Origin of the sequence: Mesorhizobium sp. LHD-90, from assembly GCF_030929505.1 — a bacterium.
Lineage (GTDB): Bacteria > Pseudomonadota > Alphaproteobacteria > Rhizobiales > Rhizobiaceae > Kumtagia.
Genome location: NZ_JAVFVV010000006.1, coordinates 56,984 through 172,326 on the forward strand (window position 1 = coordinate 56,984; position 115,343 = coordinate 172,326).

Consider the following 115,343-nt stretch of genomic DNA (forward strand, 5'->3'; position numbering starts at 1 on the left):
TCGCCTTCGACGATGTCGTCGGTCGGCAGGAGCTGGCCGCGCTCGGCCGCGCCGACGGCAAAACCGGCGAGGTCGTAGTCGTTGCCGTGATACATGCCCGGCATCTCGGCGGTCTCGCCGCCGATCAGCGCGCAGCCGGCGATGCGGCAGCCCTTGGCGATGCCGCCGACGATGGCCACGCCCTGCTCGACATCGAGCTTGCCCGTAGCGAAATAGTCGAGGAACAGCAGCGGCTCGGCGCCCTGCACGACGATGTCGTTGACGCACATGGCAACCAGATCGATGCCGATCGTGTCGTGCCGGGCGGAATCGATGGCGATCTTGAGTTTTGTTCCGACGCCGTCATTGGCGGCGACCAGCACCGGGTCGGAGAAACCCGCGGCCTTCAGATCGAACAGGCCGCCGAAGCCGCCAATCTCGCCGTCGGCGCCGGCGCGGCGGGTGGCACGCACCAGCGGCTTGATGCGCTCCACCATCTCGTTGCCGGCGTCGATGTCGACGCCCGCCTTGGCATAGGTGAGCCCGTTCTTCTGCCCGCTCATCGCTTGGTTCCGGCTGCTCGCATACCCGGCTCTTTGCATGATCCTATCTTGCCCGCAAGCAGAACGCGACGATCGGTGCTGCAGCCTTGCGCGGGAACGGTCCCTTCCGTGCAGCCTTCCCCGTTGCCACGCCCGCTTTCGCGTCTGGCCATTGGGAAGTTCGGGAAGACGGGCGGCCGCAGGGTCGCTCATCTAGGTATATATGCGACCTTGCGGCCGCCCGTCCGGCGATTTTGGGCTCTGTCCCGTCCTGCTTCGCGACAGCTCCGGCTCCGGCTTTCGCCTCGGCTGGCCGTGCTTAAGCGCGTCGTCCAGCGCACACCGCACGTAGTTGCGGAGGGAGGACCTTCGGACAAAGCCTCCCCGGGCGCGGGTTACGTCTTCCCGCACCGGAGGCGCCGGTTCCTCCCCGCCTTCACACCGTCATGATCGGCGTTCCCGCAGGAGAAACTGGCAGCAAGTATGCGCGTGGTTTTGGGGAGGGGGACGGCCGGCGCGATTTTTTGGCGAAGGCGGTTTCGTCGGACATTCGCCTGCGCACGATTTCAATGGGTTGGCGAACGGCAAGACGGCCCCCGGCAGAAAAATTTCTTCGCCTTGGCCTATTTGCCATCCCCTTTTTCGAGCGGTTTGCTCGGCCTTGACCGCCGGCGCCGCCCCTCATCGCCCTGCTGGGCACTTCTCCCCGTAAGAACGGAGAAAAAGGACGCAGTGGCCGCGCAGCGCGTCGTGCCAACACGGGGCTTGCGGCGCGCTTCGGCCTCGACCATTTATCGTCGACAAGAACACGACTGGAGGAAGCGGCGCTTGACCGTCCCCAACCTGATCACGATCATGCGCTTCCTGCTGGTGCCCGGCGTGGTCTACGCGCTGCTTTCTGGGCGGATGGACTGGGCGCTCGCCGGCTTTGTCGTCGCCGGCGTATCCGATGGGGTCGACGGCTTCATCGCCCGCCATTTCAACCAGCGCACCGAACTCGGCGCCTATCTCGATCCGATGGCCGACAAGCTGCTCCTGGTCAGCGTCTTCATCGTGCTCGGCATCATGGGCAATTTGCCGCTGTGGCTTGTGATCGCCGCCGTCACCCGCGACGCGCTCATCGTCACCGCGGTGCTGCTGTCCTCGATCATGGCGCGGCCGGTCGAGATGAAGCCGCTGATGGTGTCCAAGGTCAACACCACCTTCCAGATCGTGCTCGCCATATCGGTGCTGGGGGAACTGGCCTTCAGGACGGACTTCGGCTGGTTCAGCGACGGCCTGATCTACCTCTGCGGGCTCTTGACCGTGGCTTCCGCCGCAGCCTATCTCGTTGCCTGGCTGAGGCACATGAACGGTTATGGCGAAAGCACCACTGCAAACCGCTGAGGTCGTCAGCGCGGACACGCCCGGCATGGCGCTCCGCCGACAGTTGCGCTTCTGGCTGATCGCCGCGCTGCTTCTGGCGTTTTTCCTCTATCTGTTCAGCGAAATCCTGCTGCCCTTCGTGGCCGGCATGGCACTCGCCTATTTCCTCGATCCCGTCGCCGACCGGCTGCAAAAGCTCGGCCTGTCGCGCATCATGGCGACGATCCTGATCCTGATCGGCTTCATCCTCGTTCTGGTGATCGGCCTGGTGATCCTGATCCCGCTGCTGGCGTCGCAGCTTTCGGACTTCATCGCCAAGATGCCGGACTATCTGAGCCGCCTGCAGGGGCTGATCACCAGCTTCGATCCGCAGTGGATCGAACGGCGTTTTGGCGTCAACGCGGAGGATCTGCGCGAAGGGCTGAACTCGCTGCTGGCCTCGGGCGTCGGTTTCGTGACGGCGATCTTCAGCTCGATCTGGAGTTCGGGCGTGGCGCTGTTCAGCATCGCCAGCCTGTTCATCGTCACGCCCGTGGTGGCGTTCTACATGCTGCTCGACTGGGACCGCATGGTCGCGAGGGTGGACAGTTGGGTGCCGCGCGACCACGTCCACACCGTTCGGCAGATCGCCACCGACATCAACATCGCGACCGCGGGCTTCGTGCGCGGGCAGGGCACGCTCTGCCTGGTGCTCGGCATCATCTATGCGGCCGGGCTGACGCTGACGGGCCTGAATTTCGGCATCCTGATCGGCCTGTTCGCCGGGCTGATCAGCTTCATCCCCTATGTCGGTTCGCTGGTCGGGCTGGTGCTGGCGCTGGGCGTCGCCTTCGTGCAGTTCTGGCCGGACTGGCTGATGGTGCTGGCCGTGGCGGTGGTGTTTTTCGTCGGCCAGTTCATCGAGGGCAACATCCTGCAGCCGAGGCTGGTGGGAAAAAGTGTCGGCCTGCATCCGGTGTGGCTGATGTTTGCGCTGTTCGCCTTCGGCGCGCTGTTCGGCTTCGTCGGCCTGCTGATCGCCGTGCCGGCGGCGGCGGCGATCGCCGTGCTGGTGCGCTTCGCCATCTCGCGCTATCTCGATTCGCCGCTTTATGTCGGCCATTCGCAGGATGCCGCCATCAAGGCGCGGAAGCCCGCGGCTGGCAAGGCGGACAAGGCGGACTGACCTTGGCCGCGGAACTCCACTCAGCCCCGGCCGGCGCTGTCGCCTTGGCGGCGTAGCGCCATGCGCAAGCCGGAGCCGCCTCGCCAACTTCCGCTCGACCTCGGCCACGCGCCGGGCCTGTCGCGCGACGATCTCATCGTGTCGGCCGCCAACCGGGACGCCGCCGCCCTCATCGAGCGTTGGCCCGACTGGCCGTCGCCGGTGGTGGTGCTCGCCGGCCCGCCGGGATCGGGCAAATCGCATCTGGCGGAGGTCTGGCGGGAGATGTCGGGTGCGGAGTCGCTTTCGGCAGGCAAGCTGGATGCCGGTGCATCGGGCTGGACCGGCCTGGCCTATCTGGTCGAGGACGCCGATGCGCCGGGGTTGGACCAGACGGGGCTGTTCCATCTGATCAACGCGATGCGCGCCGGCGGAGGACACCTGCTGCTGACAGCGCGGCGTTTCGCGCCGGCCTGGGGCATCGCGCTGCCGGATCTCGCCTCGCGACTGAAGGCCGCGACGACCGTCGAGATCCATGAACCGGACGATCTGCTGCTGGCCGGCGTGATCACGAAACTCTTCGCAGACCGGCAGGTCGAGGTGGAGGCGAATGTCGTGCAGTTCCTGGTGCGGCGGATCGAGCGCTCGCTCTCGGCGGCGATCCAGATCGTCGACCGGCTCGACCGCACCGCGCTGGAGCGCAAGGCGCGGATCACCCGCGCCATGGCCGCCGAACTGACGGCCGAGATCGAGCAGAAACGCTTCGAGTTCTGAACCGGGCAGTTGCGCCACCCGCGCCAACCGGCACGGCCAAGCCGGGGCAGCGCATTGGGCGGACGCTGTCGAGCGCGCATCGACGCGTGCAAGCCCGCCGCATTCGGTTTCACGGCAAAGATTCATGCGGCAGCGCTGAGCTCTCCGGCGGATTTGCTCCCGGGGGCTCCGCGCCGCGTCGGGTTGCCGAAATCGCTCTTGACGCCTTCTCGATTTTTGGAATAAATATTTCAAAATAATATTGGTTCGGCTTGAACGTTCTGAAAATCGGCCGAACCGCAGGGACCCGACACGCGGGCGTAAAACCGAGTCGGGACGGAGGAACGGGCCAGCGGCGGCGACGCCGGGGCTTCCGGACGGCAACGGGGTGCATCCGGACACCCTATCGCGGAGGAGACGACAGTGAGGAAATTGCTTTTGAGCGCGGCCGTGTCCGCGCTGATGACGAGCGCCGCCATGGCGGAGAATATCGGCGTCTCGATGGCGCTGTTCGACGACAATTTTCTGACCGTGCTGCGCAACGGCATGGTCGAATACGGCAAGACCCTCGACGGCGTGAACCTGCAGGTCGAGGACGCGCAGAACGACGTCGCCAAGCAGCTCGACCAGATCAAGAATTTTATCGCCTCGGGCGTCGACGCCATCATCGTCAACCCGGTCGACACCTCGGCCACGCAGGCGATGTCGGATGCGGCGGCGGCGGCCAAAGTGCCGCTGGTCTATGTCAACCGCGAGCCGATCAATGTCGATACGCTGCCCGACAACCAGGCCTTCGTCGCCTCGAACGAGCAGGAGTCCGGCACGCTGGAGACGCAGGAGGTCTGCCGCCTGTTCAAGGAGGCCGGCAAGACCGAGGCGCATGTCTATGTAATCATGGGTGAATTGTCGAACCAGGCGGCCGTCATGCGCACCAAGGACATCGACGACGTGATCGCCACGCCCGAGTGTTCGTTCATCAAGATCATCGACAAGCAGACCTCCAACTGGCGACGCGACGAGGCGCAGAACCTGATGACCAACTGGCTGTCGACCGGCACCAAGTTCGACGGCGTGATCGCCAACAATGACGAGAGCGCCATCGGCGCCATCCAGGCGATGAAGGCGGCGGGCATCGACATGAAGTCGGTGGTCGTCGGCGGTGTCGACGCCACGCAGGACGCGCTGGCGGCGATGCAGGCGGGCGATCTCGACGCGACCGTGTTCCAGGACGCGGCCGGCCAGGGCAAGGGGTCGGTGGACGCCGCCCTCAAGCTCGCCAAGGGCGAGGCCGTCGACCAGAAGGTCTACATTCCGTTCCAGCTCGTCACGCCGGCCAATATCGGCGACTTTTTGAAGAAGAACTGAGCGGATAGGCTGACCGAAAACCGGGGCGGCGTCCGCGCCGCTCCACGGGGCTGGGCGCGACGGGCCGCCTCGCAGCCGCCCGGCGGCGCCCGGAGCGGCGACGCCGCCGACGCAGGCAAGACCAGGAGGACAAGATGGCGGAAACCAGCCGTGGGATCGGCGGCCTTGCCTTCGACGCGTCGAAGCGGGCCCGCCCACCGGAGCTGAACGTGCTGATCGCGCTGATCGCGATCGTCGCCGCGTTCGAACTGCTCGGGCGCCTGCTGATCGGCGACAGTTTCCTCTTCAACACCCGCGACAATGTCGACGGCATCTTCAACCAGCAGCGGCTGGAGATCATCATCCTGCAGGTTTCGATCGTCGGCATCATCGCCATCGGCGTGACGCAGGTGATCATCAGCGGCGGCATCGACCTGTCGTCGGGTTCGGTCGTCGGCGCCACGGCGATGATTTCCATGAGTTTCGCCCAGGTGGCGCTGGTCAACGGCCAGCCCAATCCGAAGGGCGTCTTCCTCGAGCAGGGGTGGGTTGACCTGCCGGTGATCGTGCCGGTTCTTGTGGGATTGGCGTGCGGCCTCGTCGCCGGGCTGATAAACGGGGCGCTGGTGGCCTATACGAAAATCCCGCCTTTCATCGCCACGCTCGGCATGATGGTGACGGCGCGCGGCGTCGCCAGGTGGTGGTCGAAGGGCCAGCCGATCTCGTTTCCGACCGAATCCTTCGCGGCGATCGGCAAGGGGCTCATGCCGGTCGTGATCTTCGTGACGCTGGCTGTCCTGTTCATGGTGATCCTGCGCTACACGCGCTACGGCAAATATTGCTACGCGATCGGCTCCAACGAGCAGGCGGCGCGCATCTCCGGCATCAATGTCGAGCACCACAAGATCCTGGTCTATTCCATCGCCGGCGTGCTCGCCGCGGTGGCCGCGCTGGTGCTGTCCTCGAAAAACCTGACGGCGCAGGCCGGCATGGGCGTCATGTACGAACTCGACGCCATCGCCATGGCGGTGATCGGCGGCACCTCGCTCTCCGGCGGGCGCGGTTCGATCGTCGGCACGATGCTGGGCGCACTGATCTTCGGCGTCATCATCTCGGGCTTCACCTTCCTGAGGATCGACGCCTATTACCAGGAGATGATCAAGGGCGTGATCATCGTCGCGGCCGTCGTGCTCGACGTCTACCGGCAACGGGTCAGGAGCCGCGGCTGAGCGAACGCCGGCCGCGCGGCGAACCAAACGAGGAAACGGCCATGACCGAAAAAATCATCCTCAGGACCGAGGGCCTCACCAAGCACTATGGGGGCGTCAAGGCGCTCGAGGACGCCGATTTCGAACTGCGTGACGGCGAGCACGTCGCCATCGTCGGCGACAATGGCGCCGGCAAGTCGACCTTCGTGCGCCAGATCACCGGGGTGGAATCGCCGACCTCCGGAAAGATCCATTTCGACGGGCGAGAGGTCGAGTTCAAGAGCCCGCTCGACTCCCGCGACGTCGGCATCGAGACCGTGTTCCAGAATCTGGCGCTGGCCGACGATCTCGACGTGCCCTCCAACCTGTTCCTCGGGCGCGAAAAGATCTACTTCAACCTCGGCCCGTTCAGCTTCCTCAACGAGCGGCTGATGCACACCCGCGCGCTGGAGGCGCTGAAGACGACCGGCGTCAAGATCCCGGACCTGAAGAGCAAGATCCGCTACATGTCGGGCGGCCAGCGGCAATGCGTGGCGATCAGCCGGGCGGCGAGTTTTGCCTCCAAGCTGATCATCATGGACGAACCGACGGCGGCACTCGGCGTGCAGGAGACGGCGCAGGTCGAAAACATCATCCGTACGCTGAAGCAGCGCGGCATTCCGCTGATCCTGATCAGCCACAATCTCAGGCAGGTGTTCGACCTGGTCGACCGCATCTGGGTGTTCCGGCGCGGCCGTATCGTCGGCGTGGTCGACAAGGACAAGACCACCGGCAACGAGATCGTGGCGATGATCACCGGCGTGAAGTCCGGGGTCGGCGACGAGGCGACGTTCGCTTAGGGTCTGAGCGCCCGTCTCGAAACATGTGAGGGCGGGCTGCAAATGCGAATTTCTGCGCTTCCAGTGCTCACGTACCTGCATGTACGCTGCGCTCCGGTTCTCGAAATCCGCATTTTCGCCTCGCCCTGACGTGTTTCGAGACGGGCTCTGAGAGCCCAGGAAAGATTCAACCGTTGGGGCCGCTGCGGCCCCGCTTTTCGGAGTGACGCTATATGGCTACTCGTTTCGGTCTTCTGGGCGCCGGCCGCATCGGCAAAGTCCACGCAAGAGCCATCGGCTCCAACTCGTCGGCGAAACTGGTCGCGGTCGCCGACGCCTTCGAAAAGCCGGCGACGGATATTGCGCAGGCCTATGGCTGCGAGGTGCGCAGCATCGACGAGATCGAGAAGGCCAAGGACATCGACGCGGTGGTGATCTGCACGCCGACCGACACCCATGCCGACCTGATCGAGCGCTTTGCTCGCGCCGGCAAGGCGATCTTCTGCGAAAAGCCGATCCATCTCGACGTCGAGCGTGTCGAGAAGTGCCTTGAGGTGGTCAACAAGACGGGGGCCACGCTGATGGTCGGCTTCAACCGCCGCTTCGACCCGCATTTCGCCGCCGTGCGCAAGGCGATCGACGACGGCGCCATCGGCAAGGTCGAGCAGGTGGTGATCACCTCGCGCGATCCCGGCCCGCCGCCGCTCGACTATATCGGCCGTTCCGGTGGCATCTTTCGCGACATGACCATCCACGATTTCGACATGGCGCGTTTCCTGCTCGGTGAGGAGCCGGTGACGGTTATGGCGACGGCCTCCGTGCTGGTCGACAAAAAGATCGGCGAGGCCGGCGATTTCGACAGCGTCAGCGTGCTGCTGACGACCGCAAGCGGCAAGCAGTGCGTGATCAGCAATTCGCGCCGCGCCACCTATGGCTACGACCAGCGCATCGAGGTGCATGGTTCGGAGGGCATGGTCGCGGCGGAGAACCAGCGGCCCGTGTCGATCGAACTTGCCAACGGCAAGGGCTACACGAAACCGCCCTTGCACGATTTCTTCATGACCCGCTACATCGACGCCTACGCCAACGAGATCGCTACGTTCATCGAGGCGGCGAGCAAGGGCAAGGCGGCCTCGCCGAGCGGCCAGGACGGGCTAATGGCGCTGAAGCTGGCCGACGCGGCGCTGAAGTCGGCCAGGGAAGGCAGGGCCGTCAAGGTTTAAGGGCAGGCCGGGTTAGGCAACAAAAGTTCGACGAGCCGCGCCTGCTCGGCAAGGGCAAGGCGGTTTGTATTTTGAAGGAAGGGATGGATATGGACGAGGGACGCAACAGCGGCACGCGGGCGATCGTCACCGGCGGCGCGCAGGGGGTTGGCTTCGCGGTCGCCAACCGGCTGGTCGACGAGGGCTGCCGGGCGGTGGCGCTGGTCGGGCGCTCGAAGGAGAAAGGCAAGGCGGCGGTCGCGGCACTGAAGCAGAAGGGCGCCGACGCGATCTTCATCAGCGCCGATCTGTCCGACGCCGCCGCCAGCGGCCATGTCATGGCCGAGGGGCTCGGGCATTTCGGCAGCCTCAACGCGCTGGTCAACGCCGCCGCCACCTCGGCGCGCGGCTCGCTGATCGATACGACGCCGGAACTCTTCGACCAGATATTCCACACCAATGTGCGCGGGCCGTTCTTCCTGATGCAGCGGCTGGTGCGCCACCTGCTGGAAGCCGAGAAGCCGGGCTCGATCGTCAACGTGCTGTCGATGTCGGCGCATGCCGGGCAGTCGTTCCTCGCGCCCTATTCGGCGAGCAAGGGCGCGCTGGCGGTGCTGACCAAGAACGCCGCCAACGCCTATCGCAAGAACCGAATCCGCGTGAACGCCGTGCTGCCCGGCTGGATGGACACGCCCGGCGAGACGGTCGTGCAGCAGAAATGGCACGACGCGCCGGCCGACTGGCTGGAGAAGGCGGAGGCCACCCAGCCGATGGGGCAACTGGCCAAACCCGACCAGCTTGCCGGACTGATCGCCTACATGGTCAGTCCGCATTCCGGCATCATGACCGGCTCGCTGGTCGACTATGACCAGAATGTCGCCGGGGTGGTGGGGGAGTAGAAGCGGTTTCCGGCCTGATGTGAGATATTCCGTGCTAAGCTTCGTCAATGGGCAGACGGGGCTTTGTCTACATCCTGGCATCGCAAAAGAACGGAACGCTTTACACCGGCGTCACTTCCGATCTTGCTGGCCGCCTTCTCCAGCATCGGACCGGAACCGGCTCGAAGTTCGCAGCGCGATACGGAGTCACGCGCCTGGTATGGTTCGAGGAACATGCCTGGGTGATTGACGCCATCAAGCGCGAGAAGGCCATCAAGAAATGGCCGCGCCATGCCTCGGACTCGACGCTACAGAGCCGATGAAGAACAAGGCTCCAAACCAAAACGATAACCCATGGTCTCCTGCGACGTGTCCAATCGTGGAACAACGAGAGCGCCGCCTCGCACCTTCCACCCCTCGGACGATGGCCGGGAACAGCCGCCTATGCGAGGGCCCCATCGCAAGCGGGGAGAATGACGATTTCAGCGCACGTCGACCCAGGCCGATTTGGCAAAGGAGTCGGCCATGGCGTGCACGGTCCGCTCGATCTCAAAACCCTCGTCGAAATCGATGATGTGCGCCGGCTTGCCCTCGAGTTTTGAGATCAGCTCGCGGCATTCGATGATCTTGAGGTCGTTGAAACCGAGGCCGTGGCCGGGGGCGGGAATGAAGCGGTCGTATGGCTTGTGGTGCGGCGCGATCAGGATGGTGCGATAACCCTGCTCGGTGGCGCGGTCGGACGTCACATAGAGCTGGAGTTCGTTGAAGCGCTCCTGGTCGAAGACGATCGAGCCTTTGGAGCCGAAGATCTGCACGGCGATGCGGCCCTTGCGGCCCCAGGCCGAGCGGTTGACCAGCAGCGTGCCGGCGATGCCGTTTTCCAGCCGCATCAGCACGCTGGCGATGTCGTAGGTCTCGACGGCTCGGCGCCCGCCGCCGGCCACCTGGCGGTCAGCGTAGGGTTTTGCCATGTCGCACATGACGCGCGACACGCGGCCGAACAGTTTCGAGATCAGCGACAGCGGATGCACGGCGAAATCGTCGAGCGCGCCGTAGCCGGATGCCGCCTCGTGTTTCCAGAAGAACAGGGCGTCTGGATCGGCCATGAAGTCTTCGTCCATCTCGATGCGCACGAGATTGACGTCGCCGATGATCTTTTCGTCGAGCAACTGGCGGATGTGGCGGAAGGCGGGGCTCTGGATGTAGTTGTAGCCGAGCACCGCCACTTTGCGGGATTGGCGGGCAGCTTCCGTCATGGCCTGCGATTCGGCCAGCGCGGGGGCCATTGGCTTCTCGCACCAGACATGTTTTCCCGCCTGCAGCGCGGCGATCGCCATTTCGGGGTGGAACTGGTTAGGTGAGGTCACCGACACGATGTCGACCTCGGGGTCGTTCACTACAGCGCGCCAGTCGCCGGAGGCTTTTTCGAAACCGAATTCGCGGCCCTTTCGCTGCGCCAATTCGTCATTGGCCTCGCCGAGATGGACGAGCTTTATCCGCGGCACGTCACCGAATACGGTGCCGACCGAATTCCACGCAAGCGCGTGACACTTGCCCATGAAACCCGTACCGATCAGCCCGACGCCTATCATCTGCCCATCTCCGATAAGGACTGCCGGTTTTTGCGGCAATTTTGTACGAACTAGTCGATTTTTTATTGAAATGGAACGGCTATTTCATTTTATTGGGCAAGCTGTGCCTGATCGCCCGATGGAAGGAAGCCGGCGCGCATGAACGACACTCAGGAAATTGCGGCGGAAGAGCCGCCGCGGGACTATGACGGGCTGCGCGCGCTCATCCTGGAGCGCCGGCAGTCGCTGCCCAAGCGAATCGCGCAGGTGGCGGCCTATGCGCTCGACAACCCCGACGAGATCGCCTTCGGTACGGCGGCAAGCATCGCGACCTCGGCCGGCGTGCAGCCCTCGACGCTGATCCGTTTCGCCCAGCATCTCGGCTTTGCCGGTTTCACCAGCCTGCAATCGGTGTTCCGCGAGCGGCTGCGCGAGCGAAACTCCTCCTATGAGGAGCGGCTGAGCGGCCTGCGTGCGGACGGAGGGGACGGCGGCAGCCGCAAGATCCTGGAAGGTTTTCTGACGGCGTCCGAAAACTCGCTGGCGACCATGGCGCGCACGCTCGACGAGGAGGTGCTGAACCGGGCGATCGCCATGCTGGCGCAAGCCGAGACGATCTACATACTGGCGCGCCGCCGCTCCTATCCGGTGGCCAGCTACATCGCCTATGCGCTGGGCAAGCTGAAGGTCCGCAGCCAGATCGTCGAATCGCCGTCGGGCCTGAACCCGGAAGTCATCTCCTTCGCAACCGCCGGGGATGCCGCGCTGGCCATCAGTTTTTCGCCCTACGCCCCAGGCACGATCGAGGAAGCGCGGGTGCTGTCGGAGCAGGGGGTGCCGATGGTCGCCATCACCGACAGTGCTTTCTCGCCGCTGGCGCAGTTTGCCGACGTCTGGTTCGAGGTGGCGGAGGCGGATTTCGGCGGGTTCCGGTCGCTCTCGGCGACGATGGCGCTGTCGATGGCGCTGTCGGTCGGCGTGGCTGAAAAACGCCGGTCGCTGTCGCGGCGGGGGAAAAGAGCGGCCGAGGCCAAATAGGGAATATACATTCCATATTGACTAAGCGATAGAACTAATGTTTCATGATGTCTTGATGGCGCGCGGGCCGGCGGGCGGCGCGCCAATCGATCGTGGGAGGCACCATGGCGAATCCGCCGGACGACAACGCAGCACTCGACGTCATCACCATGGGGCGCGCCTCGGTCGACCTCTACGGGCAGCAGATCGGCTCGCGTCTTGAAGACATAACCTCCTTCGCAAAATCGGTCGGCGGCTGCCCCGCCAACATCGCCATCGGCACGGCGCGGCTCGGCTTGCGCTCGGCATTGCTGACGCGCGTCGGCGACGAGCAGATGGGCCGCTTCATCCGCGAGCAGTTGCAGCGCGAAGGCGTGTCGGTCGACGGGCTGGTCACCGACAAGGAGCGGCTGACGGCGCTGGTGCTGCTGGCGGTGGAGGAGGAAGGCGTCTCGCCGATGATCTTCGTGCGCACCGATTGCGCCGACATGGCGCTCAACCCTGACGACGTGGACGAGGCGTTTGTCGCCTCGGCGCGCGCCGTGGTGGTGACCGGCACGCATTTTTCGCGGGAAAACACCGAGGCCGCTCAGCGCAAGGCGATCAAGATCGCCAAGGCGCATGGGCGCAAGGTTGTCTTCGACATCGACTATAGGCCGAACCTCTGGGGCCTCGCCGGCCACGCTGCCGGCTTCGAGCGCTATGTGAAGTCCGACCGGGTTTCGAACCGGCTCAAATCCGTACTGCCGGACTGCGATCTCATCGTCGGCACCGAAGAAGAAATCATGATCGCCTCGGGCGCCGACGATCCGCTGAGCGCGCTGAAGGCGATCCGCGCGGTTTCGCCGGCGACGATCGTGCTGAAGCGCGGCGCCATGGGCTGCATCGTCTATGACGGGCCGATCAGCGACGATCTTGAGGACGGCGTCGTCGGCAAGGGTTTTCCGATCGAGGTGTTCAACGTGCTGGGCGCCGGCGACGCCTTCATGTCCGGTTTTTTGCGCGGCTGGCTGGGTGGCGAAAGCCTCGAGACGGCGGCGACCTGGGCCAATGCCTGCGGGGCCTTCGCGGTGTCGCGGCTGCTCTGCTCGCCGGAATATCCGACCTGGGCGGAGCTGCAGCATTTCCTTGACCACGGCAGCCCGCATCGCGCGCTGCGCAGGGACGAGACGCTAAACAACATCCACTGGGCGACGACGCGCCGGCGCGAGATCCCGTCGCTGATGGCGTTCGCCATCGACCACCGCGTGCAGCTTGAGGAAGCGGCTAAAGCCGCGGGCGTTGGGCCGGAAAGAATCGCACCGTTCAAGGTGCTGGCGGTCAAGGCGGCAGCGCGGGTGGCGGCCGGGCGCGACGGCTACGGCATGCTGATCGACGAAAAGCACGGCCGCGACGCCATGTTCGAATTCGCGCGCCATCCCTTCGCCTGGCTGGGGCGGCCGATCGAACTGCCGGGCTCGCGGCCGCTGCGCTTCGAATTCAGCCAGGACATCGGCTCGCAACTGGTGGAGTGGCCGGTCGAGCACTGCATCAAATGCCTGTGTTTCTATCATCCCGACGATCCGGCGGCGCTGAAACAGGAGCAGCAGGAAAAGCTGCGCACGCTCTATGAGGCGGCGCGAAAAGTCGGGCGCGAGTTGCTGATCGAGATCATCGCCGGCAAGCACGGCGCGCTCGACGAGGACACCGTGCCGCGCGCGCTGGAGGAGCTTTATGCGCTCGGCATCAAGCCGGACTGGTGGAAGCTGGAGCCGCAGAATTCGGCCGCCGCGTGGCGGCGCATCGGTGCGGTCATCGAGCGCAACGACCCGCTCTGCCGCGGCGTGGTGCTGCTCGGGCTGGAGGCGCCGGAGAATGAGTTGATGGAGGCGTTCCGCGCCACCGCCGAGGCGCCGGCGGTCAAGGGTTTTGCGGTCGGGCGCACCATCTTCATGGAGCCGGCCGAGCGCTGGTTTGCAGGCAGGATCGGCGACGAGGAAGCAATCGCCGAGATGGCCGGGCGCTTCGAGCGGTTGACGTCGGCCTGGCTTGCGGCGCGCAACCGCAAGGCCGCATAATCTTCAAAAGATCCACGGTTCGGGAGGAAAAGAATGACCAAGACCATCCGCCTGACCATGGCGCAGGCGCTGGCGCGCTACATGACGCGGCAGATGACGGTGATCGACGGCAAGAAAGTGCCGATCTTCGGCGGCGTCTTCGCTATTTTCGGCCACGGCAACGTCGCCGGCTTCGGCGAGGCGCTCTACCAGGTGCGCGACGAGCTTCCGACTTATCGTGCGCATAACGAGCAATCGATGGCGCATGCGGCCATCGCCTTCGCCAAGGCGAGCTTTCGCCGGCGCTTCATGGCGGCGACCTCCTCGATCGGGCCGGGCGCCACCAACATGGTGACGGCGGCCGCACTCGCCCACGTCAACCGCCTGCCGGTGCTGCTTTTGCCCGGCGACGTGTTCGCCAACCGCACGCCCGACCCGGTGCTGCAGCAGGTGGAAAGTTTCGGTGACGGCACGGTGAGCGCCAACGACGCGTTCCGGCCGGTGTCGCGCTATTTCGACCGCATCACAAGGCCGGAGCAGATCATTCCGGCGCTGAACCGCGCCATGCAGGTGCTGACCGATCCGGCCGATTGCGGGCCGGTGACGCTGGCGCTCTGCCAAGACGTGCAGGCGGAAGCCTTCGACTATCCGGAAAGCTTTTTCGCCGAGCGCGTGTGGACGCCGCGCCGCCCGCAGCCGGACGCGGACGAACTGGACGCAGCCGTAGCGGCGCTGCAGGCGGCGGAAAAGCCCGTGATCATCGCCGGCGGCGGCGTGCTCTATTCGGAAGCCGCCGAGACGCTGAAGGCGTTTGCCGAGACGCATGGCATTCCGGTGATGGAGACCAATTCCGGAAAATCCAGCCTGCCGCACGACCATCCGCTCAATATGGGTTCGGTCGGCGTCACCGGGTCGTCGGCCTCGAACCTGCTGGCGGAGCAGGCGGACGTGGTGCTGGCGGTCGGCTCGCGGCTGCAGGACTTCACCACGGGATCGTGGGCGCTGTTCAAGGCGGAGGGGGTGAAGATCGTCGGGCTGAATGCCCAGGTGTTCGACGCCGGAAAACATCGCGGGCTGCCGCTGGTGGCGGATGCGCGCGCCGGGCTGGAAGCGCTGGAGGCGCGGCTGAAGGGCTGGAAGTCGCCGGACTCCTGGGTCTCGACGGCCAAGGCCGCCAAGGTCGACTGGCTGAAGGCGGCGAAGGCGGTGACCGATCCGACCAACGCTCTGCCGTCGGACGCGCACGTCATCGGCGCGGTGCTGCGGGCGCGCGGCTCCGGCGCTACGGTGGTCTGCGCCTCGGGCGGGCTGCCGGGCGAGTTGCACAAGCTGTGGCAGGCCGGCGCGCCGGGCAGCTACCACATGGAATACGGCTTTTCGACCATGGGTTACGAGATCGCCGGCGGGCTTGGCGTGAAACTGGCGAAACCGGACGGCGACGTGATCGTCTTGCTGGGCGACGGCAGCTACATGATGATGAATTCCGAGATCGCCACCTCGGTGATGCTCGGCCAGAAACTGACCATCGTGGTGCTCGACAATCGCGGTTTCGGCTGCATCAACCGGCTGCAGATGGCGACCGGCGGGGCGAACTTCAACAATCTGCTGAAGGACGCAAAACACGAGGTGCTGCCGGAGATCGATTTCGCCGCGCATGCCGCTGCGATGGGCGCTGTGGCGCGAAAAGTCGCTTCGATCGCCGAACTCGAGCGCGCGCTGAAGGAAGCCGAGGCCGACACGAAGACCAGCGTCATCGTCATCGACACCGATCCGCTGATCTCGACCGAGGCCGGCGGCCACTGGTGGGACGTCGCGGTGCCGGAGGTTTCGGTGCGGCCGACGGTGAATGCGGCGCGGAAGAAATACGAGGACGCGCTGAAGGGGCAGCGGCTGTAAGCAGGCTGCTCACCCTCCCCCTTGTGGGGAGGGTCGGCGCGTGGGTCCGAAGGACGGGTAGGGGTCCTAACCGCTGCCCGGTCAAAATCACCCCCACCCGGCGGGCTGCGCCCGCCGACCTCCCCACAAGGGGGAGGTAGAAAGCGGAGAGAACTTTGAAAGCCAAACTAGGCATGTCCCCCATCGCATGGTGGAACGACGATCTTGTCGAACTCTCCGACGACGTTTCGCTGGAAGAGTGCCTGCGCCAGTCGCGCTCGGCCGGCTTCACCGGCATGGAGATGGGCCGGCGTTTCCCGAATGACCCAGACATTATGCTGCCGATCCTGAAGAAGGCTGACGTGACGCTGTGCGGCGGCTGGTTTTCCGGCACGCTGGTCGACGAGGATATTTCCGCCAACAAGGACCGTATCCAGCCGATGATCGACCTGTTCAAGGCGGTGAACGCGCCGTGCATCGTCTATGGCGAGGTCGGCCGCTCGATCCAGGGCGACCGCTCGAAACCGCTCGCGGAAAAAGCCGTGCTGTCGGACGACGAGATGCGGGCTTATGCGAAACGCGTGACCGAATTCGGCGAATGGTGCGCCGGGCAGGGCATGCCGCTGTCCTACCACCACCATATGGCGGCGGTCGTCCAGTTCGAGCACGAGCTCGACGTCTTCATGAATCTTTCCGGGGAGGGGATTCCGCTGCTGCTTGACGCCGGGCACCTGGCCTTTGCCGGCGGCGACGTGCTGCGCGCCATCGACAGGCACCACAAGCGCATCAGCCACGTGCATGTGAAGGACATCCGCCAGCCGGTGATCGACGGTCTCAACTGGTCGAAACAGTCTTTCCTCGACGCGGTGGCGCTCGGTGCCTTCACCGTGCCGGGCGACGGGTCGCTGGATTTCGGCGCCATCGTGCAGCGCTTCGCCGATCACGGCTACGAAGGCTGGTTCGTGGTCGAGGCCGAGCAGGACCCGAAGAAGAATCCGCCGCTGAAGATGGCGCAGGTGGGTCACAAGGAACTGATGCGGGTGATGACCTCAGCCGGCTACACGGTCGAGACGCAGGGTTTTCCGAACGCGTGAGCGTGGTATGACCGATCACGGCGGCGATCCTGTAGCCGTGATCGAATCAGAACCGAACGGATAGAGCCGCATGGCCAACGACCGCGACCACCCCTGGCTCCGCCCGCTGTGGCGCCGTGTCGCCATCGTCGCGGTCTGCGCCGCCTGGTCGGCCCTCGAATTTTACAGCGGACAGCCATTCTGGGGCGTGCTAGCCGGCGGCATGGGCGTCTACGGCGCCTGGATGTATCTGCTGAACTACCCAAAACCCGAGGCCGAGAAACTCGAGTCCAACAAGAAGGAGGAGTAGCCGATGTCGAAGCTCCTGGTGAAGCCGAAGGCCGGCACCGGGCTTGCCGCAAGGATCACGCCGGAGAGCGCCGGCTGGACCTATGTCGGTTTCGAGTTGCACCGGCTGGCTCCCGGCGAGACCGTGTCGGCGGGTACCGGCGCGCAGGAGGCCTGCCTGGTGTTCGTCACCGGCAAGGGCGAGGCCAGCGCCGACGGCGAGGATTTCGGTGTGCTCGGCGGGCGCATGTCGCCCTTCGTCGGAAAACCCTGGTCGCTCTACGTGCCGCAGGACTCTCAGTGGTCGGTGACCGCCGAGACCGAGCTGGAACTCGCCGTCTGCCTGGCGCCGGGGCTGGGAAGGGAGCTCCCGGCCCGCGTCATCGGGCCGGACGACGTCAAGCAGGAGGTGCGCGGCAAGGGCGCCAACACCCGCTACGTCACCAATATCCTGCCCGAAAGCGAGCCGGCCGATTCGTTGCTGGTGGTGGAGGTGATCACGCCCGGCGGGCACACCTCCAGCTATCCGCCGCACAAGCACGACCGGGACGACCTGCCGGCCGAGTCCTATCTCGAGGAGACCTATTATCACCGGCTCAACCCGCCGCAGGGTTTTGCCTTCCAGCGCGTCTACACCGACGACCGCTCGCTCGACGAGGCGTTTGCCGTGGAGGACGGCGACATCGTCCTGGTGCCGAAGGGCTACCACCCCTGCGCCGCCTGCCACGGCTACGACCTCTATTATCTGAACGTCATGGCGGGTCCGAAGCGCACCTGGAAATTCCACAACGCGACCGAGCACGAGTGGCTGCTGAAGGTGTGACGGAAGGAAGCCGGCTGCGCCGCTCGGATCGGCAATCGATCGAGTTGAAACGGCCAGACAAATCCCCCGGCCGTCGCATTTCGGCGCGCGCCGCTGTCCGCGACGCCGTTGCATCGGATGTAGTCCTGCAGGAAGCACACGCCGGCCTGCGCCGCGGCTGCCGGTTCCATGCCTGAGAACGAATCGCGATTTTGATTGGCGCCAACCTCTTTGACCGGAGACGGCGTCTTGTCACGCGCGCTCCAGGAAATCGCATGCATTAAGGCTGGATGTGAACTTGCTTTGCGGACCGCTCCACCCTAAAGAGGGCGCGCCGGAGTGTAGCGCAGCCTGGTAGCGCACCTGATTTGGGATCAGGGTTGTTCAGGCAGATTTCTTATCCAAATTCAACGTCTTAACGACCGCATCGTCCGCGCTGGTGGGGCTTTCGGTGTGGTTCGCAGCTTCCATCGCGGCACGCACGTCATCGAGCATCGCGTGGGCATACTTGACGGTGGTGGCAATGTCGCTGTGACCGAGCATCTGTTGAACAACCTTCAGATTGCTAGCGCGCAGCGTCCGCGTCGCAGCGGTGTGACGCGTATCGTGGAACCGGAAGTTTTCGACGCCGGAAAGACCCTTATATCGGCGCCAAGCAGTCTTGAAGCCCTCCATCGTGATAGGCCGTCGCTCGCCCCTGACGAGACCACGATCCTTCCTGGTCTTCCGGACCCGATAGGTGAATACGGCGGTCGGGTGAACACCCAATTCGGCAATAAGTAACTCGTAGACCACCGTGGTCATCGGAATGACACGCGTCTTATCCCGCTTACCAATGATGGTGATCGTGCGGCCTGCCATGTCGATGCGCGACCAGGTGAGATTGACGACCTCCATCCGACGGCAGCCTGTGAGGAAGGCAAAGCGCACAGCGGGTGCATAGTCGTCGCGCATGGCGGCGACAACCCGCGCCTCTTCGTCGCGGCTCGCTTCGCGCACGATTTCCTTCACCTCTTTGAGCAGGTGCTGGCCCCAGTTGATTTCGGCGACCGGCACCTTCCAGGACTTCCTGGCCCGCAACATGAGTCCACGAAGAGGGACAACGGTCGATCGATTGACCGTAGCCAACGAGAGTCGCTTGCCGCGATGCGTCTCCACGCGGCGCTTGGCGACCATCGCCGCGACAAGGGAGTCAGTGACGTTATCGAGGGTGGTGCTCTTCCCAAAGAAGTTGATCAGCCAGCCAAGGTATCGAAAACAATCTTCCTTGTTGGCCAGGTGCTCACCAACCTCGTGCCAGTAGCGCGACGAAGCAATCTCGAACGTCATTGGACCAGAAGAGACGAACTGCCTTGCGGTCCTCGTCTGCTCCTGCGCTTCGCGCTTAGCTTGCGCCTCTATGCGTGTCGCTTCGCGCCGATTGCCCGTGCCGGTGGACTTTGAAAATCGACGACCTTGAATGGTAAAGTCATAGTGGAATTCTGGTTTGCCGTGTTTTCGGTATAGCGACACGTCCGCTGTCTCCTCTCTTCGATGAAAGCCTCCAGGTCCTCACTGCGGTAGCGTCGCACAGGCCGCAGTTGGTCGAGCGCGATATTCACCCACGCGATCTGCCCCGCGTCCGCCAGAAGCTTCAGATGCTTGGGGCAGACGCTGAGATACTTGGCCGCTTCGGCGGGCGTGAGGAGAGGGGGCTTCATCTTTCATGTTATAGCGGTCGGGCCGAGGGGCAGCGTCGAGATCAGTTCACAAAAATGTTACTGGCTCGATGGGCCCATTGCACCTGCGCATGGCCGCGAGGGGTCTCCCAGGATTAGAAGATCGGAGGAGGTGCGTCAGTCAGAATCCGAGCTCCCGTCGACCGCCTGCTGGTTTCGACGGCGACTGCTTGCCGTTGGCAAAGCCGGGCGTCTTTGATTTGGTCACGCAGTCTGATTCTTATGGTGCTGCAGAGGAAACAGGGGGCCGCCGGACTGGACGGCTACCCGACCGCGCCGTCAGAGTCGGGCGCGACACCACACGATCGGCCTGCTAGAAAACCGCGGCATGGAAATCTGCCTGAGCGAGCCGGAAGTTAGGCCGTATCGATCAGGTCGTTCGATGATGCTTGAGGGAAAATGATCACAGGTGAACTGCGCTCGAAAATCGACCAGGTGTGGAACGCCTTCTGGGCGGGCGGCATCGCCAACCCGATCGAGGTGATCGAGCAGATCACTTACCTGCTGTTCATGCGCGGGCTCGACGAGGCGCATACCCGCGAGGAGAACAAGGCCAACCGCCTGCGCCGGCCGATCGAGCGGCGCATCTTCCCCGAAGGCAAGGACGGCATCGGCGCCGGCGGCGGCATCGCCTACGAGGACATGCGCTGGTCGCGCCTGAAGAACCGCGATCCCGGCACGATGTTCACGATCGTGTCGGAGCACGTCTTCCCGTTCCTGCGCTCGATGGCGGAGGACGGCACGGCGCACGCGACTCACATGAAGGGCGCGCGTTTCACGATCCCCACGCCGGCGCTGCTCGCCAAGGTGGTCGACCTGCTGGCCAACATCCCGATGGAGGACCGCGACACCAAGGGCGACCTCTACGAATACATGCTGGGCAAGATCGCGACCGCCGGCCAGAACGGCCAGTTCCGCACGCCGCGCCACATCATCGCGCTGATGGTGGAGATGACGGCGCCGACGCCGAAGGACGTCATCGTCGATCCGGCCTGCGGCACGTGCGGTTTTCTCGTCGCGGCCGGCGAGTATCTGCGCGACAGCCATCCAAAACTGTTCCACGAAGTCGAGACGCGTGACCATTTCCACGAGGAGATGTTTCATGGTTTCGACTTCGACCAGACCATGCTGCGCATCGGCTCGATGAACATGACGCTGCACGGCGTCGAGCGCCCGGACATCCGCTACAAGGATTCGCTGGCGCAGGAACATGCCGGCGACAGCGACCGCTATTCGCTGCTGCTCGCCAATCCGCCCTTTGCCGGCTCGCTCGACTATGAGACGACGGCCAAGGACCTGCTCCAGATCGTCAAGACCAAGAAGACCGAACTTCTGTTCATGGCGCTGTTCCTGAAGCTGCTGAAGCCCGGCGGGCGCGGCGGTGATCGTGCCGGACGGCGTGCTGTTCGGCTCGTCGACCGCGCACAAGGAAATCCGCCGCATGCTGGTCGAGGACCACCGGCTGGACGGCATCGTAAAACTGCCGTCCGGCGTGTTCCGGCCCTATGCCGGCGTGTCGACGGCGATCGTGCTGTTCACCAAGACCAATTCCGGCGGCACGGACCATGTGTGGTTCTACGATTGCCAGGCCGACGGCTTTTCGCTGGACGACAAGCGCACGCCGCTGCTGGTGGCGGAAAAGCTCGGCCCAATGCCGGGCCATCGCGAGGCCGGGCACTTCGTCAACGTCACGCTGACCGACGAGGAACTGGCGAAGAACAACCTGCCGGATATCGCCGCGCGCTGGGCCGAGCGGGCGGGCGCGGAGCGTAGCCGCGCACGCACCGATCAGAGTTTTTGTGTGCCCAAGGCGGACATAGTCGCCGCCGGCTACGACCTCTCCATCAACCGCTACAAGGAGGTGGTGCACGAGGCCCCCGATCACCGCCACCCGAAGGAGATCATCGCCGAGCTGAAGGTGCTGGAGAAGGAGATCGCTGAGGGGCTTGAGGAACTGGAGGCGATGCTGTGATGTCTACTCACTGCACTTGGCCAGAAATATCGTTTGGCGAAATATTTGACATTTCTTCCAGCAAGCGTGTTCTTGAGCGTCAGTGGAAACAGAGCGGCGTTCCATTTTATAGGGCTCGTGAAATCGTGAAACTAGCGCGTGACGGCTATGTAGATAATGATCTTTTTATCTCCGAAGATTTATACGACGAAATGGGAAAACGCTTCGGTGTTCCGAAACCTGGCGATCTTATGGTCTCCGCCGTTGGCACGCTTGGCGCTTGTTATCAGGTTCAGCCGACCGACAGGTTCTATTACAAGGACGCAAGCGTTCTGCTTTTCCATCCGAGGCAGAAAATATGTTCTAGATTCTTCGAACATGCTTTTGCGCACCACGCAATTAAAAGCCAAGTTGAAGCCGGATCGGGATCAACGGTGGGAACTCTTACGATCTCCCGAGCCAATGAGTTGCGAATCAAGCTCCCGCCGTTCTCCGAGCAGCGGCGGATCGCGGCGATCCTGGACAAGGCGGATGCGCTGCGCCGCAAGCGCAAGCGTGCCATCGAACTGCTCGACAGCCTCGCGCAGTCGATTTTTCTGGGAATGTTTGGGGATGTGCGCGTCTCAATATCGGTTGCGGACGTTTGCAGTAAGGTTACGGATGGAACACATCAATCGCCTAAATGGGCAACGCAAGGTGTGCCGTTCTTGTTCGTGTCAAATGTTCGAGGGCAGAATATCAACTATGAAACGAATAAGTTCGTTTCATATGCGGAATTCGAGAATCTGACGCGACGCACTCCGATCGAGAAAGGCGATGTTCTCTACACTGCAGTAGGCTCTTACGGGAATGCAGCAGTTGTCGACGGAGAGACAGATTTCGTTTTTCAACGGCATATTGCCCATCTAAAAACTAAGAGCGAATATATAGTGTCGACCTACCTTTCACATGCACTAGAGTCTCCGGTCGTAATGAGACAAGCAGATGCGCTGGCGAGGGGCATTGCGCAGAAGACTGTGACCTTGGACAGTCTAAAGAAGTTTCAGATTCCTCTTCCACCCATCGAGGAGCAACGCCGCTTTGAAAGAATGGTTCTGACAGTTAAGAAACAAGCTGATCGTGCACATATGGCTAATCTCCATCTGGAGAAGCTTTTCTCCTCCCTCCGGCACCGCGCCTTTTCGGGTCATCTCTGACCATGTCCGACGCGGTTGCCGGCACCGACTGGACCGACCGCGAGATCGACCTGATCGTCGCCGATTATTTCGACATGCTCGGGCTCGAACTGCGCGGTGAGCCGTTGGTCAAGGCCGAGCGCAACGCGGCACTTCAGCAACTGACCGGCCGTGGCCGCGGCTCCATCGAGTTCAAGCACCAGAACATCAGCGCCGTGCTGCTGCGGCTCGGCATGCCCTGGATCGATGGCTACAAGCCGATGCCGAATTTCCAGCGCGCCTTGATCGACGGCATCGAACGTTATCTGAACGCGCGGCCGTCGGTGTTCGAGCCGCTTGTCGACAGGATCGACACGGCCGGATTCGGGGACGCCGACGCCATCTTCCTGGAGGCCCCGCCGGCCGGAACGACGGAGGCCGTGCCGCCGGCGCTGGAGCGGATCGTCCGAAAATTCGACCCGGCGTTGCGCGATGCGCGTAACCGCGACCTCGGACGCCAGGGCGAGGAGCGCATATTCTTCAGCGAGCAGGCGTCATTGCGCGCTGCCGACCGCACCGATCTCGCGCGAAAGGTGCGCTGGGTGGCGGCGGAGGACGGAGACGGCGCGGGCTACGACATCCGTTCCTTCGACCCTGCAGGCGGCGAGCGGCTGATCGAGGTGAAGACGACCATCGGAGAGAAGACGACGCCGTTCTTCATGTCGGAGAACGAAAGGGCGTTTTCAGAGGAACGGGCGGACGCCTTTCGGCTCGTCAGGCTCTATGACTTCGCCCGCCAGCCGCGTGCCTTCGAGCTGGTTCCGCCGCTGGACAGGTTCGTCGTGTTGCGGCCTGCCGCCTGGCGCGCCGACTTTCATGCCTGAATCTGCGCGAACCGGGCCGAAGGGGGCTGGCACGCCCGCCATCCCCGGCCTTGAATGCGGGTATGGAAATCCGCATTTTTACGCCCCATCAAAAATATTTCCGTTTAAAATCAATGCAGCCCGCGATTGTCGGGCTGCGGTCCATCCCCCTCGCTGCCGACAGGCGCATAATGCCCTCGAGTTGAACGGAGGTTTTGATGGACTTGGCGATGGAGGGGCAGGCGCTCAGGCGCATCGCGGTCATGCTCATCGCCTTGGCCGGGCTGGCCGAGCGTGTGGCCGGCCGGCCGCGCCCGCTTCGCGGCCTGGTGATCTGGCTCCTGCGTCCGGCCGAGGCCGTCGCGCGGGAGTTCGTCATCGAGGCGTTGCGGGGCGCGCGCCCGGAGCCGATGGCGTTTCGACAGGGCGGCGACAGTGCCGACGAGGCCATGCGCCTCGCCTCGTGCCTGCGCGCGCTGGCGTCGGCGCTGGACGGTCTTTCGGCGCATGCCGCGCGGCTTGCCGCCAGTCTTGACGCGGACCGGACGGCGAGACGGGCAGGCGGGTTTTTGGGCTCGCCGCCGCCGCACCCCGCCCGCGCTCAGGCCTCTCGTTCGCGCCGGATTTCGAAGAACAACAACAGCGACGGGTATTACTGTCCGATCCGGCAGGCGCCGAAATACATCGACACGTCATAAGCGCAAAGCGTTTTCGTCCCTGGAAATCAACTTGCGATTTCATGGTCTTGGCGTAAGCCTTAGGCCATGTCCAACTTCGCCTTCCTCGCTGCCGAGTTTCCGACCGTCCACGAGGCGGCGGCGGGAATCGGGCCATGACCGGCGTTCGCTATGAATTCGATTGGGATCCGGGCAAGGCGGAGACCAACCGCCGCAAGCACCGCGTGAATTTTGAAGAGGCAATCAGCGTCCTTGCCGACCCGCTTGCGCTGTCGCGGCTGGACGATGAGTCTGGCGAAAGTGAGGAGAGATGGGTTACGCTGGGCAGGAACGGCACGGGCAAACTGCTGGTCATGGTGCATACCTTCGTCGAACTCTCCGGCGAGCGGGCAGCAATACGCATCATTTCGGCCAGGGCGCCGACGCGCCGCGAGGTCAGGCAGTATGAAACCGGGTGATTCAATGAAGGAAGAATACGATTTCTCCGCCGCCGAGCGCGGCAAGTTCCACCGCGCGGGCGCCCGTCTGGTGCCGCCGGTGCATCTCGATCCTGACGTGCTCGACTATTTATCCGAACGCGCGGCGGCGCGCGGCGTCTCGTTGAGCACGCTGGTCAATGTGTTGTTGCGGAAGGACATCGAGATGATCGACGCGGCCGAGTAGGCAGGCCGGCCCCGCGTATGTCCAACTTCGCCTTCCTCGCCGCCGAGTTTCCGACCGTCCACGAGGCGGCGGTCGAGGCCGAGCGGCAGGCGGGCGTGTCGCCGACTGCGGCGGCGTTCTTCGCCGGCAAGACGGTCGAGCTAGCCGTCAAATGGGCGTTCCGCACCGATCCCGGCCTGAAACTGCCCTACCAGGACAACATCGCCGCGCTGCTGCACGAGCCGAGCTTTCGCCGCGCGGCCGGCGAGGCGGTATTCGCCAAGGCAAAACTGATCAACACGCTGCGCAACCGCGCCGTGCATGAGGAAAGGACGATCCGGCCGCAGGACGCCGCCGGCGCGGTCAAGGAGCTGTTCCACGTCTGCTTCTGGCTGGCGCGCACCTATGCGCGGCGCGACAAACCGGCGGAAGGGCTGGCCTTCGACGCCTCGGTGCTGGCGCGCCGCGACGAGACCTTGAAGAAGGCGTTTGCGCATCTGAAGGCGCAGCAGGCCGAACTCGACGCCAGGAACGGCGAGCTGACCAAGCTGCTCGCCGACAGGCAGAATCTCGACGAGGAACTGACGCGGCTGCGCGCCGAGGTGGCGGCGGCGCGGAAGGCCGCCGAGGCGACGCCGTCGACGCACGATTACAACGAGGCCGAGACCCGCGACCGTTACATCGATACCTACCTGCGCGAGGCCGGCTGGACGCTGGACCGGCTGGAGGATACGGAGTTCCGTGTCGAGGGCATGCCCAACAACGAGGGCGTCGGCTTCGTCGACTATGTGCTGTGGGGCGCCGACGGCAAGCCTCTCGGGCTGGTCGAGGCCAAGCGCACGCGCAAAGACGCACGGCAGGGCCAGCAGCAGGCAAAACTCTATGCCGACCGGCTGGAAGCCCGCTACGGCCAGCGGCCGGTCATTTTCTACTCGAACGGCTACGAGCACTGGATCTGGGACGATGTCCGCTATCCGCCGCGCCAGGTCGGCGGCTTCTACAAGCGCGACGAGTTGGAGCTGCTGATCCAGCGGCGCACCGGCCGCAAAAAACTCGCCGAGACGAAGCTGAACACGAAGATCGCCGGCGACAAGCGGCCCTATCAGCAGCGCGCCATCCGGGCGATCGCCAAAGCCTTCGAGGAGGAGGGCGAGCGCAAGGCGCTGCTTGTCATGGCGACCGGTTCCGGCAAGACGCGCACCGTCATCGCGCTGGTCGACCTTTTGATGCGCGCCGGCTGGGTGAAGCGCGTGCTGTTCCTCGCCGACCGCGTCGCGCTGGTGAACCAGGCGGCTGGCGCCTTCAAGGCGCATCTGCCGGATTCGGCGCCGGTCAATCTGGTGACCGAACGAACGAGCGAGGGGAGGGTGTTTCTGTCGACCTATCCGACGATGATGAACCTCATCGACGGAAGGCAGGAAGGCAAGGCAAAGTTCGGACCCGGCCATTTCGACCTCATCGTCATCGACGAGGCGCACCGTTCGGTCTACCGGCGGTTCCGCGCCATCTTCGACTATTTCGACAGTTTCCTCGTCGGGCTGACCGCGACGCCGAAGGACGAGATCGACAAGAACACCTATTCGCTGTTCGACCTCGAGGACGGCGTGCCGACCGACGCCTATTCACTCGAGCAGGCCGTGGCCGAGGGGCATCTCGTGCCCCCGGTGGCAATCTCGGTGCCGCTCAAAATCGTCCGCTCCGGCCTGCGCTACGACGACCTTTCCGAGGAGGAGAAAGACCAGTGGGACATGCTAGAATGGGGCGAGGAGGAGATCCCCGACAGCGTGGACGCCGCCGAGGTGAACAAGCGGCTGTTCAACACCGACACGGTCGACCAGGTGATCGCGCATCTGATGCAGAACGGGCTGAAGGTCGAGGGTGGCGACCGGCTCGGCAAGACGATCATCTTCGCCAAGAACCAGCAGCACGCACAATTTATCGCGGATCGCTTCAACGCGGCGTATCCGTCGCTCGCCGGCCATTTCGCGCGCGTCATCACCTATGAGAGCGGGCCTTACGCGCAGACGCTGATCGACGACTTTTCGAGGAAGAACAAGGCGCCGCACATCGCCATTTCCGTCGACATGCTCGACACCGGCATCGACGTGCCGGAGGTGCTCAACCTCGTCTTCTTCAAGCAGCTACGCTCCAAGACGAAGTTCTGGCAGATGATGGGCCGCGGCACGCGGCTCTGCCCCGACCTGTTCGGCCCTGGCCGGGACAAGGAATTCTTCCGCGTCTTCGACTACTGCCAGAACCTCGAATTCTTCGGCGCCAATCCGGAGATCAAGGAGGTGAGCGCGGCCAAGTCTCTTTCGGCACGGCTGTTCGCGGCAAGGGTCGATCTGGTTCGCGCCCTGGACGGCAAGCGCCAGAAGGGTTTTTCGGCGGGCGATCAGGCGCCCTATGACGGGCCTGGCGCACCGGAGACACCGCCGAGCGAGGAGGAGGTGGCCGCAAGCGCCTTGGCGGTGCTGCGTGAGACTGTTGCCGGCCTGAACCTCGACAACTTTATCGTGCGTCAGAAACGCCGCACTGTCGAAAAATACCAGGAGGATGAAGCCTGGACGTTGATCGACGAGGGGAAGCGCCAGGAGCTTGTCGATGACATCGCGCCGCTGCCTTCCTCCCGCGAGTTGGGAACCGAAGAGGCGAAGCGTTTTGACCTCCTGATGTTCCAGCTTGAGCTTGCGCTGCTGAAGGGCTCGAGGCGCTTCGACCAATTAAAGAAGCAGTTGCTGGAGATCGCCTCGGCGCTGGAGGACCAGACTGCGATCCCCGGCATTGCCGCTCGTGCCGCGCTGATCGAGGAGATCCAGACCGTCGAGTGGTGGGAGGGCGTGACCGTTCCGCTGCTCGAATTCGTCCGCCTGCGGCTGCGCGATCTGATCCAGCACATCGACAAGGGCAAGAAGGCGGTCGTCTATTCGAACTTCGCCGACGAAATCGGCATCGGCGAGGAAGTGGAGCTACCGCAAGTCGGCGAGGCGGATTTCGCGAGGTTCAAGGCGAAGGCCCGTCATTTCCTCACGGGTCTCGACGGCAACCTGGTGCTGGGCAAGGTCCGGCAAGGCAAGCCGCTGACTGCTTACGACCTGGCTGAACTCGAGCGTCTCGTGCGGGAGTCGGGCATTGCCGGGCCGGAGGACATCGCGCGCGCCAAGGAGACAAGCCACGGCTTCGGGCGCTTCGTGCGCTCGCTGGTGGGGCTCGACCGGACCGCGGTGGGCGAGGCCTTTGCGGGGTTCATCGCCCATGGTGGCGCCACCCACCAGCAGATCGAATTCATAGGCCTGGTTGTGGAGCACCTGACCGAGAAGGGCTTCATGGATCCTGCCATCCTCTACGAGCCGCCGTTCATCGACATAGCGCCGACCGGCCCCGATCACGTGTTCGACAACGGTCGGGTAGATGAGCTCTTCCGGCGCATCGAAGACTTCAATTCGAGCGCCGATGAAGCCGAGCGGATGGCACCTGCATAGGTGTAGAGAAGTTTCGATGCATCGGCAGCCGTCTCCGGTCAACCAAGCGGAGGCAGACCAACCTGTTGCGATGTCGCCACTGCGGGCTACCGTGCGTCAGCGATGCGCTCAGAATCGACACAAAAGCTCGCTGGTGCGGGTTGATGCCCAGACGGACGCTGAGTGCCAAATTAAGAACGTGCCTACCAGTGAGCTCCTCAGAGTCAAACTGGGCGCGGCCTCTGACGAACGCTCGGTGGGTTGAACGGGCCCTGTCGCGCGGCTAGGACGACAGCATGACCGGAAGTAGCAGCGGGTCGCTGGTGACCGCAATCCTCGAGACGCATAGAGCATGCCTTCAACCGATTCGGCCCGACCCAAGGTCTCACTAAGCGCCATGAAGTCGACCAATAGGTATCATCTCGAATTCCAGCCGGAGTTGGTCAGCAAGAGCCAGGCTCGTTTCGATGGACGATATACGCTCAAGCCTGTGATCGACCTGAAGGCGTATACGTGCCGCGCGGTGATCGACTGGCTCGAGTTGCGCGTGGTTCTGGACAGGTCCACTCAGGAGCGGTGGATCAACGATGAGATCAGGCACGCGACCGGCGACAGTCCATGGGTAGAGGACTTGGACGACCCGGCCGAAGGAACGAAATTCAGGATCCGCTTCCAGGAGCCGCTGCTCGGTGAGGTCAAGAAGGCTGTCGAGGCCATCGACCGGAAATGGAAGCTCCTCGAACCGCCGGAGTTCAGGGGCATGGAGATCAGCTTCGATGCCCGGCCGCGCGTGTATTCCGAGGAAGCTCTCGCCTGGATGTTCGGTGTCCTGGTCAGGACACATCTTCCCAGCCGCGACGTCATCACGGATCTCAACGATCGGCCGAGGTTCGCTTGGGGAAAGGCGAAGGAACAGACCGGCTACGTCCTTGCCTACAACAAAGTCGCGCCAAAACTGCGCGATGAGTTTCTGCTTCGGACCGACAAGGACCTCATGACGCCCTTCGACGCGACCTACTATGCCGGCGCCAAGGGGAGTTCATCGTCGCGGCGAACGATGGTGAAGGTCATTGACGAGCAGAACAAGGCGACCGGCGCGATGAAGATCCTGCCCGATGGTGAGCGCCGGGTGCGGCTGGAGGTGACCCTGCTCGAGTCGGAGCTTAGGAAGATCGGCATCACCAGCATCGACGATCTCGCAGCCTTCAGCTTCCAGAAATTCCAGGGCCTGTATTTCAAGTTCCTGCTGCCGACGTTCGAGCAGCCAGGTCGCCGGTCGACGCTGGCGCTGCAGGCGGTCACGAACGCGATCGAGCAAGACCGCCGGAAGAAGTTTCTCGTGACAGGCATCGTCGGTCTGGAGGCGATGGACGAGGTGAAACGTCGAGAGCGGGAAGCGATAAGGAAGCGTTCAAAGAAGAGCGTCAAGGCGTTGGAGGCAACCTCTCGCCGCGGCGCCGGACGATTCTCGACCATGGTTCAATACGAGGCGTTGACGCGTCAGGTCATTCACGCACTCCGTCATCTCGGTCTACGTCAGAGAAGGTCTGTGAGGTGAAGGGAACAGAGGCCCTGTGTGTAGATCAAGTTATTAGACGCAGATCGCGGCCGAATCGCGCCGTCCTTGCAGGCCAGCGTTCCCCCTCGAAGGCAGTCGTTGGAAGGACGCCGGAGTCCGTGGAGAAATGTTGTTGGGTCGTCTCACGGCGCGGTCGGGGCAGCTCGAGGCCAGGTCGCTCAGACGATCTCCAGCTCATCTAGTTGCCTTAACATGGTTTAGGAATGTAAATGGTATCGGTGCTGCAGGTTGTCGTATTCGTTTTCGCCTACGTCAGACGCGCCCCGCGTTCCAACAAGGATCTCGCGGCAGTATCGAGCGTGCGCGCCCAGCGAGCATCGATACTATTGGGACAGAAGCTGGGTGACATCGAGATAATCCACGAGCGGTATTCCTGGACGACCAATCGCCGCTCGCCATTTTGCGAGCGTCCCGAGTTCCACATGGCTATCCGCGAGGCCAAGAAGGCCGGCGCAGCTATAGCTGTGGCTGACATCGCCTCCCTGTTGGCGGAGGCGCCTGCGAACAAGATCCAGGACTGCGAGCACGCACTCAACAATTGCACAGTGGACATTTGGGACCAGCGTCTTCGCAGACGGTGGCAATCGGTCCCCGATGTTGCACGGACTGCCATCTTGGCTACAGCCGCACACACGCGGAACACGCGATCCAACCTAGTCAAACTGGGGCTGCTGAAGGCGGGCGAGGCGCGGAGCGTCAAGCACTCGAACTTCCGGAATGGGACTCAAGGCAATATCCAGCGCGCCGACAGGATGGCACTCCGATTGAAGGACGTTGTTCTCGCCGAGAACGCGAAACTGCCGCCAGGCTCGGCGCTGTCGCCATCTGCGTTGGCGAGATCGTTGAACGACCAAAATATCACCTCACCCCGCGGCGGTAGGTGGAGCCATAACACTGCGAAGGCACTGCTTGATCGCGTTCTTCTCCTGCAGCGGAGTTTGCCGCCGCCGGAGGACGTTCCGGAAGCATCCAGAGGGGGAGGGATGATCCCTCGTCAGCGTGCCGGCAGTGGACGCAGATCGTCTCGACGATTGCCGGCGCGCGACGCACATCGTCGTCCGCTACATCATGTCTTGGGACACGGTTCGCCTTTTTCTACGGTGACAGCAGCTTCCGGCACCAACTTGACCGTCCGGAAATTCACAGACGTGAAAACGGGCGCTCGGCTGAAAATGGCTTTTCCTGCAAGAACTTGTAAAGAAACCGCAAGATAGCGTAAAGCGCAGTCATGAAAATCCATGACAATGTCGGAAAATGTAAAGATCCAGGGCCGGCCACGGTATCATCGAGCAGCACAGGTTTGACCGGACCATCCGGAGCCCACATCTGCCGTTTCCAACCGCGGGGCGACCGGTGTCCAACCGGAGGATCTCGCTGGTTCTCTTTTCAGGCTATTTGGGGTTGCGCGTCAATCATTCTGTGTTTTCGTGGATCGGCTTGGCGTCGAAGGTGACGGTCGTGAACGTGTGAGAATCCTCGGTTTCGAGATTGGCCAGAACTCTGTAGCTGCGGGCGCCTCTTTGTGCGCTGGGATATGCTCTGTTTGACTCAGGGTTGCTCCAGGGCTGGAGTTGAGGGTGTTCGAGTCCAGGACGGCGGGTCGACGCCAAGACGCGCTGATGAGCTTCCCTGGCTACCAGAGCTTGCCGCAATGCGAGTGGTCGTGGAGGTGAGTTGACCAACTGCTTCAACCGAATGGTGGCCGACTCCCTGCACACTTCGACGGATCTCCTCGATCACAGCGCCGGCCTCGCCGTGGTTGCGGTGGCTCGTGCCCGCTTGAGCCGGGTGGAGCCTGAACGCGCTTCCCATCGAAAGTGGTGGTTTGGATCGAGGGAGCGAACCCCACAGGGGGCAGCGTGATCGACCAGGACGGCCGTTTTCTAGGACCTCCAGTCCTCGGCGGCTCCCGTTGCGTCTATCTCAGTCGGTTCCTCGATTTTGTCTTCGCCGGCCAGACCCACCTGGCTCGGTTCCCCGACCTGCCCTGCGGATTTCGTCGCTGGGTGACATTTTGCGGTGCTCGTCGTGAATTCGAGAGCACTCGGAGTTTTCCGATCCTATAGTAACAACTCGCACATGAATCCGTGCCAAAAGCCGCAAGCGGAAGGCGGGAGCTTACGCCGCCATAGCTTACCGGGAACAGCAATCCACAGGCCTCGGTTGCAGATGACGCGGGAACTCTGTGAAGGGGAGGATCATCTGTCGCCGTAGAGGTGGCGTGCTCTGCGTTCTTCCGAATTGTTCGACGCACCGAGCTTGTCGAGGAGGCGCCGATCGGTTCGATCGTCTTCAAAAATCGCGTTTGCTTCGATAGGAGCGGAGTTTCTCGGGCGCCATATGGCCAGACTAGTAAATCGGCCACGGCTGACAACGCCGGGCGATTGACCCTGCACTAGCGAAAGTTCCTGAGGCGGATGTGCCGAAGGCTCTAGTCGCTGTGATCAATCGAGCTTGCCACTTAAATGCAAGAATGAGCAATTCGCGTCGGATATGGCAGTTACGCCATGTGCCCCATTGCCTTTGTTGGCCGGTTAACCAGCCAGCGTCGAGAGGCTGCCCAGCAGCCTAGTTTTGTCCTTGCCGATCATCAGCACGCTGCTGTCGGGAGCCAGCAGTGCCGAGAACGACAGCATTGCCGCGCCGATAGGCGAGGCCTCGGCGCCGAATTGCCCCGACACGATTTCCGGCGCCACGATACCGATGGCGCTGATCCGGTTGAACTGGGTCTGCACCCTTGCCAGCAACTCGAGATGGATCGGCCGCGGCAGGATGCTGTCGAGAACGATCGCCTCGATGTCGATGACGGACGTGATGGCGATGATCGCCTCGACCAGCGCGTTCGCGCAATCGTCGATCCATTCGAACAGCGGCTCGCGCGCCCCCGGCGGAAGCGGGTCCAGTTCCCGCACGCGATTGATCTCGATTCCGCGAGACCTGAGATGATTGACCAGCACATATATGGAAGCGCGATGCAGCAGGCTTTGGTAGCGCGCCGGCTTGGCGGCCACCGAATCAAGGCTTGATGGCGAGACCGGCAAAGGGCCGAGCGCGGCGCTGTTACCGTGGGGCCCGGTATGGACCTTGCCCCCTTGCACTAGCCCGCCGCCGACGAAGGTATCGATCGAGATATGCATAAAGTCGCGGAACCGCGCGCCGGCCCCCTGGATGAGTTCCGCCAGCGCCGCCGAGGATGCATCGTTTTCTACAAACACCGGATTCTTCGGTCGCGTCGCGAAGAATGTCGTCAGGTCGATCGCTTCCCATCTTCGACCAAGGTCGTCGGGAAAGCCGAGTTCCTCGCTCCAGCCGCCCAGGAAATAAGGCGAAGCGATGCCGACGCCGACGATGCTGGCATCGCCAAGCCCGCCGATCAGCTTGCCGAAATTGGCGAGCGCCGTGTTACCGGCCTTGAGCACCAGATCAGGATCGGGAAAGCGGTATTCGTGCGACTCGCGGGCACGCACCTCGCCGGCAAAGTCGACCAGCACGGCTTCGAGGGCACGCCGGCCGATCTTGACGCCGACACTGTAGATTCGCTCAGGCGTAAGCCGATAGAGCGTGGATGGCGATCCGCGCTGTCCGAATCTTTTTCCCACTTGCTTTACGAATCCGGACGACTCCAGCCCGTCGACAATGGCGGCGACCGCTGCCGGCGTCAGGTTTGCCGCGCGCGCCAGATCGGACTTGGATGCCTCCTTCAGGCGGCGGATGGCATCGAGCACGAAGCGCTCGTTGTAGTGCCGAACCTTGACGGAGTTACTGCCCTTTCCGGTCAAGCTGACTTCTTCTCCATGACTATTGCCGCGCGGCCGCTTGGGTCGCCGACAGCATTGAAGCGGCTGCGATCGCGGAACTCCGGATGCGCCTTTACGTGAGGCGACAGTGCGCGCGGGGACGATAGGAGTCAATTTTCCGATTGTGGTTTCAGCCTATTTAATATAGCAATTTAAAAAAATAACAACTGTGGAGGAAAGGTGCTGGAGCTGGGCGCACATGTCGAAGCCGATGCCGCTGTGGAGAGGGACGTGGCTGCCCCCGTTGCCCTGGTTCATGCCACAAAGGCGTTCGGCGGCACGATTGCCCTCAAGGATGCGTCTTTCGAATTGCGCTCCGGCGAAGTGCTGGCGCTGCTTGGCGAGAATGGTGCTGGCAAGAGCACCTGCGTAAAACTGCTGGCCGGCGTCTATTCTCCCACCGACGGTCACGTCGAGGTCGACGGCAAGGCTGCGGCTTTCCATTCGCCGCATGACGCCCAGGCCGCCGGCATCTCGGTCATGCACCAGCATCCCGGCTTGTTTCCGGATCTTTCGGTTGCGGAAAACATCTATCTCGGCCATATGCCGCGCGACCGCTTTGGCGGGATCGACAACCGCGCCATGCTGGTCGGCGCGCGGAAAGTGCTAGCGACAGTCGGTCTCGACGTGCCTGCCGAAACGCGACTCGGAACGCTGCGCACCTCCGAACAGCAATTGGTCGAGATCGCCCGCGCGCTGTCGCTCGATGCGCGTGTGCTGATCATGGACGAGCCTACGGCCGCGCTGTCGCAGCGCGAGGTCGAGCGGCTTTTCACCGTCGTCGCCGATCTCAGGCTGCACGGCGTGGCGATGATGTTTGTCGGCCATCGCATGGATGAGATCTTCCGCATTGCCGACCGCATCGCGGTGCTGCGCGACGGTCGTCTCATCGGTGTGAAACCCAAGGCGGAACTCGGGCGCGCGGCAGCTATCAGCATGATGGTTGGCCGCGAAGTCACCGACCTTTATCCCGAACGCCGCCACGCGGTTGGCGCGCTTGTGCTGGAGGCCAGGGGCCTTTCGCGCGCCGGCGGCTTTTCGGATATCAACCTCAAGCTCCACGCTGGAGAGGTGCTCGGGCTTGGCGGCCTGGTCGGCAGCGGGCGGACCGAGATCGCGCGCGCCCTGTTTGGCATCGACCAGCCGGACGCCGGCGAAATCCTGATCGACGGCAGGCAGGTCACCTTCACATCGGCGCGCGATGCCATGGATGCGCGGATCGCCTATGTCTCGGAAGACCGCATGGGGCAGAGTCTGGTGATGGATTTCTCCATCCTCGACAATGCTGTGCTGCCCGTCCTCGACAAGGCTGCCCGGGCAGGCCTCTACGGCACGGACCGCGCGATCGATCTGGTTTCGGACTGGCTGAAGCGCATGAAGCTGCGCTTTTCCGGGTATGGGCAGCCGGTCAAGGAACTGTCCGGCGGCAACCAGCAGAAGGTGGTGTTGGCCAAATGGCTGCGCACCGAGCCGCGCGTCCTCATCCTCGACGAGCCGACGCAAGGCATCGATGTCGGCACCAAGGCGGAAGTGCATGCGATGATCGCCGACCTTGCCGCACAAGGCATGGCGATCATACTGATCTCCTCCGAGATGCCCGAGCTCATCGGTATGTGCGACCGCATCGTTGTTCTGCGCGAAGGCCACCGGACCGCCGAATTCGCGAGAGGCGAAGCGACCCAGGAAAAGGTGTTGGAAGCGGCCACCAAGACCGCCGAACACGCCGACCCGGCAGCGCGGGAGCAGCGCGCTGCTCGCGAGGAGAAGAAGGGACCGCTCGATGTCCTGAAGCGGCGGGAGTTCGGCCTGCTCGCCGCGATGCTGGCGGTCGCCATCCCTGTCACCATCATCAACCCGCGGATGGTGAGTGCAGCAAACCTGACCGCGGTGTCCATGGACGCTGCCCTGCTTGTCGTTGCCGCGCTGGCCCAGATGCTGGTGCTGATCACCCGCAACATCGACCTTTCGATCGCAGCGGTGATCGGCCTCTCGGCCTACATGGCGGCGAGCATGGTTCAGACTTATCCGGGGCTGGACATCGGGGTCGGCCTGGCGACCGCTTGTGCGGTCGGCGGTGTCGCCGGGCTGCTCAACGGCCTTGTCGTCACCGGGGGAAGGATTCCGGCAATCGTCGTTACGCTCGCCTCCATGTCGATCTTTCGCGGCTTCAACTCGATCTGGGCGGCCGGCGACCAGGTCAGCGCCGATGAGGTCACGCAAGCCTGGCTCGACATGACCGGCCTGAAGATAGTCGGCGTGCCGCTGATCGTTGTCATCGCTCTCGTCATTCTCTGTGCCGGCTACGTGCTGCTCTATCGCACGGCCGTCGGACGCGAACTGTTTGCCACGGGATCCAACCCGGACGGTGCGCGTCTCATCGGCATTCCCGTCGACCGGCGCATCCTCATGGCCTTTGGCATGGCCGGTCTGCTCGGCGGCCTGTGCGGCGCGCTCTGGGCTTCCCGCTACGCCACCATCGATGCCCGCGTCGCGCTCGGCTTCGAACTTACCGTGATCGCTTCGGCCGTGGTCGGCGGCGTCGCCATCCGCGGCGGTTCGGGCACGCTGCTGGGCATCGTGTTCGGTGCGCTGACGCTGTTGGTCATCCGCAACGGGCTCACCCTGGTCAGGGTCGATCCACTTTGGCTGCAGGGCGTCTACGGCGTGGTGATCCTGGTCGCCATCGGCATCGACACCCTCATCGTGCGACGCGCCGAGCAGGCGAGACTGGCGAGGGCGAGATGAGAAAATTCCTGCGCTCGATCGACTTCTGGGACCTGCTGCTGGCGACCTCTTGTTTGGCCATCTTTCTCTATGCGGCGATCTTCGTGCCGAATTTCGTCTCCGGATTCAATCTGTCGCAACTGGCGGCGAGCGCGTCGGAAAAGGCGTTGCTGATCCTGCCGATGACGCTGCTCATCATCACCCGCGAGATCGACCTGTCGATCGCCTCGGTGCTGGCACTGACGTCCGTGGTTTTCGGCCTGCTCGTCCAGGCCGGCGTGCCGACGCTGGCGGCAATACCGCTGACGCTTGTCGCTGGCGGCCTGCTCGGTGCCTTCAACGGTTACCTGGTCTCGGGCCTGGGGTTGCAGTCGCTGGTGGTGACGCTCGGCACCATGGCGCTCTATCGCGGTGTCGGCTACATCCTGCTCGGCACGGGTTCGGTCAACATCCTGCCGCCCGCGGTTGTCGATTTCGGCATCAACAACTTGCCGGGCACCCAGATACCCTGGACCATCGTGCCCTTCCTCGTGCTGGCGCCGATCTTCGCAGTGGTTCTTCAAAAGACGCCGACTGGCAAGCGCATCTATGCGCTGGGCGGCAGCCCCGAAGTGGCGCGCTATTCCGGGATCGACACGCGCCGGATGGTCCTGAAACTGTTCGTCGTCTCGGGCGTCGTCGCCGCTATCGCCGGCATTGTCTATACCGCGCGCCTCTCCAATGCCCGCGCCAACAATGCGCTCGGCATGGAGCTCGATGTCATCACCATCGTGCTGCTCGGCGGCGTCAGCGTCTTTGGTGGCAAGGGCCGCCTGACCGGCGTCATGCTGGCGCTGGTCCTGATCGCCATCATCCGCAACGTGCTGGCGCTCAACCAGATCGGCGGCGATGCCCAGGGCATGATCATCGGCATGCTGCTTATCGGCTCTCTGCTCGTCGGCAATTACTGGCGCTCCACACAGGAGCTGCTCAGCAGATCCCGCGCAATGCGCGAGACAAAGGGGTGATCTCGGGCCCCTTCCTTCAAGCCCGAATTTTCACGGAGGAGTCACAATGAAAGCGTTTAGATTAGCCCTGCTCGCATCCGCCGTTCTGCTTGCGCCAGCCTCGCTCGCCCTCAGCCAGGAGTGCGCCAAGGAACCCGTTACGGTCGGCTTCCTGCCGAAGCTCGACACGGACCCCTACTTCAAGGTGGCCTTTGGAGGCGCCGAAGAGGCAGCGAAGGAAATTGGCGGCACCGCTATCCAGGTCGCTCCGTCACAGGCGACGGCCGAGGCGCAGATCGAATTCATCAACAGCCTGGTGTCACAGAAGGTCGGGGTCATCGCGATTGCCGGCAACGACGCCAATGCCGTTGCGCCTGCGCTGAAGCGCGCCGTTCAGCAGGGCGTCAGGGTGATTTCGTATGACTCCGATGTGGCGGCCGACGCCCGCGCCGTGTTCGTGAACCAGGTGAAGGGCGACAGTCTCGCCGAAATGATGCTGGAAAGTGCGTTCAACCTGAGCGGCGGTGAAGGCGAATTCGCGATCCTGTCGTCAACGCCCACGGCGACCAACCAGAACGCCTGGATCGACTTCATGAAGGCGAAGATGGCGGCCGAGCCGAAATTTTCCAAGATGAAGCTGGTGCAGGTCGCATACGGCGAGGAAAGCGAACAGATCAACCAGCAACAGGCGCTGGCCCTGGTCCAGGCGTTTCCGGATCTCAAGGTGATCATCGTCCCGGCGGGCATTGGCCTTCCGGCGGCCGCGCGTGCGCTCGAGCAGGCGGGCATGATCGGCAAGGTCAAGCTGACCGGCCTCGCGCCGGCCACACTGATCTCGAAATACATCAAGGACGGCGCGGCGCAGGACATCTGGTGGAATGTCACAGATCTCGGCTATCTTGCCTATCACACAGCCCAAGCCGTCGCGCAGTGCAAGATCACCGGCAAGGAAGGTGAAAAGCTCACCGCAGGCAGACTCGGCGAATACACGATAGGCGCTGGCGGGGAATTGGTCCTCGGGCCGGCTAATATTGTTACCCCCGAAAATCTGGCCGAGTTCAAGTTCTGACCCGGCGGTTAGATCCGCAGTGGGGGCGCCAGATTGATTGGCGTCCCTGTTTCTCTTTGATCGATCGATTGGTGCGGGGTGACAATGGACGTGCTGCTTGCAGGTGAAACCTTTGCGGCGACGACTTCGGTCGCCATCGGTGGTGACGTTCTCACAAGTGCAACCACGATCAACGGCGCGACGGCATTCAGCGCCGCGATGGCCGCCGAAGGCATCGCAGTCACGCAGATCGGCGGTGAGCGCTGCGCGGTGGAGTTTCCCTACGACCTCGATGCGCTCGCTCAATATCAGGCGGTGGTCATTTCGGATGTCGGCGCACTGACATTGCTGGTCACGCCGGATGCCCGTGCCGGTCGCGTGGGCATCAACCGCCTCGATGTCCTGAAAGCCTACGTCGAAAGCGGTGGCGGGCTGATGCTGGCGGGCGGGTATATGGGCTTTCAGGGCATGTTCGGGACGGCGCGGTTCCACGACACAGCCGTCGAAGATGTGTTGCCCGTTCGCTGTTTGCCCTATTGCGACGGTATGGAGGTGCCACAAGGCCTGCAGCCTGCCATCGTGCAGTCGCCCCATCCGTTATTTGCCGGCATTGAGGGGCCTTGGCCGCCGATCCTCGGCATGAACAAGCTGGACTTCAGGAGCGACGGTTCTTCCGAGCTTCTCGCGACTTGCCACCATCGCGGGACTGACTGGCCGCTTCTTGCCGTTCGCAACCATGGCCGCGGCCGCACGGTTGCCTGGGCGACCGACATTGGCCCGCATTGGCTCTCGCAGGACTTTCTCGGATGGCCGCTTTACGGCAAGCTGATGGCGAATATCATCCGCTGGCTCGCCGGCAAAGAATAGGAAGGCTTGGGATTCGGGGCCAGATACCAGGCTCGACCAGTGCCTTTGCCTGGCGTTTCCGCGTGGCCGTTCGCCGAGCCGCGGCGTCGATGTGAATGTCCTGATGCAAGGGTCGATGTGCTGCTCACAAAGGTGCCCGGCCTATCGTCGGCACGCGACGTGACCGAGGAGTCGCCGTCCGCATCACCTCCTTGACAGGCTATCCGTTGATCCTCATGGAACTCAACTCACCCGGCTGCCGATCGACGCATACCGGGTGCTCGAAATCGTCAGCCTCCGCAACGAGTGCGCAAAAGCCTCGATTGCGGATGACGGGGAAACTCTGTGAGGGGGAGGGTCGGCCGTCGCAATAGAGGTGGCGTGACCTGCGTTCGACGTTGGTCGGCTACAACTCGCTGCGCTTCGACGAGGAGTTGCCGCCGGCACGTTAAACGGTGAGTTCAGATCACCACAAAATCCAATGCGGTAAGCACAGGAGCTCCGACAAGCGCGGCGAATTTGACGTTCCCGAAAGCGGCGCCCGAACCGTCGGCATCGTAGTAGAGATTGCCCGTGCCGGAGTTGTAGACGATCCTGTCGTCAGCGTCCTTCGGGCCGCCGGCGATGTCCTTGAATGCCGAGGCTGCTAACGCTCCAGCTGCAAGATCGGTGAAGAACGCGTTGTCGAGATGGATCGTGTCGGCGAACGCGCTGTAGTCGGTGATCGTGTCGACGTTGGTCGTGTCATCCAGTTCCGAATTGAAGATGAAGTTGTCGGCACCGGCGCCGCCGGTCAGCGTGTCGTTGCCGCGGTAACCCTTGATGTTGTCGTTGCCGCCGCCGCCGACCACCGTATTGATCGAATTGTCGGCGTTCAGAATGTCGTCGAAGCTCGAACCGGTCAGGTTCTCGACCGCCACGTAGCTGTCGCCCAGGGCGAAGCCGCTGTTGAGCGTCGGATTGGCCAGGCTTGCGGTCACGCCGGCGGTGGCCAGGGCATAGGAGGCGGTGTCCGTCCCGCTGCCGCCGTCGAGAAGATCGCCATGCTGGCCGCCATTGAGGATGTCGTTGCCGGCCCCGCCAAGAAGGTCGTCCTTGCCGCTGCCGCCCTGGATGTCGTCGTTGCCATTGTCGCCGTGGAGGATGTCGCCGCCGACAAGCTGCATCGGATTGCCGTTGATGGTGACGATGACCACATCCGATCCCTGCTCGCGGATGATGTCATTGCCTTCGCCGCCATGCACCGTGTCGGTGCCCGTCCCGGTATGGATGGTGTCGTTGCCGGCATCGCCGAAGACCTTGTCGGCGCCGGAACCGTCGGCGATCGTGTCATTATGGTCGCCGCCCCGCAGCGTATCGACGCCGTTGCCGCCTTCAATGATGTCGGCGCCCGAGCCGCCCTGGATGTCGTCGTTGCCGTCCTCGCCGCGCAGCGTGTCACCGCCGACGATGGGAAACAGGGTTCCGCCGACGCTGCGGTAGGTGACGTCCGAGCCGTCCTCGCGGATGACGTCGTTGCCGGTGCCGCCGCGAACCGTGTCAGTTCCCGTGCCGGTGCGCAGCGTATCGTTGCCGGCGTCTCCGAAGACGTCGTCACCGCCAGCCCCGTCGGTGATCGCATCATTGCCGTCTCCGCCGCGGATAAGGTCGTCGCCGGCATCGCCGCGCAGCACGTCGTCATCGTCGCCGCCGAGGATGTCGTCGGCGCCGTCGCCGCCATTGATGATGTCAGCTCCTTCGTCGCCGCGCAGCAGATCGTCGCCATCCCAGCCCGAGATGAGATCGGTCTCGCCTCGGCCATAGATCCAGTCGCGTTCGTTGCCGCCTTCGACAACCTCGAAAATGTCCCCGCCATAATAGTGCAGGACCTCGAAGTTCGAAGTGACCAGCCCGGAATTGGAACCGCCGGCAATCAGCGAGAATTGCGAGATCAGTTCGTCGCTGTTGTAGAGATAGAGCGTGTCGTGACCGTCCTCGCCATGCACGATGTCGCCGTTGTCGGCATTTTGCAGGTAGACCTTGTCGTCGCCCGTGCCGGCCCAGACGAGTTCGCCGTCGAGCGTGGCGGAGAGTTCGTCGAAGACATCGACCACCCATTCGCTGGTGCCGGTCCAGATCGTGTCATGGCCGGAGCCGCCTTCGAGATGATCGCGGCCGGCTCCGCCGTAGATCGTGTCGTTGCCGGAATCGCCGTAGAGCATGTCTCCGAAATCGAAGCTGCGCAGAAAGTCGTCACCCTGGTTTCCGTAGGCCTGGCCGGGTGAAAAGTAGTCGAAGTCGAGTTGGCCGCCTCCGCTGTCGTCGACGTGAACGATGTTGATCTGGTCGTTGCCTTGAAGCGCGTATACGACCTCGCCGCCATCCGCCACGTAGCCGTCGTTGCCCGTCGTCAAAGTGGTAGCCATGTCATTTTCCTCGCCAGCGGTTTCCGACGCATCGGGAGGTCAATGGCGTTGCACCGGCAGCTTCGGAAATCCGTTCTGCGTCGGGGCATTGCGAGGAGCGGAAAAAGGCCTGGACATCGTCCACCGGCCAATCACTAGGCCCCCCGCAGAAAAACCTCCTGCGTTCGGAGCCTGGGCCGGATGAACTGCCTCGCGCCATTTCAGCTTCAACGAGGCCCACGTGCTTCCAAGCGTGCCGATTGTCGCCTGCCCATGCAACGACAGGATGTCGCCCACCGAACTGCATGCAACGGATAATGCAACGAAAGGCTGTGGTCTGCCGAGCTAGCTAACGCAATCCGCCGGTCGCGACGGCAGCGGCCCCGCCGCCAGTCCAAGCTCCCGGCCCGCTGCCGGCGAAGCGTTTCCAGCATTTCGACAACTATGACGTGATCGGCTTCGACTCTGCGGCGCCGCTGCAATGTCGCACAATCGCCGACGCTCGGCGGCGGATATGGTGAAAGTGATGCCATCGCGCATCCCCCAGACTCACACGTCAGCAAGCCGCCGGGAATCCCCAACCGGACTCTTTTGTTCCGGTCAATCCGCTAGCTAGAACTGCCGGATCGGGCACTGGGGCGCGTGAAGCGCATCCCGACGGCTTACGATCGATCGGTCATCCGCCGACGAATCTCGTTCAGTTTCTTCTTCGGTGGCCAGGCGGTGAATATCTGCCGCCCGTCAGAGGCGACATAGATGCGTTCATGCACTCGCTCGATCTTGACGGAGTAGATCACCTTTCGAGGCGACAGCTTCATGATTGGTAGGGCGGCGCCATGCTTGATGTCACGCACCATGCTCGCGAACTCGCCGGCTGCCAGCACGATCCCGTAGCGCGCCAGCAGCTGCCGATGAAAATGCCAGTCGCGCTTGGGGATCGATTTGCCGATCCAGCGCTCGTCAAAGCCGCTCGGCCACAAACTGGAAAATTTATCCTTCATTTCGAAACATCTTCTGCAATTGCTGGACGCGATCGAGCGTCGGCTTCGGATCGGTGTCGCGCGACGCAAGGCGGATGAATTCGATCCAGCCGCGCTCGTTCTCCGTCAGATCGAACGGTTCCACGTAATAAGCATCAGGTTTCCGGTGGATCTTCATTTGCCGAACAGCGCCCTGATTGCACGCCGGGCCTTCGTGGTGAGCGTCGGATCGGAATGATCGGAAGCGTCCCGCAGCTCCTCGATCCAGGTGGCCTCATTGGCGGAGACGGCGATCCTGAAGATGTCCCTCACGACGACTGCCAGGGCATTGTCCTGCTGTTCCAGTGCCAGAATGAACAAGCGAGCCGGGTCACATTCCAAGGACTTGGCAAGGGCAGGGACGCGATCGAGCGGCAGCCTCGTGGCACCGGTCTTGATCATCGAGAACATGTTGGTCGACAGGAAGCCGGCCTCGTCTGCGATCTGTCTCTGTGACTTTCTCGCTTCAGTTCCAGGACACGCTTCTCCAGGAATCTGGTAAGATTGGTATTGGCGTAGGGTCGCCCTGCGATCCTGTTCATAAGTAGCTTATCCTATGGCATTTAGTTAATATATTATACTTCTAGATATAGCTAATAATGTCAGGCTATGTGTATTAATATCTAAAATCAGCAAATCAATGAGTTTAGATTCTAACGGATCTTGTCCATGTAACTCATGGAGTTTGATCTTATGAATTCATCCGCGCATTCTTCCGTCGGAACAGACGGCACTTGCAGCCTCCAAGTGTCATGAGCTTTTGGTGGAACTGACTGCCCTTGGCGGGGCATGTTCACCTTTTACTGCCGCATCTGATCGCGGCCGATCACGCCAACGCCGACGGCGTTGGCCGCATCCGGCGGACGACGAGGTGGCGGCATTATTCGTCTTTGATCGATTGCAGCTTGATCTCCACAGGCCGCGCATCCGGCTCCGGATATCAATCGGCATGATCGGCCTATTGGCTGAGCTGGCATCGGTGACTGGAACGGACCACCCCCGCTGTTCGAAACGATTGAGCACGTAATCTGGGATGAATCGGGTGCGCGAGGCGTCGGCGTGACGGTCGCCGCGGGACGCCTGGCCGCTCGTGTTGAAGCGTTGCGGTGTGATCAGGTGGAGCGAAGCAATACCAAGGGGATAGAGTCGTAATTCAAGACGAGAGGGGTTCAAAATCGTATCGTGACAGCAGATCGAAAGTCGGTCTCGATTCGCGTCGGCCCAGATACATTCCGTCTGGACTCACAGAACAATGCATTCTGCCTATCGACCTTCGATCTCAGATTGCTACAATCAGAGCGCGAGGTCGATCTGAATAGACCGATCCCGCGCCCTGGGGCGGGGGAGCATTCCGCCTTGGCTGTCTATCTGCAGGCCAGCCCCGCTGTTCCTTGGAGCAGCGGGGCCAGACAGTCCCTATTGGGGCGGGCAGCATGCCCTGCTTGGGAAAATAGCGTATACCAAGGAAGCCTCTCGAATTTGACTTCCGTCAACGTGGGCAGTGGCTGCTTCGTTCGCCAAAAGGCTCCAGCGCCACTTCATTCATGCCTGGCTTTGCTATCGAAAGCAGGTCCCTAAGCCTGAGTTCGCAACGGTCTCGTAGGGAGCCTGATGCTTCGCCTAAGAGGTGTTTCGCCAATTTCTTTACAAATGAAGTGACAATTATCAAAACATGTAAGCAAAAAAATGTCTCGGGAATTACCAAATGGTAATTTCTTCGTTAATCGGAAAATGCTTCTCTAGGCTGGGGTAGGAAAGTCTGGGGTGGCGAGTGGCACGATCAGTGCCGCAAATGCAATAGTTGTCTCTCCGTATTCTTCCGCAATATGAATAGTCAGCGCGTAGCGTTGGTGAATAATCGTGCTTGTTGCATGTGTTATTGAGCTTGCAATAGCACAATGAGTGTTTGGCTTTCGTCGCCTGATGTCGACGGAACAAGAAAGCGTTTGCCCGATAAACTACTTTGACCTTCCGGTGCGCGCAAAGGAGATCAACTTGCCTACTTTTATCGTCGACCCGAATGCAACAGAGACCGGCAACGTCTTCAATACGATCCAGGGCGCGATCGACGCGTCTCAGGACGGCGACGTCATTCAGGTTGTCGCCGGTGTTTTCAATGAGAACCTGACGATCAATAAGGCCGTAACGATTGAAGGCGCCCAGTCAGGTGTCACGGGCGCTGACGGGGCCCGTGATGTGGCATCAGGTTTGGGAGAAACGACAATCGTTGGCCGCAGTTCTGTTACTGCCACGAGCGCAGCGACGATCGACGGCGTAAGGTTCCTCAATGATGCAACCACGACGGGAGGTGGACCTTCTGCGCCAGCCCTCTGGATCGCAAATGGGGCTGGCCATTCCGTTGCGAATTCGATCTTCTGGTCGGAGGTGGCAGGTGGTGCGAATGGTGTCGACGATCGGGCGATAGGCATGGGGCCGATCGCGACGGGTTCTGTTACGATCGCCAACAACTACATCGGTGGCGAGGGCGGCAAATATGGCGACGCCGCCTGGGGTCGCGGCATTTGGTCCGATGGTGGCGGAATCGCACTGGAAGTCAGCGGCAACACGTTCGACTCGACCCGGACCTCGATCAATGTCGACGCCTTCGACCCGACGAAGGTTGTCATCAACGGAAACGAGTTCAAGCTGGCCGGCACCGCCATTTCGGTCGGGACGCCGACTTCATCGACCCTCGGTGGGATTGAAAACAACAATTTCGGCGACGCTGACACCGACTTGAATCTCAAAAATGTGCCGACCGGCATGACTGTCGATCTGAGCACGGCGGGCAACACCAGTTCGGCCGGGACTTTCTTCATCGACGGTCCCGCAGGGCCGACGACGTTCGTTGGCGGAGCAACGGATGACGCCTACGTCGGCAGGGCCGGCACCGACAACATCAATACCGGTGCGGGGAACGATTACATCTTCGCCTCGGCTGGTGGCGACAAGGTGGATGGCGGTGACGGCGTCGACACGCTCGACATGTCGGCGGCAGGGTCCGGCGGCGCCTTTGTAGACCTCTCGGCCGGGCTCGGCTTTTCGAGCGTCACCGGAACGATGATGATCTCCAGTATCGAGAACGTTAAAGGCAGTGCAGGCAATGACGGCCTGTTCGGCAGCTCGGCCGACAATGTCGTTTATGCGTCGGCGGGTGCAGACACCATCGACGGTAGGGGTGGAAACGATACGTTCGACGCTTCGTCGGCGACCAGCTCGGTGACTATTGATCTCAACGCCGGAACCGCGAGCGGCGGCGCAACGGCGTCGTTGACTTCGATCGAAAACGCTTCTGGTGGTTCGGAAAACGATCATTTCACCGGCACTGCGGGGAACAACACGTTCAACGGTGGCGCGGGCGTGGACACCTATAACGTCAATGACAACGCCAACAGTGCCGGCATCGAGTGGAACGGCGACCACTTCGAGATCACGACTGGAGCAGGAGCGACCGACACATTAACCAGTGTAGAGAAGGCCGAGTTCAACGACGGAAATGTTTGGCTTGTCCACGATTCGGCCGAACTGGCAAACGCGCTGGCATCGGCGGGCACGGGAGACAAGGTTCTGCTGGCGTCCGGGCAGTATACCGGCAATTTCTCGGTTGCCGCAGACGGCGTTTCGATCGAAAGCGCCACTGGCAATGCTGGGGATGTTGTCTTTAACGGCACCTTCAAGACCGATAACGGTATCGCCTCCGGCACTCACATCTCGGACTGGGTCAAGACGGCAACGGCCTATACTGGTGCGGCCGGCAACGGCATCACAGTGACGGGCGACGACGTCACCATCAAGAATATCACTGTGAGCGGTTATTATAGCGGCATTGGACTTGCCACCAGCGACGGGCTGACCCTCGACGGCGTTGTCCTTACCGACAACCTTTTTGGTATCTACAACAACAGCGTGGCGTCGGCTGTCACGAATTTCACGATGACGGGCGGCACCATCTCCCACAGCTTCCAGGGCATTTCATTTGATGCCGCAACAGGCAGCGAGTTCTCGGGAGTGCTGATCGACGGCACGCATTTTGATGACCTGACTTGGAAGGGCATCTATGTCGAGCGATTGGACGATGCTGTCCTGAAGGACATCGTCATGACAAATGTCGGCCAGTTCGGCCGCATACCAACCTACAGCGGTGTTGGCACCGACGGATCCGGTATCGAGCTCAACCTGAAATATGGCGACTACAGCGGCATCGTCATTCTCAATCCGACTCTCACCAATGTCGGCCTGTCCAACGGAGGCGGGTCACCACACGTGAACGGCGCGGCCATTGCGATCAAAGCGCGTATGGACGGCTCCTATGCCGGCAACCCCGCAACGCTTGATGATGTTCAGATTATCGGCGGCTCGATTAACGGCACGTCGACGGGCATCCGCATCGGCGAGCCGAATAAGGTGCAGACCGGCCCGACGAACGTCACAGTCGACGGCGTCGACATCACCGACCAAGCGCTCGGTCATTACGACAACCAGTCGCAAGCAGTTCTGATCGTCAATCTGTCGGATGACGACGACATCATTGTCACCAATGCAAATGCCAGCGGACCTATCGCCTATGCCGCGCTTGGCGGCCAAGACCAGGTGGCCGGAGGCAAGGGCGATGACATTATCTCGGGCGGTGACGGCAATGACACGCTCGACGGCGGTCTTGGCGCCGACAACCTGGACGGCGGCGCGGGCGACGACACGTTCATCGCAGATGGCTCGGATTTCATCATCGAGGCCTTGGGCGGTGGCACCGATCTGGTGAAGAGTGCCGTCACGATCAGCCTTGCGGCCAACGTGGAGAACCTGACGCTGACCGGCAGCGACAGCGTCGATGGCACCGGCAACGGCGATAACAACGTGGTCACCGGCAACTCCGGTAACAACACGCTGAGCGGCCTCGGTGGGCAGGACCAACTCGTCGGCGGTGACGGTGCCGACACGTTGAACGGCGGCGATGACGACGACCTTCTTGAAGGTGGCGTCGGCGCCGACGCCCTCAACGGCGGCAATGGATTCGATACCGCGACCTATGCCGCGTCGACGGCATCCGTAAACGTCAACATGGCAGGAGCGTCCACTGGCGGCGACGCGACCGGCGATACGTTCAACTCAATCGAAAATCTGATCGGCTCAGCTTTCGCCGACATTCTCGTCGGCGACGCTGGTGACAATACGATCGATGGTGGTGCCGGTGGGGATTACCTGTTCGGAGGCGCCGGGCAGGACACGGCCTCATACAAAGGTTCGGTTGCCGGTGTCACTGTCAATCTGGAGACCGGCGCGGCCTCTGGAGGAAGCGCCGACGGAGATTTCGTATTCGAGTTTGAACGTGTCTTAGGCTCGAACTTCAAAGACACCCTGACCGGCAACAGTGTGGCGAACGTTCTGACCGGCCTTGATGGCAACGACGTCCTCAACGGTCGAGGTGGCGCAGATATCATGGCAGGCGGAGCCGGCGATGACATTTACTACGTCGACAACGCGGCCGACCAGGTTTTCGAGGCGGCAGGTGACGGTGATGATACCGTGACTGCCAACACCAGCTATGTTTTGGATGCTGGCGTGGAAGCGGAGCTTCTGCGGACCACTTCGAATGGTGGCACCGCGGCGATCAATCTCACGGGTAACACGCTCGCTCAGGAGATCATGGGCAATGCCGGCAAAAACATCATTCATGATGGCGGCGCGGGTCTCGCAGACACGCTACGCGGTCTTGGTGGCGACGACACATACCGAATTTTCAACGCGGGCGACGTGATCATCGAGACTGTTACGCAGGGAGCGGCAGATCGTGTTATGTCGGCCGTCGACTATGCGCTCAATGCTGGCGCCCATATCGAGTTGATCACCACGAACGGCTCAACGGGAACGTCCGGCATCGATCTGACCGGCAACGAAGTCGGCCAGGGATTGCTCGGCAATGCGGGCGCGAACAAGCTCGACGGTCAGGGTGGCGACGACACGATCAATGGCTTGTCGGGAAATGACACGCTTACCGGTGGAACGGGTGCTGACGTGTTCGTCTTCAGCACAGCACTGAATGCGTCCACGAATGTCGACAAGATCATCGACTTCGATGTGACGGATGACGCGATCCATCTTGAAAATGCTGTCTTCACTGCACTTGCCGCAATAGGATCGCTGGATGCCGATTTGTTCAAGGATGTGGCCACCTCCGCTCGCGATGCCGATGACGTCGTCCTCTACAACTCAAGCTCTGGTGGACTCTTCTATGACGCGGATGGACAGGGCGGTGCGGCGGCGATCAAATTTGCCAGCCTCTCGACAGGCCTCAACCTAACTGCCGCTGACTTCGTGGTGATCTAGGTAGGCGGAGTGACGTCCGCCCAATGATATAGTGAAAAACTAGCCTCACCGGCACCGTCGGTGGGGCCCTTTTGTTGAGTGCGAACAATCGGCAATATCGGTGATGGTTTCGATGAGACCCGGAATCGCGAGACGGTGGATTCAGGCCATCTGCGTCGAGTTTCGGATTTGAGCGTGATGGATTTCATACGCGGATAGGCGGCTATCTCTTCTCGATATCCTTCATAAGAGCAACCAACTGCGTTTGCTTGTGAGTGTTTGTTTTAGCCATTGCTATCTTGAGATACTGGCGGACGGACCCTTCTTTAAGTGCGAGCTGTTCGGAAAGACTTCTAAGAGTTTTCCCCTCAGCGATCCCCATCGCAATTTCGGCTTCGGTGGAAGACAAGCCGAATTGCTGAACGAGTGACGCCGCAACGTCCATGACTTGTTTGCTTGCAGATCTCACGACCAACACCGCCGCACCTGATAGAAAAAATTGTCGCAAGGTTCTGGGAAGTCGAAAAACGTCCAGCACCAAGGTTCGATCGCCAAGCGAGTATACGATTGGCGGCGAATATTCCTCGGTGGTGTCCATCTGCGTAACCTTTGCAAGCATATCCTTCAACTGCAAGCCTGCTATCTTGTCAGGAGATACAATCTCGTTGCCTCGCAGCAGGCCAGAGACAGCTAGCAATCTCTCCGCCTCGGCGTTGAGACGAGCGACCTTGCCGTCTCGCCTTATGATGGCGATCCCCCGATCCGCCTCATCAAAGCCCTTGATCCAATTCTCAAGTTTGGTCGCGCCAATCGCAAACGCGCGGCTCGCATGGCCCATAATTACACGCCGTAGTCGCGGAATGTGCTCTATCAATTCATTCGACGGCTCGCCCGCGCCTTCCGGGCGCTGCACCGAAATCATCCAATCTTTTTGATCTACCCGGAGGTGAATCCCTACGAAATGACCTAGCCGCCGTCGACGAAGGAAATCCGTGTAGTAGGGATGGCTTCGGATGATATCTGGGCTAACAATGTCGAGATCGGTCGCGAAGCCGTTTCGCCGGGCGACTTCGAAACTTCGCGGGCGCGGGTCGAGTTCCGACCAGTTCTCCCGGAAATATTCCTCTACATTCTCCCGCAGTGATCGCGAATGAACGCACCAAGGGCCTCGTTGGTGAGGGTTGGCCGGATCGATAGATGCGCCAAACCCACCAATCAGATCCGCGAGTTTGTCACAGATCGACCTCCATTCCATCTCATCGAGTGTCGCAGCTTCCAGATGCCTTTCAAACTGCAGATAGCTGGCAGAATTGAAAATTTCGACTAACCCCTTTGTCCGTGCATCCGTAGCTTCGAAGCAGTTTAATATAAGCGATGAGATGCAGTCTCAAAATCCCCAAGGCACAATACCGCAAGTTGCATTTCGGACAAGCTCTTTCTTCGCCGGTAGAGGCCGGCATTTGGAAAGCTTGCATTCTGTCAAGTCAGCTTCATGCGTCTTTCCGATAGATGCGCGTTACCAGAGAAACCAGTTCTGCCTGACGGTGCGTATCTGTCTTGAAATAGATGTTTTTAAGGTGAACGCGAACGGTCTCGCGTGATAGTTTCATCTCATCCGCGATGGAGTCCAAATCATGCCCGCCGCTCAGGTGACTTGCCACGCGCGCTTCGGCTGCAGTCAGGCCAAACGCATTTCGTAGGCGAGCCGTAGACGGAAGGGGCCTCTCATCGAGATCTGATACGACCAGGATGGCACTGGTGGATTGGAACACATCTGCAATGAGGCCGATTGTGGGCAGCACATCCACGAGGAGCGGGCGCCTGCCATGTCGGGCAATCACAACGGGTCCAACATCGTTCAGCGCGGACGCCGTTCGCGTGCGCGTAGCGATCTGGATGACCCGCTGCAGTTCTGCATCGCTTTCATGCCAAGTTGCGTGAAGGCGCCCGTTCGACAACGACAGCCCGATGCCGAGTAGCCGTCCTGCCCTCGAGTTGAAGTGCATCACCGTGCCCCGCCAATCCAGCAGGAAGGCCGCGCAGGAGATGCCCAGAACATTGAGACCTGCCTGTCCCTGTGAAGTGACGAGACGTTCGGATAGGGCTATCAGTCGCCGGAAATGTGGAAGGAGCGTCGCCAGGTATTGCGCGTCTTCCCGGGTAAACTGTCCCTGACCTTTACCTTTCAGCATAGGCACCGCCCATGGCATGCCTTCGACGCTGCAGGCGGCCATGGCAAACCCCGGAAAGCCGAAGGGCAGGTATAGTTCATTGTAGTGACGGAGCCGGCGGCGTTCATCGGCCGTGGAGAGGTCGTCTTCGATTACGACGATTCTGCCGGAGTCGAGCAGCGGAAAGCCGCGCTCAGCCCGGTAGTGGTTCAGGAACCAGTTGTTTCGAATATATTCCGTAAGAAGATCGCGGAAGTCGTGCGAGATCGGCATATCCAGGACAGACCGGTTGGGACTTCGCGGGTCAATGCCGCGCGAGTCGGGGTTCCTAGGGTAGAACATGACGCAGGCCGCATCGAGTGAGCGGGCCAAACCATGCAAGGCATCAGGCCAAGTCCCCGGGACCAGGATTGCCTCGTAGCAGGCGTCGATCGCCCTTTCGATCCGCTCGTGCCGTCCCACAGCTCCCTCCCTAGCTTAGATTCGATGATATCTTTGATGCCCTCGTCACACTTGATATTTGCAGTTCCCCAGATCGATTGGCTCGAGCGGCAGTGAGTTCAGGTGCGAGGCGAGCTCGGCCTGTCGGTTCGCTCTGGTCTTGGCATCCAGGATATTCCTCCCGGCGCTTTTGTCGATAATACCGAAATACAACGCTGCTCACCCGTTTGAGGTATGACGCGACTTCTCCCTCTCGCTAGCCTGCGTTGAGGCTACGGCTGCGGGTTCGCAAGGGAGGGGAACGATCATGGCATCTCCAACTGATATCCTGGTCACCGGTGGCATCGTCGGTGAAGGCGCACCGGCCGGCACTGTCGTCGCCGTGCTCGACGCGGTCGACGCCGATGCCGGCGACAGCTTCACTTACACGCTCACGGACGACCTTTCGGGTTTCTTCGAGATCGTCGGAAAGAACATCCGGGTGAAGGCCGGCGCCGTCCTCGACTACGAGGCGATAGCTTCACACCAACACACGATTACGGTTCAGGTGACCGACTCCACCGGCGGCACTTATCAGGAAGAAGTCGCGATCATCGTCCAGAACCTCAACGAGATCGCCGGCACCGGGGAGGACGATCCAGCTCTGAACGGGACAACGAGCGATGACCTGATCGAGGCGCTTGGCGGAAACGACACCGTCGACAGCGGCAGCGGTTCGGACACCGTCTTCGGCGGCGACGGCGACGATTCCATCTATGGCGGCGATGATGATGACACACTCTTGGGTGACGCCGGAAATGATTATCTCTCCGGCGGCGAGGGCAACGATACGCTGGATGTCGGCCTCGACGGCGGCGCCGCCATCGGGGAGGGCGGCAACGACCGGCTGACAGGCAGCGACGTCGACGATTTCCTTTCCGGCGGCGGTGGCAACGACACGATCAATGCCGGTGGTGGCGCCGACGGGCTAATCGACGACAACGCTGTGGGCTCGACCGGCATCGATGTCTTGAATGGCGGGGCTGGAAACGACGACATCGCATCCTTGGGAGGGGCGGATACGATCGACGGCGGCGACGGCGACGACAAGGCACACATTCACCGCGGGCTGGCGACGGCCGCGTTCCTCATCGAAATGGTCGATACGGCGACCGTCACCGAAATTGGTGATGGCACGACCTTCGTCAATGTGGAGAACCTCACTTTCGAGAGCGGGTCCGGCGACGACGTCGTCACTACGCTCGGCGGCGACGATAAGATCTTCGGCGGCGCCGGCAACGATACGCTGAGCGGCGGCGGCGGGACCGATATCCTGTCCGGCGATGCCGGAGAGGACACTCTTTCCGGCGGCCCTGGACAAGACACGCTTTGGGGCGGCGCGGACGGCGACACGCTCGACACCGGTGCCGATGGCGGCTACGCCCATGGTGAGGCCGGCGACGATGGACTGACAGGGGGCGACGGCGCCGACGCGCTGAATGGTGGCGCCGACAACGACACGATCAGTGCGGGAGGCGGCGCCGACACGATCCTCGACGACGACGGTTCAAACTTGAACACGGACGCTCTCGATGGCGGGGCGGGCGACGATACCATCTATTCCCACGGCGGCGCCGACACGATCGACGGCGGTGCAGACACCGACAAGGTGGTCATAAACCGGGCGGCTGTGACTACCGCAGTCACCGTCGTGATGACTGGCAACCCTGCCGTGACCGGAGTGGGCGAGGGGGCGACCTTCGTCAATGTCGAGGTCCTGCAGTTCATCGGCGGCGCCGGCGACGACGTCGTGCTCGCTATTGGCGGAAACGACGATCTCGCCGGTGGTGATGGAGGTGACACGCTCTCGAGCGACGCGGGCGATGACCAACTCTTCGGCGACAACGGCGACGACTTTCTCACAGGTGGCGGTGACGATGACTGGCTCGACGGCGGTGTCGGTTCCGACAAAGCGATCTATTCGGGCAATCGGTCGGATTACCAGGTCACACGAAACCCAGACGGCAGTCTGACAATCGCCGACCTCAGGGGCGGTGCTCCTGACGGAACCGATAATGTCATCGGGGTCGAGAGCTTTGCATTCGCCGATGGCGAAAAGAGCTTGGATCAACTGCTCCCGAACAATGCCCCCACGATCACCTCCAACGGTGGCGGCCAAACGGCCGCGATCTCGGTCGCCGAGAACACCACCGCCGTAGCCACCGTGTCGGCGACCGACCCGGATGCGGGCGACCAGGTGACCTATTCGATCGTCGGCGGCTTCGACGGCAACCTGTTTACGATCGACAGTCAGACCGGAGCTCTCTCCTTCACACAATCTCAGGACTACGAGAACCCGAATCTCAATGGCGGCTGGTTCGATTATCTTTATGACGTGCAAGTGCGCGCAACGGACAGCGAAGGTGCCTTCGACGATCAGCTGATCACGGTCACGTTGACTGATGAAAACGAAGTCGAGAACGATGCACCGATCTTCGTCGGCGACGGCCTTCCAGAGATCTTGGTCGCGAATAATGGCGGTGGGCAGGTCAAGCAGAATGGCGGTGATTTCAACTTCACCACCAGCACTACCTTCGCGGTGACAGGCGGATTTCCCTACGGAATGGACGCGGCTGACGTCAACGGCGACGGCCGGCTCGATTTCGCCGTCACCGGCGACAACGGCTACGGACGCCTGTATCTCAACAACGGTGACGGAACCTTCACTGACAGTGGCAATCAGTTCCCCGCCCAGTTCCAGAGCCGCGCCTATTTCCTCGACGTCAACAATGATGGGCAGATGGAACTAGCCTTTCTCAATATCCATGGATCCGTCGACATCTACTCGAACGACGGAACCGGCACCTTCAGTCTCACACAGCAGTTCGCCTCCGGCACCGGGTCGATGAATTTCGGCGATCTCAATGGAGATGGGTTCGTAGATTTGGTGCTATCGGAGTCTTTCACTTCCGAAAAGATCTACTTCAACAATGGAAGCGGTCAATTCCAGCCCTCGGACCAACAGTTCCCGGCGCTCGAATCAGGCGGCAACGCCCTGGCTGACCTCGACGGCGACGGTGATCTGGACCTGGTGGTAGCGACAGTTACCCAGCCAACGCAGGTCTACTTCAACGATGGCCAGGGAGAAATGGTCGATACCGGCCAGGCGCTGGACGAAGCGCTACTGGTGTTGGCCGGCGACGTCAATGAGGACGGCCACACCGACCTGGTCACCAGCAACTCCGTCGAAAGCAAGCTTTACCTCAATGACGGCTCAGGCGGGTTCTCTTCCCCGGTTTCACTGCAGTTTCCGGTTCGCCAACTCGTGGATCTGAATGGTGACGGCCATCTCGACGCCGTCGCAAATAACTATCCCGACAACCTGACAATCTACCGTGGGGACGGAACCGGTTCCTTCAGCGCGGCCGCAACGATAGCGGGTCAGACAAATACTTTCCTGGTGGCAGATACCGGGCTGGGCGACGGCTCCATCTCTGTAACCGAGAAAACCACGTCGGTTGCTCAGCTGCGAGCGTTCGATGCGAATCCCGGGCAGACGCTGACCTATTCCATCGCTGGCGGTGCCGATGCTTCGCGTTTCGCAATCGATCCTACCTCGGGTGCACTTTCTTTCATCCCTGCGCCGGACTTCGAGAGCCCAGCCGACTCGGATGCCGACAACATCTACCAGGTCTCCGTCGAGGTCTCGGACGGCAACGGAGGGACCGCCACCCGGGATCTCGTGATTACGGTCACCAACTCGGCCAGCGGATTGACCTTGGACAACTCCTCGATCGACGAGAATGCAACGGGGTCAACGCTTGTCGGACTGCTGACTCCCACCGATCCGGCAGACGCGGAAACGATCACTCTCGTGGACGATGGCGGCGGCTTCTTTGCGCTCGTCAACGGCAACGAGCTTGTGGTGGCGGAAGGCGCACTGCTCGACGCGGAAACTCAGGCTTCCCATCAGATCACCGTGCGTGTGACGGACGCTGGCGGCGCCTCGCGCGACAAGACGTTCATCATCACGGTGAACGACGTCAACGAAGAGCCCACCTCGCTGACCGTGACCGGCGACACGATCGCGGAGGATGCAACAGAAGGTCTCTTAGTCGGCACCCTGAGTTCGACCGATCCGGACTCCGGAGACACCCTCACATACTCGCTGACCGATGACGGCGGTGGGTTGTTCACACTGGTGGATAACAAGATCCAGGTCGCCGCAGGAGCGAGCTTCGACTTTGAGACCGACGAGACGCACACGATTTCCGTGGACGTCACGGATTCGGGCGGTCTCACCCGCTCGGCGACCATCACCATCAACGTCACCAACGTCAACGAGCAGCCCGACTCGCTCGTCGTCACTGGTAACGAGGTCGATGAGAACGCCGTGGCCGGCACGGTCGTGGCCACGATCGATGCCACGGACCCAGACGCCGGCGACAGCTTGACCTTCTCGCTCGCCGACAACGCGGGCGGCCGCTTCGTGATCGTAGACAACGAGATCAGAGTTGCCGACGGCGCCGACCTCGACTTCGAAGTTGACACCGAGCAGGCGATCGTCGTCAACGCGACCGACGCGGCGGGTCTGACCCGCAGCGTCACGGTGACGATCAACGTGCTCAATGTCGACGAGGCGCCGAACGCCATCGAGTTGACTGGGGGCGAGGTCAAGGAGAATTCGCCAGCAGGCACCGTGGTGGCCACTCTCGAAGGGTCCGACCCCGACGGTCCCGGTGGGCTGGCATTTGTGCTGATTGATGACGCAGACGGCCGTTTCGAAATCGTGGGCAACTCGATAGTCGTAGCGGCCGGAGCCGTCCTCGATTTCGAACAGCAGCCTTCTCACAATGTCACTGTCGAGGTGACCGACCCCAGTGGCCTCAGCTACACGGAGAGCTTCGAGATCACAATCATCAACGCAAACGAGGCCCCCACGGACATTGGCGTGACAGGCGGCACGGTTACTGAGAACCAGGCTCCCGGCGCACTCGTCGCCGTGCTGAACGCGGTAGATGCCGACGCCGGCGACACGCTCGAGTTCACTATTGACGATCCCTCGGGCTTGTTCGAAATCGTCGGCAATGAGATACGAGTAGCAGCTGGTGCTCAGATCGACTTCGAAACCGCGATGTCACATATTGTGACGCTTACGGTGACCGACGGCTCCGGAGAGACCTACCAAGAAGAGCTGATCATCCAGGTCCAGAACGTTGCGCCCGTTATCATCGGCACGGCAGCGGCGAACACTCTGCCCGGCACGAGCGAGGAGGACCAGATCTTCGGCCGTGCGGGGAACGACACATTGTCGGGCCTTGCCGGCAGCGATGAACTGTTCGGCGAGGTTGGCAATGACCGGCTCACCGGCGGAGCCGGCGTTGATACGTTGTCCGGCGGAGCGGGCAACGACACGTATACCCTAACGGCGGACGACCCTGCCGAAGACACTGTTGTCGAGCTTTCTGGCGAAGGCACTGACACAGTGGAGACGGACCAGAGCTACACGCTGACCGCCTTCGTCGAGAACCTGTTTCTGACCGGAAGCGCGAGCATCGACGGAACGGGCAACGAACTCTCCAACACCATTACCGGAAATACCGGGAGCAATGTGCTCGACGGTGGAGCCGCCGCCGACACGATGAGGGGCGGGCAGGGCGACGATGTCTACTACGTCGAGTCAATTGGTGATGCTGTCACGGAATCCTCCAACAGCGGCTCGGACGAGGTCAGGACTACGCTGACAAGCTATCTCTTGGTCGGCAACGTCGAGCGGCTGACCTATACCGGCGTGGCCAACTTCACCGGCACGGGCAATTCGCTCGCCAACACCATCACGGGAGGAAACGGAGGGGATACGCTCGATGGCCTCGGTGGTGCCGACATCCTTATCGGGATCGGTGGCGACGACACCTACGTCGTCAACAATGTCGGTGATCAGGTCGTCGAAGCTGCCGATGAGGGCTTTGACACAGTGCGGAGTTCTGTCACCTACACATTGGGTAGTGATGTCGACCAGCTCATCCTTACGGGATCAGGAGGCCTTGGTGGCACGGGCAACGAGCTCAACAACAGCCTCATAGGCAACACTGGCGCCAACACATTGGACGGCGGGCTTGGTCTCGACATCCTGACTGGCGGCTCGGGCAACGATACATATATCGTCACCGACGTTGGCGATACCATCGTCGAGGCGGCGGGCGCTGGGACCGGCACAGACACTGTTCGGACGAGTTTGGTGTCGTATTTGCTGGATACGAACGTCGAGAACCTCATCTTTACGGGAGGGGCAAACTTCGCAGGCACCGGCAATGCCTTGGCGAACATCATAACGGGCGGCGATGGCAACGATACGCTGACCGGCGGCCTCGGAGATACGCTGAGAGGATTGGCGGGCAACGACACCTACGTGGTCGATATATCGACAGCCACTGTCACGGAAGGCTCCAATGCTGGCATCGATATCGTTCAGTCGTCAGCCAACTTTACTCTCGGCGCGAACCTTGAAAATCTGATGCTGACGGGCACTGCTTCGAACGGCACGGGCAACGGCCTCGCCAACGTGATCATGGGCAATAGCAGTTCCAACACGCTCTCGGGTCAAGGCGGTAACGACCGGCTCATCGGCGCAGACGGCAACGACACGCTAACGGGTGGCACCGCGAATGACGTCTATGTATTCGGGGAAAGTTTCGGTCGCGACGTCATTAGTGGCTTTTCCCTGACAGGTTCATCGAGCGATCAGATTGAGTTTTCGAATTCGGTCTTCACGAGCTTCGCTGCGGTCCAGGCGGCAATGGCGCAGGTCGGTGCCAACGCCGTTATCACCTATGATACGAACAACACGATCACATTGACCGGCGTCAACGTGGCGAACCTTAACGCCGGTGACTTTGTGTTCGTGTGAATCACATCCCGTGGAGGGAGCGCGGTGGCAATCGGGCGCCGCGCTCCTTTGGGCTTTCCTGGGTGGGACTCGGCACGCTGGCGGTGTATCATAGCGCACACAGCCGCAGTTTCGGCCGCCGCCTGGTCGAACGCTGCATCGCAACGCCCGGCGCGGCGGCGCCAAGGCAGTCGGCATCCATTCGGCCGGCTTCATGGAGCGGGCCTGCGGCATGTATGAACTCGCCAGCTTCGTGTGAAGCCAAAAATGCGACAGCTACGCTTCCAGCATTCTGAATTTTGACCGCAGCCTCGACGGCGAGCTCGTTATCACATACGAACTGTCGCTGTAGGACCGCATACCAAACGACAGAGCCTAGCCGCGGCTCACGTAGAAGCCAATGCGGTCCAGTTGCGGGCATTTAGCATTAGAACAAAAGGAGAACTTCCGGTGGGGATTCCGGTGGGGATTTGGGTCACAAAACCTACACCGGGACCCCTTTTGTTCCTAGGCGGAAGCAATGATAGAAAATTTGGGGTTGCGCTAAACCCCTTGCTTCTCTAGGGGTTCGCATCAGCCGGAGTGTAGCGCAGCCTGGTAGCGCACCTGATTTGGGATCAGGGGGTCGCAGGTTCGAATCCTGCCACTCCGACCAGGCCGTTCCTGTCCGGCCCGGACGATCCCGCTGTCTGAACAATTGGCCAATGACACCAAGCGGCCCTATTTTCGTCTTGCGTTTGTGTTTCCCGTGCCATCTGGTGCCAACCACGGTGATATGATCCAGAGGCTATCGTGGCAAATCAGATGCTGAGCGGCGTCCGCGCGCAGACCTTTCCAAACCAACTCGGCGTTGCCGCCAGGGTGGTTACGGCAATGGTCCTTCGCGAAACCCGCACCCGCTTCGGAAAGAACAAGTTCGGCTTCATCTGGCTTCTGCTGGAGCCGATGGCTTATGTGGTCTTCATCGTTTCGGTCAGGGCCTTTATGGAAAACCGCATTCCGTTCGGGCAGAACCTGCTGCTTTTTATCCTGTCCGGCATCCTCACCTTCCGCATGTTCTCGTCGATAGCCTCTCGGGGCGTGAGCGCCATCTCGTCGAACAAGGCCCTACTCGCCTATCCGCCGGTCAAGCCGGTCGACGTCATAGCGGCACGGCTGATTCTCGAAACGATCATCATGTTCGTCATCTGGGCGATCTTCTATTCGCTGTTGTCGATCGTCAGCGAGGACAAGATCATCGTCAACTATGGCAAATTCGCCGAGGCCATCGGCGCGATCTGCTTCCTGAGCTTCGGCGTCGGCACATTCAATGCGGTGGTCGCGGCGATCACGCCCACCTGGGAGCGTGTCTGGGGCATCCTCCGCTTTCCGCTGTTGATCCTTTCGGGCGTGTTCTATGTGCCGACGCTGATGCCGCCTGCCATGCAGGCCGTCATCGTGTGGAATCCACTGCTGCATTGCGTGGAGTGGGTGCGGACCGCCGTGTACCTGACCTATGATCCGATGCTGGACAAGCCGTATGTTTTCCTCGTCGGATCGCTCTTCCTAGTGACCGGGCTCCTGCTCGAGCGCGCCTATCGTCATCGGATCATGGCTTTTTAAGTCGATCCTGCGCAATAGACCCCAGCCAGAACCAGCAAGCGGCGCAGTCCACGCCTGCTCAGGGACGAGACCGGCCATTCGGTTCGCACCGTCTGACGTTCACTCTGGAGGGGCGGAGGTTCGAACGAACCGGCTCTACTTCATCTTCGCAAAAGATCTGGCGGTGGCCGATGCTCCCGGCTGGCAATGTCGCCAGGATAGCGGATCGTGTCCTGCTGGTGATCGAGACTGTCCGGTTCGTGCCCGCCGTTTCCGGGGCGGACAATCTGAAAGGTGGCGATCCCGGCAGGATTCGAACCTGCGACCATCGGCTTAGAAGGCCAATCCGATACCCCTTACCGCCATACCCCTCCGACTTACCCGTGCATTATTCTACGCTCCAATCCCTTGTGGAATAAGGGTTTTGCCCTTACTCTTGCGCCGATGGTCGCAGATATAAATTACTCGGACTTACCGCCTGCGACTTACATGGCACTTACACGGCTCCGTGTAAGGCAGTTTTTCAGGGGGTTTGAGCATGCCGAAAATCAACAAGACCTTCGTGGATTCCGTGACCGTCGATCCGGACAAGCGCGTCTATCACTGGGATAGCGAACTGAAGGGATTTGGGCTTCAGGTCTTGCCCAGCGGGGTGAAGAGCTTCGTCTACCAGTATCGCCTTCCAGCCGGGAATGATCGTCGCGCGACGCTGGGCAAGTATGGCCAACTCACCGCCGACGAAGCCCGCCGCAAGGCCGAAGGAATGCGCCGCAACGTGGTCGACGGTGTCGATCCGCTTGCCGAAAAGCAGGCGCGCCGAGACGCGCTAACCGTCGCCGATCTTCTAGACAGCTATCTCCTATCGGAAGACTTCAAGGCGAAGGCGGCAACCACACAGCAGACCGACAAGGGCCGAATCAACCGACATTTGAAACCGCTTCTCGGCAAAACGCTGGTCGAGGCGCTGACCGTGGAAAAGGCGAAGAAATGCTTCGCCGATATCCGGGACGGCAAAACCGCTGTCCGGGAGAAAATGGGGAAGCGTGCCCTTGCCCGTGTCCGGGGTGGTGAAGGTGCAGCCCGGAAGAGTCTTCGCCTTTTGAAATCCGTGCTGGCATGGGCACGAGACGACGCCAAGCTGATCACGATTCACCCGCTGGAAAAATTCGCCACCGGCCCGGATGGCGAGCGCGACGCGATCATTGAGGACGCGGCAGAATATTCCAGAGTGTTCGCGACGATCGCCGATCTCGAAACGAAAAGGGTGATCGGTGCCAGCGCCGCCGATGGCTTGCGCCTTGTCGCCCTTACCGGTGGACGTCGATCGGAAATCGCCGCCATGCGGTGGCGGCACATTGATCTCAAGGCTGGCAAGATCGTGTTGCCATGGAAGAACCATAAAACCGGTGGCCGCACCGGGAAGCCGCGCGAAATCGATCTAACCACCGATGCCATGGTGATCATTGCCAGACAGCCGGCACGGGAACCGGACGATTTCGTACTTGTCCCCGCGCATGGTGTTGGCCCGGTGAATCTATCCCGGCCGTGGGATAAGGTTAAGGCCAAGGCAAACCTGTCCCGGCCCGATCTCGGCCTTCATGGATTGCGCCATAGTCGCGCCTCCCACTTCGCCATGGAGGGCGGTTCAGCGCCGGAAATCATGCAGGCCATGGGTCATAGAAATCTGGCGACAAGCCAACGATACATTCATTTTGCTGAGCAGAGAAAGCAGGCGATCGGCGAACGCGCCGCATCGATCGCCACGGCCGGATTGGCGCTTGCGTCCGGTGCACCCGCCGCCGACGTGACCGATCTCGCCGACGCCCGCAACCGGCGCCGGTAGCCTCCGGCGCGACTGGCGCCGGCAGTCTCCAGCGCGGCCGGCGCCCAAACACTCCTGACAATTAAATTTGCCATCACCGGGCGCATGGCACTGATTTCACACGTATATCCGCACCCATGAGAAATATAGTCGCTTACCCTATGCGGCTATAGGCAAGTCCTTGTAACCTCCGAAGCGTGATCTGAGTTTCGCGTAACGGAGATGCGACATGCATAAGACTGATAGATTCCTTGATCGGAGAGAATCCGCAAAATATCTCGCCGAAAAAGGGCTGAAGATTTCAGCAAAGACTTTGACCAAATTTGCCACCGTGGGCGGTGGGCCGGCTTACCGGAAATTTCTGGGCAAGGCATATTCGACCACCGGCGAGCTTGACGAGTGGATCAGCGAGCGCTTGGGCACGACGCGCCGCACCACGAGCGACGCCGTCCCGGCCGAGCGCGAGTAACGGCCATGAACGCCGTTGATTTCTTTCCGTTTGCGCCGCCACCGGCTCCGGCAGCCACGGCAAAAGAACGTTTCGAAAACGTGGTCTTCGCAACGTTCTGTCTCCGCGATTTTAACGATCATGATGTGATCTGGGAGGAATCGGACGCGGACACGTGGCCGGAAGAGACCGAGTCTGCGGAATGGTACATCCGCGTCATGCGCTGGTTTGAGCCGGCGCTTGATGCCCGCATGGTCGCTGCCGCATTCGCTGAAGCAGACAGGTTTAGCGATGCTCATTACCGGGCATGTCGCGATGACGATGAAGCCATCTACGATCTTCACCGGCGCTACGACAGCTTGATCGATCCACGCTTCAGACATTGCGAGCCCGGCGATTTCCTCCCCGCCGTCGACCTCGCAAAGGACCACCGCCTTTCCCGGTGGGGGGAATTGACCGGCCGCATGATCTATTGCGGCGGCCGTTCGATCGAAGCCCGGTTTAATTCGTCGCCTTGGCTGAATCCGTATTTCGATTTGCCGAGACGTGAACGGCTTTCCAGATACGAAAAGCATATCTCGGAAATGATCCCGAACGCATGGAGGCTTGCCACTTCCCTGTATGGCAAGCTGCCGGCTCTGTGGCGCGATGGTGCGCCCGACGAGGCAGACGTGCTGCATGATTTGCATGCGGCGGCGGAAACCGAAAGAGCCGTTGAAAAGGGCGGCGGCACCACGGAACTGGCGAAGCTCAGGCGCGCCCGGCAGCCGGAACGCAAGCCAGTTCCGACATGTGTTGCCAAGCCGATCTGCGCCCCGGAACCGACCGCACACCAACTCGACATGTTCGAGCGGGGGCTGGAATGACCGCCACGAAAACGGCCGGGGCGCTCGCCACGCCGCCGGCCGGGAATGAAGGACTCACAGGAAGTTATTCCTCTCCGGAGGCATTGGCAAGCCTTTACGATGCCGCGGCGGAATGGCTTGTTGAGGCTGGCCACGATGCGCCCCGGCCGGTGATGCCGGAGCTTAAGCGGCGGTTCGGGCTGTCCACGGGCGAGGCCATCAAGGCGATCAAGATGGCGAACGAAATGCGGGGGCTGTCATGCTGATCCCGGACAAGCGATCTCCGGGCGCTATGAGGCAAGCCTCTCTGGCGACTTGGAAATTCAGGTTTATGGAAATCGTGGCGGCCGATCCGAAATGCCTGCCTTCGGATTTGGCGATCATTAGATGTTACCTGAGTTTCATCACGCCTGAGACAGGGTCAGTCGCCTTTGCGGCGACGACAAAGCTCATGGTCATGGCAAATATTTCTGGAAAAACAGCGATCTGTGGGCGCAGGAGGTTGGTGGACCTTGGCTACCTCTGCCGTGTTCCGGGGCGGCGGACGGAGGCAGGCGCTGACTTTTATGAACTCAGCTTCAAAAAGCGTGAGCACGTTGTCACGGCACATATTCGCGACGAAGAAGCCCGGCTTTTGAAAGCTGAGGCGGATCGTGCCGAGACAAAACGCATTCGCCGGAAAAAAAGAGAAGTCGCGAGCGGGATGAAAAAGGCGGCGGCGGCGTCACCCGCCCCGGTAAATTCTACAGGGACGAAATCCACCGAGAGCGATGTTGACCCTGTAAATTTTACCGGGACGGAATCGTCCGCTGAGAGTGAATCTGTCCCGGTAAATTCTACAGGGACGGATTCGTCCGCTGAAAACGAGCCAAAAGGACGTTCCGGCAAATTTTACAGGGACGTTCCGGTAAAAATTACAGGGGAATACCCTGAAGTACTCCCTACAGAGAAGAGTCTGCTCAGAAGGGGACAGCCTGAAAAAGAGGGTTCGCACCCTGTCGGTTCTAAGGGGTGTTCTGATGCTTCTGATGCCCCTGAATTGGACCGTCCTTTCCCTCCGCCTTTTGATGAAAAAGAAGAGATCGAAATGATGCTTGAGGTCATCAAGCGCGACCCCGACACGTTGCCTGAGACCATGGAAAAAATTCGCGAAAAATTGAAATTCAGACTGACGCCGCGTGAGGCACTGGCGATGCTCGCCGAGGATAAAAAAATTCGCGAACGCGAAAAAGGCCGGCAGGCAAATAGTCAAAATTCCCAAGGTGCGAATTCGTATGCTCGCCAGTCGCAGGGGTTCTGAAAAATGAAAAGCCTGTTGGATAATTATCTCAGCGTGAAAGAGACGGCATTTTTGATCGGGCTTGGCGTGCCGACGCTCCGGCGGAAAATCCAGCGGATCGAACGTCGCGAGCTTCCCCGGAGCGCACTGCCGCCTTTCGTAAAATATAATTGCCGGATTATTTTCGATCGCGACGGGGTGGAAAAATGGTTTCGCCGGCAGGTCGAGGCATGAGCCCGGCCGGCGACAATGTTTGCAGAACTCTGCAAACTTTCGCCGGTCAAGCCGCGAAATATGTCGCTGGCTTGATGTTTCCGCTCGGCGGAAACATTTCCTCAGTCAAGCCTTCGGCACTGGGATGTGTGCAGAATCTGCACACTTTCGGCGGCTGGCGGAAAAAGTTACCGGGAAAAATCGCAATGAATCCCCGCCGATCGGAGCATGCGCGGTGCGGTTGCCGCTGGGATGAAAATCCTATTCCGATCGGCTCATGTCGATTTGGACAAAAATCTTTGGCGGTTCCCAGCCGGTTGAGGCGAAGGATTACAGCCTCGCCGATCCGGCCGCGCTCGCCCTGTTCGGCATCCCCGCCAGCCTTAGCGGTGTCGCCGTTGGCGAAGGCGTCGCCATGCAGCAGAGCACGGCCGGCGCCTGTCTCCGGCTGATCTCAAACACGCTTGGCAGCTTGCCCGTCCACGTCTTCCAGAAGGACGAAGCCGGGGAACGTGACAGGGCATCCCAGCATCCGGCTGATCGGCTGTTGGGCGGCTTTGTGGCGCCGTGGCAGGCGTCCAGCGAATTCCTCCAGTTGATGACGTTCGCCGCGCTGGTCGATGGCCGCGCCTATGCCAAGGTCACCCGCATTCGCGGCGAGGTGAGGGAAATCTTGATGCTGCCGCGTGGTGCCGTCCGGCGCGAGGTGGACGAAGGCACGCTTGAGCCGCATTATTTCATCCGGCTCAAGGCCGGCGGCGAACAGCGGATGTCCTATCAGGACGTGATAGAGCTTTGCCCGTTCGGTGGCCGTTCGCCGCTCCGGGATGCCGCCAGCGCCATCGGGCTCGCCGTTGTGCTGGAGCAGCATGGAAGCTCGCTTTTCAAAAATGGCGCGCGGCCATCCGGAGTTTTGAAAATCCCCGGCAGGCTCACCGACGTCGCGGCAAAAAGAATTTCCGACGCTTGGCATAGCTCTTTCGGCGGCACGAACAGCGGCAAAACCGCGATTATCGAGGAAGGCGGCAGTTTCGAAGCGCTGGCGCTGACGTCCACCGATTCGCAATACAACGAACTTCGCCAGACTCAGGTCAGCGAAATCTGCCGCGCCTTTGGCGTGCCGGAGGTGCTGGTCAGTTCGCTCAGCCGGGGCACTTGGCGCAATATCGAAGAACTCAACCGGGTTTTCCTTCAGACGACGGTGCTGCCGTGGGTGCAGGCATGGGAGGCCGCGCTTGAGCGCAGCGTGCTGACACCCGCCGAACGCGCGGCCGGCTTGTACGTCGAGATGAGCACGGCCGGCCTTGAGCGTGGCGATACCGCCAGCCGGTTCGCAGCCTACAGCGTGGCCCGCACCGCCGGAATCATGACCGCAAACGAGGTGCGCCGGCTGGAAAACCTCCCGGCGCATCCGGAGGGCAACACCCTCGCCAATCCGAACACCACGCCCGGCGCGCCCGGCAGCACGGAAGGGGCCGACGATGGCGACGACAAAGCCCAGGAATAATTTTGACGGAATGCCGGAGGCGATGCGTCCGCAGCCTATCCCGACCATGCCGGGCGTGAGCGCGTTCTTCAGCTTCTCCGCCGCAAAGCAGGCTTGCGAGGCGACCAGCATCCCGGTGGCGCCGCATCTCATGGCGGCGCTTCTCAGGGGCGAGCCCGGCGCGATCGAGGAATGCGTGCCGCGCGGGCTGATCAATAGCGACGGCTCGCGCTGGTCCGCCGGTGTGGATGAAATCCCGCTGCCGACGCTCACGCTCGGCAGGATTTTGGCCGATGCCTTACACCGGCGCCTGCTTGGTGAGGCGCTGAGCATGGACGGGGGCGAATGATGTCCGACACCGGCACCTACGTCTCGCTGGACGTCAAGGCCGTCTCCGATACCGGCGAATTCGAAGGCTATGCGAGCACCTACGCGGTCGATCAGGGCAACGATGCCGTCTTGCCCGGCGCCTTCGCCAAGTCTCTGGCCACGCGCCCGGCCGGCAGGATCAAGATGCTTCGTGATCATGATCCGCGCCAGCTTATCGGGCAGTGGACCGACGCCAAGGAAGACGATCGCGGCCTTTGGGTGAAGGGGCGGCTTCTGTTGGACGTTGCCGCCGCCAAGGAAGCCTATGTGCTGTTGAAGGCTGGCGCGTTGGATGGCCTGTCCATCGGCTTCAGGTCGATCCGCGACCGCTGGGATTCCGCGAAAAAGGTCCGCTTCCTTGAGGAAGTCGATTTGCGGGAAATTTCTTTGACGGCTTTCCCGATGAACGAATCCGCCGCCGTGCAGGCGGTGAAAAACGAAGAATTCGCCCAGCGCGTCGTTGCGGCGATCAACCGGGCGCACGCCCGAATTCGCGCAGCCTAGGAGATCGAAGATGCGCCATACCCTGAAAGACGAACTGAAGGCGAGCACCGCGCTTCGCCTTGAAACCAAGGATGCGACCGGCGGCGACAATGCCGTTGAGCAGGCGCTTGCCGGGCTCGCCGCCACCATGGAAACCAAGATCGGCGAGCTTCGCACCGAACTGAAGGCGGCGACCGATCGCGCCGACGATCTGGAAACCCGGCTTGCCCGTCCGGCGATCGGCGGCAGCGCCGATGAGCCCAGCCCGGAGCGCAAGGCGTTTACGGGTTATCTCCGCTCCGGCCGTGAAGCGCTGGCCGTGGAAGAGGCGAAGGCGCTTCGCGTCGCCGATGACAGCGCTGGCGGATATCTGGCGCCTTCCGATTTCGTCGCTGAGGTGATCAAGGGCATCGTTGAGCGCTCGCCGATCCGGCAGGCCGCGCGTGTCGGCAGCACCGCTTCCGGCGAGGTCATCCTTCCCAAGCGCACCGGCCGTCCTACCGGACATTGGGTCGGCGAGACCGAAGACCGGAGCGAAACCGGCTCAACCTATGGGCAGGCCGAAATCCCGATTCACGAAATGGCCTGTTACGTCGATGTCAGCTTGAAGTTGCTGGAAGACGCGGCCGTCAACGTTGAGGGCGAAGTCGCCTTCGATCTGGCGGAGGAATTCGGCCGTCTGGAGGCGCTGGCGTTCTCGCAGGGCGATGGCGTCAAAAAGCCTCTTGGCGTCATGGAGACAACCGGCGTTGCCTACAGCTTCTCCGGCAATGCGAGCACGCTGGGTTCGGCGCCGGCCGATTTGTTGATCGACGCCTTTTACAAGGTGGCGGCGTATTACCGGAATCGCGGCGTCTGGATGATGAACGGCAGCACCCTTGCCGCCATCCGCAAGCTGAAGGATGCCGGCTCCGGCGCCTATCTCTGGCAGCCCGCGCTTACCGCTGGCCAGCCGGAAACGATCCTTGGCCGGCCGGTGATCGAAGACCCGACGATGGATGATGTCGGGACCGGCACTGAGCCGATCGTGTTCGGCGATTTCAACAGCGCCTATCGCATCTATGACCGCGTCAACATGTCGGTGATGCGCGATCCCTACTCGGTGGCCACCAAGGGCTTGGTGCGCTTCCACGCCCGGCGCCGCGTCGGCGGCGGCATGGTGCTCGCCGAAGCGCTGAGAAAGGTTCGCTGCGCGACCAGCTAAGGCCGCGCCGCGCAGCTTCACCCCGAAACGCAAAGGCATCAGAAAGGATTTTTCAGATGCGCGATCTCTTTCATTCAGTCGGCGCCGTGTTGGCGCTCACCCCGGCCGTGAAGACGGCGGCAGGCGATGGCGCCGCCATCGATCTCAAGGGCTATGGCAGCGTCGTCTTCGTCGTGAGCACAGGCGCGATCGTCGGTGCTGGCGACTTCGGCATCAAGGTGCAGCACTCCGATGCGTCCGGCTCCGGTTATGAGGACGCGCCGGCCGGCACGTTCTTCTCGAATGCGCCGGCAACGTTGGGCGCAAGCACGGCCTACAAGCTCGGATATATCGGCGACAAGCGCTACGCCCGCATCGTGCTGACCTATGCGTCCGGCACGTCGATCGCCGCTGGCGCCGTCGCCATCCTTGGCCGGCCGGCGAGCGCGCCCGTCGCCTAACGAGTAGTCGGCGCGGGTTTCCCCTTTCCTTTGCTCCCGCGCCACACGAGCGACGTTGAGACCGGCGTCGCTCAACTTGCGGGCGGCGTTTAAGCACGGCGCCGCCCGCTCCTTACCGAAGGAGGCCAGCCGTGCCGAAGGCCGCACCAACGATCTGCCAGTGTGGAAAGGTCCGCCCGTCCGGACAGCGCTGCACCTGCGCGCCAGTCCGCGTCGACCATCGGCCATCGGCCACCAAGCGCGGCTATGACGAAGGGTGGAAGCTCGCCGCCAAGGCATTCCTCGCCGCGCCCGGTAACGAGCGCTGCCGCTGCGGTGCGCCGGCAACCTGCGTCGCGCACATCCTCAGCATCCGGCTCTATCCGTCCTTGCGCATGAACAAGGACAACTGGCGCCCGTCCTGCCGGTCCTGCAACACGTCGGACACCTATCGAGAGAAGGACGGCGGGGTGGGTCCGGGTTTGAGCCGTTCGCGCGCCCACCACACGCGCCAGAGCATTGAAAATTCTGGGAAAAAAACCGCTGTGCCGTTTTTCGCGATCGGGGATGAATGATGCTCACTCGAATTTCGCCGCCGGCAGTTGAGCCGATCACGCTTGAAGAAACGAAGGCCGCGCTCGCCGTGATCGGCAACAGCGATGACGATATGCTCCAGCGCCTCATAGGCGCCGCTACAGCGGCCTTTGACGGTGCGGATGGCAGACTTGCCCGGCCGCTCATCGAACAGCGCTGGCGCCTCTCTATGGAACGCTTTCCGGCAGGCACGATCCGGTTGCCGTTGCCGCCGACGATCAGCGTTGACGCGATCAGCTATGTCGACGGCGCTGGCGACGATCAGGAAATCGATCCTGCCGAATATACCGTGAGCGGGCTGGGCTCGACCGATGCGGCGATTATCTCGCCGGTATCCCGGTGGCCGTCCGGAACGGCGGTGACGATCGAACTCACATGCGGTTTCGGCGCCGATCCGGAACACGTGCCTGCCGATATCAAGGACGCGTTGATTGCCGTCGTCGGCAGCCGCTACGCATGGCGCGAGGCTCAGGTGCTCGCCACCGGCTCGCTTTCCGAAAATCCAGAAGTCGCCGACGTGATCGACCGCTGGCGCGTGCGGGGCTTCGGCTGATGGCTGTTCAAGGTCTCAACGCGCTGAATAAGAGGCTCGCCCGGATGCCGGCCGCTGCCCGCGCCGAACTGGAAAAGGCCGTAGTGGAAGGCGCCAATCGCACCGCCGTATTGGCCCGTGGGCTGGCACCGCATGAAAGCGGCGCGTTGCGGGAAAGCATCCATGTCGAAGCCGGGCGCCATCAACTTCACCGGCTCGTGGTGAGCGGTGGCCCGTCGACCACTGTCACCGCCCGCGCCGGACATGGTTCATACGACTACGCCAAGGCGCAGGAATGGGGCACCGATGACATGGACCCGAATCCGAGCCTGTATCCGGCTTTCCGTGCGCTGAAGAAGTCGATCACCGCCCGCATGAGCCGTGCCGCCCGCAAGGCCGCGAAAGGAGGCGGAAATGCTTCGTGATGAGGAAACCGGCCAACTGCTTGACGCTGCAACGGATTTTGCGCTGGCGGTTTGCACCGCCGACGATCCTTGCCGCGTGCTGGAACTGGAAACCGCTGAGGTTTTCGCCCGGCAGCATGGCCTTCTCACCGGCAACGATGCCTATGCCGTGCTGGCGCTGTGCATGGTGATGGTCGAACGGCGCGGGCCGCTGATCCGGCAGTTTCGGACTGACTATGCCGCTGCCATCGCGCCGCCTGTATCGGGGACCGTGCAATGATCGGCGCCGGCAGCTTCGATCGACGGATTGACGTCCAGCGTCCGGCGGAAAGCCGCGATGCCGGAACGAATGCCGTCATCGTCTCATGGTCGACGCATCTCGCGAGCGTCCCGGCATCGATCCGGCGCGCCTCCGGCCGGGAATTTCTCGACGCGGATCAGGTGCAGAGCGAACGCCGCGCCGTGTTCACGATCAGGTACGCCGACGTCGTCGTGACGGACCGCGTGCTCGCCGACGATGGCTTGACGTATGGCATCTCCGATATCCGGGAAATCGGCCGGCGGCGGTTCCTCGAATTGCAGTGCGAGGCCATCCAGTGACACGCGGTCCCGTCGCCAAGCTGAAGGTTGTGGCTGCCCCTGAGCCGGTCACAGTGCCCCGCTGGTGCCCTGCAATCTGCCGGGATGTCTATCAGCGCGCCGCCACGGAACTCGCCGCACAGGGCCGTCTCAGCGCCGGCAATCTCGACTTGCTGGAAAGCTACATTGCCGCCGTTGCCACGGCTCGCCGCGCTGAGCGCAGTGTGCAGCGGCAGGGCTCTTTCTTCCTGAAGAAAGGCCAGCGGCCGCAGGCGCACCCCGGAATCGCCATTGCGCAGGAAGCACGGAAGCAGGCGCGCATGCTGGCCAGCCGGCTGGCGCTGATACAGGAAAGCCGCGACGCGAACCGGGCGGCATCCGGTGATTTTGTCGCTGCCGATGACGACGAGGATTTCGGCGATGTCTGAAATCCGCCCGGTATGGCTGTTTGACGATTCCCCGATCCCCGATCCGCTTGGTTATGGGGCACGGGCCGTCGATTTTCTGCGCAAGCTCCGGCATCCGAAAAGCACGGCGCCGAAACACCAGTTCCAGCTATTTCCTTTTCAGGAACGGCTGGTGCGCAAGGTCTATGGTGACGTCCATGCGGACGGGCGGCGGAAGGTGCGCACGCTGTATCTCAGGATGGGGCGCGGTGGCCGCAAAACCAGCCTCACCGGCGCGCTGGCGTTGCTGCATCTCTTCGGACCGGAGCGTGTCACCGGCGGCAAGATCATCGCCGCCGCGTCGGACAGGTCGCAGGCCAAGATTCAGTGGGAGGAAGCCGCTGGCATCATCGGCATGTCCGCGCGCCTTTCACAGGCCACGCAAAAGCGCGAGGCGCCGGTCTTCACGATCTCGCATCCGAAGAGCGGTTCCCAGTTTCAGGCGATCAGCGCCGATGGCGAGGGCAAGCACGGGCTGACCTACCAGCTTGTTTGCACCGATGAGCTTCACGTCTGGTCGCACAACCGGGAACTGTGGAGGGCGTTGACGACGGGTCTGCCGAAGATTCCGAACACCTTGCATGTCATCACGACAACGGCCGGCTATGGCGTGGACGGCATCGCCGGTGAAATCGAAGCCTATGCGCGCGACGTGGCCACCGGCGCGGTGATCGATGAAACCTTCCTGAGCGTCATCTTCGAAGTCCCGGAAGAACTCGACTGGAAGGATGAGCGGGCGTGGCACCTCGCCAATCCGGGCTTGCCTTATGGCTTCCCCGATATAGACGGACTGCGCACCGCAGCGAAGCAGGCAACACGGCTACCGCAGCTAAAGGACGACTTTCTCCGTTTCCATCTTGGCCGTTGGCAGGATGGCGCCGCATCGCCCTGGCTGGATTTGGTCATCTATGATGCCGGCGCCCGCGATATCTCGATTGACGACTATGAAGGTGAGCCGTGCTGGCTTGCGGTCGACTTCGGCTTGGTTTCGGACTTGTCGGCGGTCGTTGCGGCATTCCCGCGCGATGATGACGAAATCCACGTCTTTGCATGGTTTTTCGTCCCCGAAGATAATCTGAGGGCCAAGGCTGAAGCCGACCGGGCGCCGTATATCGAGGCCCGTGACAATGGCTATCTTGTCGCGACTCCCGGCAATGTGGTGGATCGGCGCATCCTCGCCGACAAGGTGCGCGAACTCGCCGACCGGTTTGCCGTGCAAGAGGCGGCGTTTGACCCTTACCGCTTGAAAGACTGGGCTGCCGATCTCGCTGAGCAGGACGGGCTTCCGATGGTGGAACACCGGCAGGGCTGGGCTTCCATGGGACCGGCTATTGCCAAGCTGCAAAATCTGATCCTCGCCGGGAAATTCATCCACGACGGCAATTCGCTGCTCCGTTGGTGCTTTTCCAACGTGGTGACGAAGACCGATTCCAGCGGGAATGCTTCGTTTCATAAGGGCCGTAGCAGGGGCAGGATTGACGGGGCGGTGGCCAGCGCAATGGCCGTTGGCCGTGCCGTGACCGGCGAGTCCGGCCTTTCCATCTATGCCGGCGACGATCGCCCGGCCGGCCTTTTGTTTGTGTGACGCATGGCCGATATCGACAACGCCAAATTAGTCGTTTCTCTGGAAGCCAGAGTCAGGGGGTATGAACGCGCCTTGGCCAAGGCTCAGGCTGACACCAACACCCGGATGAAAGGCATCGAAAATGCCTTGAAGAAGCCGCAAGCCGAATTCCAGCGCACCGCCGACATTGCCGCCCGGAGCTTGGCCAAGATCGAAAAGCAGAGCGCGACGTCCGCCAGCGCCATCGCCGCATCGTTCAAGGGCATCGGCGCCGGGCTTGCTGGCGGTTTGAGCGTACAGGCGTTTGTCCGGTTCTCCGATGCGGCAACCCGCGTCCAGAACAGCTTGAAAAATGCCGGGCTGGAAGGCCGCGAACTCACCGGCGCATATGAGCGGTTGTCGAAAATCGCTTTGCAGAACGGCGCATCGTTCGAAGCCGTCGCGTCTCTGTATTCGAAGACTTCGAAGGCCGCGAAAGAGCTTGGTATCAGCAGTCAGGACGTGGAGAAGTTCACGGCTCGCATGTCGGCGGGATTGCGCGCCAGCGGCACCGATGCGCAGGCGGCGAGTGCTGGTCTACATCAACTCGGGCAGGCGCTGGGAAGTGGCGTACTGCGCGGCGATGAACTCAATTCGATTCTGGAGAACCTGCCCAGCGTGGCGGAGTCGCTGGCCAAGGGGCTTGGCGTCACGATCGGACAGCTTCGCCAGATGGGCGCCGATGGCGAATTGACGGCGCGCCGCGTCTTCGAAGGCTTCATGCGCGGTTCGGAGGGAATTGAGGCTCAGGCTGCGAAGACCTCGCTCACTTTTTCGCAGGCATTTACGAATATCGCCACCGCGTTGACGCTGGCTGCCGGCGAGTTCAACAAATCGACCGGTGCAAGTCAGGCATTCGCCGACGTCGTAAATTCTGTAGTTGTGCCGGCAATTACTGGCCTTGGCGAAGCGATTGGCCGCACCAACGAAAAGCATGCCCAGCTTGGCCGGCAGCTACAGCAGTTTGCCCAGCAGTGGGGGATTGAGCAATTCGTTCTGGATACCGTCAAGGCGTTCAACGATCTCGGCAACGTCACCGATCCGCTGTTGGCGGCATTCGAAGCCGCTCAGGCCAAGGTGCGCGCAAGTCGCGGCGCCCTGAGACAGGACTTCGAAGGCGTCGTCGACGATTTCAGCGCCGCCATGGCCGATCTGAGGGCAAGCGGACAGGAAGACATCGCCAGTGGTCTTTCCGTCGCCTTTGTGGGGCTTCAGGCCAAGATTGGCGCCGGTACAGCGGAAGCCCGCGACTTTGATTCCGTCATCAGCGGCTTGGTCAACACCGGCAACAGCATGGCCGATCAGGTGGCCGGCCGGCTGGAACTGATTCAGGGCAGGTTCCAGAACGCCGGGGAAGCCGCGAAGAAGGCATTCGATGACGCTGGCCGCGCGCTGGCCACCGCGCTGGGTGAACAGGCCCTTCGCGTTGTGGACGCGCTCGCCGGCCGTCTGGGGGACAGCCTGCCGGCAGCCGTTGGCCGCTTCACCGGGGCGTTGCGGCAGGCGCTGGCCTTGCTGGGCAAGATGGACGCCGCCACCGCTACGGCTCTCACCCAAATCAGTGCGGGCGGATATCAGCCGGGCGATTTGAACCGTGGCCCCGGTGGCGGCTTCCTGAATTTCGATGACGGCACCAAAACGCCCGACAATGATCCGAGCAAGATACCGCTGCCGGATGCGGTCGACGTCACCCCGGAACGTCGTGTCGATCCGTATTTTTCCGATTCCACCGGTGGCCGTGCCAGCCCAGCGGCAACGAAAACCGGCGAGGATATCGCCACGGGTTTCATCAAGAAATTCGAAGGCTACAGCGGCAAGGCATACTGGGATGTCGACGCCTTCCGCGTCGGCTACGGCAGCGATACCGTCACGAGCGCGGGCGGTGGCGTTTCCCGCGTCACGTCTGGCACGCTGACCAGCCTTGATGCCGCCAATCGCGATCTGGCGCGCCGCATCGTCGAATTCCAAGCCATCATTCAGCGGCAAGTCGGTGGCGACGTCTGGACGTCCTTCGCCAAGGAACAGCAGGCCGCGCTGACATCGATCGCGTACAACTATGGCGAACTGCCCGATCGCATCGTGAAGGCTATCCAGTCCGGCAATCCGGCCGTGATCGATTCTGCGATTCGCGGTCTCGGCTCCGATAACGATGGCATCAACCGCGATCGGAGAAATCAGGAAGCCGATCTATTCAGCGGTGGCGTCTTCAAGCCGGCGACGGATGCGGCGAAGGATCAGACGCAGGCCATCACCGATCTGCAAACCGGATATGAGCAGCTTGGCCAGATTGGCGTGTCGGCGCTGCAAAGTCTCGCCACGGCGCTGAGCGACGGCAAGCTTGAAGGCGAGGAACTTCTGCAAATTCTTTTGCAGGTTGCGCAGCAGTTGCTCGCAATGCCGATGCCGGCGAGCGCGGGCGGCGGCAGCTTGCTGGGCAACATCCTTGGCAGTCTGTTCGGCGGGTTCGGTGGCGGCGGCGCTGATCCATGGTCCGGGCTCCGGCTTGCCGAAGGCGGCAGCGTGCGCGGTCCCGGCGGCCCGACTGGCGATCGTATCCCGGCGATGTTGAGCGATGGCGAGCACGTCACCAACGCCCGTTCGGCGCGGAAGTACGCGCCGTTGCTCGCTGCCATCAATGCCGATCGCCTTCCGCACCTCGCCAAGGGCGGCGACGTCGGCGCGATGATGTCAGCCGGCGACCGCATTGCCAGCCGGCAGGCTGAGCGGCAATCAGCGTCCGCCCGCTCCGGCTTAGTCGGAAGCGTTGCCCGCGATCGGCCACGGCAGACGATCGACATCAATGTCAACGGCGCGAGGGGCAATCGGGAAATCGTCGACATGGTGCAGGAAGGCGTTTCCGCCGCGATCCGGGAGAATAATCAGAAGCAGGTGCCGTCGATCGCGGTGAAGTCGGTCACCGAATTCAACCGGAGGAAATAGGCGATGTCCGCGCTACCGATCATCGAATCCCTGCTTAGCGCCGCGCCGGCAGTCACCGGCATCGTGTCGGACCGGGTTTACTACTCGGTCGCACCGCAGGGCGCGGCGCTGCCCTACATCGTGATGGTAGGCACTGCCGAGACCGACGAAGTCCTACTTCAGGGGCAGGCACAGTTTCCGGAAGGCTTGGTCAGCGTCGCCATGTATGGCGCCGATTTTCCGACGATCGAAAGCTTGGGCGATGCCGTGATCAGCGCCTTGGCGGATGCATCCGGTCTCTATCGCGGCCACGAGGCCAAGGTGCAGCGCGACGGCGGCGGCAGCTTCGATTTCCTGCCGGCCGATCGGACGCATCGCCGTATCGAGAGCTTCAGCGTCCGGTATCGCTAAGCCTTGTGCATCCCGCCGGGAGGGGGATTCACTCCACGGAATCAAAGGTCTAGATTCCCCGCATGACGAAGCACGGCGACGCCCTTCAGAGAATGAACCGCGACAGGCGCCAGCACTTCGTCAAGCTCGCCGCGCAAGTGCTGGCAAGCGGCCGTCCGACATATTTCCGGCATGAGGCCACGGTGCGGCATGGGCTCAGGGTGCGGTTCATTTCCGAAGGCTGGGGCTGGCAGCCTGCCGACGATCAATCAGGTGACATCACCGCCGCCGCCTTACGAGCGATCGGCGCTGAGCGGCCATCATGGGATGAAGCACAGCCCGGCCACGTCGACACGATCCGGACCTTTTGCGCGTGGCAGCCTTGCGGGAAGGTCATGCCCGATCCTGAGCCCGGCGAGCGCGAGCGGCGGAAATACTGCTCAGCAACCTGCATGGAGGCGGCAGGCAACCTGAGATACGCGGCAGACCACCGCGCCGATCTCGCCGCCCGGACCCAGCTATGGCGCGACCAGCGCCGGGATGCCGCATCGGAAAAGCCATGCGAATGGTGCAGGCGCGCCTTCAAGCCGCTCCGGCAGGCTGGCCGGCCTGAGCCGCGATTTTGCGGCAAATCATGCGCGGCATCGTGGAGCAATTCCCAGCGGGCGGAATCGTTCGGTGCGATCTTGCGGCGCCGCCAGCCGAAGAAGGTGCGGCCGGCCATATCATGCGGCGAATGCGGCCGGTTCTTCACCCCGGATTTTGACGGCAAGCGCTATTGCGAGAAGGCGTGCAGCAACCGCGCAAACATCCGGAAGCGCTGGCGCGTGCCGCTGATCGGCCCGGACGTCCAGCCGGCGCCCGCACCTATGCAATCCGCTTTCCAATGCGTCGAGACCAAGCTGAGCCCGGCCGAACAGGGCAGGCGGTTCGATGCCTTCGCGGCGAGCATGGCGGCGGAATAGGGCGCGCCCCAAATGTGCGGAATTCCGCACATTTCAAAAGGGGGGTTTAATCCCCCTTTTCAGCCGCGCCCCATATCTCCGGCTTGCCGGAGGTTTGCCCAGCGCGCCGCTGATAAAGAGCGAGCCAAAAAGATACGACATCGTATCTTTTCAAGCCCGGAAAGCTGACGAAGCAAGGCTTCACCGATCTCAGTCTTTTCACCGCGAGCGACTTCCTGAACCACCTCCGGCGGCGCTTCGCGCTTCAAGGCACGGGCGCGGTCTACGGATTTTTTACTGACGTTGAGCACTTTCGCCGCCTCTGTTGCCGATCTCTGCTCACTTTCTACAAATGGGTCAATTGGCCCATTTGTTTTGGCTGCGTTTTGATTGCCCTTCGGCGCGCCCTGCTTCATCGTCGCGATCTCCGCCGCTATCAGCGCGCGCTGGCTTTCATTCAAATGCCGGCGTTTGAGATTCAGGGAAATCACCCGGTCCAGCGCTTCATCCCGCGTTCCGGTGAACGGCTGGCGCGGACATTCAAGGCCAAGCTCATCGCAGGCGCGGGCGCGATGCACGCCATCCAAAATCGCGCCTTCGAATAGCGCCGCTTCCAGCCCAGCCCAGCGCGTCCAGCCTTGCCCGGCAGCCAAGCACCCGCAACCGGCAAGCGCGTGCCAGCGCGCCCTAGATCGACACTCAGGGCATCCAAGCCGGGCGCCGTCCGGCAAGGCGTGGTGGCTGACAGTTTGTCGCAGCCCTGCCCTTACACGCCCCGAAAAAACTTACATGAGACTTACACGGGATTTTTGGGTTATTTTGGCTTGTTTGTCGGTTGCAAATTTTGCTTGTTTTTCAGGGGTTTAGTGGCGATCCCGACAGGATTCGAACCTGTGACAGCCGGCTTAGAAGGCCGGTGCTCTATCCATCTGAGCTACGGGACCAAACGACCGCACCCAAGCTTCGCCCGCCGCTTGCGGGGGGACGAAGCCATGCTGCCGCTCAATGCGTCCAGGGCGCCTTGCGGTCATAGCGGAAATTGTCCGAATAGGAAATCTGCCGCCGTTTCGTTTCCTTGGGCTCCTGCACGCGGAAGGCTATGCCATGTTTGTCGGCGTAAGCGACCGCCTCTTCTTTCGTCTCGAAGGTCAGCCTGATCTGGCTCTGCATGTCGGAAGAGGTCGTGTAGCCCATCAGCGGATCGATCTTGCGCGGCTTCTCGGGGTCGAACTCCAGGACCCAGTATCCGGTCTTGGCCTTTCCGGACTGCATGGCGGTCTTGGCGGGGCTGAAAATGCGCGCTGACATCGACTTTCCTCAAACCTTCGGGCCTGTTCGCATGGTGCGGACGATCCGCCCCGGCATGCGCCGAACCTCAAGATCTTTGACAGTGGCCGGCCGCCTTCGGCCGCCCACATCGCCCGCCACCTCTATCCATATGGGGGCCAATCGGCAAGACATGCCGGGACCAAGCTTTTCGAGACGCCGTTCCGGCGCGGCATCTCGGGCGTCGGAAGCGCGGAAAACCGCCGTTCGCCGGCGCCCGAAGCGTGAACTTCGACAGCCCAGCCGGCCGCCGTGTCGCCGATGCCGCGTCAGACGCCCGCGGCCGCGGCCAACCCGCGCGCCAGGTCGGTCTTCAGATCCTGGACGTCCTCCAGCCCGATCTGCAATCGCAGGACGGGGCCCTCATACGGTCCCCTGGCGATGATGCGGTCGGAAATGTTGACGGGAACCGCCAGGCTTTCAAAACCGCCCCAGGAATAGCCCAGCCCGAAGATGGCGAGTGCGTCGAGAAAGGCGTGAGCGCGCGCCTGCCCGCCGCCGTCGAGCACGATCGAGAAGACGCCGCTGGAGCCGGAAAAGTCGCGCTTCCACAGCGCATGGCCGGGGTGGCTCTCCAGCCCGGGATGCAGCACCCGGGCGACACCCTTTTGCGTTTCCAGCCAACGCGCGATTTCCAGCGCGCTCCGCTGATGGCGCTCGAGTCTGACCCCCATGGTGCGCAGCCCGCGCAGCACCTGGTAGACGTCGTCCGGCCCGGAGCAGCAGCCCAGCGTGAAAAACGTCTCCCGCAGGCGCGGCCAGCAGGCCTCGCTGGCCGACACAGTGCCGGCCAGCACGTCCGAATGGCCGGCCGGATATTTCGTCGCGGCGTGGATGGAGATGTCGACGCCATGGTCGAGCGGACGGAAGAACAACGGCGTCGCCCAGGTGTTGTCCATCATCACAATCGCGCCGCGCTTTTTCGCCTCCGCCGCGATGGCCGGAATGTCCTGCATCTCGAACGTGTTGGATCCCGGCGATTCGGTGAACACGACTTTTGTGTTCGGCTTCATCAGGGCGCCGATGCCGGCGCCGACCATCGGGTCGTAATAGTCGACCTCGACGCCCAGCCGCCCCAGCATGGTGTCCGCGAAGCTGCGTGTGGGGTGATAGACCGAATCGGTGATCAGCACATGGTCGCCGGCCGACAGGAAGGCGAGCAGCGGGATGGTGACGGCTGCCAGCCCCGAGGGCACGACGATGGTTCCGGCGGATCCCTCCAGCGCGTCGATCGCGGCAGCCAGAGCGTCGGTGGTCGGCGTGCCCCGCGTGCCATAGCTGTACCGCTGGCCGCGCGAAGCCATCGTGGCTGCGTCGGGATAGAGCACGGTGGACGCATGCACGACCGGCGGGTTGACGAAACCGAAGAAGTCGCGCGGATCGTTGCCGGCATGCGCCAGCCGCGTGTTGGCACCCATGTCCACATAGTCCCGCTTGGCCATTTCATCTCCGTGTGATCGAGCGCGACAGGCTTAGAGCGTTTCTTGCTTGGATTGAACCATTCTGCCGGCGATGGTTTGGGACAAGGTCGAGGGCTTCGTCGAAGTTCGGGCTGGTGGCCCGGACGAGACGAAGCCCGATGGATTTGTCCCAAACCAGCCCGGCCCTTCGGGTTTGCGTTTGGCGGGCGCCCACTTCGTCAGGCCGCTTGCCCGGGCAACCAGCCCGATCTGCGCGGCCTTCCTTGTGGATCGCCTCGCCAAACGACAAACAGAATGATTCAATCTAAGCAAGAAACGCTCTAAAGCGGACGCAGCCCCGCCGCAACACGGTGCTCGTGACAGACAGTGGAAGTGGTTGCGCCAGCATCTGGCCCGAGGCAAGGGCAGGCGGTTGCGCCGCCGCCGCCCGCCACGATCAAATCAGTCTCAACTAAGCGCCTGCCGCAGCGTCGTATTTTCAAACTCCCGGGAGCAGGGTCATTCCGCTTGACCTCGCGGGAATAATCGCCTTCGATGCGGGTCTTGAATGGGGAACACGGCGCGAGTGCCATCAACGACACCGCGTCTCGGGAAATGGGCCCGAGCGGGAAACGCCGCCTCATAAGGGGAAAATCGGGATCGAATCCCGTCAAACAGAAAAGGCTAGTGAACATGAAGAATACTCTGAAGGTCGTTCTCGGCGCCGCCGCGCTCGGAATGGCGGTGGCTGCCGCGCATGCCGGCACGCTCGAGGATGTGAAGGCGAAGGGCTTCATCCAGTGCGGTGTCAACACCGGCCTGGCCGGCTTCTCGGCGCCGAACGACAAGGGCGAGTGGACCGGCCTCGACGTCGACTTCTGCCGCGCGGTGGCGGCGGCGGTGTTCGGCGACGGCACCAAGGTGAAGTTCACCGGCCTTTCCGCCAAGGACCGTTTCACCGCGCTGCAGTCGGGCGAGATCGATATCCTGTCGCGCAACACGACCTGGACGATCAACCGCGACACGGCGCTGGGATTGAATTTCGGCGGCGTCACCTATTACGACGGCCAGGGTTTCATGATCAACGCCAAGAAGGTGCCGGGCGTGAATTCGGCGCTGCAGCTTTCCGGCGCGTCGGTCTGCGTGCAGGCCGGCACCACCACCGAGCTCAACCTCGCCGACTACTTCAAGGCCAACAACCTCGAATACAATCCGGTCGTGTTCGAAAAGTTCGAGGAGGCCAACGCCGCCTATGACGCGGGCCGCTGCGACGCCTACACCACCGACCAGTCCGGCCTCTACGCTGTGCGCCTGCAGATGTCGGCGCCGGACGACCATGTCGTGCTGCCCGAGATCATCTCCAAGGAGCCGCTCGGCCCGGCGGTGCGCCAGGGCGATGACAAGTGGTTCGACATCGTCAAGTGGACCTACTACGCGCTGCTCAACGCCGAAGAGGCCGGCATCACTCAAGCCAATGTCGAGGAGATGAAGAGCTCAGCCAATCCGGACATCAAGCGCCTGCTTGGCGTCGAGGCCGAGACCAAGATCGGCACGGACCTCGGGCTCGACAATGCCTGGGTCGCCAACATCATCAAGGCAACCGGCAATTACGGCGAGATCTTCGAGCGCAACGTCGGCCAGGGCAGCCCGCTGAAGATCGCCCGCGGCGTCAACGCCCTGTGGACCAAGGGCGGCCTGCAATACGGCATGCCGGTCCGCTGATCGGCCCGCCGGCCGGAGGGGACCTCTCCTCCGGCCGTTTTTCGGTCCGAGGCCGAACAAGGGTCCGGACCCAATAGCCGTAGGAAGGGGAACCCTGTGGCGACACAAGATTTGGGCTTGAGGCAACCCGCCAAAGAGTCTCTGCTCTACGATCCGAAATTCAGAAGCCTTGCATTCCAGGTCGTGACGGTCCTGGTGCTGGTGGGCTGCATCTGGTGGATGGTAGACAATACGATCGAGAACCTGCGGCGCTCCAACATATCGACGGGCTTCGCCTTCCTGCGCGGACGCGCCGGTTTCGACATTTCCGACCGGCTGATCGAATACACGTCCGACTCGACCTTCCTCAGGGCTTTGGTCGTAGGCATCTTGAATACGCTCAAAGTCGCGGCTGCCGGCATCGTGCTTGCGACGATTATCGGCTTTCTGGTCGGCATCGGCCGGTTGTCGAACAACTGGCTGATCCGCAAGATCTGCACGGTTTATGTCGAAATTTTCCGCAACATTCCGCCGTTGCTGGTCATCTTGTTCTGGTATCAGGGCGTCCTGGCGGTTCTGCCGCAGGTGCGTGACAGCTATTCGCTACCGTTCAACTCGTTCCTCAATGTTCGCGGCTTCTTCCTGCCCGCCGTGATCTGGGATGGGGCGTTCCTGCCTAGCTTTAGTTGGAACGGGTTTCTGCCCAACATCGACTGGTCGCCCGTCATGGCCGGCAGGTTATGGCTCATCGACATCGCCATCCTGCTGGCGATCGCGATGGCATGGTTCGTGGTGCGTCGCGCCCGCCAGCGTCAGGCTGCGACCGGCCAGCAGTTTCCGGTGTTCTGGACCTCGCTGGTGCTGATCATCGGGCTGCCTGTGCTCGCCTTCTTCGCGGCGGGCGCGCCGGCGACTCTGGAGTTCCCGCAGAAAGGCACCTTCAACCTGACCGGAGGGGCCAACATCAAGCCGGAATTCCTGTCTCTTCTTCTGGCGTTATCCTTCTATACGGCTTCGTTCATCGCCGAAATCGTGCGCGCTGGCATTCAGGGCGTGCCGAAGGGGCAGACGGAAGCCTATTCCGCGCTCGGCCTGCGGCCGGGCACGGGGCTTCGGCTGGTGGTCATTCCGCAGGCTCTGCGCATCATCATCCCGCCGCTCACAAGCCAGTATCTCAACCTCACCAAGAACTCGACGCTCGGCGTGGCGATCGGCTACCCCGAACTCTATTCGGTCGGCGGCACCACCCTGAACCAGACCGGCCAGGCGATCGAGGTCGTCGTGATCTTCATGGTCGTCTACCTCAGCATCAGCCTTCTGACCTCGCTGGTGATGAACTGGTTCAACGCCAAGATGGCGCTGAAGGAGAGATAGGCCATGCAGGAACATGATCTCTCCTGGGTAAGGACGGAAATGGCGCTGGCGCAGGCCGCGCCACCCAGCCAGGTCGGCGCGGGCGCCTGGATGCGCAACAACCTGTTTTCGACGCCAGTCAATTCGGCGATCACCCTGATCGCCGCCCTGGCGATCGTCTGGTTCGGGATGCAGATCCTCAACTGGATGTTCTTCAGCGCCATTTGGAGCGGCTCCGACCGTACGGCCTGCCTGACGACGGAACAGGGCGGACAATTGCCGGCCGGCTGGTCCGGCGCCTGCTGGCCGTTCGTGTCGAGCCGCTTCGGCTATTTCATGTTCGGCCGCTATCCGGTCGAGGAGCGCTGGCGCGTCCTCCTGTGCGGACTCCTCTTCCTGGTCCTGCTGGTGCCGTTGCTGACGCCGCGAATTCCGTTCAAGCGGCTGAACGCGATCCTGTTCTTCGCGGTGTTTCCGTTCGTCGCCTTCTTCCTGCTGCTCGGCGGCTATTTCGGCCTGCCCTATATCGAGACCCAGCTTTGGGGTGGCCTGATGGTCACGCTGGTGATCTCCTATGTCGGCATCGTCACCTCGCTGCCGCTCGGCATTCTCCTGGCACTCGGGCGACGCTCGAAGATGCCGATCGTCAAGCTGCTGTCGGTGGTGTTCATCGAGACGGTGCGCGGCGTGCCCTTGGTCGCGGTGCTGTTCATGGCGAGTTTCATGCTGCCCCTGTTCATGCCGCCGGGCATGACCTTCGACAAGCTGCTGCGGGCGCTGATCGGCGTGGCGCTGTTCGCGTCGGCCTACATGGCCGAGGTGGTCCGCGGCGGCCTGCAGGCGATCCCGAAAGGCCAGTACGAGGGCGCCGATTCGCTCGGCCTCGGCTACTGGCAGAAGATGGGGCTTATCGTCATGCCCCAGGCGCTGAAACTGGTCATCCCGGGCATCGTCAACACTTTCATCGGCCTGTTCAAGGACACCACGCTGGTGCTGATCATCTCGCTGTTCGACCTGCTCGGCACCGTGAAGCAGAGCATTTCCGGCGACCCGACCTGGGCGACGCCGCAGACCGCCAAGACCGGCTACGTCTTTGCCGCCGCGATCTTCTGGGTGTTCTGCTTCGGCATGTCGCGCTATTCTCAATACATGGAACGCCGGCTCGATACCGGGCATCGCAAATAGCCGCGGAACCGCGGGCATCGCTTGAAGGGAACCGTCGATGGTCATTGAAAACGCAGTCAGCGCCGAGGAAATCAAGGTCGACGTCAAGAAGATGCACGTCTCCGATACGGACGTCGCAATCGACATCGCCGCCATGCACAAGTGGTACGGCGATTTCCATGTGCTGAAGGACATCAATTTGCGCGTCATGCGCGGCGAGCGCATCGTCATCTGCGGCCCGTCGGGTTCCGGCAAGTCGACCATGATCCGCTGCATCAACCGGCTGGAAGAGCACCAGAAGGGCAGGATCGTCGTCGACGGCAAGGAACTGACCAACGATCTCAAGAAGATCGACGAGGTGCGGCGCGAGGTCGGCATGGTGTTCCAGCACTTCAACCTGTTCCCGCACCTGACCATCCTGGAGAACTGCACGCTGGCGCCGATCTGGGTGCGCAAGATTCCGAAGAAGCAGGCCGATGAGACCGCGATGCAGATGCTGCGGCGCGTGAAGATCCCCGAACAGGCCAACAAATATCCCGGCCAGCTCTCCGGCGGCCAGCAGCAGCGCGTGGCGATCGCCCGTTCGCTCTGCATGAACCCGCGCATCATGCTGTTCGACGAGCCGACCTCGGCGCTCGACCCCGAAATGATCAAGGAAGTGCTTGAGACCATGGTCAGCCTCGCCGAGGAAGGCATGACCATGCTGTGCGTCACCCACGAGATGGGTTTTGCGCGCAAGGTGGCGAACCGGGTGATCTTCATGGACCAGGGCCAGATCGTCGAGCAGAACACGCCGGCCGAGTTCTTCGATCATCCGAGGCACGAACGCACGAAACTGTTCCTCAGCCAGATCCTGCATTAGCTGGCTGTTCATGTCGAACGCCGATAGGGTGCTGTCATTTCTACAATCGATTGCGCCGAAGGCTGCGTCGAATGCAGAAATTGGCCGGCGCACGGGCGTGAGGCCTCACGCGCAGGTATTTCAAATAACCCGCAAGTTGGAAGAGCGTGGACTTATCGCAGGGCGTCTCTATGGAAGTGAATGGGAGTATTGGTCGACAAAGCGCAGCCAACCCCAAATCCAGCAAGGTTCAGCGGCCTTCGCCTCCGATGTTTCTCAAGTCGCAAGCGTTGCCGCAACGGCGGCGCGCGAATTTGAAGCATTCTCCCGCAGCGTTTTTGAGCGGAAGTTCGCTACGCCGCTCCGGGAGAAACGCTTGGATGGCATCCCCAAGCGTTGGGATTTCGTATCTGACGATTGCGAAATTGTTGGAGATGCCAAGTTCTACACCCTTGTTAATGGGGTCGGCTTCCCACCTGCAAAGATGTCAGTCATCTCCGAGCATGTCTGGCTGCTAAGCAAGGTAGGAGCGCGTCAACGCTTTCTTGTCTTTGGAAATGAACTGCAGGTGCCAAGGCTATGGCTAGATAAACACGGACATCTTACAGAGGGGATACAGTTTTGGTTCCTGCACCAGAACGGGACGCTTGATCTTTTGCACGCTTGAATCTGACTCGGCGACTTGATTCGGCGTCTGGAGCAAAGCCTCGTTATCCTGCCTTGAGCCCGGCGCAATCGCCGGGCTCTTCTTTTGCAGGGTGGCCGAATCGCCGGATATTCGCAGGCCGGAATCGAGAGCGCAATGAAGTTGCTATTCCGCGCCTTGGGAATGATCGTCGGCCTGTTCGTGCTCGCTGTGGCGCTGGGTGCGCTGGTGCCGAGGCCGCTGATCGCTCCGGCCGTCGGGGACGAGCCAGAATTGCGGAAGATCCTCGTACTTTCCAATCCGATCCACACCGACATCGCCGTACCGGCCGACGATGATGTCCGGCGGATGTTCGGCTTCCTGCGGGAGGACGGCATGCCGCTCGACATGCCGGAGGCAGAATATCTGGTGTTCGGCCGCGGCAGCCGCGAATTCTACATCGCCACGCCGACATGGGACCAGTTGAAGCCGATGCCGCTGCTGAAGGGACTGACGCTCGACCGCGCCGCCATGCACATCAATGTCGCCGGACCGATCCCCGAAACCCATCCGGATGTCACGGCCCTCACGGTTTCCGATCGTGAATACAATGCGTTGCTGGCGTTCATTCGCGACAGTTTTCAGGACGACGAAGAGGGACCGCTGATCATTCCCGGCGCCGCCTACGGCCCATTCGACAGGTTTTACGAGGCCGATGGGCATTTTACAGCGCTGCTCGGGTGCAACACCTGGACGGCGCGGGCCTTGCGGGAGGCCGGGATCACCACCGGCCTGTGGAATCCGCTGCCGCTGACGCTGCGCTGGTCGCTTGAGCTATACAATTGAACGTGATTGCGGCTGACGGCGGAAGGCGTCGCGCCCGGCGACGTGGCAATGCGCTGGCCTCGCTCTCTCCCGAACCGAATCGCAGTGTCGCCGTTACGAAGCGCGCTGGCGCGGAATGGCAGTGTAGACCCGCGAGATGAAGCCGTGGAACTCCGAAATGTAGTTGCGCAGGAATTCCCGCGTGGCCTCGTTGCTCACCTCGCCGTCGTCCGAGATGAGGTTGGGCGTGAACTGGATATAGGCCTCGATCGCATTCATCTGCGGCGAATTGCAGAAGCTCAGAACGCCGCGCAGGCTCTGCTGGGCGAGGGCGGTGCCGATCGAGCCGGGCGAAGTCCCGATGACGGCCGACGGTTTTCGGGTGAAGGAATTCGTACCATAGGGGCGGCTCGCCCAGTCGATGGCGTTCTTCAGCCCTCCCGGTATGGAGCGGTTGTATTCCGGGGTGACGAACAGCACGGCATCGACGGCCGCGAGCGCGTCCTTGAAGGCGCGCGCGGCCGGCGGGAAGTCGGCGTCGTAATCGTAGCTGTAGAGTGGCAGGTCGGCGAAGCCGATCTCGCTCATCTCCAGCTCTTTCGGCGCGAGCCTGACCAGCGCTTTGGCCAGCTTCCTGTTGATGGAATTCTTCGCAAGGCTGCCGATCATGTAGCCGACTTTGAAGCTTTGCATGGCGGTCCTCCATGTGGACGGCGGTAATCGATCGCTTCCACTCGAAGCTACTCTTCGGAGACGCTGGTGGCAATTCGCCGACGGGTCGAAACGGCGGGATCGGGTTAACTCAGCGAGTTGTTGAGGATATCGCCGTGCGAAATCGACCGGCTCTACGGCGCGGGCGGCTTCCATCCATAAAGCCAGTCGAAATCGGCCATTAACCGGTCGGCCGGACGCATGCGAAGGACGAGATCGCGCGCAGCCGCGACCGGCCCGGCCGCGTGCCAGACGAAGTGGTTGAATGCGCCGCGCCCGGCGACGCGACGGATGCGGGGTTGGCGGGCCGCTTCCCAGTCGGCAAGCGCCTCGGCGAGCCTGTCCGGCCGCGCCGCGACGAAGGCGGCAAGCGTGTCGGCATCCTCGATCGCCATGGCCGCCCCCTGCGCCGCGAATGGCGTCATCGCATGCGCCGCGTCGCCGATCAGCGCCAGGCCATGGGGGTTGATCCAGGGATGGTTGGCGCCGGCGGTATGGATCGGCCAGGCCGTCCACGCCGCGCCGCCGTCGGCGACCGCGGCGAGGGGGCCTGCGGTGTGCTTCAACGCGCGGCGCAACGGCTCCGGGTCGGTGCTGGCGGACCAGTCCTCGGGCAGGGTCTTGCCGGGCGTGAAGGCCACCAGATTGACCTCGGCGCCGGCCCGCACCGGATAGGCGACGAGGTGGAAGCCCGGATGCAGGAAGGCGTTGACCGAGTGGCCTAACGAGAGGCCTGCGGCCAGGGGGTGTTCAGCCGCCAGTGTACGGCGCCAGGCAACATGGCCGGCAAAGTGGCTGTCGCCACCCCTCCGGTACAATGCGCGGCGCAGCCCGGACCACACGCCGTCAGCGCCGACGACCAGCCGGCCCGGCACGGTCCGCGCGCCGCTTCCGGGCATGGCGTTTCCGGTTTGAACGGAAACCGCGACGCCATCCGCGCCGGCCGTCATGCCGAGCACCGTCGCGCCGGTCTCGACGCGGATCGTCTCCTGGCGCGAGACCACCTCCAGCAGCGCCTTCTGCAGGTCGGCGCGGTGGACGACCAGATAGGACGCGCCCCAGCGGGCCTCGGCCTGCTGGCCAAGCGGCACGCGGGCCAGCTCCCGCAGATCCCTGGCGCGGCGCAGCACGATGGCGGGCGGGTGGACGGCGACGGTTTCGAGGTCGCCGAGCACGCCAAGCCGGTCGAGGATGCGGGTGGCGTTGGGGGAAAGCTGCAGCCCGGCGCCGATCTCGCGCAGTTCGGGGGATCGCTCGAAAAGCTGGACGTCGAATCCGCGCGCACAAAAGGCGAGCGCGGCGGTCAGGCCGGCGATGCCGGCGCCGGCAATGAGGATGTCGGACGGGCGGTCGACGGGCATTCAGGCCCTTGCGGGGCCTTGGTCAGGCCGCCGAGCGGTGGTGGTAAAAGCAGCCGTCGGGGCGCGTCTCGGTCGCCTTCAGCGCAGGATTGTAGCGGAAAAGCGTCGAGCAGTAGGGGCAGACCTTTTCGTCGTCGGCGCCCATGTCGAGGAAGACATGCGGATGGTCGAAGGGCGGGTTGGCGCCCACGCACATGAATTCCTTCACGCCGATCTCGATCGAGGCATGACCGGCATCGTTCTGAAAATGGGGAATTGCGCCGCCGGCCATCTTTGTCGTCTCCTGATCGTTTGCTGCCTCTTAGCAGGGGGACGGGGTTTCGCCAACAGCGTGGGCAGGGAAGTGAAACGGGTGGAGACGTAGCGTGTCTCCACCCGTTTTATCCCGATCTAGGCGACCGAGAAATCCGCGTTGGTCAACGCGAGTCCCAGGGTGATGGTGGCAAAGACCACGCCTGCCGTCGCCCCGGTGCCATCGGCGTCGTAAAACACCTCGCCTGTGTCGGTCCGGTAGATGATGCGGTCGCTGGCGTCGTGCGCTAGTCCGGTTGTATTGGACCAGAAGGCGCTTGATGCAAGTGTTCCCGTCGACAGCGCGGTGAAAACCGCGTCCGACAACAGGAAACGGTCGTCGGCGACGTTGAAGTCGACGATGTGGTCAACATTATTCACACCAGGCGCGGTGGCGAAGACGAAAGTGTCCGCGCCGGCCAAGCCGCGCAACGTGTCATTGCCGCCCTTGCCCTCCAACCGGTTGTCGCCGTAGTTGCCGAGAATCTCCTGGGCGATCTCGTTGCCAGTAAGTCTTATGGCCGTCGTGCCGGTTGAACCGTTGGTGGTCATGAGTTCGATATGGACGCCAGCGCCGAGCGTATAGTCGACTGCGGCAGTCACCCGGTCGGCGGCACCTTGCGTCGCCCCTTCGATGATGATGTCGGCGGAATTGAAGACGCGGTAGGTGTCATCTCCTCCGAGGCCGCTCATTGTATCGGCCGCTCCGGTGCCTCCATCATGCAGGATATTTGCACCTGCATTGCCGGTAATTTCTTGCGCGAGCGCGTTACCGGTCAAATCGATCGACGCCGTTCCCGCCACCGAGGTGGTCCGCATCTCCTCGATGTAAACCCCGCTGCCCAGTACATAGTCGACCGCAACGCTTACTTTGTCGAGGGTTCCCTGCAATGAGCCTTCGACGATGACCGTGTCGGAACTGTAAACGGAATAGAGATCGTCCCCTCCAAGGCCTTTCAACACATCGCCGGCGCCGCCGCCGTCCCTCAGAACATTCGTGCCGGCGTTGCCGTAGATTTCCTGCGCGAAAGTGTTGCCGTAGAGATCGATCGCTACCGTCGCTGTCGAGCTGTTGGTGGTCAGCAGTTCGACCTCGGCACCGGCCGTGAGCGTATAGCTGACGCTCGCAGTGACCCGATCCGCCGTGCCTTCTCCGGCCGCCTCGATGATGGTGGCGACGGTAGTGGCATGGACGCGATAGAGGTCGTCGCCAACACCGCCCTTCAGAACGTCCGCGCCGCCACCGCCAATGAGCGTGTCATTGCCGCCGCCGCCTTCAAGCTGGTTATCGCCACTCGATCCGGTAATCGCATCGTTGCCGTCGCCACCCACAACATTTTCGATGTTGACGATCGTATCCGCGTCAATATCCAGACCGCTCGCCGTGCCGCTCGCAAGATCGACGGAAATGGAGTTTGTCGCCGACAGGAAGAGAATCGTGTCGACATCCGCGCCACCGTCATAGGCGTCGAAACCCTTGCCGGAGGCCGCGATAATCCTGTCGTCCCCGCCGCCCATCGCGACGGTGTCGTTTCCTTCACCAGGATGGGTTTCTTCATCCGCATTGGTCCCAACAATGGTATCGTCGAGAGGTGTGGCCGGAAGCCGCTTCAAATCAGGCGGCACGTTGGGGTCGAGCCGTGGCGTGATGTCGATGTATTCACCATGGTTGTTGATGGCTTTGACAACTGCGGTTGTGTTCGGATTTGGGTCGGGATAACCATAGCCTTCATCGTCGATTTCAACTGTGTTACTCTCAATGTCGCTGAGGATTATCCCAAGGTCGCCCGCTTCGAAATCGGAAATAATTAGTGTACGGGGGGCCTGCATTCCCTGTATCTCGATAGAGACAATTAAGTCTTTACTTGAAATTTCGTAAAAATCTTCAACTTCGTATGATAATAACAGATGATTATCATCGATTGAATCAAAAAATTTAAAAGTTATTTCGAAATAGGCTTCAAAGTGATAACTATATGGTGGATAAGGCGGAGAAGGCGCGTTTTCACTACGACTGGATTGCGAATATTGATCAAAATAGCGATCGATAGGTTCAAATACCGGGCCATCCTGTCCAACATTGTGGATCAGGCGGCGTGTCTGGTTTGTATACACCCAATAGTCATCTGCTGTTCTTTCGAAATCTTGGAGCAATCCCCCAAGAATAGGAATAAGAAAGTTTTCCGCATCATTGATGCCTTGACCAAAGACATAGTCGGGGTCACTGAAGGATACAGTTGTGTCAATGAGAGACGCTTGGAAACCAACGCGATCGCCGACGTCGGCATCCATAATAATGTCGATGCCTTGGCCGACGGCGAAAATATCGTTGTCGCCGTCACTCATCGATGTGTTGATGGCATCTCCTCTATGTGGATTTTCATCGCGGTTGCCGTCAAAAATTACGTTAACTCCGGCTCCACCGATAATTACATCTTTGCCGGTGCCGCCAACTAAATAATCGTCCCCCTCACCGCCCTCGATCCTGTCATTGCCTGCGCCGCCATAGACAAAATCGTTGCCGGCTCCAGCTTTAAGCGTCTCGTTTCCGTCGTATCCTAATATCAAATCGTCTGTCGGGCGGTTTCCTATCTTAGATCCTACTCGGTCGATGGTGAGATCAGACGCTACGAGAACTGTACTCTGTAGAACACAATCAATTGGTCCGTCGAACGTATATTGTGTATAAAGACGCTCGGGTATCGTCTCATTTGAGCGGATCATATTGTCGTAGTGGGCGCGGCCATTCTCGCCAAAAGGGGCGGAGGCCATGATTTCACTGGTGAACCGAACCGTATCTCCAATGGGATCAAAATTGGGGTCCGCCAAGAAGCTAATATAAGTCTCGCGAGGCATGCCTGGATAAGTTGGATCATCATAATCGAGCGAGGCGTGGACAAGTTCATGTGTAAGCAAATGCGCCATGCTCATGGCTTGGACATTTCCTGAAAAATCTATATATTTTAAAGAGCTCCAATCAGCAGGGTTAAGGAAAATAGTATTGGTGGCACTATTCCAGCCGCTATCACCAGAAGTATGTTCTATCGTAATATTCTTGATAGACCCTTTGGATACGTCAAATAAGTCGTTCGCTGCAGTGATACTTTGTAGGGTCTGTATTATTCAATGAATTTGAGAATTGTATGAAGATAGAGATGAATTTACCGTGATATTCAGTCGACCATATATCGTCATTTTCCCTCCAAAAAGCACTCATTCGCGTTTACTCTAAAATACACCATGCAGGTTGAATTTTTGCAATATTTGCTCGTCTTCCGAATCAAAGATGGCGGGCGAGCATTCCGGCACACCGCCTTTCAATGCCAGATCCAACCGGTATGATGCCGCGTACCCAATATCAGTTTCCTCATCTTTGACGGCGGGTACGGCGTGAATACATGCTTGAAATCGAAGCATTTGACGCCACCTGATGGCCCATTGTGGCCCGGAGCGATCTTCGACAACGAATAGGCCGTCGCATGTCGTTTCCAGACATGCGATGAGGCGATCAAATCGGTTGGCGATATAGGAGGCAATGAACGTTTTGGCATCCTCTCGCCTGCTGACTGCAATTCCCTCGACTATTCGAGCGATATCCAAACGTAGTGATATGCAGTCCGCAATCTGCTCCGGTTTCAACGTTTCGCAGGGCCGAAGTTTGTCTCCGAATCCAGCGTTCGCGAATAGTCTGGCTGTGTCCGGATGCGGCTCAGCGCCACCAGCCAACGCAGTCGTTGCGCAGATAAGCAACAAGCTAACGCAAAGGTAGACCAACTGCATCGGCCAACTTCCGGCCGGTGCCAACCCAGGAACTCGCATGGAATTTAGGCTCTCCCGCGACAGTGCTATCCCTCCACACTCGCCGTAGTTGCAACGACTGTCAAACCGTAAACTGCAGAGAGGGCGCATCACCAGGCATCTTTTTCGTGCATCGAGAATCGCCTAAGTGACAGTCTATCGACGCCCTATGGAATGGAGGGAGTCCCTGAAATCAAACTGTCACAATCCCCTGTCAGGAGGTAGATTGCCGCGTCAGGCGCTGGCGACACCGGGGATTTTGCAGCCATGAACGAACTGAGACCCTTGAAGGCGGAGTTCGCGGCGGCGGAGGCCGTTTCGGCCGAGGCTGTCGAGGGCAATCCGGACCGGTTCGTCAACCGCGAGTTCTCGTGGCTACAGTTCAACCGCCGGGTGCTGGAGGAATCGCAGAACGTCCGCCATCCGCTGCTCGAACGGGTGCGTTTCCTGTCGATCTCGGCCGCCAATCTCGACGAATTCTTCATGGTGCGCGTCGCCGGGCTCGCCGGCCAGGTGCGCGAGGGGATTGCGCTGCGCAGCCCCGACGGCCGCACGCCGGAACAGCAGCTCGAACAGTTGCTGCACGAGGTCGGCCGGCTGCAGGAGGACCAGCAGGAGAGTTTCGCCGCGCTGAAGACGTTGCTGCAGGCCGAAGGCATCGAGACGGTCACCGCGGATGCCCTCAGCGCCGACGAGCGGGTGTGGCTCGACGACCATTTCGAGCAGCAGATCTTCCCGGTGATGACGCCGCTGTCGATCGACCCGGCGCATCCGTTCCCGTTCATCCCCAATCTCGGCTTCTCGATCGCGCTGCGCCTGCGCCACCGCAAGGAAGGCGAGGAGATGAACGCGCTGCTCAGGCTGCCAACCGCGCTGAAGCGCTATATCCGCCTGCCCGACCAGAAGAAGCATGTGCGCTTCATTCCACTGGAGGAGGCGGTCGGCATCTATATTGGCCGTCTTTTTCCGGGTTACGAGCTCAAGGGCGCCGGCACGTTCCGCTTGATACGCGACAGCGACATCGAGGTGGAGGAAGAGTCGGAGGATCTCGTCCGCTTCTTCGAAACGGCTCTGAAGCGGCGCCGGCGCGGCTCGGTGATCCGCATCGAGTTCGACGGTCGGATGCCGGCGGAACTGCGCGACTTCGTCGCCAGTGAACTCGGCGTGTCATCGAGCCGCATCAGCGTCATCGACGGGCCGCTGGCGCTCAGCCAGATTTCCGAGATCGTGGCGGTCGCCCGCGACGATCTGAAATTCGTGCCCTTCAACCCGCGTTTCCCGGAACGGGTGCGCGACCATCGCGGCGACTGTTTCGCGGCGATCCGCGAGAAGGACATCGTCGTCCACCACCCCTACGAATCCTTCGACGTGGTGGTGCAGTTCTTGCGCCAGGCGGCGGCCGACCCGGACGTCGTGGCGATCAAGCAGACGCTCTACCGCACCTCCAACGACAGCCCGATCGTGCGCGCGCTGGTCGACGCGGCCGAGGCCGGCAAGTCGGTAACGGCGCTGGTCGAGCTGAAGGCGCGCTTCGACGAGGAGGCCAACATACGCTGGGCGCGCGACCTGGAGCGGGCGGGCGTGCAGGTGGTGTTCGGCTTCATCGAGTTGAAGACGCACGCAAAAATGTCGCTGGTGGTGCGCCGCGAGGACGGCAAGCTGCGTAATTACGTACATCTCGGCACCGGCAATTATCACCCGATCACCGCGCGCATCTATACGGACCTGTCGTTCTTCACGACCGACCCGCGCATCGCCCGCGACGTCTCGCAGATATTCAACTACATCACCGGCTACGCCGAGCCGGCGGAGGAGATGGCGATCGCCATGTCGCCGCTGACGCTGCGCAGCCGCATTCTGAAACACATCGCCGACGAGATCGTGCACGCCCGCGAGGGCCGGCCGGCGCGCATCTGGATGAAGATGAACTCGCTGGTCGACCCGACGGTGATCGACGCGCTCTACGAAGCCAGCCGCAACGGCGTCGAGATCGACCTGGTCATCCGCGGCATTTGCTGTCTCAGGCCGCAGGTGCCTGGCCTTTCCGACAACATCCGCGTCAAATCGATCGTCGGGCGGTTCCTGGAGCACAGCCGCATCTTCTGTTTCGGCAACGGTCACGGCCTGCCTGACGACGAGGCCATCGTCTATTTCGGCTCGGCCGACATGATGCCGCGCAACCTCGACCGCCGCGTCGAGACGCTGGTGCCGATCACCAATGCGACGGTGCATGAACAGGTGCTGGGCCAGATCATGCTCGGCAACATCATGGACAACCAGCAAAGCTTTGAGGTACTGGCTGACGGTACCTCGCGGCGGATCGTGCCGGACGAGGGCGAAGAACCGTTCAACGCCCAGGAATATTTCATGACCAATCCCAGCCTGTCCGGGCGCGGCGTTGCGCTGAAGAGCAACGCTCCCAAGCAGATCGCGCAGTTCAAGCGCCGCAAGAAGACCGCCGCCGCGACCTAGGAGCCCGGATGCTGGCAAACTCCCAGGGTCGGCTGCAAGACCGCAGCCCGATCTCGATCATCGATATCGGTTCGAACTCGATTCGCCTCGTCGTCTACGAGGGGATCGCCCGGTCTCCCACCGTCCTGTTCAACGAAAAGATGCTGGCGGGGCTCGGCCGCGGCATCGTCTCGACTGGAAAGCTCGACCCGGAGGGCGTCACCCGCGCCGTGGAAGAGTTCGGGCGGTTCCGCGCACTCTCCGACCAGGCGGGAGCCAAAGAGCTTTATGTGATCGCCACGGCGGCGGCGCGCGAGGCGGTGAACGGGCCGGACTTCATCCAGCGGGCTGAACAGATCCTGCGTACCGACATCCGAGTGCTGTCGGGGCGCGAGGAGGCTTATTATTCGGCGCTGGGCGTGATCTCCGGCTTTCATCCGGCCGACGGCATCGCCGGCGACCTCGGCGGCGGCAGCCTGGAGCTGGTCGACGTCAGGGGCGAGGCGATCGGCGACGGCATCACGCTGCCGCTGGGCGGCCTGCGCCTGCAGGACATGGCCAAGAATTCGCTGACGGCGGCCGCCAAGATCGCGCGCGACGAACTGGCGCGGGCAAAGCTGCTCAAGGGCGGGGAGGGGCGCGTGTTCTACGCGGTCGGCGGCACCTGGCGAAACCTTGCCCGCCTGCACATGAACGCCACCAACTATCCGTTGGCGGTGATGCATCACTACGAGCTCGGCATCGACAGCGCGCTGCCCTTCCTGCGCCAGGTGGCGCGCGGCGAGACCGACAAGGTCAAGGGCATCGACGGCATCTCCAAGAGCCGCCGGGCGCTGCTGCCCTACGGCGCGGCGGTGCTGCTCGAGATCATCGCGGCGATGAAGCCGTCGAAGGTGGTGGTGTCGGCGCTCGGCGTGCGCGAGGGTTTTCTGTACTCGCTCCTGTCGCCGCGCGAACAGCAGGCCGACCCGCTGATCTCGGCGTCCGAGGAACTGGCGCTGCTGCGCGCCCGCTCGGTGGCGCATGCGCGCGAACTGGCGGACTGGACGGGTTACTCCTTCAGCGTGTTCGGCATCGACGAGACCGACGAGGAAATGCGCTACCGCCGCGCCGCCTGCCTTTTGGCCGACATCGGCTGGCGCGCGCATCCGGAGTACCGCGGCACACAGTCGCTCAACATCATCGCCCATGCCTCCTTCATCGGTGTCGACCATCCGGGACGCGCCTTCCTGGCGCTGACCAATTTTTTCCGCCACGAGGGCGTGTTCAACGATACGGGCGCGGCCTTCATCGCGACGCTGGCGACCCCGCGCTATCTGGAACGCGCCCGCCTGCTCGGCGCCATGATGCGCGTGGTCTATCTGCTGTCGGCGTCGATGCCCGGCGTCATCCCGAAGCTGAAATGGGAGCGGCGGCCGAACGACGCGCTGGCGCTGGTTGTGCCGAAGGAATTCGCCGCCTTGGCCGGCGAGCGGCCGGCGGGGCGGCTGGCGCAGCTTGCGCGGGTCTCCGGCCGCAAGCTGGAGATGGCGATCGCGGAGTAGCGCCGAACCAACCCTCCCTTCAAGGGGGAGGGTTGACGGCACCATCGATCGAAAAGCGGCCCGGCCCGGCGATCGCCAGCGCGACGAACCCGCCCGCCAATCCGATGTCCTTCAGCAGCGCCTGCATGTGCATGAAAGCGATAACCGGATCGTCGCCGCCCTGGCCGACATGGCCGGTCACGCCGGCGGCGAGGCAGAACAGCGCGAGCAGGACGGCGGCGATGCGGGTCTGGAAACCGGCGACGATGCAAAGGCCGGCAAGCAGCTCGAACAGGCCGCTCCCCCACGCCACCGCCGTCGGCATGGGAAAGCCGAGGCCGGCGAAATAACCTGCCGTGCCTGAGACGTCGGAAAGTTTCATGATGCCGTTGGGGATAAACACCACGGCGAGCAGGAAGCGGGCGATGATGGCGGCGGCGTCGACGGGCATGGCGGAACTCCGGCAGCGTCCCGGCAGTGTGCTGCAGAATCCGGCGGACCGCCACCGTCGATCCGCCAACGCAGAAACAATGTGACACCACCCCGCAAATAGATCAGCATCGGAAGGGAACGGGAGGAAATGATGACCGGTGTCCCAACGAGCTATGCATCGGGTGTCGCCGAGGTGCCGCTGCTTGGCCATACGATCGGTGAAGCGCTTGAACGCGCCGCCAATAGATGGGGCGCCAGACCGGCGCTGATTGCGCGCGCACAGGATGTCCGCTGGACCTGGCGGGACCTGCGCGATCGCGCCGACGCCTTCGCGGCCGGCCTTACCGCGCTGGGCCTTCGCCGGGGCGACCGCATCGGCATCTGGTCGCTGAACCGCGCCGAATGGGCGCTGACGCAGTTCGCCGCGGCGCGCGCCGGACTGATCCTGGTGACGATCAACCCAGCCTATCGGCTGTCCGAGCTGGAGTTCGCGCTCAACAAGGTCGGCTGCGTCGCGCTGGTGACGGCGACGGCGTTCAAGAGCAGCGACTACATTGGCATGATCACCGCGTTGGCCCCCGAGCTCTCCGGCGCGACGCCGGGACGGCTCTCAGCCGCGCGGTTGCCGCACTTGCGCATCGTCATCCAGATTGGCGGACCGCAGGCGCCGGGGACGATTGCGTTCCAGGACGTTGCCCAGCGCGGCGGCGCAGCGGAGCGTGAGGCGTTGCGGGCGCTCGCGGGCGAACTGCAGTTCGACGACGCGATCAACATCCAGTTCACCAGCGGCACCACGGGCTCGCCGAAGGGGGTGACGCTCACCCACCATAACATCCTCAACAACGGCTATTTCGTCGGCCGCGCGATCGGCCTGTCCGAGAAGGACCGCATCTGCATTCCTGTGCCGCTCTATCACTGCTTCGGCATGGTGATGGGCAATCTCGCGGCCGTCACCCATGGCGCCGCTATGGTCTATCCCGGAGAAGGTTTCGACCCGCTCGCGACGCTGGAAACCATCGAAGCCGAGAAATGCACGGCGCTTTACGGCGTGCCGACCATGTTCATCGCCGAACTCGACCATCCGCAATTCGAGCGCTTCGACCTCGGTTCGCTGCGCACCGGCATCATGGCGGGCGCACCCTGTCCGATCGAGGTCATGAAACGCGTCGTCGGACGCATGAACATGCGCGAGGTCACCATAGCCTATGGCATGACTGAGACCAGTCCGGTGAGTTTTCAGAGCGCTGTCGACGATCCTCTCGAACGTCGCGTTTCGACGGTCGGCCGCATTCAGCCGCATCTCGAGGTGAAGATCGTGGATGCCAGCGGCCGCATCGTTCCGCGGGGGGAACCTGGCGAACTTTGCACGCGCGGCTATTCGGTGATGCTCGGCTATTGGGATGACGAGGCGAAGACCGACGAAGTTGTCGATGCTCGCGGCTGGATGTCCACCGGCGATCTCGCGACCATCGATGCCGAAGGTTATTGCAATATTGTCGGGCGCATCAAGGACATGATTATCAGGGGCGGGGAGAATGTCTACCCGCGAGAGATCGAAGAATACCTGTTCCGGCATCCGAAGATCCAGGATGTACAGGTCTTCGGTGTCGCCGACCTCAAGTACGGCGAGGAACCATGCGCCTGGGTTCGGCTGCACAAAGGCGAGACGATGACCGAGGAGGAGCTGCGCGCGTTCTGCCATGGTCAGATTGCGCACTATAAGGTGCCGCGTTATGTCGAATTCGTCGAGGAGTTCCCGATGACCGTCACCGGCAAGGTGCAGAAGTTCATCATGCGCCAGCAGGTGGAAGAGCGGCTTGGGCTCAAGCGCGCCGAAACCGCCTAGATGGAGTCTTTCAGACCAGACTGAACCCGACACGCTCTAATAGCGCGGCAATTCCAGTCCTTGCAGCCGCAGACGATCGGTGACCTTGCGGCGGGCGGCGAAGAAGTCCGCCGGCTTGCTTGCGCGGGATGCCGCGATCTCTTCGACTGTATAGGGTCTGAACGGTTCGATGAGAGAGTTTTTGGCAAGCGCGGGAACCAGCCAGTTCATCAGGGTTGTGACATCGGCGTCGCTCAGCCCGGAATTCATGATGCCGGGCGCCTGGGGGAGAAAGATGCGGGCCTCCGGCGACGTCATGTAGTATCCCACGGCGCCGGCCAGCGGCGGGATGCGGCCAAGGCTGGACGCCGTGCCTTGCATGCCATGACAGCCCGAGCAATGCAGCATATAGAGCATCCGGCCGTCTTCGGCGACCGCCGGCCCGGTCCGGCAGAGACCTGCGAGCAGCCCGAAGGTTATCACGGCCGCCAGCCGCATCGGTCTACGGCACCAGCCTGGCGCGCATGGCGAGCAGCGTCTTGTGATCGGTCTTGGTCGCGCGCAACGTGGCGACATCGGCGGCGGTGAGCGGCTTGAAATCGGCAGGCGCGGCGTTCAATGCCGCGAGCACGTAGTTGGCCAGCGTCGCGATATCCTCGTCGCTGCGCTGCTTTTGCGGCGGCATGACGCTCCGGTAGGTTCGGCCGGCCGCCGTCAGTTTGCCGGAAAGGCCGTTCAGCACCACGGCCGGCACATAGTCGCGGCTGTCGGGTTTGCCCGCTTTCGCCCATTCGGCCATCGCCAGCGGCGGCGCCAGGCCCGGAACCCCGACCCCCGCCTTGCCGTGGCAGGCGCCGCAATGCTTTGCGAACAGCACCGCGTCGTCTGCCGCCCCCGACGTCGCCGCCAGCGCCGCAAACGCGGCGGCCAGCGCGAGTCTAGCCATTGCTGCTGCCCAGGCCGACGACCGCGGCCACGGTGCAGTGATAGGTGCCGGGCGTGTTGGCCATGCACCAGTTGATGTCGTTGTGGACGGCCATGCGGTAGCCGGGACGTTCGCGCAAATTGAAGTTGCAGAGGCATTTGCCGCAGGATGCGACGCCGCAGCAATCATTGTAGCTGATCAGATATTCCTTGCTGTCGGCCGGATTCTGGCAGGTGCCGACCCACGTCACCGAGGACACTTGCGCGTTGGACGGGCACAAATTGACGGTGCCACCACAGCAAGTGCACAGGAAACCATCAAGCGCGCAATAGCGCCAGTATTCGCATTCCTGGTCGGTCTTCTCCTCAGCCGCGCGGGCGGTGCCGCCGCCGGCGCGATCGAAGGGCAGCATCGGCATGATCGCGCCGCCTACCGCTGCCTTGCCGACAAACGACAGGAAACTACGCCGACCGAGCCGATGCGCCATCTGGCGCGACCCCTTCTCGGCGGCCCGGTCGATGGCGCCGAAAAGTTTGTCGATCAATCCCGACATCTCGCTATCTCCCCTAATTCAAGGCGCGTTCGCCCGTTCGCGCTTCGATCCAGCCCTGGATCGAGGCGTGGCCGAGATCCTGCGCGTTGAGAAGGCTTTCCAGTTGTTCGCGTGAATTCACCAATCCTTTGCCGCGCAGGACGCCTTCGCGGTCCAGCAGCACCGCGAAGGGCAGCCGGTTGATGCGATATGCCATGCCCAGGTCGCGCGACAGCACATAAGGGAACTCGCCCAGGCCGGCGGCGCGGCGGAACGCGCCATGCTCCAGCGCATCGCCGTCGCTGGCGATGACGATCGACAGATTTTCGGCTTCCGCCTGCTTGAGTGATTTCAACACCGGCAGCAGCTTCTTGCACACCGGACAGGTGGTCGACAGGAAGAAGACCAGCGTGTTCTTGGGCGAGGGGGGGCCGAGGACAAGCGGCTTGCCCTCCAGCGTCAGGAGATCGAAACGCGGCGAGTGTTCGCCGATCTTCGGGCCGGCGTCCGTCATCAGCGCGCCCATCGGCGCGACGCGTTCGAACAGGATGCCGACCTGGCGGGCCAGGGCAAACACCACCACCAGCAAGACAATGACGATTGCCCACAGCACGATCACGGCGACGACCAGCGGTTCCATCAATGATGCCCCTCGTGATGATGCTGCTCGAACGCGCGGTTCGACGCGCGCAGCCACGACCAGTTGTCGATCAGTTTCTCGACGCCCGCGAACAACAGCAGGAAGGACAGGATGCCGGCTGCCGCGCTTGCCCAAGCCGCCGCCGTCATCGGCACCGGCAAGGGCGCAGCCATCGCCACGAGGCACAGCGTCGCCAGCGCGGCATTGCGCAACACCAGGAACCAGGACAGGCCTTGCCCCGCGCCGCCGCAGCCACAGTCGATATGGTCATTGCCGCGCGCCAGATTGAGCGCGATGACGCTGGCATACAGCACCAGCAGAACGAGGCCGATTGCGGCCGCATACGGACGTGTCGTCGGCACGATCAGCCCCAGCACGACGGCGCATTCCAGGACGATCAGGCCGAACGCCGCCGGCTGCACGGCGGCCCGCGGCAGCACGCGATAGCCGTTCATGGTGTGCGCAAACATCGCGGGATCCACCGCTTTGTGCAGCGCCGCGCGGGCAAACACGCAAACCAGAGCGCCCGCCGCCACGACAATCAGGATCGGATGCAGAGCGACCATGGCGGCTAGGCCCTGTGGACAGTTAGGGATTGGGCGTGGCGCGAGCCGGATTTCGTGTTCGGCGAGGCGAAAAGACCGCCGTGGTGCCGACCACCACAAGGGCTTTTCAACGAAGCCGGGCGCGAAATCCGCCGCGCCCCGAAGGGGTATGGCCAAAATCGCCCGGTTCGGCGTCGCGAGCTCTCGACGGAGGTCAACTCCGCCTTCGGGCTCGCTCCTGGAACCGGACGATTTTTGCTCATACCACGCTCCAATCCATAACTGTCCGCAGGGCCTAGCGCACCTCGATCTGATCCGGGGTCGCGCCTCCCGGCGCGGTCGCTGACGGCTCCAGCACGAAATCCTTGCCCGCGGCCGGCACATCGTAGCGCACGACCTCCGCCTTTAGGCCGTCCGTGGCGAACAGCGCCGGGCTGTCGCCTTGGCTGACCGTCAGTGCGATGCCCGGCACGGATTTCGAACGGCCGACGACCTTCTTTTCCTTCAGGTCGACCGCCCAGATCTCCTCGGCGGGATTTTTGTGGCTGCCCTCGGTGCCGTTGGAATGCATCAGCATGTAGGCGACGCCGTTCTTGTCGTGCACGGCGAGCGGCTGGTAGCCGCCGGGGCGCCAGTCGCCGTCGACGCCTTTCGACACTTCGATCTTGTCGATCAGCGTGGCGGTCTCGCCATCCACGTTGATGATGTAGATGTTGCCGGCATAGGAGGGCAGCACCCAGTGCTCGCCCCAGCGATAGCCGCTGGTGAAGATCGCATCCTTGTCTGGATCGAATATCGCTTCGGAGGCCTTCATTTCGCCTGTGCCGTCGGCCTTCACGTCGATGGTGCCGAGCGTGCCGTCGCCGCACAGGGTGGCGATGCGGGTCGCCGTCTTGCTCGCCGGGAAGATGCCGTAGCAACCCGGATTGGGGATGTCGCCGATCTGCTTCTTGGCGGCCATGTCCACGACGGTGACGGATGTGGCCGGCGTCGCGTTCTGTACGTAGAGATATTTGAAATCGGCCGAGGGCTGCAGCAGCGCGCGATAATTCAGCGCCTGCGCACGGTTGTTGGAGATCGGAATCTCCTCCTTGAACGTCAGGTCCTCGCCCGAATAGATCTCGACGAAGTCGAACCTTTCGCCGCGCGTGGTGCGCGTCTGGTGCGACGTCGCGACATAGATGTCCTTGGTGCCGTTCGGTACGTTTATCATGCCGAGAAACGACGTGCCGATGATGCCGAGCGGCTTGAGCGTCTTGGCGTCGAGCACATAGGTACGGCCATCCACCACGTGGTTGAGGGCGAGATCGACCGAGAACAGCATCTCCGTGTCCGGCGGAATCTTGACGTTGCCGAACTCCTCAGGCTGGAGTTCGCCTTGCGCCTGCTGGGCATGCGCCGGCGCGATCGCCGCGCTTGCCAGCAGGACGGCAGCGATGAGACCCAAACGCATCGTGGTCCTCCCCATTTGTCGTCCTCCGCGCCACTGCCGGCCGGGCCAAGCCATGACGACGGGCGCCAGGCCTGGTCGGCCTGTTGCCCGCGGCGTCGTAGCGGGACGCCATCGCGACGATGGGTCGCCCCGACACCGCCCAACTTCCACTGTCCCGGGGGCAGTGATTGGCCACGGCAATAACTGTACACCCGCCGAAACGACCGCGCTTGACAGAACACGCCATAGTGAAGGGCGTCGAAACTGGCTGCGCCGGTTCTCAAGCGCCCCGCGCGCTGGCGCGATAGTCACCCGGCGTTTCGCCGGCATGCACCTTGAAGCTGCGTGAGAAGGCGCTCGCCTCGCTGTAGCCTAGCTGCAACGCGATGGCGGTCAGCGGAATGGCGGTCGAGGCCAGCATGCATTTGGCGATCTGCACCCGTACCGTGTTGCGGATATCGACGAAATTGAAGCCGCTTTCGGCCAATCGCCGCTGAAAGGTGCGCAGCGAAACGCCGAAATCCGCCGCCGCGTGATCGATGTCGGTGTCGAGCCCGCGCGCCAGGGCGGCGCTCATCCAAGCCTGGATGGCGGTCGACAGGTCGAGTTCCCGCCGCATCGCCGACTGCGCATCCTGCAATTCCTGCTCGGCGCGCGCATTGGCGACGGGATCGGCCCCATCCACCCGGTGTTCGAGATAGGCGACGGGAAAGTAGATGGCGTTGCGCGCGCGACGCGGCTGCACGGAACAGCGGAAATGCGCACGGTAGGTATCCAGGTCGTCCGAGCAATCATGCTCGAAATCGATATGGTCGATGCTCCGTCCGGCCCCCAGAATGGTCGTGACCATCCTGTGCACCACCGCCATCGTGAAGTCGGCGTCCTGATTGCGCGAACGCACCGTGGGATCGGAGATCGAATAGCACAGTCGCGCGAGATCGCCCGACACGTCGAGCCGGGTCTCCGTCTTGCTTTGCAAGCTGGAGAAGTAGCCCGTGAACTTGGCCAGCGCCCAGCCGAGCGTCGGCGCAGTGAAAGCGACGGTGGCGATCGAACCGAGGCTTCGCAGTTCGTAGGCCCGCCCGAGCTTCAGGCCGAATGTCGTGTCGCCGCGCTCGCGGGCCGCCGCCTCGAGGATGCCGGTGAAGATGGCCAGTGGCGTGTCGTGGCCGGCGAGAGACGCGCGCGTCAATCCCAGCCGGGCCAGGATGCTGTCCGGCTCCTGCCCCTTGCTCGCGATCGCATCCAGCAGCAAGGTCGTTGCCTGTGGGGCAATGGTTCCGCTCGCATGCATCCTGCGCCTCTCCAGGTTCAGCTCGGATGGGTTGCCTTCAAATTTTCGTGTTCCAATCGCCCCACGTCAACTGGCTTGAAGTCGACATTGTAGCGGCGGCGGTGCGGCAAGGGGGGCGGTGCGGCAAGGCTGGCGGTGACAGACGGTGAACACGCGACCGAACCTCGTTCAACTTCTGGCCCGGCAGGCAGGCCGTGCCGGCCTGTTGCTGTTGGCCGCAGGCGTCGTCGTCATCCTCCTGCGGCCGACTGATGCAGCCTGGTGGGCGGCGCGGGTCCTGGGCCTGGCGGCGCTGCTGACCATGGCCGCGGCGCTGGCGCTGCGTCCGACGCCCGATCGTCCGCGCCGGCACAACCTGCTTGGCTGGGCGGCGCTTGCGGCCTTGCTCGGTCATATCGGCGTGGTCGCCGGGCTGCAGCCGGTGTTCTGGCGCTGGCTGACCTGGGCGGTCCCGGTCGAGATCGTCACCGGCTTCCTGGCCGTGGCCGCCTTTGCCGCCGCGTTAGCGGCACAGCGCCCCGGCCGGCTGCGGGACCGGCTCGGGCCGATCCTCGGCCATCGCGTCCACCGCTTTGCCGGCTATGTTCTGGCGGCGGCCGCCGCCGCGCATATCGCCCTGGTTGCCGGCATCAGCGTCGTCGCGGTCGTCGTCATCCTCGCCGGTCTGGCCTTCCTTGTGGTCGAAGGGATCTTTCGCGAGCGGCATGGCGTGGCGCTCGCGGCGACCCTGGCGCTGTTGACGACAGCCGTCGCAGCGCTCTCAATCGCTCCGCTGGCGGGGCCGCGACTGGAAGCCCTGAGGCGTTCCCCCGTCGACCACGCGAACTTCCTGCATTCCGATCATCCGGGGCTTGCCTGCGCCGGCTGCCATCACAACTTCACCGACCAGACAGGCAACGAGAACTGCCTGACGTGCCACAAGCGCATCTCGACCATCGAAGCGATGCGCATCGACCGCATGTTCCACGCTTTCTGCGGCGAATGCCACCGAGCCGACAAGCACGCCGGCAAGGAGTTCGGGCCCATCGACGATTGCAACGGCTGCCACGCAAAGCAAGCTGAAGGCGAGAAGGATGCGAGACGCGCCGCGCAGTAAGGCGCAGGAACGATAGAACGACCGAATTCTCTGAAAAACCTTGCCGAACCGACGGGCCCTAACGGAGAACGCCAACACCACCACTGCCGTGCACCCGTCCGCCGTGGCGGCCGGCAGAAATGGCTATGCGATCCCGGTCGGCAGGACTATCGCCGCGACAGCAACCCGGCGAGCAGGCCGAGGACCGCCAGGCCGATCACCGCGGTGGTCAGGGGGTGGTCGGTGGCGGCGCGCTTGACCACGCGCGACTGCTTCTGGATCACCGGCAGGGCGTCGCCGACGCGGGCGGCGATCTCGTCGTAGAAATCCGACGCCATGTCGCGCGAGCCGTCATAGGCGGACGCGCCGCGTTTTCCCAGCGCCTTGCGCAGCGACTTCACCTCCTTTTGCAGCCGCGCCACCTGGTCTTCCAGTTCTTCGGTCACGTCGTCGCGGAATCTTGAGAAGGTGGAAGCCATCGGAATGTCCTTGCGCAAAGTGGGGAAACCGTTCGCCAAACGCCAAAACCGCGGGATGGTTCCCCGACAGCGCTACGCAGGCCCTTCATCCTTGCCCGAGACGCCGGCGTCGGCAAAGCTCGCCATGCCGGTGTGGCAGGCCAGGGCCGAGCGCAGGACGTTGACCGCCAGGCAGGCGCCGGAGGCCTCGCCCAGCCGCATGCCGAGATCGAACAGCGGCTTCAGATTCATCGCCGCCAGCAGGCCGCGATGCCCGGCCTCGGCGGAGACATGCGCGGCGAGCGCATGGTCCAGCCCATGTGCGTGCAGCCGCATCATCGGCGCCACCGCGGCCGTGCAGACAAACCCGTCGAGCAGCACCGGCACGCCCTTGTGCCGCGCGGCAAGCGTCGCACCGAGGATCGCCGCCAGTTCGCGCCCGCCGACCGCCGCCGCCGCCTTCAGCGGATCATGCAGCACCTCGCCATGCAGCTTCAGCGCCACTTCGATGGCCGCCGTCTTTCGTGCCAGCCCCGCATCGTCGACGCCGGTGCCGCGCCCGACCCATTGCTCGACGCCGCCGAACAAGGCGGACGCGATCGCCGCCGCGGCTGTGGTGTTGCCGATGCCCATCTCGCCCAGGCACAAAAGATCGGTGCCGTCCTCGACCGTCTCGTAGCCGCGCGCCACCGCCGCCAGGAAGTCCTGCTCGTCCATGGCGGGCGCGAGCGTGAAGTCGGCGGTCGGCCGCTCGATCCGCAGCGGCACCACGTCGAGTTCCGCCCCGGCGGCTTTCGCCAACTGGTTGATGGCGGCGCCGCCGGCGGCGAAATTGGCCACCATCTGCGCCGTCACCTCCGGCGGAAAGGCGGATACGCCCTGCGCGGTCACGCCATGCGAGCCGGCGAAGACCACCACCTTCACCTTGTCGAGTTTCGGCACCTCGCGGCCCTGCCAGCGTGCGAGCCAGGCGACCAGAGTCTCCAGCCGCCCCAGGCTGCCCTGCGGTTTGGTCAATGTGTCCTGGCGGCGCGCGACCGCCTCGGCGGCGGCGGCATCGCCGGCCGGAAGATCCTGGCAGGCGACGCGCAGGGCGTCGATGGATACGAAGTTCATGCAAGGGCTCCGTTCATCAGAATACAGCGGATGCGATCAGCAGGATGAGGATTTCGGCTGCCTGCTGCAGGGCGCCGAGCGTGTCGCCGGTCTGGCCGCCGATCTTGTTCAGGCAGAGCGCTCGGAAGGCGAAAAACGTGGCCGCGAGCAGCACGGCGGTCACTAGCGCCGCGGCGAAGCCGAGCACCAGCAGCGACAGGAAACCCAGCATCAGCGCCGCACCGGCCACCGCCGGCTCGACATCTCCCGCGCCGGCCGCAAGGCCGTCCTGCCGCGCCGGCGGCACGAGGCGAATGAAGGCCGGCAGCAGCGCGCGCGAGCCGCCATGCGCGGCGAACAGGGCAAAAAACACAGCGCCCGATGCGGGAGCGGCCGCGTCGGGTGCGGCTCCCGCGTCCGCCGCCCCACTTGCCGCGATGGCCGCCAGAGCGCTCCAGCGCAGCAGCATCGACAGGCCGAGCGCCGAGGCACCGAACGCGCCGATGCGGCTGTCGCGCATGATGTCCAGTATGCGTTCGCGATTCCGCCCGCCGCCGAAACCGTCGGCGGTGTCGGACAACCCGTCCTCGTGCAGGCAGCCGGTGGCGAGCATGGTGACGGCCAGCGCCAGCGCCGCCGCCGGTCCCGGCGGCACGCCGAGGCCGCCTGCGGTCCAGAACGCCAGGCCGCCGATCAGCGCCACGACCCATCCGGCGATGGGCGCGGCCCAGATGGCCTCGGAAAGCTTTCTGTCTTCGAGCCGTACGTCCGGCAGCGGCAGCCGCGTGAAGAACAGGATGCAGAAGCCGACGTCGCGGACGATGTTCCTGGCGCTCGTCATGCCGAGCTGCCCGCCAGGCTGTTGCGAGGAGCGCCCACTAGCCCGCCCTCGCGATCGCATGGAAAAACGTGCCGCTGACCAGCCCGCGTCGGCCGCCGAAGGCGCCCAGCGGAGCACCTTGCCCGTCGGCGATGTTCGCGAGCGGCGCGTCCGGGCCGGCAGCGGTCAGCGAGGCATAGTGGAACTCGTGGCCGCGCACGGTGTCTCCCGCCTTGCCGATCGGGCAATCCGCAAGCAGCGTCGCCTGCCGGTAGCCGAGGTTCATCTTGCGTTTTGCAAAACTCGTCGAATGCCCGAGCAGACCGAGCATAGTGTGGGTCACGCCGTCGGCGTCCTCCAGTTTTTCCCCCAGCACCATGAAGCCGCCGCACTCGCCATGCACGGGCCGGGTTTCGGCGAACCGCCGCATGCCGTCGATGAAATTCCTGGCCGCCGCCAGTTTTCCGGCATGCAGTTCCGGATAGCCGCCCGGCAGCCAGCAGACATCGCAGGTTTCGTTGGGCGCCTCGTCGGCCAGCGGGGAGAACGGGATTAACTCGGCCCCTATAGCTTGCCACTGGGCGACGAGATGGGGGTAGAGGAAGGTGAACGCCGCATCCTTCGCCAGCGCGATGCGCTGGCCGGGGGGAGGGAGGGCGATGGCAGGGTCTTTTGTGGAGTGATGCTCGCCGTGGTCGGCCGTCTCCCCCTCACCCGCCCTCCGCTTCGCTCGGACGACCTCTCCCCGCTGGGGAGAGGAGGTCGTCGGCGTTGCTGCCTCGTTTTTCAACACTGAAAGGCGGGAGCCATCGGCGGCGAAACTCCTGTCCCCAGCGGGGAGAGGGTGGCCGAGCGAAGCGGAGGGCGGGTGAGGGGGCATCGATGCGTCGATCTCTCGAGCTATCCCCACAATCCGGTCGATGTCCAGCGAGCGCTCCATCACGTCCGCCAGCCGCTCGATATGCGCGTCGAGGTCGGCATGTTCGCTGGCCTGCACCAGGCCGAGATGGCGCTCCGGCAGCGTCATCGAGGCGTCGCGCATCACGCAGCCGACCACGGGCAGGCCGACCGCCTCGATCGCTTCACCCGCCAGCTTCCGATGCCGTTCGCTGCCGACGCGATTGAGCACCACGCCGGCAATCCGCACCGCCGGGTCGTAGGCGACAAAACCTTTGGCGACCGCGGCGGCGGTCTGCGACTGCCCGGACACGTCGAGCACCAGCAGCACCGGCAGGCCGAAACGCCGCGCCAGATCACCGGCCGAACCTGAGCGGCCATCCGCCGAGACGATGCCGTCGAACAGGCCCATGGCGCTTTCGATCACCAGGATGTCGGCGCTCTCCGCTGCCTCGCCCAGCAGCCGGCCGATGAGGGCAGGGGGCATTGCCCAGGAATCGAGATTGACGCCGGCCTGTCCGGTTGCCGCCTCGTGGAAGGCGGGGTCGATATAGTCCGGTCCCGACTTCGCCCCGCGCGCCGAAAGCCCGCGCCGCGTCAGCGCACGCAACAGGCCGATGGTGACGCTGGTCTTACCCGACCCCGAGCGCGGCGCGCCGATGATGATGCCGCGAGCGCTCACCCCCGTAACTCCGCCCGCATTTTTACGATCCCGCCGATGACGATCAGCGCCGGCGCGGCGACGCCTGCCTTCGCCGCCTCGTCGGCCAGCGTGCCCAGCGTCGCCACCACGACACGTTCGCGCGGCGTGGTCGCGTGCTCGATCACGGCGGCCGGCGTGTCCGCCGGCAGCCCACCGGCGACAAGCGCGGGCGCGATCAGCGGCAGGTTTTTCAGTCCCATATAGACGACGATCGGCTGGCCGGTTTTTGCGAGCGCCGCCCAGTCGAGGTCCTCGTCGGTGCCCGCCGCGTGGCCGGTCGCCAGCACCACGGCCTTGTTGATGCCGCGCATCGTGGCGGGAATGAATGCGCCGGCGAGCCCCGCCAGCGCCGAGGTGATGCCCGGCAGCACGCGGAACGGAATGCCGGCTTTCTTGAGCGCCAGCGCTTCCTCGCCGCCGCGCCCGAACATGTAGGGGTCGCCGCCCTTCAGGCGCAGCACGCGTTTGCCCTCGCGCGCCAGCGCGATCAGCCGCCGGGTGATGTCCTCCTGCTCGGTGGAAGGTTTTCCGCCGCGTTTTCCCGCGAAATGCCGCTCTGCCTTGCCGGCAATGGCCAGCACCGCCTCCGACACCAGTGCGTCGTAAACGATGCAATCCGCCTCAGCCAGCGCCGAAAGCACGTCGAGCGTCAGGCAGCCGGGGTTGCCCGGCCCGGCGCCGGCCAGCCAGACATGGCCCGGCTGGAAAGCGGGCGGGTGAAAATCAAGGCGGGCGATGGCGTCGGCGAGGCTCATGGACGTCGCTTTGGACGATGACGCCCGCTCTTCGCAAGCCTATAGACGACATGATGGAGACAGAAGAGCGACCGCTGAAGCGCGGCTGGACCACTGGCGCCTGCGCCGCCGCCGCGGCCAAGGCTGCCTGCGCGGCGCTGCTGACCGGCGAATTTCCGGACCCGGTGGAGATCGGACTGCCCGGCGGACAGCGCGTCGCCTTCGCGCTCGCCGTCAACGAGACCGGCGACCGAGAAGCCACGGCCGGCATCGTCAAGGACGCGGGCGACGATCCGGACGTCACTCATGGCGCGCTGGTGAAAGCCACGGTTCGGCCGGGTGCTGCGGGCTCTGGCGTCACCTTCCGCCGCGGCGAGGGCGTTGGCCTTGTCACCAGGCCGGGCCTGCCGGTGGCGGTCGGCGAGCCGGCGATCAATCCGGTGCCGCGAAAGATGATCGCGGAGTCGGTGCGCGAGGCAGCCGGCGAGGCCGCCGACATCGAGGTGGAGATTTCCGTGCCCGACGGCGCGGCGCTGGCACCAAGGACGCTCAATCCGCGCCTCGGCATTCTGCACGGCATCTCGATCCTTGGTACGACCGGGGTCGTCATTCCCTATTCGTGCTCGGCCTGGATCCATTCCATCCATCGCGGCATCGATGTCGCTCGCGCCATGGGGCTGACCCACGTCGCCGGTTCCACCGGCAATTCCTCCGAGGCGGCAGTGCAGAAGTTCCACGGTTTGCACGAGGTGGCGCTGATCGACATGGGCGATTTCGTCGGCGGCATGCTGAAATATGTGCGGGCCCATCCCGTGCCGCGCGTCACCATCGCCGGCGGCGTCGCCAAGATGACCAAACTGGCGCAGGGCATGTTCGATGTGCACTCCAAGCGCGGCGCGGCCGATCTCGACGCGCTGGCGGCGCTGGTGGTGCAGGTCGGCGGATCGGTGGAACTGGCCGAAGCGGTGAAGGGCGCCAACACCGTGGCGGAAGCGTTTTCCATGGCGCGGGCGGCAGGCGCGCCCATTGGCGACGCCGTGGCCGAGGCCGCCTGGCGCACCGCCGCGCCGGCTTTGCGAGGGGCGGACGTCGAACTGGAGATTCTCGTATTCGATCGGGAAGGCGGTTTGCAGGGGAGGAAGGGGTTTATGTCGGTGAGGGAGGGATAGGCGGGTAACTTGGCATTCTACGTTGCCCCCCTCTGTCCTGCCGGACATCTCCCCCACGAGGGGGGAGATTGGCAGCTTCGGCTTCTCCGCTCGTTCTGCAACCTTGGCGATTGGCGAAACCAGTGCGGCCGATTCAATCTCCCCCCTTGTGGGGGAGATGTCCGGCAGGACAGAGGGGGGCAACGTAGAGCGCCTTCGAGCCCGTCGGCGTCGGGCTGGAGGAGAAATCATCACTCCCGCCCCCTGAACCGCCGCTGGTACGTCGGATCGTAAAGCGAGCTCTCGCGGAACTCCCCGATACCCAGCGAGCGCCCGACAAAGATCACCGCCGTCCGTTCGATCGGCTCCGCCGCCAGCAGCCCGGAAATGGTGGACAGCGTGCCGCGAAGGATGCGCTCGTCCGGTCGCGAGGCATGAAAGACGATCGCCACCGGGCAGTCGGCCCCGTAGAGCGGCGACAACTCCTCGACGATCTTTTCCAGCGCATGGATGGCGAGGTGGATTGCCAGTGTCGCTCCGGTCGCGCCGAAGGCGGCCAGCGTCTCTTTCGGCGGCATCTTCGAGGCACGGCCGGAAACCCGCGTCAGCACCAGGCTCTGCGCCACTTCCGGGATCGTCAGTTCGCGTCTGAGGCTGGCGGCCGCGGCGGCGAAGGACGGCACGCCGGGCGTCAGCGTATAATCGATGCCGTGCTTCTCCAGCCGCCGGATCTGCTCGGCCACCGCGCTCCACACCGAAAGGTCGCCGGAATGCAGCCGCGCCACGTCCTGGCCGGCGACATGGGCGGCGACATATTCCTGTTCGATCTCGTCCAGCGACATCGGCGCGGTGTCGACCATCCTTGCGCCCGGCGGGCACCAGTCGAGCATTTCCTTCGCCACGATCGAACCGGCATAGAGGCAGACGGGGCAGCGGGCGATCAGGTCGCGGCCGCGCACGGTGATCAGGTCCGCCGCGCCGGGGCCGGCGCCGATGAAATGCACCGTCATGGCAAAACTCCGTCGCTCGCCAGCGCGCAGGTGACCGGCCCGACGGCGACGCGCGGTCCGAGCAGTTTTCCCCTTGGCCCGAGGGCGGCGAGCGCCGCCGCTTCGGAAGCCGACGGCGCGCCGGTCGCTTGCAGCGACCGGTCGGAGCGGGACAACGTCCGTTCGCCGGCATTTTGCAGTTCCGCCCGGCCGATGACCAGCACGATCAACCCCAGCGTGTTTGCCGCCTTGTGGATCGCCGGCTCGTCGGTCTTCTGTTCCGGCACCGCCAGCGCTTCCAGGTCGCCGGCCTCGGCGCCATGCGCGGCAAGCGCGGCGCGGATCGCGACCAGCACCTCCACCTCGCTCACGCCTGTCCGGCAGCCCAGCCCGGCGACAATCATGGTTTTTTCCAGATCCATTGGGTGACCGGCATGGCCGGCCGCCAGCCCCGCATGGAGCCGACGGGTGCCGCCCGCGACACGGCCAGCCGGATCAGCTCGCCGCCCAGCACCGCATGCTGGGCGATCAGCACCGCCTCCATCTCCAGCGTCACCGCATTGGCGACCAGCCGCCCGCCCGGCTTGAGTGCTGCCACCGCCGCCTCCATCACACCGGCCTCGCTGCCGCCGCCGCCGACAAAAATCGCGTCCGGGGTGGGCAGTCCTTCGAGGGCGTCAGGGGCCGATCCGTGGACGATCTTCAGGCCCGGCACACCGAGCGCCTGCACGTTGCGGCCGATGCGCGCCGCCCGTTCCGGGTCGGCCTCGATGGCGATCGCCTTGAGCGAAAAATGACGCAGCATCCACTCGATCGAAATCGATCCGGAGCCGGCGCCGATGTCCCAAAGCAGTTCGCCCCGCAGCGGCGCGAGGGACGACAATGTGAGCGCGCGAATTTCGCGTTTGGTCAATTGTCCGTCGTGCTCGAAGAGGTCGTCGACCTGGCCTGAAGCCAGGGAAATGAAGCTCGTGGCGGCCGTCGAGGCGACCTCTACGGCCAACACATTGAGCGGATTGAATCTTTCGGACTTCACGCTGTCCGCGCGCAGCGTCGTGAGCCGCTCGTCCGGTCCGCCGAGCGCTTCGAGGACGGTCAGCCGCGACAACCCAAAACCCAATTCCGTCAGATAGTTGGCAATCTTTCCGGGTGCGTCGGCATCGGATGTCAGCGCAAGGATGCGGGCGCCGGGATGCAGCAGCAGCCGGAGCAGCGAGATCGCCTTGCCGTGCAGCGAGACGGTCTCGATTTCCGGGAGCGCCCAGCCGAGCTGGCTTGCGGCCAGCGAAAAGGCGGAAGCCGCTGGAATTACGCGCATTTCGTCCGCCGGCACATGCCGCGCCAGTGTCGTGCCGACACCGTGCAGGAACGGGTCGCCGGACGCCAGTACGCATACTTTCCGGCCCCGCAAGGCCAGTATTGCGCGCATTTCCGAATCGAAGGGTGACGGCCAAGGCTTTGATTCACCTTTGATTTCCGTCTCGGCCAGCGCCAGGTGCCGCTTGCCGCCGAACACGATGTCAGCCTCGGCGATCCGCCTCCGGGCTTCCGCGCCGAGCCCGTCAAGTCCGTCTTCGCCGATGCCGATAATGGATAGCCATCGTCCCGCCGCCATGTTTTGATCAGCAGTCATCATGATCCACCGTGTTCTGATTCTCGGCGGCACGACGGAAGCCCGGCAACTCGCCGAACGGCTCGCCGGTCGGGTCGAGTTTGCGGTGATGCTGTCGCTGGCCGGCCGCACCGCGAACCCGGTCGACCACCCTGTGCCGGTGCGCAGCGGTGGTTTCGGTGGCGTCGAGGGTCTTGCCAACTATCTGAAAGAACAAGAGATTGCGCTGCTGATCGACGCCACGCATCCCTACGCGGCGCGCATTTCCGCGAATGCCGCGCAAGCTGCCGGGGAGGCCGGTGTCAAGATTCTTGCGCTTCGCCGCCCGGCGTGGCGACGCCAACCCTATGACCGCTGGACGCTTGTCGCCGACGCTGAAGCCGCCGTCGCCGCGCTCGGAACGCATCCGCGAAAGGTATTTTTGGCGCTTGGCCGGCAGGAGCTTGTCCCATTCGAAGCCGCGCCCCAGCATTCCTACCTGATCCGCAGCGTCGACCCGGTCGAACCGCCGCTCGGGGTGCCGAATGCGGACTACATTCTGGCGCGCGGCCCGTTTGCCGAGGATGCGGAAAAGGCGCTTCTGGTCGACCGCCGCATCGACGCCATCGTCGCCAAAAACAGCGGCGGAACAGCCACTTACGGCAAGATTGCGGCGGCGCGGACGCTGGGCATAGAGGTGATCCTGTTCCGGCGGCCGGTCCTGCCGCCGGTGGAAACCGCGGAGACGGTCGACGATGCGATGGCCGCGATCGATCATTGGCTGGCCAGCGAACGTGGGGTGTAGATCAGCGCCGGCCTGTCGGCGCGCGGGATTGCTCGCGTTTCTGGCGAGCCGATGATGACGCAGGTCGCCATGTCGGCCTTTCCGGTATCGACTTCGCCCAGCGAAAAAACCTCGATCCGCTCGTCCGTTCGGCCGGCGGCGCGGCCGAAAACCACAATGGTTTCAGCAGGTAACACTGTGCGCAGCTGCTCGAATGCCTTGCCCAATTGCCAGGGCCGCGCCTTGCTGATCGGGTTGTAGAGCGCAATCACGAAACCAGCTTCAGCCGCCGCGACCAGCCGGCGCTCGACCACGTCCCAGGGCTTCAGATTGTCCGACAGCGAGATCGCGCAGAAATCATGGCCGAGCGGCGCGCCGATTCGGGCCGCCACGGCGAGCATGGCGGTTACACCTGGCACGATTTCGATGTCGATGTTGCGCCAGGCCGCCGGCCCGGCCTCGATTGCTTCGCAGACGGCCGCCGCCATGGCGAAGACGCCGGGGTCGCCGCCGGAGACCACCGCGACCGTCTCGCCTTCCGCTGCCCTGGCAAGCGCGGCCCGCGCCCGCGAAATTTCTTCGCGGTTGTCGGAGGATATCGCCGTCTGGTCGAGTCTTAGTTCCAGGCGGTCGAGGTAAGGCTTGTAACCGTAGAAGAATTTGGCTTCGGCCACCGCCGCGCTCGCCTGCGGCGTGACCTGGTCGGGGCTGCCGGGTCCAAGCCCGACGACGAACAGGCGGCCGCTCACAGCACTACCCCGGATTCCGTCACGCTGCCGGGGCGGCCGAGCCAGCCGGGGATCAGCACGATCGAGAAATAGGGCGCGATGTCGTCGGCCTTGTCGGCGAGCCGCATCGCCGCGCCGTTGGCCATCGTGCCGCGCTCGACATAGAAGGCGCGCTCGAGTCGGCCGGTGGCATCCAGCGCGCGCCGGATTTTTGGCAGATTGCGCCCCACCTTCATGATTAC

The 115,343-nt window shown here is 62.7% G+C and carries 100 protein-coding genes, 2 tRNA genes and 1 pseudogene (2 of these 103 running past the window's edge); 65 read left to right on the forward strand and 38 right to left on the reverse strand.

Annotated features, from left to right (window positions below):
• A protein-coding gene (gene purM / locus RB623_RS09750) for a phosphoribosylformylglycinamidine cyclo-ligase (protein ID WP_308056597.1) crosses the window boundary here: on the reverse strand, window positions 1-542 show its 5' portion. It extends 523 nt beyond the left edge of the window; only the first 542 of its 1,065 coding nucleotides appear in the window; its start codon is at window positions 540-542; its stop codon lies beyond the left edge, outside the window.
• 807 nt (window positions 543-1,349) lie between these two features.
• On the opposite strand from purM, the gene RB623_RS09755 reads away from it, so the two are divergent.
• The 9 genes from RB623_RS09755 (at window position 1,350) to RB623_RS09795 (ending at window position 9,556) form a co-directional block, all read left to right on the forward strand.
• Window positions 1,350-1,907, forward strand: a complete 558-nt coding sequence (locus tag RB623_RS09755) for a CDP-alcohol phosphatidyltransferase family protein (protein WP_308056598.1) — start codon at window positions 1,350-1,352, stop codon at window positions 1,905-1,907.
• Window positions 1,879-3,051 (forward strand): AI-2E family transporter, encoded by a 1,173-nt coding sequence (locus RB623_RS09760; protein WP_374121662.1) that lies wholly within the window; start codon window positions 1,879-1,881, stop codon window positions 3,049-3,051. The genes RB623_RS09755 and RB623_RS09760 overlap by 29 nt, the downstream gene beginning before the upstream one ends.
• A 60-nt stretch (window positions 3,052-3,111) precedes the next feature.
• Window positions 3,112-3,804 (forward strand): DnaA regulatory inactivator HdaA, encoded by a 693-nt coding sequence (gene hdaA / locus RB623_RS09765; RefSeq protein ID WP_308056601.1) that lies wholly within the window; start codon window positions 3,112-3,114, stop codon window positions 3,802-3,804.
• Window positions 3,805-4,206: 402 nt separating this feature from the next.
• A complete protein-coding gene (locus RB623_RS09770; protein WP_308056602.1) occupies window positions 4,207-5,148 on the forward strand; it encodes a sugar ABC transporter substrate-binding protein in 942 nt (313 codons plus the stop codon).
• 134 nt (window positions 5,149-5,282) lie between these two features.
• Window positions 5,283-6,356: an ABC transporter permease gene (locus RB623_RS09775; RefSeq protein WP_308056603.1), complete on the forward strand. Its 1,074-nt coding sequence runs from the start codon at window positions 5,283-5,285 to the stop codon at window positions 6,354-6,356.
• A 41-nt stretch (window positions 6,357-6,397) separates the two neighbouring features.
• The gene (locus RB623_RS09780) at window positions 6,398-7,174 is read left to right on the forward strand and encodes an ATP-binding cassette domain-containing protein (RefSeq protein ID WP_308056604.1); all 777 of its coding nucleotides are present in this window, start codon (window positions 6,398-6,400) and stop codon (window positions 7,172-7,174) included.
• 212 nt (window positions 7,175-7,386) lie between these two features.
• Window positions 7,387-8,376: an inositol 2-dehydrogenase gene (gene iolG, locus RB623_RS09785; protein ID WP_308056605.1), complete on the forward strand. Its 990-nt coding sequence runs from the start codon at window positions 7,387-7,389 to the stop codon at window positions 8,374-8,376.
• Between the two features lie 83 nt (window positions 8,377-8,459).
• Window positions 8,460-9,254 (forward strand): SDR family oxidoreductase, encoded by a 795-nt coding sequence (locus tag RB623_RS09790; protein ID WP_308056606.1) that lies wholly within the window; start codon window positions 8,460-8,462, stop codon window positions 9,252-9,254.
• Between the two features lie 47 nt (window positions 9,255-9,301).
• Entirely contained in the window at window positions 9,302-9,556 is a 255-nt protein-coding gene (locus RB623_RS09795) for a GIY-YIG nuclease family protein (RefSeq protein WP_308056607.1), read from the forward strand.
• Window positions 9,557-9,715: 159 nt separating this feature from the next.
• Here the strand turns inward: RB623_RS09795 and RB623_RS09800 are convergent, their stop codons facing one another.
• Window positions 9,716-10,825: a Gfo/Idh/MocA family oxidoreductase gene (locus RB623_RS09800; RefSeq protein ID WP_308056608.1), complete on the reverse strand. Its 1,110-nt coding sequence runs from the start codon at window positions 10,823-10,825 to the stop codon at window positions 9,716-9,718.
• A 138-nt stretch (window positions 10,826-10,963) separates the two neighbouring features.
• On the opposite strand from RB623_RS09800, the gene RB623_RS09805 reads away from it, so the two are divergent.
• The 6 genes from RB623_RS09805 (at window position 10,964) to iolB (ending at window position 17,916) form a co-directional block, all read left to right on the forward strand.
• Window positions 10,964-11,842, forward strand: coding sequence for a MurR/RpiR family transcriptional regulator (locus RB623_RS09805; RefSeq protein WP_308056609.1), 879 nt, complete (start codon window positions 10,964-10,966; stop codon window positions 11,840-11,842).
• A gap of 104 nt (window positions 11,843-11,946) precedes the next feature.
• Window positions 11,947-13,878: a 5-dehydro-2-deoxygluconokinase gene (gene iolC, locus RB623_RS09810; RefSeq protein WP_308056610.1), complete on the forward strand. Its 1,932-nt coding sequence runs from the start codon at window positions 11,947-11,949 to the stop codon at window positions 13,876-13,878.
• A gap of 33 nt (window positions 13,879-13,911) precedes the next feature.
• The gene (gene iolD / locus RB623_RS09815) at window positions 13,912-15,753 is read left to right on the forward strand and encodes a 3D-(3,5/4)-trihydroxycyclohexane-1,2-dione acylhydrolase (decyclizing) (protein WP_308056611.1); all 1,842 of its coding nucleotides are present in this window, start codon (window positions 13,912-13,914) and stop codon (window positions 15,751-15,753) included.
• Between the two features lie 155 nt (window positions 15,754-15,908).
• Window positions 15,909-16,826, forward strand: a complete 918-nt coding sequence (gene iolE / locus RB623_RS09820) for a myo-inosose-2 dehydratase (protein WP_308056612.1) — start codon at window positions 15,909-15,911, stop codon at window positions 16,824-16,826.
• 70 nt (window positions 16,827-16,896) lie between these two features.
• A complete protein-coding gene (locus RB623_RS09825) occupies window positions 16,897-17,115 on the forward strand; it encodes a DUF3329 domain-containing protein (RefSeq protein WP_308056613.1) in 219 nt (72 codons plus the stop codon).
• A gap of 3 nt (window positions 17,116-17,118) precedes the next feature.
• Window positions 17,119-17,916: a 5-deoxy-glucuronate isomerase gene (iolB, locus tag RB623_RS09830; protein WP_308056614.1), complete on the forward strand. Its 798-nt coding sequence runs from the start codon at window positions 17,119-17,121 to the stop codon at window positions 17,914-17,916.
• A 363-nt stretch (window positions 17,917-18,279) separates the two neighbouring features.
• Here the strand turns inward: iolB and RB623_RS09835 are convergent, their stop codons facing one another.
• A complete protein-coding gene (locus RB623_RS09835; protein ID WP_308056615.1) occupies window positions 18,280-19,407 on the reverse strand; it encodes a site-specific integrase in 1,128 nt (375 codons plus the stop codon).
• Window positions 19,293-19,595, reverse strand: a complete 303-nt coding sequence (locus tag RB623_RS30365) for a helix-turn-helix domain-containing protein (RefSeq protein ID WP_374121663.1) — start codon at window positions 19,593-19,595, stop codon at window positions 19,293-19,295. Before RB623_RS30365 ends, RB623_RS09835 begins: the two co-directional genes overlap by 115 nt.
• A 417-nt stretch (window positions 19,596-20,012) precedes the next feature.
• Here RB623_RS30365 and RB623_RS09840 point away from each other — a divergent pair.
• The 9 genes and pseudogenes from RB623_RS09840 to RB623_RS09880 all read left to right on the forward strand — a co-directional run bounded on the left by RB623_RS09840 (window position 20,013) and on the right by RB623_RS09880 (window position 31,154).
• A pseudogene (locus tag RB623_RS09840) lies at window positions 20,013-21,585 on the forward strand (N-6 DNA methylase).
• Window positions 21,585-22,760 (forward strand): restriction endonuclease subunit S, encoded by a 1,176-nt coding sequence (locus RB623_RS09845; RefSeq protein WP_308056616.1) that lies wholly within the window; start codon window positions 21,585-21,587, stop codon window positions 22,758-22,760. Before RB623_RS09840 ends, RB623_RS09845 begins: the two are co-directional and overlap by 1 nt.
• A gap of 2 nt (window positions 22,761-22,762) precedes the next feature.
• Window positions 22,763-23,602 carry a DUF3883 domain-containing protein gene (locus RB623_RS09850; protein WP_308056617.1) on the forward strand — a complete coding sequence of 280 codons (840 nt, stop codon included), beginning with the start codon at window positions 22,763-22,765 and terminating at the stop codon, window positions 23,600-23,602.
• A 197-nt stretch (window positions 23,603-23,799) separates the two neighbouring features.
• Window positions 23,800-24,279, forward strand: coding sequence for a hypothetical protein (locus RB623_RS09855; RefSeq protein WP_308056618.1), 480 nt, complete (start codon window positions 23,800-23,802; stop codon window positions 24,277-24,279).
• A 134-nt stretch (window positions 24,280-24,413) separates the two neighbouring features.
• Window positions 24,414-24,716, forward strand: coding sequence for a BrnT family toxin (locus RB623_RS09860; RefSeq protein WP_308056619.1), 303 nt, complete (start codon window positions 24,414-24,416; stop codon window positions 24,714-24,716).
• A 4-nt stretch (window positions 24,717-24,720) separates the two neighbouring features.
• Entirely contained in the window at window positions 24,721-24,921 is a 201-nt protein-coding gene (locus RB623_RS09865) for a hypothetical protein (RefSeq protein ID WP_308056620.1), read from the forward strand.
• A 17-nt stretch (window positions 24,922-24,938) separates the two neighbouring features.
• The gene (locus tag RB623_RS09870; RefSeq protein ID WP_308056621.1) at window positions 24,939-28,382 is read left to right on the forward strand and encodes a DEAD/DEAH box helicase family protein; all 3,444 of its coding nucleotides are present in this window, start codon (window positions 24,939-24,941) and stop codon (window positions 28,380-28,382) included.
• Between the two features lie 469 nt (window positions 28,383-28,851).
• Window positions 28,852-29,919: a hypothetical protein gene (locus RB623_RS09875; RefSeq protein WP_308056622.1), complete on the forward strand. Its 1,068-nt coding sequence runs from the start codon at window positions 28,852-28,854 to the stop codon at window positions 29,917-29,919.
• A gap of 230 nt (window positions 29,920-30,149) precedes the next feature.
• The gene (locus tag RB623_RS09880; RefSeq protein ID WP_308056623.1) at window positions 30,150-31,154 is read left to right on the forward strand and encodes a hypothetical protein; all 1,005 of its coding nucleotides are present in this window, start codon (window positions 30,150-30,152) and stop codon (window positions 31,152-31,154) included.
• 1,320 nt (window positions 31,155-32,474) lie between these two features.
• Here the strand turns inward: RB623_RS09880 and RB623_RS09885 are convergent.
• On the reverse strand, window positions 32,475-33,851 hold the full coding sequence (locus RB623_RS09885; RefSeq protein ID WP_308056624.1) for an ROK family transcriptional regulator: 1,377 nt from the start codon (window positions 33,849-33,851) through the stop codon (window positions 32,475-32,477).
• A gap of 117 nt (window positions 33,852-33,968) precedes the next feature.
• Between RB623_RS09885 and RB623_RS09890 the strand changes: the two genes are divergently transcribed.
• The 4 genes from RB623_RS09890 (at window position 33,969) to RB623_RS09905 (ending at window position 39,362) form a co-directional block, all read left to right on the forward strand.
• Window positions 33,969-36,482, forward strand: a complete 2,514-nt coding sequence (locus RB623_RS09890) for an ATP-binding cassette domain-containing protein (protein ID WP_308056625.1) — start codon at window positions 33,969-33,971, stop codon at window positions 36,480-36,482.
• A complete protein-coding gene (locus RB623_RS09895) occupies window positions 36,479-37,468 on the forward strand; it encodes an ABC transporter permease (RefSeq protein WP_308056626.1) in 990 nt (329 codons plus the stop codon). The genes RB623_RS09890 and RB623_RS09895 overlap by 4 nt, the downstream gene beginning before the upstream one ends.
• 46 nt (window positions 37,469-37,514) lie before the next feature.
• On the forward strand, window positions 37,515-38,516 hold the full coding sequence (locus tag RB623_RS09900) for a rhamnose ABC transporter substrate-binding protein (protein ID WP_308056627.1): 1,002 nt from the start codon (window positions 37,515-37,517) through the stop codon (window positions 38,514-38,516).
• Window positions 38,517-38,600: 84 nt separating this feature from the next.
• Window positions 38,601-39,362 (forward strand): glutamine amidotransferase, encoded by a 762-nt coding sequence (locus tag RB623_RS09905; RefSeq protein WP_308056628.1) that lies wholly within the window; start codon window positions 38,601-38,603, stop codon window positions 39,360-39,362.
• Window positions 39,363-39,802: 440 nt separating this feature from the next.
• Here RB623_RS09905 and RB623_RS09910 read toward each other — a convergent pair whose 3' ends face one another.
• The 4 genes from RB623_RS09910 to RB623_RS09925 form a co-directional block, all read right to left on the reverse strand.
• Complete coding sequence (locus tag RB623_RS09910) at window positions 39,803-41,746, reverse strand: calcium-binding protein (RefSeq protein ID WP_308056629.1); 1,944 nt, start codon at window positions 41,744-41,746, stop codon at window positions 39,803-39,805.
• Between the two features lie 641 nt (window positions 41,747-42,387).
• Window positions 42,388-42,726, reverse strand: coding sequence for a hypothetical protein (locus tag RB623_RS09915; RefSeq protein ID WP_308056630.1), 339 nt, complete (start codon window positions 42,724-42,726; stop codon window positions 42,388-42,390).
• Entirely contained in the window at window positions 42,716-42,883 is a 168-nt protein-coding gene (locus RB623_RS09920; protein ID WP_308056631.1) for a hypothetical protein, read from the reverse strand. The genes RB623_RS09915 and RB623_RS09920 overlap by 11 nt, the downstream gene beginning before the upstream one ends.
• Complete coding sequence (locus RB623_RS09925; RefSeq protein WP_308056632.1) at window positions 42,880-43,146, reverse strand: hypothetical protein; 267 nt, start codon at window positions 43,144-43,146, stop codon at window positions 42,880-42,882. The genes RB623_RS09920 and RB623_RS09925 overlap by 4 nt, the downstream gene beginning before the upstream one ends.
• Window positions 43,147-44,739: 1,593 nt before the next feature.
• Between RB623_RS09925 and RB623_RS09930 the strand changes: the two genes are divergently transcribed.
• Complete coding sequence (locus tag RB623_RS09930; RefSeq protein WP_308056633.1) at window positions 44,740-49,068, forward strand: calcium-binding protein; 4,329 nt, start codon at window positions 44,740-44,742, stop codon at window positions 49,066-49,068.
• A gap of 202 nt (window positions 49,069-49,270) precedes the next feature.
• Here the strand turns inward: RB623_RS09930 and RB623_RS09935 are convergent, their stop codons facing one another.
• A complete protein-coding gene (locus tag RB623_RS09935; RefSeq protein WP_308056634.1) occupies window positions 49,271-50,302 on the reverse strand; it encodes a helix-turn-helix transcriptional regulator in 1,032 nt (343 codons plus the stop codon).
• 235 nt (window positions 50,303-50,537) lie between these two features.
• A complete protein-coding gene (locus tag RB623_RS09940) occupies window positions 50,538-51,680 on the reverse strand; it encodes a helix-turn-helix transcriptional regulator (protein ID WP_308056635.1) in 1,143 nt (380 codons plus the stop codon).
• 286 nt (window positions 51,681-51,966) lie between these two features.
• Between RB623_RS09940 and RB623_RS09945 the strand changes: the two genes are divergently transcribed.
• The 24 genes from RB623_RS09945 (at window position 51,967) to RB623_RS10060 (ending at window position 77,105) form a co-directional block, all read left to right on the forward strand.
• Window positions 51,967-58,545, forward strand: coding sequence for a cadherin domain-containing protein (locus RB623_RS09945; RefSeq protein ID WP_308056636.1), 6,579 nt, complete (start codon window positions 51,967-51,969; stop codon window positions 58,543-58,545).
• A gap of 557 nt (window positions 58,546-59,102) precedes the next feature.
• Window positions 59,103-59,179, forward strand: a tRNA-Pro gene (locus RB623_RS09950).
• Window positions 59,180-59,316: 137 nt separating this feature from the next.
• Complete coding sequence (locus RB623_RS09955; RefSeq protein WP_308056637.1) at window positions 59,317-60,126, forward strand: ABC transporter permease; 810 nt, start codon at window positions 59,317-59,319, stop codon at window positions 60,124-60,126.
• A 517-nt stretch (window positions 60,127-60,643) separates the two neighbouring features.
• Window positions 60,644-61,948: a site-specific integrase gene (locus tag RB623_RS09960; RefSeq protein ID WP_308056638.1), complete on the forward strand. Its 1,305-nt coding sequence runs from the start codon at window positions 60,644-60,646 to the stop codon at window positions 61,946-61,948.
• Window positions 61,949-62,240: 292 nt separating this feature from the next.
• The gene (locus RB623_RS09965; RefSeq protein WP_308056639.1) at window positions 62,241-62,396 is read left to right on the forward strand and encodes a hypothetical protein; all 156 of its coding nucleotides are present in this window, start codon (window positions 62,241-62,243) and stop codon (window positions 62,394-62,396) included.
• Between the two features lie 5 nt (window positions 62,397-62,401).
• On the forward strand, window positions 62,402-63,241 hold the full coding sequence (locus RB623_RS09970) for a hypothetical protein (RefSeq protein WP_308056640.1): 840 nt from the start codon (window positions 62,402-62,404) through the stop codon (window positions 63,239-63,241).
• Window positions 63,238-63,486, forward strand: a complete 249-nt coding sequence (locus RB623_RS09975; RefSeq protein ID WP_308056641.1) for a hypothetical protein — start codon at window positions 63,238-63,240, stop codon at window positions 63,484-63,486. The genes RB623_RS09970 and RB623_RS09975 overlap by 4 nt, the downstream gene beginning before the upstream one ends.
• Complete coding sequence (locus RB623_RS09980; RefSeq protein WP_308056642.1) at window positions 63,480-64,520, forward strand: hypothetical protein; 1,041 nt, start codon at window positions 63,480-63,482, stop codon at window positions 64,518-64,520. Before RB623_RS09975 ends, RB623_RS09980 begins: the two co-directional genes overlap by 7 nt.
• A gap of 3 nt (window positions 64,521-64,523) precedes the next feature.
• Window positions 64,524-64,733 carry a hypothetical protein gene (locus RB623_RS09985; RefSeq protein WP_308056643.1) on the forward strand — a complete coding sequence of 70 codons (210 nt, stop codon included), beginning with the start codon at window positions 64,524-64,526 and terminating at the stop codon, window positions 64,731-64,733.
• A gap of 256 nt (window positions 64,734-64,989) precedes the next feature.
• Entirely contained in the window at window positions 64,990-66,219 is a 1,230-nt protein-coding gene (locus RB623_RS09990) for a phage portal protein (protein WP_308056644.1), read from the forward strand.
• Between the two features lie 10 nt (window positions 66,220-66,229).
• Window positions 66,230-66,547 carry a hypothetical protein gene (locus RB623_RS09995; RefSeq protein WP_308056645.1) on the forward strand — a complete coding sequence of 106 codons (318 nt, stop codon included), beginning with the start codon at window positions 66,230-66,232 and terminating at the stop codon, window positions 66,545-66,547.
• Complete coding sequence (locus tag RB623_RS10000) at window positions 66,544-67,071, forward strand: HK97 family phage prohead protease (RefSeq protein ID WP_308056646.1); 528 nt, start codon at window positions 66,544-66,546, stop codon at window positions 67,069-67,071. Before RB623_RS09995 ends, RB623_RS10000 begins: the two co-directional genes overlap by 4 nt.
• A gap of 10 nt (window positions 67,072-67,081) precedes the next feature.
• Window positions 67,082-68,254 (forward strand): phage major capsid protein, encoded by a 1,173-nt coding sequence (locus tag RB623_RS10005; protein WP_308056647.1) that lies wholly within the window; start codon window positions 67,082-67,084, stop codon window positions 68,252-68,254.
• A 56-nt stretch (window positions 68,255-68,310) separates the two neighbouring features.
• Window positions 68,311-68,694 carry a hypothetical protein gene (locus RB623_RS10010; protein WP_308056648.1) on the forward strand — a complete coding sequence of 128 codons (384 nt, stop codon included), beginning with the start codon at window positions 68,311-68,313 and terminating at the stop codon, window positions 68,692-68,694.
• Window positions 68,695-68,825: 131 nt separating this feature from the next.
• On the forward strand, window positions 68,826-69,248 hold the full coding sequence (locus RB623_RS10015; RefSeq protein WP_308056649.1) for an endonuclease: 423 nt from the start codon (window positions 68,826-68,828) through the stop codon (window positions 69,246-69,248).
• The gene (locus RB623_RS10020) at window positions 69,245-69,820 is read left to right on the forward strand and encodes a phage head-tail connector protein (RefSeq protein WP_308056650.1); all 576 of its coding nucleotides are present in this window, start codon (window positions 69,245-69,247) and stop codon (window positions 69,818-69,820) included. Before RB623_RS10015 ends, RB623_RS10020 begins: the two co-directional genes overlap by 4 nt.
• The gene (locus RB623_RS10025) at window positions 69,820-70,224 is read left to right on the forward strand and encodes an HK97-gp10 family putative phage morphogenesis protein (RefSeq protein WP_308056651.1); all 405 of its coding nucleotides are present in this window, start codon (window positions 69,820-69,822) and stop codon (window positions 70,222-70,224) included. The genes RB623_RS10020 and RB623_RS10025 overlap by 1 nt, the downstream gene beginning before the upstream one ends.
• Entirely contained in the window at window positions 70,214-70,483 is a 270-nt protein-coding gene (locus RB623_RS10030; protein WP_308056652.1) for a hypothetical protein, read from the forward strand. The genes RB623_RS10025 and RB623_RS10030 overlap by 11 nt, the downstream gene beginning before the upstream one ends.
• Window positions 70,480-70,803 (forward strand): phage head closure protein, encoded by a 324-nt coding sequence (locus RB623_RS10035; protein ID WP_308056653.1) that lies wholly within the window; start codon window positions 70,480-70,482, stop codon window positions 70,801-70,803. Before RB623_RS10030 ends, RB623_RS10035 begins: the two co-directional genes overlap by 4 nt.
• Before the next feature lie 53 nt (window positions 70,804-70,856).
• Complete coding sequence (locus RB623_RS10040) at window positions 70,857-71,210, forward strand: P27 family phage terminase small subunit (RefSeq protein WP_308056861.1); 354 nt, start codon at window positions 70,857-70,859, stop codon at window positions 71,208-71,210.
• Entirely contained in the window at window positions 71,203-72,813 is a 1,611-nt protein-coding gene (locus tag RB623_RS10045) for a terminase TerL endonuclease subunit (protein ID WP_308056654.1), read from the forward strand. Before RB623_RS10040 ends, RB623_RS10045 begins: the two co-directional genes overlap by 8 nt.
• A 3-nt stretch (window positions 72,814-72,816) precedes the next feature.
• Complete coding sequence (locus RB623_RS10050) at window positions 72,817-75,771, forward strand: tape measure protein (protein WP_308056655.1); 2,955 nt, start codon at window positions 72,817-72,819, stop codon at window positions 75,769-75,771.
• 3 nt (window positions 75,772-75,774) lie between these two features.
• A complete protein-coding gene (locus tag RB623_RS10055; RefSeq protein ID WP_308056656.1) occupies window positions 75,775-76,161 on the forward strand; it encodes a DUF3168 domain-containing protein in 387 nt (128 codons plus the stop codon).
• 62 nt (window positions 76,162-76,223) lie between these two features.
• The gene (locus RB623_RS10060; RefSeq protein ID WP_308056657.1) at window positions 76,224-77,105 is read left to right on the forward strand and encodes a hypothetical protein; all 882 of its coding nucleotides are present in this window, start codon (window positions 76,224-76,226) and stop codon (window positions 77,103-77,105) included.
• A gap of 59 nt (window positions 77,106-77,164) precedes the next feature.
• Here the strand turns inward: RB623_RS10060 and RB623_RS10065 are convergent, their stop codons facing one another.
• The 4 genes from RB623_RS10065 to RB623_RS10080 all read right to left on the reverse strand — a co-directional run bounded on the left by RB623_RS10065 (window position 77,165) and on the right by RB623_RS10080 (window position 79,852).
• Window positions 77,165-77,737 carry a hypothetical protein gene (locus RB623_RS10065; RefSeq protein WP_308056658.1) on the reverse strand — a complete coding sequence of 191 codons (573 nt, stop codon included), beginning with the start codon at window positions 77,735-77,737 and terminating at the stop codon, window positions 77,165-77,167.
• Between the two features lie 214 nt (window positions 77,738-77,951).
• Window positions 77,952-78,028, reverse strand: a tRNA-Arg gene (locus RB623_RS10070).
• Between the two features lie 58 nt (window positions 78,029-78,086).
• Entirely contained in the window at window positions 78,087-78,392 is a 306-nt protein-coding gene (locus RB623_RS10075) for an ETC complex I subunit (RefSeq protein ID WP_308056659.1), read from the reverse strand.
• Window positions 78,393-78,679: 287 nt separating this feature from the next.
• Window positions 78,680-79,852, reverse strand: coding sequence for a cystathionine beta-lyase (locus tag RB623_RS10080; RefSeq protein ID WP_308056660.1), 1,173 nt, complete (start codon window positions 79,850-79,852; stop codon window positions 78,680-78,682).
• A gap of 651 nt (window positions 79,853-80,503) precedes the next feature.
• Between RB623_RS10080 and RB623_RS10085 the strand changes: the two genes are divergently transcribed.
• From RB623_RS10085 to RB623_RS10110, 6 genes are all read left to right on the forward strand, one after another.
• Complete coding sequence (locus RB623_RS10085; RefSeq protein ID WP_308056661.1) at window positions 80,504-81,532, forward strand: amino acid ABC transporter substrate-binding protein; 1,029 nt, start codon at window positions 80,504-80,506, stop codon at window positions 81,530-81,532.
• 96 nt (window positions 81,533-81,628) lie between these two features.
• Window positions 81,629-82,885: an amino acid ABC transporter permease gene (locus RB623_RS10090; protein ID WP_308056662.1), complete on the forward strand. Its 1,257-nt coding sequence runs from the start codon at window positions 81,629-81,631 to the stop codon at window positions 82,883-82,885.
• A gap of 3 nt (window positions 82,886-82,888) precedes the next feature.
• Window positions 82,889-84,049, forward strand: a complete 1,161-nt coding sequence (locus tag RB623_RS10095) for an amino acid ABC transporter permease (RefSeq protein WP_308056663.1) — start codon at window positions 82,889-82,891, stop codon at window positions 84,047-84,049.
• Between the two features lie 37 nt (window positions 84,050-84,086).
• On the forward strand, window positions 84,087-84,890 hold the full coding sequence (locus RB623_RS10100; protein WP_308056664.1) for an amino acid ABC transporter ATP-binding protein: 804 nt from the start codon (window positions 84,087-84,089) through the stop codon (window positions 84,888-84,890).
• 10 nt (window positions 84,891-84,900) lie between these two features.
• On the forward strand, window positions 84,901-85,536 hold the full coding sequence (locus tag RB623_RS10105) for a hypothetical protein (protein WP_308056665.1): 636 nt from the start codon (window positions 84,901-84,903) through the stop codon (window positions 85,534-85,536).
• Window positions 85,537-85,671: 135 nt separating this feature from the next.
• Window positions 85,672-86,340: a TIGR02117 family protein gene (locus RB623_RS10110; RefSeq protein ID WP_308056666.1), complete on the forward strand. Its 669-nt coding sequence runs from the start codon at window positions 85,672-85,674 to the stop codon at window positions 86,338-86,340.
• 93 nt (window positions 86,341-86,433) lie between these two features.
• Here RB623_RS10110 and RB623_RS10115 read toward each other — a convergent pair whose 3' ends face one another.
• From RB623_RS10115 to RB623_RS10135, 5 genes are all read right to left on the reverse strand, one after another.
• Window positions 86,434-87,012: an NADPH-dependent FMN reductase gene (locus RB623_RS10115; protein WP_308056667.1), complete on the reverse strand. Its 579-nt coding sequence runs from the start codon at window positions 87,010-87,012 to the stop codon at window positions 86,434-86,436.
• 152 nt (window positions 87,013-87,164) lie between these two features.
• Window positions 87,165-88,391, reverse strand: a complete 1,227-nt coding sequence (locus tag RB623_RS10120; protein ID WP_308056668.1) for an FAD-dependent monooxygenase — start codon at window positions 88,389-88,391, stop codon at window positions 87,165-87,167.
• Window positions 88,392-88,413: 22 nt separating this feature from the next.
• Window positions 88,414-88,662, reverse strand: coding sequence for a zinc-finger domain-containing protein (locus RB623_RS10125; protein ID WP_308056669.1), 249 nt, complete (start codon window positions 88,660-88,662; stop codon window positions 88,414-88,416).
• A gap of 119 nt (window positions 88,663-88,781) precedes the next feature.
• The gene (locus RB623_RS10130) at window positions 88,782-91,613 is read right to left on the reverse strand and encodes a calcium-binding protein (protein ID WP_308056670.1); all 2,832 of its coding nucleotides are present in this window, start codon (window positions 91,611-91,613) and stop codon (window positions 88,782-88,784) included.
• Window positions 91,614-91,910: 297 nt separating this feature from the next.
• Complete coding sequence (locus RB623_RS10135) at window positions 91,911-92,462, reverse strand: hypothetical protein (RefSeq protein ID WP_308056671.1); 552 nt, start codon at window positions 92,460-92,462, stop codon at window positions 91,911-91,913.
• A gap of 285 nt (window positions 92,463-92,747) precedes the next feature.
• Here RB623_RS10135 and RB623_RS10140 point away from each other — a divergent pair, with 285 nt between their 5' ends.
• Window positions 92,748-94,952: an RNA degradosome polyphosphate kinase gene (locus RB623_RS10140; RefSeq protein ID WP_308056672.1), complete on the forward strand. Its 2,205-nt coding sequence runs from the start codon at window positions 92,748-92,750 to the stop codon at window positions 94,950-94,952.
• Between the two features lie 8 nt (window positions 94,953-94,960).
• Window positions 94,961-96,475 carry an exopolyphosphatase gene (gene ppx / locus RB623_RS10145; protein ID WP_308056673.1) on the forward strand — a complete coding sequence of 505 codons (1,515 nt, stop codon included), beginning with the start codon at window positions 94,961-94,963 and terminating at the stop codon, window positions 96,473-96,475.
• Between the two features lie 19 nt (window positions 96,476-96,494).
• Here the strand turns inward: ppx and RB623_RS10150 are convergent, their stop codons facing one another.
• The gene (locus RB623_RS10150; protein ID WP_308056674.1) at window positions 96,495-96,905 is read right to left on the reverse strand and encodes a DoxX family protein; all 411 of its coding nucleotides are present in this window, start codon (window positions 96,903-96,905) and stop codon (window positions 96,495-96,497) included.
• A gap of 132 nt (window positions 96,906-97,037) precedes the next feature.
• Between RB623_RS10150 and RB623_RS10155 the strand changes: the two genes are divergently transcribed.
• Window positions 97,038-98,732 (forward strand): AMP-binding protein, encoded by a 1,695-nt coding sequence (locus RB623_RS10155; protein WP_308056675.1) that lies wholly within the window; start codon window positions 97,038-97,040, stop codon window positions 98,730-98,732.
• A gap of 36 nt (window positions 98,733-98,768) precedes the next feature.
• On the opposite strand, the gene RB623_RS10160 is transcribed toward RB623_RS10155, so the two are convergent.
• The 7 genes from RB623_RS10160 to RB623_RS10190 form a co-directional block, all read right to left on the reverse strand.
• Window positions 98,769-99,209, reverse strand: a complete 441-nt coding sequence (locus tag RB623_RS10160; protein WP_308056676.1) for a cytochrome c — start codon at window positions 99,207-99,209, stop codon at window positions 98,769-98,771.
• Window positions 99,210-99,213: 4 nt separating this feature from the next.
• Complete coding sequence (locus tag RB623_RS10165) at window positions 99,214-99,657, reverse strand: cytochrome c (RefSeq protein ID WP_308056677.1); 444 nt, start codon at window positions 99,655-99,657, stop codon at window positions 99,214-99,216.
• Window positions 99,650-100,189 (reverse strand): methylamine dehydrogenase light chain, encoded by a 540-nt coding sequence (locus RB623_RS10170; RefSeq protein ID WP_308056678.1) that lies wholly within the window; start codon window positions 100,187-100,189, stop codon window positions 99,650-99,652. Before RB623_RS10170 ends, RB623_RS10165 begins: the two co-directional genes overlap by 8 nt.
• 13 nt (window positions 100,190-100,202) lie before the next feature.
• Window positions 100,203-100,808, reverse strand: coding sequence for a methylamine dehydrogenase accessory protein MauD (mauD, locus tag RB623_RS10175; protein ID WP_308056679.1), 606 nt, complete (start codon window positions 100,806-100,808; stop codon window positions 100,203-100,205).
• Entirely contained in the window at window positions 100,808-101,374 is a 567-nt protein-coding gene (locus tag RB623_RS10180) for a MauE/DoxX family redox-associated membrane protein (RefSeq protein WP_308056680.1), read from the reverse strand. Before RB623_RS10180 ends, mauD begins: the two co-directional genes overlap by 1 nt.
• Window positions 101,375-101,648: 274 nt before the next feature.
• Entirely contained in the window at window positions 101,649-102,806 is a 1,158-nt protein-coding gene (locus RB623_RS10185) for an amine dehydrogenase large subunit (protein WP_308056681.1), read from the reverse strand.
• A 259-nt stretch (window positions 102,807-103,065) separates the two neighbouring features.
• Entirely contained in the window at window positions 103,066-104,079 is a 1,014-nt protein-coding gene (locus RB623_RS10190) for an AraC family transcriptional regulator ligand-binding domain-containing protein (protein ID WP_308056682.1), read from the reverse strand.
• A 145-nt stretch (window positions 104,080-104,224) separates the two neighbouring features.
• On the opposite strand from RB623_RS10190, the gene RB623_RS10195 reads away from it, so the two are divergent.
• A complete protein-coding gene (locus RB623_RS10195) occupies window positions 104,225-105,175 on the forward strand; it encodes a cytochrome c3 family protein (RefSeq protein WP_308056683.1) in 951 nt (316 codons plus the stop codon).
• A 146-nt stretch (window positions 105,176-105,321) separates the two neighbouring features.
• On the opposite strand, the gene RB623_RS10200 is transcribed toward RB623_RS10195, so the two are convergent.
• The 5 genes from RB623_RS10200 to cobA form a co-directional block, all read right to left on the reverse strand.
• Window positions 105,322-105,633, reverse strand: coding sequence for a hypothetical protein (locus tag RB623_RS10200; RefSeq protein WP_308056685.1), 312 nt, complete (start codon window positions 105,631-105,633; stop codon window positions 105,322-105,324).
• A gap of 72 nt (window positions 105,634-105,705) precedes the next feature.
• Window positions 105,706-106,728, reverse strand: a complete 1,023-nt coding sequence (gene cobT / locus RB623_RS10205; protein WP_308056686.1) for a nicotinate-nucleotide--dimethylbenzimidazole phosphoribosyltransferase — start codon at window positions 106,726-106,728, stop codon at window positions 105,706-105,708.
• A 16-nt stretch (window positions 106,729-106,744) separates the two neighbouring features.
• A complete protein-coding gene (locus RB623_RS10210) occupies window positions 106,745-107,548 on the reverse strand; it encodes an adenosylcobinamide-GDP ribazoletransferase (protein ID WP_308056687.1) in 804 nt (267 codons plus the stop codon).
• A 37-nt stretch (window positions 107,549-107,585) separates the two neighbouring features.
• Window positions 107,586-109,106 (reverse strand): cobyrinate a,c-diamide synthase, encoded by a 1,521-nt coding sequence (locus tag RB623_RS10215; protein WP_308056689.1) that lies wholly within the window; start codon window positions 109,104-109,106, stop codon window positions 107,586-107,588.
• The gene (gene cobA, locus RB623_RS10220; RefSeq protein WP_308056690.1) at window positions 109,103-109,882 is read right to left on the reverse strand and encodes a uroporphyrinogen-III C-methyltransferase; all 780 of its coding nucleotides are present in this window, start codon (window positions 109,880-109,882) and stop codon (window positions 109,103-109,105) included. The genes RB623_RS10215 and cobA overlap by 4 nt, the downstream gene beginning before the upstream one ends.
• Window positions 109,883-109,935: 53 nt before the next feature.
• Here cobA and RB623_RS10225 point away from each other — a divergent pair, with 53 nt between their 5' ends.
• Window positions 109,936-111,030 (forward strand): cobalt-precorrin-5B (C(1))-methyltransferase, encoded by a 1,095-nt coding sequence (locus RB623_RS10225; protein WP_308056862.1) that lies wholly within the window; start codon window positions 109,936-109,938, stop codon window positions 111,028-111,030.
• Between the two features lie 230 nt (window positions 111,031-111,260).
• On the opposite strand, the gene cobM is transcribed toward RB623_RS10225, so the two are convergent.
• Genes cobM through cbiE form a run of 3 tightly spaced genes read right to left on the reverse strand, consistent with a single transcriptional unit; the run spans window position 111,261 to window position 113,631 of the window.
• Entirely contained in the window at window positions 111,261-112,019 is a 759-nt protein-coding gene (gene cobM, locus RB623_RS10230; protein ID WP_308056691.1) for a precorrin-4 C(11)-methyltransferase, read from the reverse strand.
• Window positions 112,016-112,420, reverse strand: coding sequence for a cobalamin biosynthesis protein (locus RB623_RS10235; protein WP_308056692.1), 405 nt, complete (start codon window positions 112,418-112,420; stop codon window positions 112,016-112,018). The genes cobM and RB623_RS10235 overlap by 4 nt, the downstream gene beginning before the upstream one ends.
• The gene (cbiE, locus tag RB623_RS10240) at window positions 112,399-113,631 is read right to left on the reverse strand and encodes a precorrin-6y C5,15-methyltransferase (decarboxylating) subunit CbiE (RefSeq protein WP_308056863.1); all 1,233 of its coding nucleotides are present in this window, start codon (window positions 113,629-113,631) and stop codon (window positions 112,399-112,401) included. Before cbiE ends, RB623_RS10235 begins: the two co-directional genes overlap by 22 nt.
• A 1-nt stretch (window position 113,632) precedes the next feature.
• On the opposite strand from cbiE, the gene RB623_RS10245 reads away from it, so the two are divergent.
• A complete protein-coding gene (locus RB623_RS10245) occupies window positions 113,633-114,394 on the forward strand; it encodes a cobalt-precorrin-6A reductase (RefSeq protein WP_308056693.1) in 762 nt (253 codons plus the stop codon).
• Here the strand turns inward: RB623_RS10245 and RB623_RS10250 are convergent.
• Entirely contained in the window at window positions 114,364-115,122 is a 759-nt protein-coding gene (locus RB623_RS10250; RefSeq protein ID WP_308056694.1) for a precorrin-3B C(17)-methyltransferase, read from the reverse strand. The two genes, RB623_RS10245 and RB623_RS10250, sit on opposite strands and share 31 nt — an antisense overlap.
• Window positions 115,119-115,343: the final stretch of a precorrin-2 C(20)-methyltransferase gene (locus tag RB623_RS10255; protein WP_308056695.1), read on the reverse strand. The gene runs 543 nt beyond the window's last position; 225 of the gene's 768 nt are visible here — the last part of the coding sequence; its start codon lies off the right edge, out of view; it ends in the stop codon at window positions 115,119-115,121. Before RB623_RS10255 ends, RB623_RS10250 begins: the two co-directional genes overlap by 4 nt.

What these genes read in the sequence shown, in the direction of transcription:
- RB623_RS09760 (WP_374121662.1), top strand. Translation starts at nt 1,879, where the DNA reads ATGGCGAAAGCACCACTGCAAACCGCTGAGGTCGTCAGCGCGGACACG.
- hdaA (WP_308056601.1), top strand. Translation starts at nt 3,112, where the DNA reads ATGCGCAAGCCGGAGCCGCCTCGCCAACTTCCGCTCGACCTCGGCCAC.
- RB623_RS09775 (WP_308056603.1), top strand. Translation starts at nt 5,283, where the DNA reads ATGGCGGAAACCAGCCGTGGGATCGGCGGCCTTGCCTTCGACGCGTCG.
- RB623_RS09780 (WP_308056604.1), top strand. Translation starts at nt 6,398, where the DNA reads ATGACCGAAAAAATCATCCTCAGGACCGAGGGCCTCACCAAGCACTAT.
- iolG (WP_308056605.1), top strand. Translation starts at nt 7,387, where the DNA reads ATGGCTACTCGTTTCGGTCTTCTGGGCGCCGGCCGCATCGGCAAAGTC.
- RB623_RS09790 (WP_308056606.1), top strand. Translation starts at nt 8,460, where the DNA reads ATGGATATGGACGAGGGACGCAACAGCGGCACGCGGGCGATCGTCACC.
- RB623_RS09795 (WP_308056607.1), top strand. Translation starts at nt 9,302, where the DNA reads ATGGGCAGACGGGGCTTTGTCTACATCCTGGCATCGCAAAAGAACGGA.
- RB623_RS09800 (WP_308056608.1), bottom strand. Translation starts at nt 10,825, where the DNA reads ATGATAGGCGTCGGGCTGATCGGTACGGGTTTCATGGGCAAGTGTCAC.
- RB623_RS09805 (WP_308056609.1), top strand. Translation starts at nt 10,964, where the DNA reads ATGAACGACACTCAGGAAATTGCGGCGGAAGAGCCGCCGCGGGACTAT.
- iolC (WP_308056610.1), top strand. Translation starts at nt 11,947, where the DNA reads ATGGCGAATCCGCCGGACGACAACGCAGCACTCGACGTCATCACCATG.
- iolD (WP_308056611.1), top strand. Translation starts at nt 13,912, where the DNA reads ATGACCAAGACCATCCGCCTGACCATGGCGCAGGCGCTGGCGCGCTAC.
- RB623_RS09825 (WP_308056613.1), top strand. Translation starts at nt 16,897, where the DNA reads ATGGCCAACGACCGCGACCACCCCTGGCTCCGCCCGCTGTGGCGCCGT.
- iolB (WP_308056614.1), top strand. Translation starts at nt 17,119, where the DNA reads ATGTCGAAGCTCCTGGTGAAGCCGAAGGCCGGCACCGGGCTTGCCGCA.
- RB623_RS30365 (WP_374121663.1), bottom strand. Translation starts at nt 19,595, where the DNA reads ATGAAGCCCCCTCTCCTCACGCCCGCCGAAGCGGCCAAGTATCTCAGC.
- RB623_RS09845 (WP_308056616.1), top strand. Translation starts at nt 21,585, where the DNA reads ATGTCTACTCACTGCACTTGGCCAGAAATATCGTTTGGCGAAATATTT.
- RB623_RS09850 (WP_308056617.1), top strand. Translation starts at nt 22,763, where the DNA reads ATGTCCGACGCGGTTGCCGGCACCGACTGGACCGACCGCGAGATCGAC.
- RB623_RS09855 (WP_308056618.1), top strand. Translation starts at nt 23,800, where the DNA reads ATGGACTTGGCGATGGAGGGGCAGGCGCTCAGGCGCATCGCGGTCATG.
- RB623_RS09860 (WP_308056619.1), top strand. Translation starts at nt 24,414, where the DNA reads ATGACCGGCGTTCGCTATGAATTCGATTGGGATCCGGGCAAGGCGGAG.
- RB623_RS09865 (WP_308056620.1), top strand. Translation starts at nt 24,721, where the DNA reads ATGAAGGAAGAATACGATTTCTCCGCCGCCGAGCGCGGCAAGTTCCAC.
- RB623_RS09870 (WP_308056621.1), top strand. Translation starts at nt 24,939, where the DNA reads ATGTCCAACTTCGCCTTCCTCGCCGCCGAGTTTCCGACCGTCCACGAG.
- RB623_RS09880 (WP_308056623.1), top strand. Translation starts at nt 30,150, where the DNA reads ATGGTATCGGTGCTGCAGGTTGTCGTATTCGTTTTCGCCTACGTCAGA.
- RB623_RS09895 (WP_308056626.1), top strand. Translation starts at nt 36,479, where the DNA reads ATGAGAAAATTCCTGCGCTCGATCGACTTCTGGGACCTGCTGCTGGCG.
- RB623_RS09900 (WP_308056627.1), top strand. Translation starts at nt 37,515, where the DNA reads ATGAAAGCGTTTAGATTAGCCCTGCTCGCATCCGCCGTTCTGCTTGCG.
- RB623_RS09905 (WP_308056628.1), top strand. Translation starts at nt 38,601, where the DNA reads ATGGACGTGCTGCTTGCAGGTGAAACCTTTGCGGCGACGACTTCGGTC.
- RB623_RS09910 (WP_308056629.1), bottom strand. Translation starts at nt 41,746, where the DNA reads ATGGCTACCACTTTGACGACGGGCAACGACGGCTACGTGGCGGATGGC.
- RB623_RS09915 (WP_308056630.1), bottom strand. Translation starts at nt 42,726, where the DNA reads ATGAAGGATAAATTTTCCAGTTTGTGGCCGAGCGGCTTTGACGAGCGC.
- RB623_RS09920 (WP_308056631.1), bottom strand. Translation starts at nt 42,883, where the DNA reads ATGAAGATCCACCGGAAACCTGATGCTTATTACGTGGAACCGTTCGAT.
- RB623_RS09925 (WP_308056632.1), bottom strand. Translation starts at nt 43,146, where the DNA reads ATGATCAAGACCGGTGCCACGAGGCTGCCGCTCGATCGCGTCCCTGCC.
- RB623_RS09935 (WP_308056634.1), bottom strand. Translation starts at nt 50,302, where the DNA reads ATGGAATGGAGGTCGATCTGTGACAAACTCGCGGATCTGATTGGTGGG.
- RB623_RS09945 (WP_308056636.1), top strand. Translation starts at nt 51,967, where the DNA reads ATGGCATCTCCAACTGATATCCTGGTCACCGGTGGCATCGTCGGTGAA.
- RB623_RS09960 (WP_308056638.1), top strand. Translation starts at nt 60,644, where the DNA reads ATGCCGAAAATCAACAAGACCTTCGTGGATTCCGTGACCGTCGATCCG.
- RB623_RS09970 (WP_308056640.1), top strand. Translation starts at nt 62,402, where the DNA reads ATGAACGCCGTTGATTTCTTTCCGTTTGCGCCGCCACCGGCTCCGGCA.
- RB623_RS09975 (WP_308056641.1), top strand. Translation starts at nt 63,238, where the DNA reads ATGACCGCCACGAAAACGGCCGGGGCGCTCGCCACGCCGCCGGCCGGG.
- RB623_RS09980 (WP_308056642.1), top strand. Translation starts at nt 63,480, where the DNA reads ATGCTGATCCCGGACAAGCGATCTCCGGGCGCTATGAGGCAAGCCTCT.
- RB623_RS09985 (WP_308056643.1), top strand. Translation starts at nt 64,524, where the DNA reads ATGAAAAGCCTGTTGGATAATTATCTCAGCGTGAAAGAGACGGCATTT.
- RB623_RS09990 (WP_308056644.1), top strand. Translation starts at nt 64,990, where the DNA reads ATGTCGATTTGGACAAAAATCTTTGGCGGTTCCCAGCCGGTTGAGGCG.
- RB623_RS09995 (WP_308056645.1), top strand. Translation starts at nt 66,230, where the DNA reads ATGCCGGAGGCGATGCGTCCGCAGCCTATCCCGACCATGCCGGGCGTG.
- RB623_RS10000 (WP_308056646.1), top strand. Translation starts at nt 66,544, where the DNA reads ATGATGTCCGACACCGGCACCTACGTCTCGCTGGACGTCAAGGCCGTC.
- RB623_RS10005 (WP_308056647.1), top strand. Translation starts at nt 67,082, where the DNA reads ATGCGCCATACCCTGAAAGACGAACTGAAGGCGAGCACCGCGCTTCGC.
- RB623_RS10010 (WP_308056648.1), top strand. Translation starts at nt 68,311, where the DNA reads ATGCGCGATCTCTTTCATTCAGTCGGCGCCGTGTTGGCGCTCACCCCG.
- RB623_RS10020 (WP_308056650.1), top strand. Translation starts at nt 69,245, where the DNA reads ATGATGCTCACTCGAATTTCGCCGCCGGCAGTTGAGCCGATCACGCTT.
- RB623_RS10025 (WP_308056651.1), top strand. Translation starts at nt 69,820, where the DNA reads ATGGCTGTTCAAGGTCTCAACGCGCTGAATAAGAGGCTCGCCCGGATG.
- RB623_RS10030 (WP_308056652.1), top strand. Translation starts at nt 70,214, where the DNA reads ATGCTTCGTGATGAGGAAACCGGCCAACTGCTTGACGCTGCAACGGAT.
- RB623_RS10035 (WP_308056653.1), top strand. Translation starts at nt 70,480, where the DNA reads ATGATCGGCGCCGGCAGCTTCGATCGACGGATTGACGTCCAGCGTCCG.
- RB623_RS10045 (WP_308056654.1), top strand. Translation starts at nt 71,203, where the DNA reads ATGTCTGAAATCCGCCCGGTATGGCTGTTTGACGATTCCCCGATCCCC.
- RB623_RS10050 (WP_308056655.1), top strand. Translation starts at nt 72,817, where the DNA reads ATGGCCGATATCGACAACGCCAAATTAGTCGTTTCTCTGGAAGCCAGA.
- RB623_RS10055 (WP_308056656.1), top strand. Translation starts at nt 75,775, where the DNA reads ATGTCCGCGCTACCGATCATCGAATCCCTGCTTAGCGCCGCGCCGGCA.
- RB623_RS10060 (WP_308056657.1), top strand. Translation starts at nt 76,224, where the DNA reads ATGACGAAGCACGGCGACGCCCTTCAGAGAATGAACCGCGACAGGCGC.
- RB623_RS10075 (WP_308056659.1), bottom strand. Translation starts at nt 78,392, where the DNA reads ATGTCAGCGCGCATTTTCAGCCCCGCCAAGACCGCCATGCAGTCCGGA.
- RB623_RS10080 (WP_308056660.1), bottom strand. Translation starts at nt 79,852, where the DNA reads ATGGCCAAGCGGGACTATGTGGACATGGGTGCCAACACGCGGCTGGCG.
- RB623_RS10085 (WP_308056661.1), top strand. Translation starts at nt 80,504, where the DNA reads ATGAAGAATACTCTGAAGGTCGTTCTCGGCGCCGCCGCGCTCGGAATG.
- RB623_RS10095 (WP_308056663.1), top strand. Translation starts at nt 82,889, where the DNA reads ATGCAGGAACATGATCTCTCCTGGGTAAGGACGGAAATGGCGCTGGCG.
- RB623_RS10100 (WP_308056664.1), top strand. Translation starts at nt 84,087, where the DNA reads ATGGTCATTGAAAACGCAGTCAGCGCCGAGGAAATCAAGGTCGACGTC.
- RB623_RS10105 (WP_308056665.1), top strand. Translation starts at nt 84,901, where the DNA reads ATGTCGAACGCCGATAGGGTGCTGTCATTTCTACAATCGATTGCGCCG.
- RB623_RS10110 (WP_308056666.1), top strand. Translation starts at nt 85,672, where the DNA reads ATGAAGTTGCTATTCCGCGCCTTGGGAATGATCGTCGGCCTGTTCGTG.
- RB623_RS10115 (WP_308056667.1), bottom strand. Translation starts at nt 87,012, where the DNA reads ATGCAAAGCTTCAAAGTCGGCTACATGATCGGCAGCCTTGCGAAGAAT.
- RB623_RS10120 (WP_308056668.1), bottom strand. Translation starts at nt 88,391, where the DNA reads ATGCCCGTCGACCGCCCGTCCGACATCCTCATTGCCGGCGCCGGCATC.
- RB623_RS10125 (WP_308056669.1), bottom strand. Translation starts at nt 88,662, where the DNA reads ATGGCCGGCGGCGCAATTCCCCATTTTCAGAACGATGCCGGTCATGCC.
- RB623_RS10130 (WP_308056670.1), bottom strand. Translation starts at nt 91,613, where the DNA reads ATGAGCATGGCGCATTTGCTTACACATGAACTTGTCCACGCCTCGCTC.
- RB623_RS10135 (WP_308056671.1), bottom strand. Translation starts at nt 92,462, where the DNA reads ATGCAGTTGGTCTACCTTTGCGTTAGCTTGTTGCTTATCTGCGCAACG.
- RB623_RS10140 (WP_308056672.1), top strand. Translation starts at nt 92,748, where the DNA reads ATGAACGAACTGAGACCCTTGAAGGCGGAGTTCGCGGCGGCGGAGGCC.
- ppx (WP_308056673.1), top strand. Translation starts at nt 94,961, where the DNA reads ATGCTGGCAAACTCCCAGGGTCGGCTGCAAGACCGCAGCCCGATCTCG.
- RB623_RS10150 (WP_308056674.1), bottom strand. Translation starts at nt 96,905, where the DNA reads ATGCCCGTCGACGCCGCCGCCATCATCGCCCGCTTCCTGCTCGCCGTG.
- RB623_RS10155 (WP_308056675.1), top strand. Translation starts at nt 97,038, where the DNA reads ATGACCGGTGTCCCAACGAGCTATGCATCGGGTGTCGCCGAGGTGCCG.
- RB623_RS10160 (WP_308056676.1), bottom strand. Translation starts at nt 99,209, where the DNA reads ATGCGGCTGGCGGCCGTGATAACCTTCGGGCTGCTCGCAGGTCTCTGC.
- RB623_RS10165 (WP_308056677.1), bottom strand. Translation starts at nt 99,657, where the DNA reads ATGGCTAGACTCGCGCTGGCCGCCGCGTTTGCGGCGCTGGCGGCGACG.
- RB623_RS10170 (WP_308056678.1), bottom strand. Translation starts at nt 100,189, where the DNA reads ATGTCGGGATTGATCGACAAACTTTTCGGCGCCATCGACCGGGCCGCC.
- mauD (WP_308056679.1), bottom strand. Translation starts at nt 100,808, where the DNA reads ATGGAACCGCTGGTCGTCGCCGTGATCGTGCTGTGGGCAATCGTCATT.
- RB623_RS10180 (WP_308056680.1), bottom strand. Translation starts at nt 101,374, where the DNA reads ATGGTCGCTCTGCATCCGATCCTGATTGTCGTGGCGGCGGGCGCTCTG.
- RB623_RS10185 (WP_308056681.1), bottom strand. Translation starts at nt 102,806, where the DNA reads ATGCGTTTGGGTCTCATCGCTGCCGTCCTGCTGGCAAGCGCGGCGATC.
- RB623_RS10190 (WP_308056682.1), bottom strand. Translation starts at nt 104,079, where the DNA reads ATGCATGCGAGCGGAACCATTGCCCCACAGGCAACGACCTTGCTGCTG.
- RB623_RS10200 (WP_308056685.1), bottom strand. Translation starts at nt 105,633, where the DNA reads ATGGCTTCCACCTTCTCAAGATTCCGCGACGACGTGACCGAAGAACTG.
- cobT (WP_308056686.1), bottom strand. Translation starts at nt 106,728, where the DNA reads ATGAACTTCGTATCCATCGACGCCCTGCGCGTCGCCTGCCAGGATCTT.
- RB623_RS10210 (WP_308056687.1), bottom strand. Translation starts at nt 107,548, where the DNA reads ATGACGAGCGCCAGGAACATCGTCCGCGACGTCGGCTTCTGCATCCTG.
- cobA (WP_308056690.1), bottom strand. Translation starts at nt 109,882, where the DNA reads ATGAGCCTCGCCGACGCCATCGCCCGCCTTGATTTTCACCCGCCCGCT.
- RB623_RS10225 (WP_308056862.1), top strand. Translation starts at nt 109,936, where the DNA reads ATGGAGACAGAAGAGCGACCGCTGAAGCGCGGCTGGACCACTGGCGCC.
- cobM (WP_308056691.1), bottom strand. Translation starts at nt 112,019, where the DNA reads ATGACGGTGCATTTCATCGGCGCCGGCCCCGGCGCGGCGGACCTGATC.
- RB623_RS10235 (WP_308056692.1), bottom strand. Translation starts at nt 112,420, where the DNA reads ATGGATCTGGAAAAAACCATGATTGTCGCCGGGCTGGGCTGCCGGACA.
- cbiE (WP_308056863.1), bottom strand. Translation starts at nt 113,631, where the DNA reads ATGACTGCTGATCAAAACATGGCGGCGGGACGATGGCTATCCATTATC.
- RB623_RS10245 (WP_308056693.1), top strand. Translation starts at nt 113,633, where the DNA reads ATGATCCACCGTGTTCTGATTCTCGGCGGCACGACGGAAGCCCGGCAA.